Raw genomic sequence first — 107,436 nt, 5'->3', positions numbered from 1 at the left:
AAAGCCGGTGGCGTTCTGCAGCGTCATGCCGAAGCGGCCGAGCGAACCGAGGATCGTCGCCATCGGCAACAGCACCGACTGGAACGGAATGAAGCAGGCAAACAGCATCAGTCCGAACACCAGCGTATGGCCGGGAAAGCGCCATTTTGTCAGCACATAACCGTTCAGCGCCCCCATGATGGTGGAGATGGCGACGGCCGGCACCACCATCTTGATCGAGTTCCAGAAGTAGCCCTTGATGCCGGCGCAGGTCAGCCCGACACAGGTCTCGCCCCAGGCCTTGATCCAGGGATCGAAGGTCGGGGATTGCGGCAGCGCCAGCATGTTGCCGTTCTGGATCTCGTCCATGGTCTTGAACGAGGTGGTCAGCATGACGAAGAGCGGCATCAGGTAGAGGATGGCGAAGATCACGAGCAGGCCGTAGATGACGGTGCGGCCGATCCAGCGGCTGTTGCTGTTGTTGTTGTCGTTGCTGCTGTCGCTGGCCTGCGAGAGCGTTGCTGCCGAGGTTACCGTTGAAGAGGTCACGCTGCTCATCGCGCCTTCTCCTTCAGTTCGGAATAGAGATAGGGCACGATGATCGCCGAGATGGTCATCAGCATGATGATGGCGCTGGCCGAGCCGACGGCCATCTCGTTGCGCTTGAAGGTGTATTCATACATGAAGTTGGACGGCAGCCAGGCCGAGCCGCCCGGCCCGCCCGAGGTCAGCGCCACCACCAGGTCATAAGACTTGATCGCCATATGGGCGAGCACGATGAAGGCCGACAGAAAGATCGGCCGCAGCAATGGAATGACGATGCGGCGGTAGAGCTGGAAGGGCGAGGCGCCGTCGATCTGGGCGGCCTTCATGATCTCGCCGTCGATGCCGCGCAGGCCCGCCAGGAACATCGCCATGACGAAGCCCGACGCCTGCCAGACACCGGCGATGACGACGGTGTAGATGACGAAGTCCTTGTTCTTGATCCAGTCGAAGTGGAAGCTCGTCCAGCCGAAGTGGTGCAGCGTCTGTTCCAGGCCGAGGCCGGGATCGAGGAACCATTTCCAGGCAACGCCGGTGACGATGAAGGAGAGCGCCATCGGATAGAGGAAGATCGGCCTGAGCAGCCCCTCGCCGCGGATCTTCTGGTCGAGCAGGATGGCGAGGAAGAGACCGAGCGCCAGGCAGATGCCGACATAGAGGAAGCCGAAGATCGCCATGTTGGTGATCGAGGTATACCAGGAAGACGGCGGATCGCTCTCGAAGGTCCAGCGCCACAGCCGCTGATAGGCGCGTGCGCCGGTCAGGGCATAGGAGGGAAAGGTCTTGGAATTGGTGAAGGAGAGATAGGCCGTCCAGATGATGAAGCCGTAGACGAAGATGATGGTGATGACGAAGCTCGGCGCCAGCACGATCTTCGGCAACGCATCCTGCAGCCGGCCGCGCAACGAGATGCCCGTCGATTGCCGCGGCGTCAGAACCGGATCAGTGGTCGCAACTGTGCTCATGGAATGTCATCTCCTCCCCGTATGATGGCTCCTCGATAATCGTCCGGGCACGATCATCCTGCATGATCGGCCCATATGATCGGCGCGGAGCCTGAAGCTTCCCCGCGGGTCACGCGGGGAAGCATTGTCATCACAAGTGATCTCAGCGGGCGTCGTCGATCGCCTGGACCAGCTGGGTCACGGCCTCGTCGGAGGTCTTGATCTGGCCGTGGACGAACTTCGAGACGACGTCCTTGTAGGCATTGGCAATCGCCGGCGGTGCGCCATAGCCTTGCGCCAGCGAGCCGAACAGCGTGCCGCCTTCATTGGCAGCCTTCAGGTCGGCGATGCCCTTCTTGCCGCAGGCGTCGAAGTCGGTATCGGGAACGTCGGTACGAGCCGGCACCGAACCCTTGACGACGTTGAAGGCCGACTGGAAGCTCTTCGACAGCGTTGCGGTTGCCAGCGCCACCTGCGCCGCCTTGCGGTCGTCAGGGACGTTGAACATGCCGAACATGTCGGAGTTGTAGATCACGCTGCCGTCGGTGCCGGGGAAGCGGTAGCACAGGAAGTCGGTATCCGGCGTCTTCTTGGCGGCGACGAATTCGCCCTTGGCCCAGTCGCCCATCACCTGCACCAGCGCGTCACCCTTGATGACCATGGCGGTGGCGAGGTTCCAGTCGCGGCCGGAGAAGTTCGGATCGACATATTTGACGATCGTCGCCAGATTGTCGAAGGACTTCTTCATCGTCTCGGACTTCAGCGACTCTTCATCGAGGTCGTTGAAGGCCTTCTTGTAGAACTCCGGACCGCCGGTCGACAGCACGATGGAATCGAACATCGTCGCTTCCTGCCAGTTCTGGCCGCCAAGGGCGAGCGGGATGACGCCGGCGGCCTTGGCCTTGTCAAGCAGGGCGATCAGATCGTCAAAGGTCTTCGGCTGGGTGCCGCCGATCTTGTCCATCACCGCCTTGTTGATCCACAGCCAGTTGACCGAGTGGACGTTAACAGGGGCTGCGACCCACTTGCCGTCATAGACCGAGAACTTCTGCAGCGCCGCCGGCACCGACTTGTCCCAGCCTTCCTTCTTCGCCGTCTCCGTCAGGTCGCCCATGACACCGGCCTGGGCATAATCGAGCACGGTATACCCCAGCATCTGCGAGGCTGTCGGATAGGTGCCGGCCGCCACCATCGCCTTCAGCGCCGTCATCGCCGCGTCACCGCCACCGCCGGCCACCGGAACATCCTTCCAGGCAAAACCTTCCTTCGACAGGTCCTGCTTCAGAACGTTCAGCGCCGCTGCCTCACCGCCCGACGTCCACCAGTGCAGCATCTGCACTTCCTTCACGTCGGCTGCGCGTACGGACACGCTACCGCTGGCCAGAGCCAATGCGATCATTGCGGTCGTGGTCAAAAACCTGTTCATCGAAGAACCTCCCAGTTCCAGTTTGGAAGATGCGGGACCCATTCCCGCACCAATCACCCGCCCTCCTCGAGCGTAGTTCGGCCGCCGGCTAAGCCGGCTTTTCCGTCTGCGGCATCCACCAATTGGTGCGTTTGCCGATATGCATGTTCAGCGTCTTGGTCTCCGTGTAGTCTTCGACCGCATGACGGCCGAGCTCGCGGCCGAGGCCGCTTTGCTTGTAACCGCCAAAGGGAAGCTCCGAGGCGCCGTCCATGAAGGTGTTCATCCAGATCGTGCCCGCCCGCACCGACCGCCCGATCGTCAGGCAGGTGTCGAAATCGCGGCTCCAGACACCGGCCGACAGGCCGTAGTCGATGGAATTGGCGATCCTGATGGCTTCGGCTGATGTCTCGAATGTCAGGACCGACAGGACCGGCCCGAAGACTTCCTCACGCGCCACGGCCATATCAGGGGTGACCTCTTCGAGGATCGTCGGCGACATGAACTGCCCCATGCCGAGATCGAGCGTCTCGCCGCCATAAGCGACGCGGGCGCCGCTGCTTCTGGCGCCGGCGACATATCCCGATATCTTCTCCAGATGCTGCGGCGTGATGATGGCGCCGACCTGCGTCGAAGGGTCGAGGGGATCGCCGACCTTCACCGCCTTCGACAATTCGGCAATCCGCCTGACGACATCGGCAGCGATTGATTTATGAAGGACCAGCCGTGAGCCGGCATTGCAGCACTCGCCGGCATTGAAATATGCGCCGAAGACCGCGGCATCGATGAATGCATCAAGATCGGCATCCGGGAATACGATCTGCGGGTTCTTCCCACCCAGCTCCAGCGAAACCTTCTTCAGCGTCTGGGCGGCATTCGCCATGGTCAGCTTGCCGACGCCGGTCGAGCCGGTGAAGGACACCATATCGACGTCAGGATGCGACGTCATGACCGCGCCGACCTCAGGTCCCCGGCCGGTGACAATATTGACGACACCATCGGGAATGCCGGCCTGCTGCAGGATTTCTCCCAGCACGAGCGTCGATCCCGAGGTCAGTTCCGAGGGCTTGACGACGGTGGTGCAGCCGGCGGCCAAGGCAAACGGCAGCTTCTGGCCGACGATCAGGAACGGGAAGTTCCAGGGCGTGATGATCGACACCACGCCGATCGCTTCGCGCAGCACGACCCCCAATGTGCCATCGCCGAGCGTGTTGTAGCTTTCGCCGTGGAGGTCACGTGCGAGCGCTGCCGCGTAGCGCCATATGTCAACGGATCCGGCAATTTCTCCCCGCACCTGCGTGATCGGCTTTCCCGCCTCGATCGCATCGAGAAATGCCAGCTCCTCCGCACGCGTCGCAATCAGATCGGCGGCTTTGAGCAGGATGGCGGAACGTTCGGAAGCGGTCATCCGCGGCCACGGCCCAAGGTCGAAGGCCCTGCGTGCCGCGGCGATCGCCCGCTCGGCGTCCGTGCTGCTGCCCGTCGGGAAGCGGCTGACCACGACACCATGGCTTGGCGCGACACGCTCGATCGGACCGGAGGAGCCTGCCTCCCATTTGCCGTCGATGAGCATCTTGAAATCACGCGCTCTGTGGTTGCTCAGTGCCGTGGGGTTGACGAGGACCGTCATTACCATTCTCCCTTGAACGTTGCCGGGCGCTTCTCGCTGAATGATGCGACGCCCTCCTTCAGATCGCCGGTCTTCGCAGCGAGGATCGAGCCCAGGGCTTCGACCGCGGTTCCGTTGTCTTCGCCGTTCGCCGATGCGATCATCAACTTCGCGATCTCGGTCGCAGCCGGCCCCCTTGCAGCAATCCGCTGCGCATATTCCTTGGCAGCGGCCAGCGCGTTTCCTGTGGGAACAACCGCGTCCACGATCCCGAGAAGGCGTGCCTCCTCGGCGGTGAATATCTCGCCACCCAGGGCCATACGCCGGACGGCCTGCGCCCCGAACCGGCGCACAAGACGCTGCGTCCCGGACCAGCCCGGCACCATGCCAAGGCCGGTCTCCGGCAGGCCGATCTTGATGTGCTGCTCGGCGAGGCGAATGTCCGCGACGCCCGCAAGCTCAAGCCCTCCTCCGAGAGCGTGGCCGTTCAGAGCCGCGACCAACGGCACCCTGAGTGTCGCCAGTCTTTCGAAAATACGGTGGCCGTGGCGAACCCAGAGATGACCGAACTCCTGAGGCAACATTCCGCCCCAGGCCTTGATATCGCCACCGGCGGAAAAGCCCTTTCCTTCGCCCGTGAGAATGGCAGCGCGCACATTGGCGTTCGCCTCCACCTCGTCAGCCGCATCCGCCAGCGCTTTCAGCATGTCCAGGTCGAGCGCGTTCAGCTTCTCCGGACGAGAAATCGTCAGCGTCGCAACATGTCCATCGACGTCAATTCTGACGGATCCGCTAGCCATGGAAGCTGCCCTCCAGCGTGCGTGCCTTTTTTTCTGGAAGCGACAGGCCGATCGCTGCCTCCGCGAAGAGCGCCGCGTCCATGACCTTCAGATCAGGCGCGACGATCAATGGAAACTCCGATTGATCGAGGATGTGGGACTGGAGATCGACGCCAGGGGCAATCTCGGTGAGGACGATGCCATCGCGCGTCAGCTTCATCACGCACCGCTCGGTGACATAGGTGATATCCTGCCCTTGCTCGATCGCGCGCCTACCGCTGAAGGTGACATGTTCGACCTCGTTGACGAGTTTCTTCAACTTGCCTTCCTTCTCGATCAGTAGCGCGCCATCGGCGATCGAAAGCTTCGCTCCGGCGTTGAACATGCCGGAGAAGACGATCTTCTTCGCCCGCGCGGTGATGTCGACGAAGCCTCCGGCGCCAGCCGTCACATGCGGCCGGAAGGAGAGCTTGGAGACATTGACCGAACCGTCTTTGCCGATCTCAAGGAAGGACAGCAGCGAGGCATCGAAGCCTGCGCCCTGGAAATAGGTGAACTGATAGGGAGACGGCATGTAGGCGTCGGCGTTGGAGGCGCAGCCAAAGGCGAAGTCGAGCAGCGGCACGCCGCCGACGGCACCCTGCTCGATCACCCAGGTGACTGCGCCGTGGAGCCCCTCCTCCAGCAGAATGCGCGGCACGTTGGCCGAGATGCCGAAGCCGAGATTGACGCAGCTTCCCGTCTGAAGTTCCTGCGCGACACGGCGCGCGATGACTTTCTGAACATTGAACTCCGGGACGCTGAAACTATCGAGCGGGCGGAAGATCTCCCCCGAAATCGCCGGATCGTACTGCGTCTGCGTCGTCTGCTTCTGCTCCGGATCGACGACCACATAATCGACCAGCATTCCAGGGACACGGACGTCATGCGGCTTCAGCGAGCCTTCCTTGGTGATCCGCTTGACCTGGGCGATGACGATGCCGCCATTGTTGCGGGCGGCCAGGGCCTGATCAAGACCGCCGAGATAGGCGCCTTCATGTTCGTAGGTGAGGTTGCCGCGCTCGTCGGCCGTGGTGGCGCGGATGATGGCGACCTTGGGGACGATCGCCGGAAAAAACAGCCAGTCGTCGCCCTCGAAGCTGACGCGCTTGACCACCGGATGTTCCGACGCCAGGCCGTTCATCGCGCAACCCTGCCGCTCTGGATCGACGAATGTATCGATGCCGACCTTGGTCAGGACGCCTGGCCGCTTGGCGGCGGCTTCACGATGAATGTCGAAAAGAATGCCGGAGGGAATGTTGTAGGCCGGGATCTCGTTGCCGGTGATCATCTGCCAGATCAGCGGCGGCTCTGATGACGACGGGCCGGAGGGATAGGAGCCGCCGATGATGCGCTTGAGCAGCCCTTTCCTGGCGATATAGTCGACGCCCTTGATGCCGCTCATATCGCCGGCAGCGATCGGGTGAAGGGTGGTAATATCCTTGGGATGGCCGGTCGCATCGAAACGTTCGCCGATCGCCTTCAGCATCAGATCCGGGCAGCCGAGACCGCTCGAGGACGACACCGTGACAACAGCGCCATCCGGGATCAGCGCGGCCGCTTCGGTTGGGGTGAGATGCTTCTTCATTGGCATTAGACAGAGTCCTGTTTGATTTTGACGCTCATGCCGGCTCCACAGCTCTCGCGGACGACCAGCCGAACGGCTGTTGTCACCGTCTCCGCCTCGGCCTTGCCCGCGTTGATCTGCTTGAGAAGCATCTGCGCGCCGCGGCGCCCAATGCCTTGCGGATCGACCGAGACCGTTGTCAGCGCCGGAACCGCCGCCTGAGCCTCGATGACGTCGTCGAAACCCACGACCGCGAAGTCGGAGCCGGGCTCCAGACGGCGCGCGCGCAGTCCGTCGCAAACACCGAAGGCGACGGCATCGTTGAAGCAGACGGCCGCCGTCGGTCTGTCGGTAAGAACGAGCGCTTTTCCGATCGCCTCGACCCCGCCGGCGCGCGACGGCGCCGACGAGACGACAAGTTCTTGGTGGTAGTCGAGCCCGGCTGCTTCCATGCCGCTTCGGTAACCGGCAAGGCGGTCGTCGAAGACGGCGGTGTCGGGAAAACCGCCGAGAAAAGCGATGCGCTTGTGACCAAGCCCCGCCAAATGTTTGACCGCCGACATCATGCCGGCCCGGTTGTCGGAGACGATCGACGAGACTTTGGCGCCGGGCAGGTTTCGCACGACGACCACCACCGGGATCCCTGCCGCGACGAGCGGCTTGAAGTCTGCGGCATCGGTGGCGCGCGCCGGCGACACGATGAGCCCCGAAATGCCATGTTCCCGCATCGATGCAACGACCTCGCGCTGCCTGTCGATGCTCTCACTGGTGTTCGACAGGAACTGCACGAATCCGGCCGACTGAACGACCATGTCGACGCCGACTGCCAGCTCCGCAAAGAAGCTGTTCGTCAGATCGTTCACGACGACCCCGATGATCCGCGATTTGGCGCCGGCTTGGCGAAGATTGGCTGCGCCGCGATTGTAGACATAGCCCAGCTCGCGCATCACCGCATTGACCTTGGACCGCGTCCCCTCATTGACCAGGGAAGAGCCCTGAAGCACGAGCGAAACCGTCGATTTGGAGACGCCAGCCGCCTTTGCGATATCGATGACGGTCACCCGTGCCTTCGTCACCTCTTCCTCCGAACACCAAACGTTGATTGATCGTTAAATATTTGGAACGTTCCAATTCTGTCAAGAGGAATCTGAATCTGATGCCATTTATTGGCTATTTTCGGCGTAATGATTTCCTAATTGTCGCAGAATCCTTCATTCTATAATTGGAACGTTCTAAAAGGACGACCCATTACGCGCCATCGTTCGATTTTTTCGACCGATCTAAACACGAGCAATGCGCCGCAATCGGCAGACCTTCTGGGACAAGCCGGAAGGGCTTCTATCTGTGTTAAAAAACTTTGCGACAAACTCAGTGGAGAGCATGGAGACATGAAACTGCGCGCCGAGTTGACCGGCCTGCCGCAACGCGAACAAGCACGGCGCTTGGCAACCGTTGCCGCGGCTTTGGTCGCACACATCGAGCGCATCGAACCCCGACGCGTCCGAAGCCAGGGCCGCCCTGGCGGCAATCCGTATTGGGAGTGGCGATGGACGCCTGACCGGCCGATATTTCTCCGACCTCATTTACAGCGACGATGAGCGCGGGACACTCCGTCGGCTCTCCGAGGCCGTGGGAAAGCCCAGCGAAGACGGCTGGAACGCGCTGACGACGGCGGCCATGTACGTCGCCTGGCTTGTTTACCAGGAGACCGGCGATCCCATGCCGAATGATGTCAACGAGGTCGGAGAGGACAGCCTTGATCTGCTGGAGGAGCAACTAGCCAAACTCGGCTGAAGTCCCCTCGCCGCTCGCTGTTGCTCGTAACTATTCCATGGCTCACATAACCGTCCGCATTTGCCTAGCGGACCTTCATCGGCTTCGTCTCGAGCGGGATGAGAGGCTTGTAGGAAGCGCCTCCGAGTTCCCTGACGTGTTCCTGCTTCGCCTGGACGATCAACTCGCTGTCCTGGAGACATCTGGCGGCGGCGGCGGCCATGACCTTGCCGGCCTGAAGCATTCCCTTATGCGCGTAGGAGGTCTTGCCTTGCGTAACCATCTGCCAGCTATGCGGAGGCGTTCCGTAGGCTGATGTCGCCATGTAGACCTGTCCGGTGGGAACGATCCAGCTGACGTCGCCGACATCGGTCGAACCGTGCAGGAACGTCGGCTTTTCCTGAAACTCGTTGATATGCGCGGAGAGGATCGTTCCGCGCTTCTCGATGCGCGCTTGAACGTCCTTGGGAAAAGTCTTCTGGATCTCCGCCGCGAACGCCTTCTCGCTGTTGGAGAAGGACGCTCCGCCGATCTTGCCGAGTTCCTGGTGAATGACGCCTGCCAGCGTGGCGTTCGGGATCAGGTCGGCAGAGGCTGCATCGAAGGTGATCTCGACCTCCGTTCCGGTCATCAGCGCCGCTCCGCGCGCCACGTCCTTGACCCGTTCGGTAATGTCGCGCACCTGATCCATCAGCGGCGCGCGGACCTTGTAGAGCACTTCGGCTTGCGACTGCACGACATTAGGCGCCTTTCCGCCGGTATCGGTTATCGCATAGTGAATCCTGCCGTCCTGAACGATGTGCTCGCGCAGGAAGTTCGCCCCGACATTCATCAGCTCGACGGCATCGAGCGCGCTTCGTCCGAGATGAGGTTCGAAGCCGGCATGCGCGCTGACGCCACGGAAGGTGAAATAGACCTGGTTCGTCGCCAGCATTCTTGCATGATAGGCGAGGTTTTCATCCCACGGGTGCCAGGTGAAGGCAACGTCGACGCCATCGAACAGTCCCTCACGGGCCATGAAGGCCTTGCCGCCGCCGCCCTCTTCGGCAGGGCAGCCGTAGAAGCGGACCGTACCGGCAAGCCCGAGTTCTTCCTTGCAGGCCTTGAGCGCCATGGCAGCGGCCAGCGAACCGACACCCAGCAGATTATGCCCGCATCCATGGCCGTTGCCGCCGGGGATGATGGGCTTATATCTGACGACCTCGCCCTCCTGGCTGAGATTGGGAAGCGCATCGAACTCGCCCAGGATCGCCACGACGGGCTGTCCCTCGCCGTAGCTTGCGACGAAAGCCGTCTCGATGCCGCCGGCCCGGCGCTCGACGGCAAACCCCTCCGCTTCGAGAAGGTCGGCGAGCAATGCGGCCGACTTGTACTCTTCATAGCGGATTTCGGCGAAAGACCAGATTTCATTGGCTGCCGACTGCAGCCCTTCCGCCTTGTCGGTGAGCACGCGCTCGATGATGTCGATATATGTCATTTCACCAGTCCTGGAATTGCTTGATCGGCGACCAGTTCGTCCTTGCTTCCGGTCGGAAGCGTCGCCGCCACGGCGAAGGTCACGACAGCGCAGCCGATGATCGCCAGGAAGGCTGTCTGATAATTCTGGTCTGTGGCGTGCAGGATGGCCCCGATCGCTGTCGGCGAGACGAAGGATCCGATCTGGGCCAGGGAGTTGATCAGGCCCGTCGCTGTCCCCACCGAGTGGCTGGGGTAATGTTTCATGATCGTCACGAACACGCTGATCGAGATCGCGTTCAGGAAGACGTTTGAAACCGTGAGATAGAAGAAGGCCAACGGGATGGAGGAAGCGTTGGCCATCAGATAGATGAACGCCGCCGACACCAGGGCGCCGATGCAGATGAGATACTTTTCCTTCTTGTGGAAATAGCGGTCGAGCAGCCAGCCGCAGAACAGGAAGGACAGGAAGCCGAGCGTCGGCGGGATTGCCGAATAGGCGCCCATCGACATCATGCTCATGCCCTTGACCTTCACCCAATAGGACGGGAGCCAGGACTGGAGACCCCAAAAGACGATGTTGGTGAAGAAGTAGCAGAGGGCGATCTTCCAGGTCAGTGCGTTCTTGAGCAACGCCGTGATCCGAGCTTTTTCCGACTTTGCCGTTTTCGGGCCGGCGGAGATCGAAGCCGCGCCGGCGACTGGCTTCATGACCAGATAGAGCGCGGTCGCAAGAACCAGTCCGACCAAGCCGAGGGTGACGAACATGACGCGCCAGTTGAAGTAGGCGATCAAGGCCGTGGTTACCAGCGAGCCTACGGCAAAGCCGACCGAGGCTCCCGACTGAATGACCGATTTCGGCCTCGCCATGCTCTCCTTTTTGAAGTTCTCGGTTATGGCGACCGAGCTTCCCGCCGGGAAGACAGCCTCGCCCATTCCGACCAGGACGCGCGACACGGCGAGCCCCATGGCGGAGCTGACGGCGCCGCATGCGACCGTGCCGAGCGACCAGATACCGACTGCGGAGGTCAAGACCGATCGGGTTCCCAGCCGATCGACAAGGTATCCTCCGACGAGCTGCGTCAGAGAATAGGCGAGAAAGAATGCGCTGATGATCATCCCGGACTGTTCGGAAGTCAGGTGGAACTCGTCGACGATCGGAATGATGGCGATGTTGATCGCGGTCTTGTCGAGGAAACCGACGACCCAGCAGACAAACAGCATCGCAACAATGACGTGCCTTCGCTTGATTTGACTAAGCATGGAATGCTCCCCTTTTTTGAGCGTTTATAAAACATGCTTAATATGTGAGCAGTCGCTTTTGGATGTTGAAACACACATCATGCTCGGTTTATTTATGTGAAAAGACACAAGGTTGCCAACATGACGATCATGGACGAAATCGAGGCTTCGCTTTTGCGCCTGCCGGATCGACCTCGCATCAGCTGGCGGCGGGTTACGGGCCGGCCCATGGTTTCGGAGACCGACGCGCCGGAACCTGCGATCGGATTCAGCCATCACCGCGACGGCGACGACGCCATATTGATCGCCGATATTTCCTATTTTGCCGGGGCCATCTGCGAGGTGCGAATACCCGGTGCCCACGCTGAAATCGCCCTTGCGCATCTGCAGGAGATCGTACTCAGCACAGTCATCCGCTTTCAGAACCGCGCCGTCGAGGCCATGAACGCCATCAATCGCAATGTCCTCGACTCCCTCGATCCGAACGAGATCAACGTAAACGCGCTCGAGCAGACGCTGAGCGTGATAGCCGAGAGCGACGCGGGCGTCCTGAGACTTTACGACGAGGCCTCAGGTCTCCTCATTCCGGTGTCACAAGTCGGCTTCGACGACGATTATTACAATTATCGCATCACGCCTCAGGAATCGATCTCCGGCAGCGTCTTCTCGACCGGAACACCCGTCCTGCTGAACTCGGCCGCCGATATCAGAGATGCCCATGCGAATCTGCGTGCGCCAAACGTTCGCTTCCTATCCGAACAGCGTCTCTCTCACAGCCTCATCTGCGTTCCCATCAGGACCGACACGACGACGCTGGGAACGCTGACCGTCATGTCGTTTCGGCAGGGCTCCGCCTATGGCGCATTCAGCGTAGGCCTGCTTGCGGCCGTGGCGACGCAGCTTGCCATCGCCTACAAGAAGTCGCAGGCCTACGAGCAGGCCGTTCGGTCGAATGAAAGCATCAACCGGATGCGGCTGGAGATCGAAAGGCGCAACGCGGAGCTGGCGCGCTCGCTCTCGGCCCATGACGACATCCTGTCCATCTTCACGCACCACCGGCCGCTCGGCGAACATCTGGACGAGATCGCGACCCATTACGGCATCGATTTCCACTATGCCGATATTTTTGGAACGACGTTCGGCTCCAAGGGATGGAAGGAGCCGAAGACGACGAAGGACGTGCCGGCCGCACTCCTCGACGGTGGCCTGCGCCAGCGAGAAAGCATATTCGTGCATCCCGTCCGTGTCGCCGACGACGTCGTCGGAACCTTTCGTTCCGAGCGCGGCGACAATGCAGGCTATTGCGCGGCGATCCTCGGCGTGGTTTCCGCTTTCGTCGCGCTCGAAATTGTCCGCAGCGCCTCACACGACGATATCCTCAACAGCAGGAAACGGAAGCACTTCGAGGTTTTAGGAAAGGATGATCAGGCCACATCGGGTGGCGCCGTCCGGTTCGGCTTCCAGATCAGGAAGTACTGCCAGATCATCTTTATCAGGCATGAGCAAGGGAGCGCCCAGAACCAGAGCCTGTTCCTGCAGAGAGCGCTGCAGCAGGCGTTGAAGGCGGCGACGATCCGCAACCAGCTGTCATTCTATACCGATGAAGGCGTCTTCCTGCTGTTTTGCGCTGCCACCGAGGAGGCCCTGCGGACGAATCTGGCATCCATCGGAGATCAGGCGGTAGCTGAGGGATGGTGCTGCGGGGCGAGCCTCATTCAAAGCGCACCCCATCCTTATCCGGAAGGCGCCGCACAGGCTGTCGAGGCCGCGCATCTCATGAGCATGCGGCATCGGGCGGGCATCCTCATGCACAGCGAGACCGGCATCGACAGACTGCTGCGCAAACAATCCGCGGCTGATATCCTCGAATTCGCCGATCAGATACTCGCTCCCTTCGAGAAGGAAGCAAACGGCGACGCCCTTCTCAGGACCCTGGAAACCTACATCGAGAGCGGAAAATCAGCGTCCAAGGCAGCGGCCTGCCTCGGCATACACACCAACACCCTCTATCAAAGGCTGCAGCGGGCGCAGCTGTTGATGGGCAAGGACATCGACAACAAGGATGACTATCTGTTGCTCAGCCTGGCGTTCCACCTGAAGTCGACCTACGGTTCGCCGCGGCCTGCAGGCGGACCCAAAGCAACTTCCCGCTGAACGCTGGTTCGCCTATCTGAGAAAGATAGAAGAATGCCGGAGAGCCGTATTCCCCCAGCTTTCCGTCGAGGAGTTCCCGCCGACTGACATTAGCGAAACTTTATCGTTTCTGACCAATGCTACGCAGACGTGCAACGCACCAGATCTGAAGCAGGGCCGGATGATGCCACACTCGTTTGAATCCATTCTGGAGAGCCTGCCTCAGGGCATTGTCCTCCTTGATCCTGCCAGCGCGGTAACGGCTTTCAATTCCCGCACTCTTGATATTCTCGGTCTTCCGGAAGGCGCCATCCGCAAGGGAATGGCTATCGACGGATTGCTGGGCGCCGACTGCCGTGCGGTGGCATCCCGGCGATCGGCGATCGGCAAACCGCATACGTCGCAGTTCGCACTTTCCGACGGACGGATGATCTCACTGACCTGCGCGCCATCGAAGGATGGAGGCTGGATCCTCAGCTATGAGGACATCTCGACGCTCATTCGCGTCGAAGACAGCCTGGCCGAACAACATCGCCGGTTCGACGCAGCCCTCAGCAACATGCCGCATGGGCTGTGCATGTTCGATTCGCTCAAGAACCTGATATTGTGCAACCCCTCCTACGCGCGGATGTACAATCTGCCCGACCTGCTGACGCAACCGGGGACGCCACTCGTGGATATCCTGGCCTATCGCAGCCGGGAGGGAAATGGCCCGGCCGATACCGCTACCTATTTTGATGTCGTTTTCGAAGCGACGGCCCGCGGTGCGGTAGCCAGCCAGAACATCGTGCTCACCGATGGGCGGGTTATCAAGATCACCCACAATCCGATGCAAAACGGTGGATACGTCGCCACCCATGAAGACGTCACCAAGACCGTGCGCCTTGCCGAAGAGCTGCGCCGGCATCACGATCAGCTCGAAGCGACGGTGAAGAGCCGCACGGCGGAAGTCGAGCGGCAAGCGCGGGAACTCGAACGCATGCTCACGCAGGAGCGGAACATCAACGAATTGCAGCGGCAGTTCGTGGCGATGGCATCCCATGAATTCAGGACCCCGCTTGCCATCATCGACGCCGCTGCCCAGCGGCTGCTGCGTAAACGAGGGGCGGTCGAACCCGAATTTCTCAGCGACAAGGTCGATCAGATCCGCGCATCGGTGAACCGGATTGTCGATCTCATGGAGAGCATCCTGTCAGCCGGACGCCTCGATACCGGCAAGATCGATATCAGCTACACCGCTTGCGCATTGAGATCATTGATAAGAACCTGTTGCGAGCGGCAGTCGACGATCGCAAAGACGCACAGCTTTGCTTTGGACATAGATGGGCTTCCCGAGTTCATCGATGGCGATCCCCGCACTTTGGCGCAGGTCTTTACCAACCTGCTTTCCAATGCCGTCAAATACGCGCCTGGAACCTCCGAAATTCGCGTCACGGCATGGGCAGAGACAGGAAACGTCAAAGTTTCGGTCAGCGATGACGGCGTGGGGATCGATCCGGAAGACGTGCCCCGGCTGTTCCAGCGCTATTTTCGTGCCCGGACGTCGACCGGGATTGCCGGAACGGGTATCGGCCTCAACCTGGTGAAGCAGATCGTCGAGTTGCACGATGGCTCGATAGAGGTTCGAAGCGCAAAAGGATGCGGGTCGACATTCACCGTAACCCTTCCCATCAAGAGAAGCGGTAACGCTTCCGCGACCAATGACGCGGCCTGACGTTTCAGGATTGCTGTCCGCCATATCTACCCTATCCTTCTCGCAATAGAGGAGGATCACGCCATGGCTTTCATTCACACCCCCAATGCATCCGCCAGCGAGAAGACGACGTCGATGTATGCGTCGGCCGAGGCGAATTATGGATATCTGCCGAACATGTACCGGGCCTTCGGCCACCGGCCGGAGGTGATGGAGAGCTGGGCGGCGCTGCTTTCGAGCATTCGCAGCCATATGAGCCTCAGGCGTTATGAACTGGTGACGCTGGCGGCAGCCAAGGAGCTGAAATCCTCCTATTGCATGCTGGCGCACGGCTCGGTGCTGCTGCGCGAGGGTTTCACCAGCGACGGGCTCACGGCAGTTGTCAACGAGACGGAGAAGGCGCCGATCGATGCCGGCGAACGCGCGATCATGGCCTTTGCCGCCAAAGTGGCGCGCGATGCGACGTCGGTCACCCAGCAGGATATAGACGGGCTGAAAAAACACGGACTGAGCGATGCCGATGTCTTCGACGTCACGGCTGCGGCCGCGGCCCGGTGTTTCTTCTCGAAAATGCTGGATGCGCTGGGCGCTGCACCCGACCACGCCTATATCGAGCGGCTGGAGCCGAATGTGCGAAAGACACTCAGCGTCGGCCGGGAGGTGGAGCGGCCTCTGGCGCCCTCACCGTCTCGTGGCACATCGCAATGATGCGATGACCGAGGGCGCCTGCTCCTGCGGCCCCCTGTTCCCCTGCGGCCCTACTCCTGTGGTTTGTCCGCAAAATGCCGGATCGCAAATTCGGCGATGTTCTGGCTCGATCGGTCGGCATCGTCGAGCAGCGAGGGAAACAGCTGCCATTGATGCGGCATTCCCGGCCAGACCTCGGTGGTGACGTCCACTCCCGCTTGGCGCGCCTTGTCGGCGAGCCGCAGCGTATCGTCCAGCAGGACTTCGCCGGAACCGACCTGCAGCAGCAGCGGCGGAAAGCCGGTCATGTCGGCATAGAACGGCGAGGCCTGAGGATCGGTCGGAGACCGGGTGCGGAGATAGGTCTTGCGCAAGGTCTCGATCCAGTCCTTGCCGACCAGCGGATCGCTTTCGGCATTCGATGTCATCGATCCGCCCGTCGCGGCAAGATCGGTAATGGGGCTGAGCGCAATCACAGCCGCCGGCAACGGCTTTGCGACCTGCATCTGCCGCAGCACCGTCTCGATCGCGATATTGCCGCCGGCGCCGTCTCCGGCGACGATGATGTTCTCGCTCCGATAGCCGTTGTCGAGAAGCCAGCGATAGGCGGTCAGCGCGTCGTTGATCTGCGCGGGATAGCCATATTCAGGCATCAGCCGATAATCGACGAGAAGAACGTCGCTCGATGCGGCCTTGGCGAGCGAGCCGGCAATCAGGCTGTGCGTGCGGATGGAGCCGCTGGAAAAGCCGCCGCCATGGATATAGAGGATCACCCTTTGGCCGATCGGGTGATGAAGTCGGGCGGGCCACATCAGTTCGGCATCGACGCCGTCGGCATCGACCTGCCGGACCTGGATGCGCGTCGGTCCCGGCGTCGTCTCCATCAGCGTTCTGAAGGCCGTCCGCCGCTGCTGCAGGCTGTCGGCGCCGGCAAAGTGTTTCTTCCAAAGGCTGACGAGTTTTTCGACCTGCTCACGCGAGGCCTGGCTTTGCGGCCCAATGTCCTGCGCAGACACGCCGGATGCCAGCAACGCCATCGCAGTAAGCGCAGGCAACAGACATCCGAGCCGCCTTGCGAGCCTTCGATTACCGGCAGACAAAATCCGATTGTTCATCAACCTCTCCCGATGATGCGGGTCACGGCAGCATCATTGGCCAGTTCGCCCATGGGAGTCAAAAGGGTGACGGATGCCAATCCCGACCTTTTTTACTCCGCTCTTATCGCGTCGATAACAGCCCTGAAACCCGCCGACATATGGCGGCGGCTCGGATAGTAGAGATAGAGCGGTTCCTCCGGCTGACACCAGTCGTCCAGCACCTGGATCAGTTCGCCGCCGGCGACCGCCTTCTCCACGCGCGGCTCCCAGATATAGGCAAGGCCAACACCGCTAAGTGCTGCCTGCATCATCAGCTCGTGATCGTCGAGCGACAGCGGCCCGGTCGGCTGAAAGCTCACGGTCTGGCCATCCTTCTCGAACTCCCAGGCATAGCGCGCACCTGATGGAAACATGTTCTGGATGCAGAGATGGCGCTTGAGCTCATGCGGTGTCGCCGGTTTCGGCCGGGTCTCGAAATAGGCGGGCGAACCGACGACGACCAGGCGGATGCGCGGCTTGATGCGCAGCGCGATCATGCCCTCGGTGACGCGCTCGCCGAAGCGGATGCCGGCATCAAACCCCTCCTCGACGATATCGACCAGCCTGTCTGTCGCGTTGATCTCCAGCTGCAAATTGGGGTTCTTTGTCAACAGCGGACCGATGATGCGGCCGATGACGAAGGGGCCGATCGAATTCGGCACGTTGATCCGCACCTTGCCGAAGGGCGTGTCTCGGTAGCGGTTCAGCGCATCGAGCGCTGCCGCCATCTCGCCGAAGGCCGGGTCAAGATGCGAGATCAACAGTTCGCCGGCCTCCGTCAGCGAGACGCTGCGCGTCGTGCGGTTGAGCAGGCGGATGCCGATCCGGTCTTCGAGATTGAGCACGGCATGGCTGACCGCGGACGCAGTGACGCCCCGCTCCTCGCCTGCCTTGCGAAAGCTCTTGTGCCGCGCGACGGCGGCGAAAGCCGCGAGTTCGGACAGTTCGGTGGCGCGCATTGCTGAAATAAGCTCATCATAGTTTCAAGAATAACAAATCTTATACAGCAACGAATTTTCAGTCAAATTCACCTCGTCGGCACAGAGATGCCACCGCCAACCGAATAGTTCGAAAGGAATTCGTCATGAAAGTCTGGTTCATCACTGGTGCATCCCGCGGCTTCGGCGCGCTGATGACCAAAGAAGCCCTCGCATCAGGCGATGCCGTCATCGCCACCGCCCGCAACCCGAAGACCGTGACCGAGCAGTTGGGCGACCACCCGAACCTGCTTGCCGTCGCCCTCGACGTCACCAACGAGGCGCAGGCGAAAGAGGCTGCGGCTGCCGGCATCGCCCGCTTCGGCCGCATCGATATTCTCGCCAACAATGCCGGCTACGGCCTGCTTGGCGCTGTCGAGGAAGCCACGGCCGAAGAGATCGAGAGGCTCTATGCCACCAACGTCTTCGGTCTGCTGAAGGTGACGCGCGCAGTGCTGCCCCATATGCGCCGCCAGCGCTCCGGCCACATCCTGAACTTTTCCTCAATTGGCGGTTATTTCGGCTATCCCGGCTGGGGCGTCTACGGCTCGACGAAGTTCGCCGTCGAAGGCTTGTCCGAATCGATGGCCGCCGAACTCGAACCTTTCGGCATCAAGGTGACGATCGTCGAGCCTGGCTTCTTCCGCACCGACTTCCTCGCCGACACGTCGCTGGCGGTCAGCCCGGCCTCCATCGCCGATTACGAAGGCACGCCGGCCGGCAACATGCGCAGCTTCGCTGTTGATGCCAACCATACCCAGCCCGGCGATCCCGCCAAGCTTGCCGCCGGCATCATGACGCTCGCCAATTCGCCCAATCCGCCGCTGCGCATGCCGTTCGGCAGCGATACGGTGGCCGTCATCGAGGATCAGCACGCCAGCGTCGAAAAGGAACTTGCCGCCTGGCGCCAGCTCGCTTTGTCCACGGATTTTCCAAGCGAGGCAACGGGCTCGGCCTGAAGACCAAGGTGGGGCAGCCGTTGCCTCCCGAATCTCCGGGATGCGGCGGCTGCGCGCCGTGAGTGCAGGAAAGTGCAGCATGCGGCAAATTAGCGTTCGCCTCGCGTATGGAATGGCCTAGATCTAGGTTCGATCACCACCATGAAGAGGCGAGCATGTCCATCAAGTCCATCTGCATCTATGGCGCCGGGGCGCTCGGCGGCGCTATCGCCGTCAAGCTTGCAAGCCACGCCGAAAACGACGCCATCATCTCCGTCGTCGTGCGTGGAGCCCATCTCGACGCCATCCGCGACAATGGTCTCAGCCTGCGCGAAGCCGGTGCGGAAAGGCCGCTCAATGTCCGCCTCACCGCAACCGACGATCCCAGGACATTGCCGCCGCAGGATCTCGTCATCACCGGCCTCAAGGGGCATCAGCTGGCACCCGCTGCCGAAGGTATTGCAGGCCTCCTCAAGGAAGGCACCCGCGTCGTCATGATCCTCAACGGCATTCCGTGGTGGTATTTTCACCGCGATATCCAGAGCCGGCATGCCGAGCTGCAGTTCGACGAGCTCGATCCCGGCGGCAGGCTTTGGCGACTGATCGGGCCGGAACGGGTGATCGGCTGCGTCGCTTATCAAGGGGCAGAGGTCATCTATCCCGGCGAGATCCAGCTTGCCAACAACGGCCGCTTCGTGCTCGGCGAGCCCTCAGGCGAGATGTCGGCCGATCTCAAGGCGATCGCCGCGGTGCTGACCGACGCCGGCCTCAACATCACGACGACGGCTGTTATCCGTGACGAGATCTGGAGCAAGTTGATGGGCAATACCGCCTTCAACCCGATCAGCGCGCTGACCAGGGCGCTGATGACCGACATCATGGCGGATCCGGCACTTTCGACCACAGTCGGCAAGGTGATGAACGAGGTCCGCGCCGTCGGCGAGGCCTTGGGCGCGCGTTTCAGCATGACCGTCGAGCAGCGGCTCGAGCAATCGCGCCATATCGGCGCCGTGCGCACATCGATGCTGCAGGATCTGATCGGCGGCAAGGCGCTCGAAATCACGCCGCTGGTCGGCATGGTGGTGGCGCTCGGACGCCTGAGTGCCGTTCCGACCCCAGTCTCGGAAACGATCCTGGCGCTGGTGACACAATTGGATCGGGAAAACCAGCGCGACCGCTGACTGCGGAGAAAAAGAAAGGCCGGGAGAAACCCGGCCGCCTTGACTTACTTTCCGACCTGCTCGGCCCAATTCGGCGCCTTGCCGCCGCCATCGAGGAAGGTCATTGCCATATTCGCCATGAGGGGAGAGGCGAAGGTCTCGTAATGGGTGAGATCGGGCAGGATCGCCAGCCGGTTCTTCGACATGTTTTCCCGCATCCAGCCCGCATCGCGCAGACCGCCGCCGAGCTTGTGATAGAAGTCGACCATATGCTCGGGGCGGATCATGTCGGCATCGCCATAGATCAGCATGACCGGCATGGTGAGCTTCGCGACCGCATCGCTGTAGTCGGCGGGTTCACGCATCAGCGCGCCCATGGCGTCGAGCAGCTTCGGAAATTCAGAAACATCAGGCGCCACCGCCTTGTAGGAGAGGAACATCGGCGTGTCCTTCATCATCTCGGCCATGCCGGCGCCGACGGCCGCCTGCTGCGGCAGCATCTCCGGGAAGAAGCCGTTCTGCGCATAGGGTGCAGAGAGTATCACCAGCCGGCGCACCTGGTCGGGCGCGTTCGCCGCCATGTTCAGCGCCACCCCGCCGCCAAAGGAATAACCGAAGACGTCGAGTTTGTCGTAACCGAGCTGCTTCACCAGGATCGCGAGATCGGCGCCGATCGCCGGAAGCTCGATCGGCCGCTTGCCGAGCGGCGTGCGGCCATGGCCCTGCAGGTCGACGGCGATCACCTGGCGGTGGTCGGTGAAGATGGGCATGACCGGCGCGAACATCTCGATCTGCCCGAGGCCGCCGTGAAGGAGCAGCAACGGTTCGCCCTCCCCGCGGATCTCGTAGTAATAATCGATGCCGTTGACCGGCACGCTTCCCTTCCTGACCATCGGCGCTACGGCCTTATTGTCCTCGATGACAGGCCTTCCACTTTCAGCACCTGACATATCGGGTGCGGCCAGGAATGCGGCAGCCGTTGCGATCATCGAAATCAGCGTCATCTTCGACATGTCCTTGCTCCCATGTTTGCTTCGATATCGCAAGGACGGCGGCGATCATGCGTTTCCGACACCGCGCTTCGAAATTTCTGCCATCGGCCTTTATGCCATTTCTATATTTTCGCCCCTCTCTCCGAATGGATTTCCTATCGCAAGCGGCAGTAGCCTTTCGCCATCACTGCAAAGGTCAAAAAGCCATGCGAAATCTCATGTCCTCCGGTTTCCGGCCTCTTCGCCCCTACAGGATCACGCGCGGCAGCCGGCAGATGCGCGAGAGGCGCACCGCCCAGGCGTTCATCGTCTTCGGCGTGGTGCTCGCCTGTGTCGAGCTCTACGTCATTTTCGGCTGGCTCTGAGGCGGAGCGCGAAGACGTGAGCTGAAAGGCCAATTCCAACTTTTCCTTAACCGGCATGCTGGTAAAATCCTGGCGCAGAGACTTCAGACGCCGCGAGACCGATGCCGAAACCGAATTTCCGCTTCACCCATTACGATCTCAAGGAACAACGCGCCGGATCGATCATCGAGGTGTCGTTGAATGCGGTGAACAATGTCCGGCTGATGACGTCACCGAATTTTCAGCGGTTCACCGAGGTTCTCGATTTCAAATATATCGGCGGCGTAGCGCGCAAATCGCCGATCAGGATCGCCGTGCCGGAAAGCGGCCACTGGCATGTCGTCGTCGACATGGAGGGCCATCACGGGCTTGCGGAATCCGCCGTCAAGGTGATCGCGGCGCCCGCAAATCAGAAGATGCCGCGGCCCTCCTGAATTTTACAGCACCCACGCATCTTTCGGACGCGCAAAAGCAAGCGCTGAAGCTGCTCTGTCGAAAAACCGTGATCACGAGACGCCCAATCCTGCCGATCGTTGATTGCGATCAATGAATCAGACCGCGACGTCGGTCACAGTTCTGTGGTCGCGAGGCTTACCCCGCGCCGCCAGTTGCAAGTCGGCTCCTCATTCATGCTCTGCTAGAGAGTGAGGAACAGCGGGCCATGATCTTCATCACCTGGGGGCAGTCCATGACTTCGAGCCCGATCGGTCGTATCACCAATATCATCGATCCCGGCGATGCGCTCGGTGAGGTCCTTTTCGGATTGATCATGGCGCTAACATTTACGGTAGGTTCAAGGCTCGTTTTTGAGGATGAAGGGTTAGATGTCCACGAGTTGATCGTCGCAACAATCGGATGCAACGTCGCTTGGGGGATCATTGATGCCGTGTTGTTCATTCTGGGTACGACGTTTTACAAGAGCAGACGGCTGCGCCTTTTTCGGCAAATTAAAGCCGCCAGAAGCGAAGCTGCGGCGCTTGAGATGCTCGCGAAAGAATTCCCGATCGAAGAAGCACCGTTTTCTGCAAAGGCCGGGGACGCGGACACGCTCTATCGATCACTCCTGACGCTTGCATCTCGGGCCGATCCTGTGACGGTGTCCCTATCGAAAGGTGATCTCTGTGCCGCCATCGCGGTCTTCTTTCTGGTCTCCATCACCTCCATTCCGGCAGTGACCCCTTTCCTTCTCATCGACAGCGCGCACTTAGCTCTGAGAGTCAGCAACCTGTTTCTCATCATGCTGCTGTTTGTGACGGGCTATGCGTGGGCGAGATTTTCGGGAGGCAGGCCTTTTCGCGCAGGGATGACGATGACTTCTCTCGGGTTGCTTCTGGTTGCAATAGCGATCGCTCTTGGCGGGTGAGCCCCTTCGCCAACCCAACAGGCATAAACCCGTCAGCGCGGATTGCGCTCCTTGCGAAGTTTCGCCCACCATTCCAGCCGCTTGCGGATGTCGCGCTCGAAACCGCGCTCCGGCGGATCGTAGAAGGTCTGGCGGCCCATCTTCTCCGGGAAATAATCTTGACCGGAAAAGGCATCCGGCTCGTCGTGATCGTAACGATAGCCCTCGCCGTAACCTTCGCCCTTCATCAGCTTGGTCGGCGCATTGAGGATATGTTTCGGCGGCAGCAGCGAACCGTTCTGTTTTGCCGCCTGGCTGGCCGCCTTGAAGGCGGTGTAGACGGCATTCGACTTCGGCGCGGTGGCGAGATAGATGCAGGCTTGCGCCAGCGCCAGTTCGCCTTCCGGCGAGCCGAGATAATCGTAGGCATCCTTGGCGGCATTGCAGATCACCAGCGCCTGCGGATCGGCAAGACCGATATCCTCCACCGCCATGCGCACCAGCCGCCGGCCGAGATAGAGCGGGTCTTCGCCGGCATCGAACATGCGGGCGAGATAATAGAGCGCGGCATCGGGATCCGAGCCGCGCACGGATTTATGCAGCGCCGAGATCAGATTGTAGTGCCCGTCCTGCGCCTTGTCGTAGACTGGGGCACGGCGCTGGACGATGCGCGTCAGGCCCTCGGTATCGAAGCTCTCGCCCTCGCGCGCGGCGCGCCAGACCTCTTCGGCGAGCGTCAGCACCGCCCGGCCATCACCGTCGGCCATGCGGATCAGGCTGGCGCGCGCCTCCTCGGTCAGCGGCAGCGGCTTCTGCTCGATCGCCTCGGCGCGCTTCAGCAGTTCCTCCAGGCTCTCCTCGTCATGCGACTTGAAGGTGAGGACACGGGCCCGCGACAAGAGAGCGGCGTTGAGCTCGAAGGACGGGTTCTCGGTGGTGGCGCCGACGAGGATGACGGTGCCGTCCTCCATGACCGGCAGGAAACTGTCCTGCTGGGCACGATTGAAACGATGGATCTCATCGACGAAGAGCAGCGTCTGACGGCCGTCCATGCGCCGCAGGCGGGCTGTCTCGAACACCTTCTTCAGATCGGCGACGCCGGAAAAGATCGCCGATATCTGCTCGAAGGCCAGCCCGGCCTCGCCCGAAAGCAGCCGCGCCACCGTCGTCTTGCCGGTGCCTGGCGGCCCCCAAAAGATCATCGAGCCGAGCGAGCCGCTTTCGATCATCCTTTTCAGCACGCCATCCTCACCGGTCAGGTGTTCCTGACCGGTGACATCGGCAAGCGTCTTCGGCCGCAGCCGGTCGGCAAGCGGCCGCCTGGCGGCGACCTCCTCCGGAACACGCGGCGCGAAGAGATCGTTGCTCATCGGAAAAACTGCCGGATGCGCTGGCCGTCGCGCTCGATTTCCACTCGCCAGAGGCCGGGGTCGCTATCGGCGATCTCGGACAGTTCGCTGGTCGACTTCACATCCGTGCCGTTGATCGAGACGATGATATCCTTCGGCTCGAAGCCCAAACGGGCGGCAGGCGAAGCCTCTTTCACCTCGGAGACGACGACGCCTGCCGATTCCGGCGGCATGCGCAACTCGTCGGCAACCCGCGGCGACAGGTTCTCGACGACGGCGCCGGTAAACGGCGTGTGGCCGCCGATCGTGCGCTGGTCGCGCGGCGAGGTCTCCGGGGCGCGGTCGAGCGTCAGCGGCAATTGCTCCTCGCGGCCGTTCTCGACGACGGTGAGCTTGACCGATTTGCCGAGACCGGCCGTCGTCAGCCGGTAGAGCAGTGCATCGGGATGTTCGACAGAAATGCCGTCGACGGCGGTGACGATTTCCCCGGCCTTCAGCCCGGCCTTGGCCGCCGGCCCGCCTTCCGAGACCTTGACGACGAGCGCGCCGCGCGCCTTGTTCAGCCCGAGCGCTTCAGCCACCTCAGAGGTCACGGCATCGAAACTGGCGCCGACATAGGGCCGCTCGAAGGATTTGACGCCGGCATCGGCCGAGGCGAGGAAGACCTTGACGAGATTGGCGGGGATGGCGAAGCCGATACCGTTCGAGCCGCCGCCGCGGGAGAAGATCGCCGTATTGATGCCGATCAGCTCGCCCTTCATGTTCATCAAGGCGCCGCCGGAATTGCCGGGATTGATCGAGGCATCGGTCTGGATGAAGAAGCCGAACTCGTTCCTGACCACCTGGTTGCGGGCCAGTGCCGAGACGATACCGCTCGTCACCGTCTGGCCGACGCCGAAGGGGTTGCCGATCGCCAGCACGAGATCGCCGACCTCGACCGAATCGGAATTGCCGATCGGCAATGTCGGGAAGCTTTCCTTGGTATCGATCCTCAGGACGGCAAGATCGACGCGGTCGTCGCGCAGCACCACCTTGCAAGGGAATTCGCGGCCATCCGACAGCGCGATCTTGATGTCGTCGGCGCCTTCGACGACGTGATTGTTGGTGACGACAGTGCCGTTCGCCTCAACGATGACGCCGGAACCAAGCGAGGACTGCTTTTCCGAACGGTTCGGCATCTGCTGGCCGAAAAACTGCTCGAAGAAAGGATCGCCGGCAAAGGGCGACTGCCGCTGGACGATCTTTTCCGCATAGACATTGACGACGGCGCCTGACGTTTGTTTGACGAGCGGCGCGAAGGAGAGCTGCATCTGCATCTGGCTCTCGGGGACGGTCTTTGCAGTCTGCGCATCGGCCGCGGCCGGCAGAATGAGCATGAGAGCGAAGAGCGAGACGGACGCGCGCTTGAACAGGCCTTGCATGGGTATCCCTTTTGAATCCTCTTGAGGAACGTTTTAGAGCATGATGCCGAAAAATGTGAGCGGTTTTCGGACGACATCATGCTCTAACTATTTAATTGCGAACAGGATTCAGATTTTAGGCCGGCCGGCCTAAAATCGTCCCGTTCTGCGGCCCGACGCTAGAAAGGAAAGAGGGCGGAAGCATGGAAGAATAAGGCAAGAGGACGCCTCGGAAACCGGTTGAAGTCATTGTGAATTTGATTCAGGAAGATTGGCCATGCAACTGATATCGAAAGCCAAACTCTGGGCGAAGTCACTGAAGCGTGACATCGTGGCCCTTTGGTTTGCCGCTCGCGATCCACGCGTGCCCTGGCATGCCAAAACGGTGGCCGGCACTGTTGCCGCCTACGCGCTGTCGCCGATCGATCTCATCCCCGATTTCATTCCCGTGCTCGGCTATCTCGACGATCTCCTGATCGTGCCGCTCGGCATCATGCTGGCTATCCGGCTCGTGCCGGTGGAGGTGATGATCGAGCTCCGCACGGAGGCGGCCAAGCGCATCGAGCGCCCCTCCAGTCGTCTCGGAATGATCTTCATCCTTGCCGTCTGGCTCGCCTGCATCATCTTCCTGGCTCTGGCACTCAGCAGGCTCGCCTGAACGGCACCAACGGGAACATATGCATGATGATGACAAGAATGATGACGGCAGCCTTCGGCTTTGCGACCCTGCTCCTCGCATCGCCCGTGGCACAGGCGGCCAGTTTCGATTGCGACGCGAAAGAATTGAAGCCGGATGAAAAGGCGATCTGCGACAACCGCGCGCTCAACGATGCCGACGTGCAGATGGTGACGACCTTCGATCTGCTCTCCGGCCTGCTGGCGATGGGCTCGCGCGGCACGCTGCAGGACGAACAGACGGCCTGGCTGAAGAAACGGCAGGAATGCGGGGCAGATGCGACCTGCATCAAGGCTGCTTATGACGAGCGGCTGAAGCAACTCGGCGAGACCTATAAAAACATCAACCGGCCGCTGTGAAAGCGACCGGTTGGTAGAGCCGCTGACCTTTAATCAGCAGGTAATCGGTTGAGATGCCTCAACGGGCGTTCAGATCGCGCACGGCGCCGCGATCGGCGCTCGTTGCGAAGGCGGCGTAGGCCTTCAACGCGGTCGTGACGTTGCGCTTGCGGACTTCGACCGGGTACCAACCCTTGGCGTCCTGATCGGCGCGGCGGGCGGCAAGTTCGGTTTCGCTGACGCGCAGGCTGATCGTACGGTTGGGGATGTCGATGTCGATCATGTCGCCTTCACGCACCAGGCCGATGATGCCGCCATTGGCCGCTTCCGGTGAGACATGGCCGATCGACAGGCCGGAGGTGCCGCCGGAGAAGCGGCCGTCGGTGATGAGGGCGCAGGCCTTGCCGAGGCCCTTCGACTTCAGATAGCTCGTTGGATAGAGCATTTCCTGCATGCCGGGGCCGCCCTTCGGGCCTTCATAGCGGATGACGACGACGTCGCCTGATTTGACCTCGTTGGAAAGGATCGCCTTGACGGAGGCATCCTGGCTTTCGAAGACGCGGGCGGGGCCGGAGAATTTCAGGATCGATTCATCGACGCCGGCCGTCTTGACGATGCAGCCGTCGATCGCAAGGTTGCCCTTGAGCACGGCGAGGCCACCATCTTTCGAGAAGGGATGTTCGACCGAACGGATGACGCCGTTCTGGCGATCGGTGTCGAGCTCGTCCCAGCGGGCCTCCTGGCTGAAGGCGACCTGGGTCGGGATGCCGCCCGGAGCGGCGCGATAGAATTTGCGGACAGTTTCGCTGTTGGTGCGGGTGATATCCCAGCGATCGATCGCATCGCCCAGCGTCTCGGCATGGACGGTCGGGCAATCGCGGTTCAAGAGACCGCCCTTGTCGAGCTCGCCGAGGATCGACATGATGCCGCCGGCGCGGTGGACGTCTTCCATATGCACATCGCTCTTGGCGGGCGCGACCTTCGACAGGCACGGCACGCGGCGCGACAGCGCGTCGATATCGGTCATGGTGAAATCGACCTCGCCTTCATGGGCGGCGGCAAGGATGTGCAGGACCGTATTGGTCGAGCCGCCCATGGCGATGTCGAGTGCCATGGCATTCTCGAAAGCCTGCTTGGAAGCGATCGTGCGCGGCAGCGCCTTGACGTCGTCCTGCTCGTAATAGCGGCGGGCGAGATCGACGATCAGATGGCCGGCCTCGACGAAGAGCCGCTTGCGGTCGGCGTGGGTGGCGAGCGTCGAGCCGTTGCCGGGCAACGACAGGCCGAGCGCTTCCGTCAGGCAGTTCATCGAATTGGCGGTGAACATGCCGGAGCAAGAGCCGCAAGTCGGACAGGCCGAGCGTTCGATGGTCTGGACGTCTTCGTCGCTGATCTTGTCGTCGGCCGCGGCGACCATGGCATCGACGAGGTCGAGCGCATGCGTCTTGCCGTGCAGCACAACCTTGCCGGCTTCCATCGGACCGCCGGAGACGAAGACTGTGGGAATGTTGAGGCGCAACGACGCCATCAGCATGCCGGGAGTGATCTTGTCGCAGTTGGAGATGCAGACCATGGCGTCGGCGCAATGGGCATTGACCATATATTCGACGCTGTCGGCGATGAGCTCACGCGAGGGCAGCGAATAGAGCATGCCGTCATGGCCCATGGCGATGCCGTCATCGACGGCGATGGTGTTGAATTCCTTGGCGACACCGCCGGCCGCTTCGATTTCCCGAGCAACGAGCTGGCCGAGGTCCTTCAGGTGCACGTGGCCGGGCACGAACTGGGTGAAGGAATTCACCACCGCGATGATCGGCTTGCCGAAATCCGAATCCTTCATGCCCGTGGCGCGCCAAAGGCCGCGGGCGCCCGCCATGTTGCGGCCATGGGTCGTGGTTCTGGAACGGTAAGCTGGCATCGGTGTCTTCCTCAACGTGGCGGAATTATCAGGCGAAGCGGGGCGGCATGGAGCCTGCAGGCCGGGCAAACGCTGCTTTTTGGAATTGTCCTAATCCAATCGACGGGGGCTGTCACTACCTGGAAGCTCAAATCCGGTACGCCATCGGCCAAGCGCCACAAGCCCATCGATCATATACGGTTCGGCGCGATGTTTCGTTACAGCCTATTCCATCACCGCCGAACACAAAAAATTGGCTTCCCGTCGGTAATATTCAAGGCTTAGACACTCATCCGAGTGTGCGGGTGGTTCGTTTAAGACTATATTTCACAGATCCGCCCAGGAGGTTTCGCCATGCCAAGCTATCGCCCACCGAAGATCGCGTCATCGGAGATAACACCGCGCCAGATCTATGTGCGGCGTCGTGAATTCCTCGGCGCGGCAGCGCTTGGCGCCGTGGCGCTCTACAGCGCCGGCAAGGCGAGTGCTGCGGCGCTTTCCGCCGTCCAGAGCAAGTATAAGGTCGACGAGAAGCCGACGCCGATCAAGGATGTCACGACCTACAACAACTTCTATGAGTTCGGCCTCGACAAGGGCGATCCCGCAGCTCTTTCCGGCGATTTCAAGCCGCTGCCCTGGACGGTCAAGGTCGACGGCATGGTCAACAAGCCCGGCACCTTCGACATCGAGGCGCTGATGAAGGAATTCCCGATCGAGGAACGAACCTACCGGATGCGCTGCGTCGAGGCCTGGTCAATGGTCATCCCGTGGGACGGTTTTCCGCTGGCATCGCTGCTCGACAAGGTGGAACCGCTCGGCAGCGCCAAATACGTCGCCTTCGAAACCGTCGTGCGGCCGGAAGAAATGCCGGGGCAGAAGGGCTTCTTCCAGTCGCTCGACTGGCCCTATGTCGAAGGTTTGCGCCTCGACGAAGCGCGCCATCCGCTGACGCTGCTTGCCGTCGGGCTCTATGGCGAAACGCTGCCGAACCAGAACGGCGCGCCGATCCGCCTCGTCGTGCCGTGGAAATACGGTTTCAAGGGCATCAAATCGATCGTCAAGATCACGCTCACCGACCAGCAGCCTAAGAATACCTGGCAGGTGACCAATCCGCAGGAATACGGCTTCTACGCCAACGTCAACCCTGATGTCGATCATCCGCGCTGGAGCCAGGCGAGCGAGCGGCGCATCGGTGAAAGCGGCTTCTTCGGTGCGAGCCGCCATCCCACCCTGCCCTTCAACGGCTATGCCGACGAGGTGGCGGGTCTTTATGCCGGCATGGATCTGAAGGCGAATTTCTGATGGCGGAACTGTCGCTCGCCATCCCCAAGCGCTGGCAACCCGCCTCCGTCTGGCTGCTCTACGTCGTCGGGCTGGTGCCTGCGGCCTGGACTTTCTATCTCGGCGCGACCGATCAGCTCGGCGCCGATCCAGTCAAGACCTTCGAGCTCTTCCTCGGCATCTGGACGATCCGCTTCCTGATCGCAACACTTGCCGTGTCCCCGGCCCGCGAGCTCTTCGGCTGGAATTATCTGCGCTATCGCCGCGCGCTGGGCCTGCTGACCTTCTACTACGCGCTAATGCATTTCACCGTCTACATGGTGCTCGACCAGGCCATGGATATCTCTGCCGTCATCAACGACGTGCTGAAGCGCCCCTTCATCATGTTCGGCATGGCAGCCCTTGCCATGCTCATTCCGCTGGCGCTGACATCCAATAATTTCTCGATCCGCCGCCTCGGCAAGAACTGGATCTGGCTGCATCGCCTGATCTACATCATCGCCGCCAGCGGAGCGCTGCATTTCGCGCTCTCGACCAAGATCCTCGACCTCGAGCAATATATCTATGTCGGGCTGATCATCGCGCTCATCCTCTACCGCTCCTACCGGCCGATCGCACGCAACAGGAAGAAGGGCCACGGACGGGCGCGCAATCGCGCAGTGGCGTCAGCTTCGTGAGGCGCAAACGACCGCCGAGGACGCTTCACCGACGGGCGGGATCGAAGGCGCAGGCTGCGGCGATGCCGATGGCATAAGCCAGCATATTCCAAAACGAAAATATCCGGCCAAGCAACAGGGCGCCCGCCGTGGTCAGCCGAAAGGCGTCGAGCCAGGGCGCATGATAGAGGCGGAACAGTTCCACGGAGATCGCGATGAGCAGCGCTGTGACGGCAATGACCGCCCGCCGTGACCTTGCGGCTATGAGTGACACCAGCAGATAGACCATCGCGCCCCAGAGCGCCGATCCGCCATATTTGACGACGACGAAGGGCAGATCGGCCGCATAGCCAAAGCGCCGGAGCGCCAGCCCGAGGACGATGACAAGAAGCAGGGCTGCGAGACGCAGGAACTGCGCTCGAGAGCGAGTTTGAATAATTGCGCGCAATGACCTGTCCTATCTCAATTTCCGCCGGTTGGACGGCCGAGGTGCAGATATCGAATTATCAAGCGAAGGCTGTCCGCCGGCGCACAAACAAAAACAGCCGGGCTTTGCAGCCCGGCTGTCTTGTTTCCGCCGAAGCGGAAGATTAAGCGGCGACGGCCTGTTCTTCGGCAGCGACGCGGGCCTTGTCGGCTGCGCCCTTGGCGAAGGTGTCGCGATCAACGAATTCGACAACGGCCATGGCGGCATTGTCGCCCTGGCGGAAGCCGGCCTTCATGATGCGCAGGTAGCCGCCGTTGCGGGTGGCGTAACGCGTTGCGATCGTGTCGAACAGCTTCGAAACGACGGCAGCATCGCGGATCTGCGAGATCGCCTGGCGGCGAGCATGCAGGTCGCCGCGCTTGCCGAGCGTGACGAGCTTCTCGACGATCGGACGGATTTCCTTGGCCTTCGGCAGGGTCGTGACGATCTGCTCGTGGGTAATCAGCGAAGCCGCCATGTTGGCGAACATCGCCTTGCGGTGGCTTGCAGTTCTATTCAGCTTGCGGCCGGCTTTACCATGGCGCATTGCTATTCTCCTTTAATGCAGGTGCCCTTACGCTAAATGGGCCTGCCGTTTCCTGGCACATGCAGGCGATCGGCCTGCTGTTTGACGGGGAAAGGCAGCCGAAAGAGCCTGCCTTTTGTTTTCTCAGTATTGGTCTTCGTAACGCTTGGCGAGATCTTCGATGTTCTCGGGCGGCCATGCCGGCACTTCCATGCCGAGGTGCAGGCCCATGGAAGCGAGAACTTCCTTGATTTCGTTCAGCGACTTGCGACCAAAATTCGGCGTGCGGAGCATTTCTGCTTCGGTCTTCTGAATGAGGTCGCCGATGTAGACGATGTTGTCGTTCTTCAGGCAGTTTGCCGAACGGACCGACAGTTCGAGTTCGTCTACCTTCTTGAGGAGAGCCGGGTTGAAAGCGAGTTCGGTGACTGCTTCCTCCTCGGTTTCCTTCTGCGGCTCGTCGAAGTTGACGAAGACGCCAAGCTGATCCTGGAGAATGCGCGCCGCAAAAGCGACGGCGTCTTCGCCGGTGATCGAGCCATCGGTTTCGATGGTCATGTTCAGCTTGTCGTAGTCGAGAACCTGTCCTTCGCGGGTATTTTCAACCTTGTAGGACACCTTCTTGACCGGCGAGTAGAGGCTGTCGACCGGGATGAGACCGATCGGAGCATCTTCCGCACGATTGCGCTCGGCCGGAACGTAGCCCTTGCCGTTGTTGACGGTGAACTCCATGCGGATTTCGGCGCCCTCGTCGAGCGTGCAGATGACATGCTCGGGGTTGAGGATTTCGATATCGCCGACCGTCTGAATGTCGCCAGCCGTAACAACGCCCGGGCCCTGCTTGCGCACGACCATGCGCTTTGCGTCGTCGCCATCCATCTTGATGGCGATTTCCTTGATGTTGAGCACGATGTCCGTCACGTCTTCGCGGACGCCTGGAATCGAGGAGAATTCATGCAGCACGCCGTCGATCTGCACCGCCGTGACGGCAGCACCGCGCAGCGAGGAGAGCAGAACGCGACGCAGCGCGTTGCCGAGGGTGAGGCCGAAGCCGCGCTCCAGCGGTTCGGCAACGAGCGTCGCCCTGGTGCGCGAGCTCGAGGAGAACTCCACCTTGTTCGGCTTGATCAGTTCCTGCCAGTTCTTCTGAATCATGAGTTTGCCTTCCGTTCGTTGCCACCATCCAATCGTGGCAACCGAGCTTGAAAACCACCGGGAGCGCGCAGGCGCTCACCGGTGACGAGAGCGATGATCAGACGCGGCGCTTCTTGCGCGGACGGCAGCCATTGTGCGGGATCGGGGTCACGTCGCGGATGGACGTGATCATGAAACCTGCAGCCTGGAGCGCGCGCAGAGCCGATTCACGACCCGAACCCGGACCGCAGACTTCGACTTCCAGCGACTTCATGCCGTGTTCCTGGGCCTTCTTGGCGCAGTCTTCGGCAGCGATCTGGGCGGCGAACGGGGTCGACTTGCGCGAGCCCTTGAAGCCCTTTGCGCCAGCCGACGACCATGCGATCGCATTGCCCTGCGCGTCGGTGATGGTGATCATCGTGTTGTTGAAGGTCGAGTTGACGTGAGCGACACCCGACGAGATATTCTTGCGCTCGCGACGGCGAACGCGGACGGCTTCCTTAGCCATGGTATTCCTTTCGTTGATCTCTTCACCGCCGTAATGCCAGCGGCTACACCGGAACGGCGCCTATATGGTCCCGCTCCAAACTCAAAAGAGGCCGGCGCAGACCGCCAGCCTCCCTACCCCGGTTTCCCGGAAATTACTTCTTCTTACCAGCGATTGCCTTTGCCGGGCCCTTGCGGGTGCGGGCATTGGTGTGCGTGCGCTGGCCGCGGACCGGAAGGCCGCGGCGATGACGCAGGCCGCGGTAGCAGCCGAGGTCCATCAGGCGCTTGATGTTCATCGCGGTATCGCGACGAAGATCGCCTTCGACCTGATAGTCGCGGTCAATGGCTTCGCGGATCTGAAGGACTTCTGCGTCCGTCAGCTGATGCACACGACGTTCAGCCGGGATACCGACCTTCTCGACGATTTCCTGTGCGAATTTCGGACCGATCCCGTGAATGTAGGTCAGCGCAATAACAACGCGCTTCGCAGTCGGGATGTTGACGCCAGCGATACGTGCCACGCCTGTTCTCCTTGCATTCCAGTTGCCATCCGGCAAGTGGGCTTCGTTATGCGGTCTTTAGAACCGCCCGTTCAGATTTACGTCCGTAACATGTCAAAACGACCGCACCCGGACTTCCCTGGGAAATCCGCGCCGATCGCATGGAATGTCGCGAGTTGGCGCGGTGTTTAGCGGAATCACTGCTGAAAAGCAACCGTTCCGCCAAGTTTATTTTCAAAGCCTTAAAGCTTGGAAAGAATGCTTTCGACCTCGGCAGTCACCTGATCGATGTCCGCCATGCCGTCCACGGACTTGAGTTTGCCCTTGGCATGGTAATAACCGATCAGCGGCGAGGTTTCCTTGTAGTAGACCTGCAGCCGAGCCGTCATGGTCTCCGGATTGTCATCGGGACGGCGCTTGAAGTGCGTCGAACCGCACTTGTCGCACACGCCTTCGGCAGCCGGAACCTTATCGCTATCGTGATAGACGCTGCCGCACTGCGCGCAGGAATAACGACCGGCGACACGGCGGATCAGTTCGGCATCATCGACACGGAATTCGATGACGACGGACAGGCCGAGACCCTTTGCCCTCAGCATCGCCTCGGTGGCATCCGCCTGGACGAGCGTCCGCGGGAAACCGTCAAGAATGAAGCCATTGGCGCAATCGGGTTGATCGATTCGCTCGGAAACGATGGCGATGACGATCTCATCCGAGACGAGTTTGCCGGCGTCCATGACCGCCTTGGCGCGCTTGCCGACATCCGTACCGGCGTTGACCGCTGCACGCAGCATGTCTCCCGTGGAAAGCTGCGGAATGCCGTGCTTTTCCACGATCCGCTGGGCCTGGGTTCCCTTACCCGCGCCCGGCGGCCCCAAAAGGATAAGTCTCATCGCCCCCTCTTTCCTCCACGCAACTTCGATTTCTTGATCAGGCCTTCGTATTGCTGCGCGATCAGGTGACCCTGGATCTGTGCAACCGTATCAAGAGTTACGCTAACCACGATCAAAAGCGAAGTCCCACCAAGGGATAATGGGATGCCGGTTTGCGACACCAAGATCTCCGGAAGGATGCAGACGAAGACGAGATAGATCGCGCCGATCACCGTGATGCGGGTCAGCACGTAGTCGATATATTCGGCAGTGCGCTCGCCCGGACGGATGCCGGGAATGAAGCCGCCATGCTTCTTCAGATTGTCGGCCGTGTCCTTCGGATTGAAGACGATGGCCGTGTAGAAGAAGGCGAAGAAGGCGATCAGCGCCGCGTAGAGCACCATGTAGAGCGGCTGGCCGTGGCCCAGCGCCGCGACGATCGACGTCGCCCAGGAGGGCATAGCCGTGGTGTTGGCAAAGCCCGCAAGCGTTGCCGGCAGCAGCAGCAGCGAGGAGGCGAAGATCGCCGGGATGACGCCCGAGGTGTTGAGCTTCAGCGGCAGGTGCGAGGTATCGCCCTGGAACATGCGGTTGCCGACCTGGCGCTTCGGATACTGAATCAGCAGCCGGCGCTGCGCACGCTCGACGAAAACGATCACGCCGATGACGCCGATCGCCACAATGATGACGAGCAGGATGAGGAAGGTCGACAGCGCGCCGGTGCGGCCGAGCTCGAGCGTGCCGGCAAGGGCCGTCGGGAGACCGGCGGCGATGCCGGCGAAGATGATCAGCGAGATGCCGTTGCCGATGCCGCGCGAGGTGATCTGCTCGCCGAGCCACATCAGGAACATCGTGCCGCCGAGCAGCGTCAGAACGGTGGAAACACGGAAGAACCAGCCCGGATCGACGACGAGGCCCTGGCCGCTCTCAAGACCGGCGGCAATGCCGTAGGCCTGCAGCGCGCCGAGGATGACGGTGCCGTAGCGGGTATACTGGTTGATGATCTTGCGGCCCTGCTCGCCCTCCTTCTTGAGGTTTTCGAGCGCCGGCACGACCGAGGTCATGAGCTGCACGATGATCGAAGCAGAGATATAGGGCATGATGCCGAGCGCGAAGATCGCCATGCGCTGAACGGCGCCGCCCGAGAACATGTTGAAAAGGCCGAGAATGCCGCCTGCCTGGCCGCGGAAAGCCTGGGCATAGGCTTCGGGATTGAGGCCCGGAAGCGGAATATGGGTGCCGAGCCTGTAGACGAGGAGAGCTGCCAGTGTGAACCACAAGCGCTTCTTCAAATCCTCGGCTTTGGCAAAGGTCGAAAAATTGAGGTTGGATGCCAATTGTTCCGCTGCAGAAGCCATGCGTTTCTCCGCGCTACCAATTCCGGCGTCTCTGGGGGATAGGCCGGCCCCGGAATCAGTATGAAAATTATTCAAAACCGGGTTCAGAACGGATTGCAATGCAACCCCATGCCTCACCCTCGTTTTAGTCTTACCGGCATGACGCGGGCGCGCCAGCCAAGTTTTTGTGAGGCCCACATATGGGAGCAAAATCGCCCGGTGTGAAGCACCCCGGGCGATATATCATCAGATTATTATTCGGCTGCAGCCGGAGCCGAAAGCAGCGTCACGGTGCCGCCGGCCTTTTCGATCTTCTCGACGGCAGGCTTGGAGGCGCCTGCAACGACGATCGTCACCTTGGCCTTGAGCTCGCCATCGGCGAGAACGCGAACGCCGTCCTTGGGGCGACGGATGACGCCAGCGGCCTTGAGGGCAGCGGCATCAACGGTCGCCTTGGCGTCGAGCTTGCCGGCGTCGATTGCCGCCTGGATACGGCCGAGCGACACGACAACAAAATCGGAAGCGAAAATGTTGTTGAAGCCGCGCTTCGGCAGGCGACGATAGATCGGCATCTGGCCGCCTTCGAAGCCGTTGATGGCGACGCCCGAGCGGGACTTCTGACCCTTCACGCCGCGACCACCGGTCTTACCCGAGCCCGAGCCGATACCGCGGCCGAGACGCTTGCGGCTGTGGGTCGAGCCTTCGTTGTCCTTGATTTCATTCAGTTTCATGAGCGTTTCCTCCGTCTCACTTCTCGTCGACGACGCGAACGAGATGCTGGACAGCACGGATCATGCCACGAACCGAAGGAGTATCCTCCAGCGTGCGGCGACGGTGCATCTTGTTCAGTCCGAGACCGATCAGCGTGCGCTGCTGAACATCCGGACGGCGAATCGGGCTGCCGATCTGTTCGATCGTGACAGTCTTCGCTTCAGCTTTCTTGGTAGCCTTGGCCATCTGTCAAACTCCTCTTATTCTTCAGAGGCGTTGCCGGAGGCGCTACGACGAGCCTGCAGCGTTGCATACTTGATGCCGCGCTGAGCTGCGATGTCCTTCGGGTGAACCTGGTGCTTCAGAGCGTCGAAGGTGGCGCGAACCATGTTGTAGGGGTTCGACGAACCGGTCGACTTGGCGACGACGTCGTGCATGCCGAGCGTTTCGAATACGGCGCGCATCGGACCGCCGGCGATGATGCCGGTACCGACCTTGGCCGAACGCAGCAGAACCTTGCCGGCGCCATGGCGGCCATGGACGTCGTGATGCAGCGTACGGCCGTCACGCAGCGGTACGAAGATCAGTTCGCGCTTGGCGGCTTCGGTTGCCTTGCGGATGGCTTCCGGCACTTCACGTGCCTTGCCATGGCCGAAGCCGACGCGGCCCTTCTGGTCGCCGACGACGACGAGTGCTGCGAAACCAAAACGACGGCCGCCCTTGACGACCTTGGCGACGCGGTTGATCGCGACCAGCTTGTCGACGAATTCGCTATCGCGCTCTTCACGGCTCTGGCGGTCTTCCCGCTGCGGCCTTCTTTCCTGTGCCATTGTCCTCTTCCTTTTTCTTTTCCGGGTGCAATCGGCAAACACATGTGGACCGCATCAGCCTCCCCTTTCGGGAAGTGCCTGCGGTCCGGCGAAAATCCGGCCGGCGCTGAAAGCGTCCGGCCGGAAACTGATCAGAAGGTGAGACCGCCTTCGCGGGCCGCTTCGGCGAGAGCCTTGATGCGGCCGTGATAGATGAAGGCGCCACGGTCGAACACGACTTCCGTAACACCGGCCTTGGAGGCGCGCTCGGCAACGAGCTTGCCTACGACGGCAGCGGCGGCGGTATCGGCACCGGTCTTCAGAGAACCGCGCAGATCCTTTTCGAGGGTGGAGGCAGACGCGAGCGTCTTGCCGGCCACATCATCGATGACCTGGGCGTAGATGTTCTTCGAGGAGCGATGAACCGACAGGCGCGGACGGCCATTGGCCACCGACTTGAGTTGACGGCGCACGCGGTTGGCACGACGTGCAAGTGCTTCTTTCCTGCTAGCCATTTCGCGTGATCCTTACTTCTTCTTGCCTTCTTTGCGGACGATCCGCTCGTCGGCGTACTTGACGCCCTTGCCCTTGTAAGGCTCGGGACCGCGATATTCGCGGATTTCGGCGGCAACCTGGCCGACCTGCTGCTTGTTGATGCCGCTGACGATGATTTCAGTCGGCTTCGGAACAGCGATCGAGATACCGACCGGCGGCTCATAGATCACGTCGTGGCTGAAACCGAGAGCCAGCTGCAGGTTCTTGCCCTGCATGGACGCGCGGTAACCAACGCCGTTGATTTCAAGCTTGCGCTCGAAACCGTCCTTGACGCCCTTGAAGATACCTTCGATCATCGTGCGGGACATGCCCCACTTCGAACGTGCATCCTTGGTCTGGCTGAGCGGCGTTACGACGACCGCGTTATTTTCGAGCTTGAGGCTGATTTCGTCGTTAGCAACGAAAAACAGCTCGCCCTTCGGACCCTTTGCAGTCACCTTCTGACCATCGACCGTAGCCGTGATCCCAGCAGGTACCTGAACGGGCTTTTTACCGATACGAGACATGTTTCTATCCTGTCTGTTCGCTATGGAGACCCCTGCCCGATCTTAGAAGACCGAGCAAAGAACCTCGCCGCCAACGTTCTGTTCGCGAGCCTGGTGATCGGCCATCACACCCTTCGGAGTCGAAAGGATGGTGATGCCGAGACCGTTCGCGACCTGCGGAATGGACTTGACCGAGACATAAACCCGGCGGCCCGGCTTGGACACACGGCCGATCTCACGGATCACCGATGCGCCTTCATAATATTTCAGCTCGATGCTGAGTTCCGACTTGCCATTGCCGAAATCGACAACGGAATAGCCACGGATGTAGCCTTCGGACTGCAGGACATCGAGAACACGCGCACGGAGCTTGGACGCAGGCGTCGAGACCGACGACTTGCGGCGGGAAGCGCCGTTGCGGATGCGGGTGAGCATATCGCCCAACGGATCAGTCATTGTCATGTAACCTGCTCCTTACCAGCTCGACTTGACGATGCCCGGCACCTTGCCGAGATTGCCGAGTTCACGCAGCGCGATACGCGACATGCGCAGTTTACGGTAATATGCGCGCGGACGCCCCGAGACTTCGCAACGGTTGCGAATACGGGTCTTCGATCCATCGCGCGGCAGGGATGCCAGCTTGATCGAGGCCTTGAACCGCTCTTCGATCGGAAGAGCCTGGTTCATGATGATCGCCTTCAACGCAGCCCGCTTAGCGGCCTGGTTGGCGACCGTAGTACGGCGGCGCTTGTTCTTTTCAACTGCGCTTGTCTTCGCCATGTCAGGTTCCTTTTCTACGCTCGTCGTTACGGTTATTGACGGAACGGGAAGCTGAACTCTTTCAGAAGAGCCCGTGCTTCGTCGTCGGTCGTCGCCGTCGTGCAAACGATGATGTCCATGCCCCACATCTGATCAACCTTGTCGTAGTTGATCTCAGGGAACACAATGTGCTCCTTGATGCCCATGGCGAAGTTGCCACGGCCGTCAAAGCTCTTCGGGTTCAGGCCGCGGAAGTCGCGAACGCGCGGGAGCGCGATGTTCACGAGACGGTCCAGGAACTCGTACATGCGGGCGCCGCGAAGGGTAACCTTGGCGCCGATCGGCATCTGTTCGCGGACCTTGAAGCCTGCGATAGAGTTGCGTGCGCGGGTGATGACCGGCTTCTGGCCGGCGATCGCTGCGAGGTCGGCGGCAGCAACCGTCGGCTTCTTCGAGTCAGCGGTCGCTTCGCCAACACCCATGTTGATCACGATCTTGTCGAGCTTCGGAATCATCATCTCGTTGGCGTAGGAGAACTGCTCCTGCATCGCCTTGCGGATGCGCTCGACATATTCCTTCTTGAGCCGTGGCTCGTATTTTGCCTCAGCCATCGATCACTTCTCCAGAACGCTTGGCCACACGGACCTTCTTGCCGTCAACAACCTTGAAACCGACGCGGGTCGGCTTACCGTCCTTGTCGACGATTGCAACGTTGGACAGGTGAACCGAGGCTTCCTTGTTGATAATGCCGGCTTCCTGGGTCTGCGTCTGGCGCTGGTGGCGCTTGACGACGTTGACGCCACGAACGACGGCACGATCTTCCTTTGGCATGACCTGGACAACTTCGCCGGTGCGGCCCTTGTCCTTGCCAGCGAGCATGACGACCTTGTCGCCCTTACGAATCTTCTGCATCGCTTCGCTCCTTACAGTACTTCGGGAGCCAGCGAGATGATCTTCATGTGGTTCTTGGCGCGAAGTTCGCGCGGAACCGGTCCGAAGATACGGGTGCCGATCGGCTCTTTCTTGTTGTCGATGAGGACTGCTGCGTTGGTGTCGAAGCGGATGACGGAGCCATCCGGACGACGGATATCCTTGGCGGTACGAACGACAACCGCCTTCATCACGTCACCCTTCTTCACACGGCCGCGCGGGATCGCTTCCTTGATCGAAACGACGATGACGTCGCCGATCGAGGCATACTTGCGCTTCGAGCCGCCCAGCACCTTGATGCACATGACACGACGTGCGCCGGAATTATCCGCGACGTCGAGGTTTGTTTGCATCTGAATCATATCAGGTCGCCTTCTTGGTTTACCGGAATGGTTGGGCTAGCCCCCTACTCCGGCTTATGAAAATTTTCGCCGGCCGAGCTGCCATGACGGCAACACAGACGCGGCAATAGCTGAATAGCGCGGGGTCGATCGTGCCAGGGTGGTTTCCCGAACGGGACCTTCCGTGCGCTCAAAGCAAAAGAACGCCCGGCATTCGAGCGTTCTGACGCTGCTTCATACAGATATTTCGGCGAGACGCAAGGCCTCGCACAAAATTCTGTTACTTGCCCTGGGCGGAAATCACCGTCCAACGCTTGTCCTTGGAAATCGGCGCGCATTCCTCGATGGATACGGTATCGCCGATCTTGTACTGGTTGTTCTCGTCGTGGGCCTTGTACTTCTTGGAACGACGAACGGTCTTCTGGAGCAGCGGGTGAGCGAAACGACGCTCGACACGAACCACTACCGTCTTCTCGTTCTTGTCGCCAACGACGACGCCCTGCAGGATGCGCTTCGGCATATTTTTCTTCCTTTAGGCCTTAACTTCTGCCGCCTTCTGGCGGGCAATGGTTTTCACGCGGGCGATGTCCTTGCGGACTTCGTTGATGCGCGAGGACTTTTCGAGCTGGCCGGTCGCCTTCTGGAAGCGCAGGTTGAACTGCTCCTTCTTCAGCTTGGCAAGCTCGTCCTTGAGTTGGTCGGCGGTGAACCCGCGAACATCTGAGGCTTTCATGAGCTCAATCCCTTACTCTGCAATGCGCTGAACGAAGCGCGTCTTGACCGAGAGCTTGGCAGAGCCGAGACGAAGCGCCTCGCGGGCGATTTCTTCGCTGACACCGTCGATCTCGAACATCATACGGCCGGGCTTGACCTTGCATGCCCAGTATTCAACGGAGCCCTTACCCTTACCCATACGGACTTCGGTCGGCTTTGCGGTTACCGGAACGTCCGGGAACACGCGGATCCATACACGGCCGGCGCGCTTCATATAACGCGTGATCGCGCGGCGGGCCGCTTCGATCTCGCGCGCGTTGACGCGGTTGGGTTCCTGAGCCTTCAGGCCGAATTCGCCGAATGCCAGGTCAGAACCGCCCTTGGCGACGCCCTTGATGCGGCCCTTGAACTGCTTGCGGTACTTGGTACGCTTTGGCTGCAACATTTTCTTATTCTCCGAACTTCTCTGCCACGCGCGCTATCAAGCGTTGTCGCGGCGACGGTCTCTGTCGCGGTCACGGTCACGGCTTGCCGGACCCTGGGCGTCACCTTCCATCGCACGGCGCTCGGAAGCCATCGGATCGTGCTCAAGGATTTCGCCCTTGAAGATCCAGACCTTGATGCCGCAGATGCCGAATGCGGTTTCTGCTTCAGCCGTGCCGTAGTCGATGTCGGCGCGCAGCGTGTGCAGCGGCACACGACCTTCGCGGTACCATTCCGTACGGGCGATTTCAGCGCCGCCGAGACGGCCGGCGCAGGTGATCTTGATGCCTTCGGCGCCAAGACGCATCGCGGACTGAACGGCGCGCTTCATGGCGCGGCGGAAAGCCACGCGGCGCTCGAGCTGCTGGGCGATCGACTGAGCGACCAGCGTCGCGTCGACTTCGGGCTTGCGCACTTCGACGATGTTGAGGTGCGTTTCCGAATTCGTCATGTCCGACAGCTTCTTGCGGAGCTTGTCGATGTCTGCGCCCTTGCGGCCGATGATGAGGCCCGGACGTGCCGAGTGGATCGTGACGCGGCACTTCTTGTGCGGACGCTCGATGACCACCTTGGAGATCCCGGCCTGCTTCAGTTCGCTCATGACGAACTTGCGCATCTTCAGGTCTTCGTGCAGCAGCTGGCCGTACTCGGCATTGTCCGCGAACCAGCGGCTATCCCAGGTACGGTTGATGCCAAGACGGAAACCGATTGGATTGATTTTCTGACCCATTATGCGGCCTCCTCTACTGCCTGCACTTCACGAACGACGATCGTCAGGTGCGCGAAGGGCTTTTCGATGCGCGACGCGCGACCACGGCCACGAGCGTGGAAACGCTTCATGACGATCGACTTGCCGACATAGGCCTCGGCGACGACAAGCGAGTCGACGTCGAGATCGTGGTTGTTCTCGGCATTGGCGATCGCAGATTCGAGCGTCTTCTTGACGGCGCCTGCGATGCGCTTGCGGGAGAACTCCAGCTCAGCGAGTGCGCGCTCGACCTTCTTGCCACGGATAGCCGCAGCAACCAGGTTGAGCTTCTGGGGGCTGACGCGGAGCGTGCGGGCGACTGCTTGCGCCTCGTTGTCCTTCAGCCGGCGTTCGGCTTTTGCCTTGCCCATTGTTACTTCCTCTTCGCCTTCTTGTCCGCGCCGTGACCGTAGTAGGTGCGGGTCGGAGAGAATTCACCGAATTTGTGGCCGACCATGTCTTCATTGACGCTGACCGGAATATGCTTGCTGCCGTTGTAGACGCCGAAGGTAAGACCGACGAACTGCGGCAGGATCGTGGAGCGACGGCTCCAGATCTTGATCACTTCTGCACGTCCGCCTTCACGAACCTTCTCAGCCTTCTTGAGAAGATAGCCGTCAACGAACGGACCTTTCCATACTGAACGAGCCATTGGAGACTTCCTCTCTTACTTCTTACGCTGATGACGCGAGCGCATGATCATCTTGTCGGTCGACTTGTTCGACCGGGTGCGCTTGCCCTTGGTCGGCTTGCCCCAGGGTGTCACCGGATGGCGACCACCAGAGGTGCGGCCTTCACCACCGCCGTGCGGATGGTCGACCGGGTTCATGACGACGCCGCGGTTATGCGGACGCTTGCCGCGCCAAACCGTACGACCGGCCTTGCCGTCGTTGATGTTGGCGTGATCCGGGTTGGAGACGGCGCCGATCGAAGCAAGGCAGGAGCCATGGACGAGACGCTGTTCACCGGAGTTCAGGCGAAGGATCGCCATGCCCTGGTCGCGGCCGACGAGCTGTGCGTAGCCACCGGCGGAGCGAGCGATCTGACCACCCTTGCCCGGCTTCATTTCCACATTGTGGATGATGGAGCCGACCGGGATGAACTGCAGCGGCATGGTGTTGCCGGGCTTGACGTCAACAGCCTTCTCGGAAGCGATGACCTTGTCACCGGCAGCGAGGCGCTGCGGAGCGAGGATATAAGCCTTTTCGCCATCAGCATAGGTCACCAGCGCGATGAACGCCGTGCGGTTCGGATCGTATTCGATACGCTCGACGGTGCCTTCGACGTCGAACTTGCGACGCTTGAAGTCGATCAGACGATAGGTGCGCTTGTGACCGCCGCCGATGAAGCGGGCGGTGATGCGACCGAGGTTGTTACGACCGCCGCTCTTGGTCAGACCTTCCGTCAGCGCCTTGACCGGCTTGCCCTTGTAGAGGGCCGAGCGGTCGACGATGACCAGCTGGCGCTGGCTCGGGGTGATCGGATTGAATGTTTTCAATGCCATTTTCTTATACCTCAGAGACCGGTGGAGACGTCGATCGTCTGGCCTTCAGCCAGGGTTACGACAGCCTTCTTCACGTCCTTCTGCTTGCCGACGAAACCGCGGAACCGCTTGGTCTTGCCCTTGCGCAGCAGAGTGTTGACGGCCGTAACCTTGACGCCGAATAGCGCCTCGACAGCAGCCTTGATTTCCGGCTTCGTCGCCTGCTTGGCGACATTGAAAACAACCTGGTTGTTTTCGGATACCAGCGTGGACTTTTCGGTGATCGCCGGGGAGACGATCACATCGTAGTGGCGAAGATCGGTCACTTGAATCGCTCCTCTAGCGCTTCAACCGCAGCCTTGGAAAGCACGAGCTTGCCGCGGCGCACGATGTCGTAAACGTTGATGCCCTGGATCGGCAGAACATCGATGTTCGGGATGTTCTGAGCTGCGAGCTTGAAGTTGCCATCAAGCTCTGCGCCGCCGATGAAGAGGGCGTTGGTCAGGCCGAGCGTCTCGAAAACGGACGCGAGAGCCTTGGTCTTGGCTTCGGTGGCAACCAGGTTGTCGATGACGATGACGTCATCGGCCTTGATCTTGGCCGAAAGGGCATGGCGAAGGCCGAGTGCACGAACCTTCTTGGGAAGATCATGCTCGTGGCTGCGCACGACCGGGCCGTGAGCCTTGCCGCCGCCGCGGAACTGCGGAGCGCGAGCCGAATGGTGGCGGGCGCGGCCCGTACCCTTCTGCTTGTACATCTTGGCGCCGGTGCGCGAAACTTCAGCGCGGCCCTTAGCCTTGTGCGTGCCCTGCTGCTTCTTGGCAAGCTGCCAGCGGATGACGCGGGCGAGAATGTCTTCGCGGGGCTCGAGGCCGAAAATCGCGTCCGAAAGGGAAACCTTCCCGGCGTCTTTTCCCTCGAGGGTCTTGACGTTCAATTCCATTGATCTGGCTCCCTTACTTCGCGGCCGACTTGACGGCGTCGCGCACGATGATCCAGGCACCCTTGGAACCAGGAACAGCACCCTTGATCAGGATCAGACCACGATCTTCGTCGGTCGAAACCACTTCCAGGTTCTGCGTCGTGACACGCGTCTGGCCCATGTGACCAGCCATCTTCTTGTTCTTGAAAACCTTGCCCGGATCCTGGCGCGAGCCGGTCGAACCGTGCGAGCGGTGCGAAACCGACACACCGTGCGTGGCGCGCAGACCGCCGAAACCGTGGCGCTTCATGGCGCCGGCAAAACCCTTACCGATCGTCGTGCCCGTCACGTCGACGAGCTGACCGGCTGCAAAGTGACCCGCCTTGATCTCAGTGCCGACTTCGAGCAGCTGATCTTCCGACACGCGGAATTCTGCGACCTTGGCCTTCGGCTCGACGTTGGCAACGGCAAAGTTGCCGCGCATCGCCTTCGACGTGTTCTTCACCTTCGCCTGGCCGGCACCGAGCTGAACTGCGGTATAGCCATTCTTTTCGACAGTGCGCGTGGCAACGACCTGGACGGCCTCCATGCGCAGTACCGTTACCGGGACATGCTCGCCGGCGTCGTTATAGACGCGGGTCATTCCCACCTTCTGTGCAATCACACCTGAACGCATCGGTTCAATCCTTCTCACTCAGCCCGAAGACCCAAGGTCTCAGAGCTTGATCTCAACATCGACACCGGCGGCGAGATCGAGCTTCATCAGCGCGTCTACCGTCTGCGGGGTCGGGTCAACGATATCGAGAAGGCGCTTATGCGTGCGCATCTCGAACTGTTCACGGCTCTTCTTGTCGATGTGCGGGGACCGGTTGACCGTAAACTTCTCGATGCGGGTCGGAAGCGGAACGGGGCCCCGGACGCTGGCACCGGTGCGCTTCGCCGTCGATACGATCTCGCGCGTGGAGGCATCGAGAATCCGGTGATCGAACGCCTTCAGGCGGATGCGGATATTCTGGCCGTTCATTCGACTTTATCCTTGTGTCTGTTATCCGCGTGTCACCATTGAGGGACACGACTTACCTTCAGTTACGTTAGCGGGCCACCGGTTTCAAAGATCGAGAGGGACACCCAGATCGGCGTCCCTATCCTTTCCTTGGGCCTGGTGGCCCAGCCGCTAATTACTCGACGATCGAAGCGACGATACCGGCGCCGACGGTGCGGCCGCCTTCGCGGATGGCGAAGCGCAGCTTTTCTTCCATCGCGATCGGAACGATCAGCTCGACGGCAACCGTGACGTTGTCGCCCGGCATAACCATCTCCGTGCCTTCCGGCAGCGTCACAATGCCCGTCACGTCGGTCGTGCGGAAGTAGAACTGCGGACGGTAGTTGGTGAAGAACGGCGTATGACGGCCACCCTCTTCCTTCGTCAGGATGTAGGCTTCCGCCATGAACTTCTTGTGCGGCTTGACAGAACCCGGCTTGCAGAGAATCTGGCCACGCTCGACGCCGTCACGGTTCACACCGCGGATCAGCGCGCCGATGTTGTCGCCGGCCTGGCCCTGATCGAGCAGCTTGCGGAACATTTCAACGCCGGTCACCGTCGTCTTCGAGGTCGGGCGGATGCCGACGATCTCGACTTCTTCGCCAACCTTGACGATGCCACGCTCGACGCGGCCGGTCACAACCGTGCCGCGGCCCGAGATCGAGAACACGTCTTCGATCGGCATCAGGAACGGCTGGTCGATCGGGCGCTCAGGCGTCGGGATGTAGGCGTCAACCGCAGCCATCAGCTCGCGGATCGCGTCTTCGCCGATCTTCTTGTCCGAATCTTCGAGAGCAGCAAGCGCCGAACCCTTGACGACCGGGATATCGTCGCCCGGGAAGTCGTAGGACGACAGCAGTTCGCGAACTTCGAGCTCGACCAGTTCGAGAAGCTCGGCGTCGTCAACCTGGTCGACCTTGTTCAGGAACACCACGATCGCCGGAACGCCGACCTGGCGGGCCAGAAGGATGTGTTCGCGCGTCTGCGGCATCGGGCCGTCAGCGGCCGAGCACACCAGGATCGCGCCGTCCATCTGGGCAGCACCGGTGATCATGTTCTTGACGTAGTCGGCGTGGCCGGGGCAGTCGACGTGCGCGTAGTGGCGGGCCGGCGTCTCATATTCGACGTGTGCCGTCGAAATGGTGATGCCACGGGCCTTTTCTTCCGGAGCCGCGTCGATCTGGTCGTACGCCTTGAACTCACCGAAGTACTTCGTGATCGCTGCCGTCAGAGACGTCTTGCCGTGGTCAACGTGGCCGATCGTGCCGATGTTGACGTGCGGCTTGTTGCGCTCAAACTTACTCTTTGCCATTTTCGGCTCTCCGTTTTGCTAGTCCCCGAGGGGATCTAATTCTTGTTATCGGTCAATTGGTATGCCGGTCACTTCTGACCGGAATACTTTGCCTGGATTTCTGTTGCGACGTTCGACGGGACCGGCGAATAGTGATCGAAGGTCATCGTGTACTGAGCGCGGCCCTGAGACATGGAGCGCAGGTTGTCGACGTACTTGAACATGTTCGCGAGCGGAACGTTCGCGTTGATGACGACGGCGATACCACGGCTTTCCTGGCCCTGGATCTGGCCGCGACGGGAGTTCAGGTCGCCGATGACGTCGCCGACGTAATCTTCCGGGGTCACGACTTCGACCTTCATCATCGGCTCGAGCAGCTGAGCGCCGGCCTTCTTGGCTGCTTCACGGAAGCAGGCACGCGATGCGATTTCGAAGGCGAGAACCGAGGAGTCGACGTCGTGGAAGGCGCCGTCGATGAGGGTCGCCTTGACGCCGAGCATCGGGAAGCCAGCCAGCGGACCCGAAGACAGGACGCTTTCGATGCCCTTCTGGACGCCGGGGATGTATTCCTTCGGAACGGAACCACCGACAATCTTCGATTCGAACTTGAAGTCGTCGCCGTCCGGGTTCGGTTCGAAGATGATCTTGACGCGCGCGAACTGGCCGGTACCACCGGACTGCTTCTTGTGCGTGTAGTCTTCTTCGTGCGTCCGGGTGATGGTTTCGCGGTAGGCAACCTGCGGCGCGCCGACGGTTGCTTCGACCTTGAATTCACGACGCATGCGGTCGACGATGATGTCGAGATGCAGTTCGCCCATGCCGGCAATGATGGTCTGGCCGGATTCCTGGTCGGTCTTGACGCGGAAGGAAGGATCTTCAGCAGCCAGGCGGTTGAGCGCGAGGCCCATCTTTTCCTGGTCGCCCTTGGTCTTCGGCTCGATGGCGATCTGGATGACCGGCTCGGGGAATTCCATGCGCTCGAGGATAACCGGCTTCAGCGGATCGCAAAGCGTGTCGCCCGTCGTGGTTTCCTTGAGGCCGGCGAGAGCGACGATGTCGCCTGCGAAGGCCTCTTCGATGTCTTCACGCGAGTTGGAGTGCATCTGCAGCATGCGGCCGACGCGCTCGCGCTTGTCCTTGACCGTGTTCATGACCGACGCGCCCTTTTCCAGCTTGCCGGAGTAGATGCGGGCGAAGGTCAGCGAACCGACGAAGGGGTCGTTCATGATCTTGAATGCGAGCATGGAAAGCGGCTCGCTGTCGTCGGCGTGACGCTCGATTTCAGCTTCCGTCTTGAAGTCGATGCCCTTGATCGCCGGGATGTCCATCGGCGACGGCAGGTAGTCGACGACGGCGTCGAGCAGCGGCTGCACGCCCTTGTTCTTGAAGGCGGTGCCGCAGAACATCGGGTGGAACTTGACGTCGATCGTGCCGCGGCGAACCAGCGCGCGGATCTGGTCGTTGTCGGGCAGAACGCCTTCGAGATAGGCTTCCATGGCGGCTTCGTCGATATCGACGACCGTCTCGATCAGCTTTTCGCGATATTCTTCGGCCTTGGCCTTCATATCCTCGGGGATCTCGACGACATCCCACTGGGCGCCGAGCGACTCGTCGCGCCAGATGAGAGCGTTCATCTCGATGAGGTCGATGACGCCCTTGAAGTCGCTTTCAGCGCCGATCGGCAGCTGCATGACGACAGCCGTTGCGCCGAGACGGGTCTTGATCATCTCGACGGAGCGGTAGAAGTCCGCGCCGGTCTTGTCCATCTTGTTGCAGAAGATCATCCGCGGGACGTTGTACTTCTCGGCCTGACGCCAGACGGTTTCCGTCTGCGGCTCAACACCTGCGTTGGCGTCGAGCAGCGCGATGGCGCCGTCGAGAACGCGCAGCGAACGCTCGACTTCGATGGTGAAGTCGACGTGGCCGGGGGTGTCGATGATGTTGAAGCGGCGCATCTTGCCGTCACGGCCCTTCCAGAAGGTCGTGGTGGCAGCAGAGGTGATCGTGATGCCACGCTCCTGCTCCTGCTCCATCCAGTCCATGGTGGCTGCGCCGTCGTGGACTTCGCCGATCTTGTGCGACTTGCCGGTGTAGTAAAGGATACGCTCGGTGGTCGTGGTCTTGCCGGCGTCGATATGCGCCATGATACCGAAATTGCGGTAATCTTCGATCTTATATTCGCGAGCCATTGTGGACTGCCTTTCGATACCGTTCGGAATTACCAGCGATAGTGCGAGAATGCGCGGTTGGCGTCAGCCATCTTGTGCGTGTCTTCGCGCTTCTTGACGGCGGAGCCACGGTTGTTGGACGCATCGAGCAGTTCGCCGGAAAGGCGGTCAACCATAGTCGTTTCATTGCGCTTGCGGGCAGCAGCGATCAGCCAGCGAATGGCGAGAGCCTGGCGGCGCTCCGGACGAACGTCGACCGGGACCTGATAGGTCGCACCACCGACACGGCGCGAGCGGACTTCAACGTGCGGGGCAATGTTGTCGAGCGCAGAATGGAAAACCGTGAGCGGCTCCTGCTTGGACTTGCCCTGGACGGCGTCGAACGCACCGTAGACGATGTTTTCAGCAACGGACTTCTTGCCGTCGAGCATGATGGCATTCATGAACTTGGTGACGACGAGATCGCCGAACTTCGGATCCGGATTGATCTCGCGCTTTTCTGCTTTATGGCGTCTGGACATAGTTTTCGTCTCTTCAATCGTTAAGGCGCTTCATCACGCGGAGGACCTCGCGCAGCGCCGAATTATTCAAAACCGAATTACTTCGGACGCTTCGCGCCGTACTTGGAGCGGCGCTGCTTGCGGTTCTTGACACCCTGGGTATCGAGAACGCCGCGGATGATGTGATAACGGACACCCGGAAGGTCCTTGACGCGGCCGCCACGGATCATGACGACAGAGTGTTCCTGAAGGTTATGACCTTCGCCGGGGATGTAACCAATGACTTCGAAGCCGTTGGTCAGGCGGATCTTTGCGACCTTACGCAGAGCCGAGTTCGGCTTCTTCGGCGTCGTCGTGTAGACGCGCGTGCAAACGCCGCGCTTCTGCGGGTTCTCCTGGAGTGCGGGAACCTTGTTACGCTTTACGTTCGCCTGGCGAGGCTTGCGGATCAGCTGGTTTACGGTAGGCATTCAACCATCCCTTACGTTTTATCTCAGTACCCTTGCGGGCTTGAACTCGCGCCGTCTCCGGCAGTGACGCACGCTTTCCGTCAATGCGCAAAATATGGCCCGATCCGCTTCCGCAGATGGACCACAAGGAGCAGAGGACGCATAGAATATGCGTCGTGCGTGCAGCATCATGACTTCAACGTGCGTTTAGAACCTTGTTTGAGGTGAACTTCAGGGCGCGTCGCCCCGAACAGCCAAGCCTCACATGGGATCTGATGGCCGGGGTACTACTGGTTTCCACCCATCTCGTCAAGGCCGGTTAAGAAATAAACTCGCCGCATCGCCTTGATATGCGGGCCTGACGCCCTGTTTTCACCCTCCTAGACGAATTCACAGCCGTGCGCGAAGATAAAAACTTGGGCATCGCAGCAAAAGCAGCTAAGGAATCAGCAATTGCAGCGCTCGGCCCTCGCAGGGGATTCGAGCGGGCGAATCGTCAAAGAGCCGAAGGACAGGCGATGATCACGACACCTGATAACGACAATAATTTCGATGGTCCGATGATCTTCATCATCATCGGCAAGGGCTACGAGTCCGACGCCAGCGAAGGCATCGACCTGCATATCATGCTGAAGGCGCCCGACGACGACACCGCCGTCCGCGAAGCCCTGAACGCCCTTGCCGAGGAAGGCTTCATCGAGGCCGATCTCGACCAGATCGGCATGCTGACCGAGGTGCCTGCCGAAGAGCCGCACGCCTCCGCCTATCAGGGCGCCGTCGACGGCGAAGTCGCGATCATCCGCTTCAACTGACGGGAGCCGCGCGCAGCGCCCTCCCTCCCCGCCCGACCAAACAGAGCAGACCAAAAACGAAAACCGCCCGGATCGCTCCGGGCGGTTTTTCAATTCAACGACTTCAGCCGGCGGATTATTCCGCAGCCGGAGCCTTTTCGGCCATGTCCTGCAGCATCGGCGTAGCAACGGCAGCCCCGGTGCCCTTGCGGCGCTCTTCGAGGATCATCTCGTCGCGCGACGTGGCGATGCGGCGGATCTGGGTCATGGTGCCGCCGGTGCCGGCCGGGATGAGGCGACCAACGATGACGTTTTCCTTCAGACCCTGCAGGCCGTCGGTCTTGCCGGCGATCGCAGCTTCCGTCAGCACCTTGGTCGTTTCCTGGAAGGACGCGGCCGAGATGAAGGACGGGGTCTGCAGCGACGCCTTGGTGATGCCGAGAAGAACCGGATCGCCGTAGGCGGGCTTCTTGCCCTGCTCGATCAGATGATCGTTGACGTCTTCGAGCTCGATCCGGTCGACATTGTCGCCGACGATATAGGTCGAGTCGCCTGCATCGGTGATTTCCACCTTCTGCAGCATCTGACGGACGATCACCTCGATGTGCTTGTCGTTGATGACAACGCCCTGCAGGCGGTAGACTTCCTGGATCTCGTTGACGAGGTAGGAGGCCAGAGCCTCCACGCCCTTGATCGCCAGGATGTCGTGCGGAGCCGGGTTACCGTCGAGGATGTAGTCACCCTTTTCGATATAGTCGCCTTCCTGAAGGTGGAAGGGCTTGCCCTTCGGGATCAGGTATTCGACAGGCTCGACACCGTCTTCCGCCGGCTCGATGATGACGCGGCGCTTGTTCTTGTAGTCGCGGCCGAGGCGGATCGTACCATCGATCTCCGCGATGATGGCATGGTCCTTCGGACGACGGGCTTCGAACAGTTCGGCAACACGCGGCAGACCGCCGGTGATGTCCTTGGTCTTGGCGCTTTCCAGCGGCGAACGCGCGAGAACGTCACCCTGGGAGACCTTGGTGCCCGGCTCGACCGACAGGATCGCGTCGACCGAGAGCAGGAAGCGGGCGTCACCGCCACGCGACAGCTTGGCGACATTGCCGCTGGCATCCTTGATGACGATCGCCGGCTTGAGGTCCGAACCGCGGGGGGTCGAACGCCAGTCGATGACCTGACGCTTGGTGATGCCGGTGGATTCGTCGGTCGCTTCCAGAACGGAGAGACCGTCGACCAGGTCTTCGAACTGAACGGTACCGGCTACTTCCGTCATCATCGGACGGGTGTAGGGGTCCCACTCCGCCAGACGCTGGCCGCGCTTGACCTTGTCGCCTTCGTCGACATGCAGCTTCGAACCGTAGGCCACACGCTGCGACGACCGCTCGACACCACGTTCGTCCAGGATCTGGACGGTCATGTTGCGGCCCATGGCAACGAGGTTGCCATCGGAGTTGCGCAGGATGTTGCGGTTCTTGATCTGCACCGTACCTTCATACGAGGCTTCGAGGAACGACTGGTCGACCACGGTTGCCGTACCGCCAAGGTGGAAGGTACGCATGGTGAGCTGGGTGCCCGGTTCACCGATCGACTGAGCCGCGATGACGCCGACGGCTTCGCCCATGTTGACAGGCGTACCACGCGCGAGGTCGCGGCCGTAGCAGACCGAGCAGACGCCCGTCTGGATTTCGCAGGTCAGTGCCGAGCGAATCCGGATCGACTGGATCCCGGCCTTCTCGATTTCGACGACATCGGGCTCGAGGATCATCTTGCCGGCATCGACGATGCGCTCACCTGTGATCGGATGATCGATATCGTCGAGCGCCGTACGGCCGAGGATGCGAGCACCGATCGAGGCGACGACCTGGCCGGCATCGACGATGGCGGTCATGGTGAGGCCCGTCTGCGTTCCGCAATCGACGTGCGTGACGATGCAATCCTGCGCGACGTCGACGAGACGGCGCGTGAGGTAACCGGAGTTGGCGGTCTTGAGCGCGGTGTCTGCCAGACCCTTGCGGGCGCCGTGCGTCGAGTTGAAGTACTCGTTGACGGTCAGGCCTTCCTTGAAGTTCGAGATGATCGGCGTCTCGATGATTTCGCCCGACGGCTTGGCCATCAGGCCGCGCATGCCGCCCAGCTGACGCATCTGGTTCGGAGAACCGCGGGCGCCGGAGTGGCTCATCATGTAGATCGAGTTCATCGGCTTCTGACGACCGGTCTTCTCGTCGAACTCGACCGCCTTAATGCGGGCCATCATCTCTTCGGCGACCTTTTCGGTCGCCTTGCCCCAGGCGTCGACAACCTTGTTGTACTTTTCGCCCTGGGTGATCAGGCCGTCATTGTACTGCTGCTCGTATTCCTTCACCAGGCTTTCGGTGTCGGCAACGATCTTGGCCTTGGCATCCGGAATGACCATGTCGTCCTTGCCGAACGAAATGCCGGCGCGGCAGGCATGGGAGAAGCCGAGCTGCATGATGCGGTCGCAGAAAATGACCGTGTCCTTCTGGCCGCAGTGGCGATAGACCGTGTCGATCATCTTGGAGATGTTCTTCTTGGTCATTTCCTGGTTGCAGATGTCGAAGGGCACCTTGCCGTTCTTCGGCAGCAGTTCGCCGATGAGCAGACGGCCAGGCGTCGTCTCATAGATCTTCGAGTAGGGCTTGCCATCCTCGTCGATCGACTTGAAGCGGCCGCGGATCTTGGTGTGCAGCGTCACGACCTTGCTTTCGAGGGCGTGATGCAGTTCGCCGAGGTCGGAGAAGGCCATGCCTTCGCCCGGCTCGTTCTGGTTCAGGATCGACAGGTAGTAGAGGCCGAGAACCATGTCCTGCGAGGGAACGATGATCGGCGCGCCGTTGGCCGGATGCAGGATGTTGTTGGTCGACATCATCAGTACGCGGGCTTCGAGCTGGGCTTCGAGCGACAGCGGCACGTGAACGGCCATCTGGTCACCGTCGAAGTCGGCGTTGAAGGCCGTGCAGACGAGCGGATGCAGCTGGATCGCCTTGCCTTCGACCAGGGTGGGTTCGAAGGCCTGGATGCCCAGGCGGTGCAGCGTCGGTGCGCGGTTCAGGAGAACCGGATGCTCGCGGATGACCTCGTCGAGGATATCCCAGACTTCCGGCTTTTCCTTTTCGACCAGTTTCTTGGCCTGCTTGACGGTCGAGGAATAACCCTTGGCGTCGAGGCGGGCATAGATGAACGGCTTGAAGAGCTCGAGCGCCATCTTCTTCGGCAGGCCGCACTGGTGCAGCTTCAGTTCCGGGCCGGTGACGATGACCGAACGACCGGAATAGTCGACGCGCTTGCCGAGCAGGTTCTGGCGGAAGCGGCCCTGCTTGCCCTTCAGCATGTCGGAGAGCGACTTCAGCGGACGCTTGTTGGCGCCGGTGATGACGCGGCCGCGCCGGCCGTTGTCGAACAGCGCGTCAACAGATTCCTGCAGCATGCGCTTTTCGTTGCGGATGATGATGCCCGGCGCGCGAAGCTCGATCAGGCGCTTCAGGCGGTTGTTGCGGTTGATGACGCGGCGGTAAAGATCGTTCAGATCCGACGTCGCGAAACGGCCGCCGTCGAGCGGAACCAGCGGACGCAGGTCCGGCGGAATGACCGGGACGACCTTCATGATCATCCATTCCGGACGGTTGCCCGACTCCATGAAGTTCTCGACGATCTTCAGGCGCTTCATCAGCTTCTTCTGCTTGAGATCCGACGTGGTGTCGGCAAGCTCGGAACGCAGGTCGCCAGCGATCTTTTCGAGGTTCATCGAGGCCAGCATCTCGTAGATCGCCTCAGCGCCGATCATCGCGGTGAACTGGTCTTCGCCGTATTCGTCGACGGCAAGCATGTACTCTTCTTCCGAGAGGAGCTGGTGCTCCTTCAGGGCGGTCAGGCCCGGCTCGGTGACGATGTAGTTTTCGAAGTAGAGGACGCGCTCGACATCCTTCAGCGTCATGTCGAGCAGCGTCGAGATGCGCGATGGCAGCGACTTCAGGAACCAGATGTGGGCGACGGGAGCGGCGAGCTCGATATGGCCCATGCGCTCACGGCGAACGCGCGACAGCGTGACTTCGACGCCGCACTTTTCGCAGATGATGCCCTTGTACTTCATGCGCTTGTACTTGCCGCACAGGCATTCGTAGTCCTTGATCGGCCCGAAGATGCGCGCGCAGAACAGACCGTCGCGTTCCGGCTTGAACGTACGGTAGTTGATGGTTTCCGGCTTCTTGATCTCACCGTAGGACCAGGAGAGGATCTTCTCCGGAGACGCGATCGAAATCCGAATGGAATCGAAATTCTGTGCAGGCACCTGCGGATTGAAAAGATTCATGACCTCTTGGTTCATGCCTGTCTCCTTCATGGGCTAAAGCGCCCTCAAAATGCGATGGTCGGCGGCAATTTCCCGGGAGCCGCCTCCCTCGCTTAAACGAGAATAACCGCAAGATGCGGCGAAACTTCCCTCCCGGGCCGACACGGATACGGCGCCCGGCGGGACCGGCGTGCGCCGCATTGGCAGCGCACGCCCTATCAAGTGCTTACTCGGCCGCGTCGGGCAGCTGGGCTGCCTGCGCCTCGTCAAGCTTGGTGTTCTCGAGCTCGACGCTGAGGCCCAGCGAGCGCATTTCCTTGACGAGAACGTTGAAGCTTTCCGGAATACCGGCTTCGAACGTGTCGTCTCCGCGGACGATGGCTTCGTAGACCTTGGTGCGGCCGGCGACGTCGTCCGACTTCACCGTCAGCATTTCCTGCAGCGTGTAGGCGGCACCATATGCTTCGAGCGCCCAGACCTCCATTTCGCCGAAGCGCTGGCCGCCGAACTGCGCCTTGCCGCCCAGCGGCTGCTGGGTCACGAGCGAGTAAGGACCGATCGAACGGGCATGGATCTTGTCGTCGACCAGGTGGTTGAGCTTCAGCATGTAGATGTAGCCCACGGTCACCTGGCGGTCGAACTGCTCGCCGGTACGGCCGTCATAAAGCGTCGACTGACCAGTATCCTTGAGACCTGCCAGACGCAGCATGTCGTTGACGTCGCCTTCATGCGCACCGTCGAAAACAGGCGTCGCAATCGAAACGCCGCGCTTCCACTGGTCGGCGAGACGCAGGACCGACTCATCGTCGAAGTCGTGGACCTGTTCGGCCTTCGGACCGTCACCGACGACATCGCCGATGGTCTTGCGCAGCGGCTCGATGTTGCCATTGGCCTTGTAGGCTTCGATCAGTTCGCCGATCTGGCGACCCATGCCGGCGCAAGCCCAGCCCAGATGCGTTTCCAGAATCTGGCCGACATTCATGCGCGAGGGAACGCCGAGCGGGTTCAGAACGACGTCGACATGCGTGCCGTCTTCGAGGAACGGCATGTCCTCGACAGGCACAATGCGCGAGACCACGCCCTTGTTCCCGTGACGGCCGGCCATCTTGTCGCCCGGCTGGATCTTGCGCTTCACGGCGACGAAGACCTTGACCATCTTCATGACGCCAGGAGGCATTTCATCGCCGCGCTGAACCTTCTCGACCTTGTCCATGAAGCGCTGTTCGAGGCGCGACTTGGATTCGTCGTACTGGCCGCGGAGTGCTTCGAGCTCGCTCTGGACCTTCTCGTCCTCGACCGCGAACATCCACCACTGCGAGCGGGGATATTCGGAGACGACGGCGTTCGAAAGCTCGGTGCCCTTCTTGAAGCCCTTCGGGCCGGCAATGGAGACCTGCCCGCGCAGCATATCGATCAGACGGCCGTAGACGTTACGGTCGAGGATCGCCTGCTCGTCGTCGCGGTCCTTTGCAAGACGCTCGATCTCTTCGCGCTCGATTGCCATCGCGCGCTCGTCCTTCTCGACGCCATGGCGGTTGAAAACGCGGACTTCGACGATCGTGCCGTAGGTGCCGGGCGGCATGCGCATGGAGGTATCGCGCACGTCGGAGGCCTTTTCGCCGAAGATGGCGCGCAGAAGCTTTTCTTCCGGCGTCATCGGGCTTTCGCCCTTCGGGGTGATCTTGCCGACGAGGATATCGCCCGGCTGAACTTCGGCGCCGATATAGACGATGCCGGCTTCGTCGAGATTCTTCAGCGCTTCTTCCGAAACGTTCGGAATATCGCGGGTGATTTCCTCAGGGCCAAGCTTGGTGTCGCGCGCCATCACTTCGAATTCTTCGATGTGGATGGAGGTGAACACGTCGTCGGCAACGATACGCTCAGAGAGCAGGATCGAGTCTTCGTAGTTGTAGCCGTTCCAGGGCATGAACGCGACGAGCGCGTTGCGGCCGAGCGCCAGGTCGCCGAGATCGGTCGACGGACCGTCGGCGAGAATGTCGCCGCGGTTGACGACGTCACCGACGGTGACCAGCGGGCGCTGGTTGACGCAGGTGTTCTGGTTCGAACGCTGGAACTTCTGCAGGCGGTAGATATCGACGCCGGATTTGCCGGCTTCGAGGTCTTCCGTGGCGCGGATAACGATACGCGTCGCGTCGACCTGGTCGACCACACCGCCGCGACGGGCGCCGATGGCGGCACCGGAGTCACGGGCGACGACCGGCTCCATGCCGGTACCGACGAACGGGGCTTCGGCACGCAGCAGCGGCACGGCCTGACGCTGCATGTTCGAGCCCATGAGCGCGCGGTTGGCGTCGTCGTTTTCCAGGAACGGGATGAGCGCGGCTGCGACCGAAACGACCTGCTTCGGCGAAACGTCCATGAGGTTCATGCTGTCGCGCGGGGCGAGCATGACTTCGCCGGCATGACGGCAGACGACGAATTCGTCGACGAAGGAACCGTCGGCATTCATTTCGGCGTTGGCCTGGGCGACGTAGTACTTCGCCTCTTCCATGGCGGAGAGGTAGAGCACGTCGTTCGTCACCTTGCCGTCGACGATGCGTCGGTACGGGCTTTCGATGAAGCCGTACTTGTTGACGCGGGCAAAGGTCGCAAGCGAGTTGATGAGACCGATGTTCGGGCCTTCCGGCGTTTCGATCGGGCAAATGCGGCCATAGTGGGTCGGATGCACGTCGCGGACTTCGAAGCCGGCGCGCTCACGGGTCAGACCGCCCGGACCGAGAGCCGAAAGACGGCGCTTGTGGGTGATTTCCGAGAGCGGGTTGACCTGGTCCATGAACTGCGAGAGCTGCGAGGAGCCGAAGAATTCGCGGACGGCGGCGGCTGCCGGCTTGGCGTTGATCAGATCCTGCGGCATGACCGTGTCGATCTCGATCGAGGACATGCGTTCCTTGATCGCGCGTTCCATGCGCAAGAGGCCGAGACGGTACTGGTTTTCCATCAACTCGCCGACCGAACGGACGCGGCGGTTGCCGAGGTTGTCGATGTCGTCGATCTCGCCCTTGCCGTCGCGCAATTCGACCAGCATCCTGACCACCGCCAGGATGTCGTCCTTGCGCAGGATGCGGACGGTGTCTTCGACGGTCAGGTCGAGGCGCATGTTCATCTTGACGCGGCCGACGGCGGAGAGGTCGTAACGCTCCGCATCGAAGAACAGCGAGTTGAACATGGCTTCGGCCGATTCCATGGTCGGCGGCTCACCCGGACGCATGACGCGGTAGATGTCGAACAGAGCGTCCTGACGGTTCTCGTTCTTGTCGGCAGACAGCGTGTTGCGGATATAGGCGCCGACATTGATGTGGTCGATGCCGAGAACCGGGATCTCGTCGAAACCGTTCGACAGGATAACGCCAAGCGTCTTCTCGTCGATTTCGTCGCCGGCCTCGAGATAGATTTCACCTGTGGAGTAGTTGACGATGTCTTCGGCAAGGTAGTTGCCGTAAAGGTCGTCGTCGCCGGCCTTCAGCGCCTTCAGGCCCTTGTCGGAGAGCTGGCGCAGCAGGCGCGGGGTCAGCTTCTTGCCGGCTTCCACCACGACTTCGCCGGTATCGGCGTCGACCATCTCGGTGATCGCCTTGGCGCCCTTCAGCGTTTCCGGCTTGAAGGGAATGCGCCAGCCTTCGCCGTCGCGCTTGTAGAGCGACTTCGTATAGAAGGTGTCGAGGATTTCCTCGCCGTCCATGCCAAGCGCCATCAGCAGCGACGTGACCGGAATCTTGCGGCGGCGGTCGATACGGGCGTAGACGATGTCCTTGGCGTCGAATTCAATATCGAGCCAGGAACCGCGGTAAGGAATGACACGCGCAGCAAAGAGCAGCTTGCCGGAAGAATGGCTCTTGCCCTTGTCGTGGTCGAAGAAGACGCCCGGCGAACGGTGCATCTGGGAGACGATCACGCGCTCGGTGCCGTTGACGATGAACGTGCCGTTATTGGTCATGAGCGGCATGTCGCCCATGTAGACAGACTGTTCCTTGATGTCCTTGATCGACTTCGCGCCCGTATCTTCGTCGATATCGAACACGATGAGGCGCAGCGTCACCTTCAGCGGCGCTGCATAGGTCAGGTCGCGCTGACGGCATTCATCAACGTCGAACTTCGGCGGTTCGAACTCGTAGGACACGAATTCCAGCATGGAAGCGCCGGAGAAATCGGTGATCGGGAAAACCGACTTGAAGACGGCCTGAAGGCCCTCGTCGGGACGACCGCCCTTCGGCTCTTCAACCATCAAAAACTGGTCGTAGGACGCCTTCTGAACCTCGATGAGGTTCGGCATTTCTGCGACTTCGGGGATCTTACCAAAAAACTTGCGTACGCGCCTGCGACCGTTGAACGAAAGGGTCTGAGCCATCGTCGCTCCTTCAAAATCTTGCACCCGGGCCTGCAACGGACGGGAACCGATGGCCAGTCGATCCCGTCAATCAATGAGTAATTCAATCTCGTCCGACTCCCGAAAACGCTCAGCTCGGATTGCTGTGCTGCCTTCGGTGCGAGACTATCCTTTTGAAGAACCCATTACCCAAAAGCCGTTTTGACGCGGCTTTTGGGTAATTCGTTCAGAAAAACGGCAAATGGGAGGCAGTAGATGCTGCCTCCCAAAAGCAGTTCAAGATTACTTGACGTCGGCCTTGGCGCCAGCGTCTTCAAGCTTCTTCTTGATGTCAGCGGCTTCAGCCTTGTTGACGCCTTCCTTGACAGCCTTCGGAGCGGCCTCGACGAGGTCCTTGGCTTCCTTGAGGCCGAGACCGGTGATGGCGCGGACTTCCTTGATGACGTTGATCTTGTTGGCACCAGCGTCGACGAGGATGACGTCGAATTCGGTCTTTTCTTCTTCAACGACAGCAGGGCCAGCACCACCGGCAGCGGCAGCAACAGCTACCGGAGCAGCAGCGGAAACGCCCCACTTTTCTTCGAGAAGCTTCGACAGTTCTGCAGCTTCCAGAACGGTCAGCGAGGAGAGGTCGTCTACGATCTTTGCGAGATCAGCCATTTTACTAGTTCCTTTTGTTCGGTTCGAACCGGTTGATTATAAACAGCGAAAAACCGCCTTACGCGGCTTCGTCCTTCTTGGCGTAGGCCGCAAACACGCGAGCAAGCTGGCTTGCCGGTGCTGCAACAACCCCAGCGATGCGGGTAGCCGGTGTCTGGATCATGCCCAGCAGCTTCGCACGCAGCTCATCAAGCGAAGGCAGGGTCGCAAGCGACTTGACTGCTTCGGCGTTGAGCGTGGTTGTTCCCATGGCGCCGCCCAGAACAATGATCTTGTCATTGGTCTTGGCGAAATCCATGACGACCTTCGGAGCAGTGATCGGGTCATTGCTGTATGCAATCAGCGTCTGACCTTTGAAGAGATTGGTAATCCCTTCCGCTTCCGTACCCTGAAGGGCAATTTTGGCCAGGCGGTTCTTCGCGACTTTGACGGTACCGCCAGCTGCACGCATCTTCGAACGAAAATCGTTCATCTGCGCGACTGTGGCACCAGCATAGTGGGCCACGACAACTGAGCCCGAAGCCTTGAAGACTTCGTTCAGTTCCGTGACGAATTCGCGTTTTTCCGCTCTTTCCACTGCCTATCTCCAGTTGGCAGGACCGAAATCGGACCTGCCGGGTTGCCTTTGCCTCCTGGGATCATGTGAGATCCCAAGCGACGCTTGAGGATCCTGTCCCCCCGCGCTCCCGCGCCAATCAAGGCTAAAGAGGCACAAGGCATCCAAGGCTCGAACCGAGTTACGAGAAGCGAACTTCATGCAATTCGGGTCTTACCCGTCTCATGCAGGCCAAGTGATTAAGGGAAAACCACCTGCAATCTCGGACAGGATTCCGGATTTCTCCGGAATATTCCGGCCCCTTGCGAGGCCGGAAATTCAGTCGCCGGGCTCAAAGCCCGACCATTGCGCCCAAGTCCTTGGGCGCGAACTTATGCAGTCGGAGCTGCGGTGACCGAGCCGACTTCGATCTTGACGCCCGGGCCCATGGTCGAGGAAATCGCCACGCGCTTGACATAGTTGCCCTTGGCGCCAGCCGGCTTTGCCTTGATGACGGCGTCAGCGAAGGCGCGGATGTTTGCTTCCAGAGCCTTGGCGTCGAAAGAGGCCTTGCCGATACCGGCATGGACGATGCCAGCCTTCTCGACGCGGAACTCGACAGCGCCGCCCTTGGAAGCCTTGACGGCTCCGGCGACGTCCATGGTGACGGTGCCGACCTTCGGGTTCGGCATCATGCCGCGGGGGCCGAGAACCTTACCGAGACGGCCGACGAGCGGCATCATGTCGGGGGTGGCGATGCAGCGATCGAATTCGATCTTGCCGCCCTGGACGATTTCGACGAGCTCTTCAGCGCCGACGATATCAGCACCGGCAGCCTTGGCTTCATCAGCCTTGGCGCCACGCGCGAAGACTGCGACGCGAACCGTACGGCCTGTGCCGTTCGGCAGGTTGACGACGCCGCGAACCATCTGGTCCGCATGGCGCGGGTCGACGCCGAGGTTCATCGAGACTTCGATGGTTTCGTCGAACTTGGCGACAGCCCGTTCCTTGACCATGCCGATGGCCAGGCTCAGAGCGTAGAGCTTGGTGGGATCAACACCTTCGTTGATCTTCTGCGTGCGCTTACCAGCCATGATCTTAACCCACCACTTCCAGGCCCATGGCGCGGGCAGAGCCCTCGATCATCGCCATTGCACCTTCGATATCCGCTGCGTTCAGATCCTTCATCTTGGCTTCTGCGATCGTCTTGATCTGAGCCTTGGTGAGGGAGCCGGCCTTGGCGCCCTTGCCGGGCGTCTTGGAACCGGACGTGATCTTCGCTTCCTTCTTCAGCCAGTAGCTGACCGGAGGCTGCTTCATCGCGAAGGTGAAGGACTTGTCCTGGTAATAGGTGATGACGACCGGGATCGGCATACCCTTTTCCATTTCCTGCGTGGCGGCATTGAACGCCTTGCAGAATTCCATGATGTTAATGCCACGCTGACCAAGCGCCGGACCAATCGGCGGGGACGGGTTTGCCGATCCTGCCTTGACCTGAAGCTTGAGCTGGCCTGCAACTTTCTTAGCCATATCTCTCTGCCTTTCATGAACGGCCGGTCGCCCGGCCCGTGATGCCGGATCTCTCCGGCGGCTGCGGTTGCGTGGTGCGGATCGTTAGGGTCCGGCTAAGACCCCTCACCTTCCACGCGGATGCGGACAAAGTCCGCAGGAAACAGGCCGCAAGGGCCAGCCTCCAGTCTCTGCAATCAGACCTTCTCGACCTGAGCGTATTCCAGCTCGACCGGCGTTGCGCGGCCGAAGATCGACACTTCCACCTTCAGGCGCGAACGTTCTTCGTCCACATCCTGAACCGTGCCGTTGAACGACGCGAACGGGCCGTCGGAAACGCGGACCTGCTCGCCGATCTCGAAGGTAATGGAGGCCTTCGGCCGCTCGACACCTTCCTGGACCTGACCGAGAATGCGCTCGGCTTCGTAATCCGGAATCGGAACGGGCTTATTGTCGGAGCCGAGGAAACCTGTGACCTTCGGCGTATTCTTGATCAGGTGATAGGCTTCATCCGTCAGATTGGCGCGAACCATGACGTAGCCCGGGAAAAACTTGCGCTCCGAATCGACCTTGCGGCCGCGACGCACTTCCACCACCTTTTCGGTCGGCACGAGGATCTTCTCGAACAGGTGCTCCAGCCCCTTCTGGCGAGCCTTGTTCTCGATGTCTTCAGCCACCTTCTTTTCAAAATTAGAATATGCGTGGACGATGTACCAACGTGCCGCCATTTTCATCTCCACCCGTATCAGTTGCCGGTATTCAGCACGAAGCTCAGGACCCAGCCGATCAGCTGGTCAGCGGCAAAGAAAAACAGCGCGGCGAAAACCACCATCACAAGCACCATAACCGTCGAGATCATCGTCTCGCGGCGCGACGGCCATGTAACTTTGGACGTCTCGGAGCGAACCTGCTGCAGAAACGCAAACGGATTGGATTTGGATGCCATCGACTGCCCACGCAATTACGGCGCGTAAAGCTGAAACTATCAGCCCCACGCACCGCGTGTCTGTTGAACCCTAAATAAACACCGATTTCCGAATACACAAGAGGGAAACCGAAGTTTAACGAAATTACTTACCACCCATCAATCCCCGGCCGGAATGCCGCGAGCATGTCCGCGCTGTCCCGCATCAAGGAGAATGGCAGGGGCAGTAGGGCTCGAACCTACGACCTGCGGTTTTGGAGACCGCCGCTCTACCAACTGAGCTATACCCCTTCATACCTGTCATTCAGCGCCAGGGCCAAGGCCCGCAAATCGCTGCTGAAAAGCATGGCGCTCCCTTTAAGACGACGGCACGGGATTGGCAAGCACGATTTTCGATTTTCAAAGCCATTCTCCTCATATGCGAGCAGTAGGCTTTTCCACCGGGCGACCAAGATCCGTTCAGAGGTTCACATATTTCCGCCAATCGTGCTCTTCTTTAAAGCCCAGCACCTCGCGAATCTTGCGGTTGGAGAGCAGACCCTCATATTCGCCGATCTCGCGGGTGAAGGGCACGTTCGGGAAGAATCGCTTTGCAAGCTCCTTCGACGGCGTGTTGGCCGAGACAGTGTCGTTGGCGGCGTTGAAGACCTGATAGCCGAGACCGTCCTTCTCGATGCACAGATGGCAGATCTGTCCGAGGTCGCGGGCGTCGATATAGCTCCAGGCGATGCGCTTGCGCATCTCGGGATTGGCGAAAAAGGTAGGGAATTTCTCGTATTCGTGCGGCTCGATGACGTTGCCGATGCGCAGCGCATAAATGTCGAAACCCGAGCGTTCGGCAAAGGCGCGCGCCGTCTTTTCGTTGACCACCTTGGAAAGGCCGTAAGAATCCATCGGATTGACGTCGTAGTCCTCCTCCAGCGGGAAATGGTGGAAATCGCGATGGCCTTCGGCGAAGCAGACGCCGTAGGTCGTCTCGCTCGATGCGACGATGATCTTCCTGATGCCGAGCTTCACCGCCGCCTCGATGACATTGTAGGTGCCCATCGTGTTGATGCGGAAGGTTTCGTTGTCGGGCTTGATCAGAATGCGCGGGATGGCGGCGAAATGCACGACGGCATCGAAGGGCTGCACGCCCCTGCCCGCATCGAGATCGGGAAAATCGCGATGCATCGAGAGCGCATTGAAGACCTGACCGCTGTCGGTGATGTCGGCGATGAGATTGGTGACGCCGGGGCTATCCAGCGGCACGAGATCGAGGTTGTGAACCTCGTAACCGGCATTGACGAGCCATGGCACAGTATGGCGACCTGCCTTGCCCGAACCGCCCGTGAACAGAATGCGTCTCTTCATGGAATATCCTCCGCGTCATGAAATCGGAGGCATAGTGAGACGCTTCCGCGCGAAGAGCAAGCGAGCGTCGTGCAAGGGTTCACCCCCGCGTCGCCAGGAGCATCCTATCCGGGAGCGCCTGGCCGATCATTTCCGATCATCGCAGAAGGCTGCGATGATCTGCAAGGGTCGTCACTTGACGACACTTACCTCCAGCGTCGTCACTTGACGACGCTTAACTCCAACGTCGTCACTTGACGACGCTTAACTCGTTGACCTGCACTCCGGCTGCCTGAACAACCTCTTGCGGAATTGCAGCGATGAAAAACATCGTGAAAACATACATAGCGAATATCGTCGCAGCGAATGTGGCCTTTGGAATCATCCGGGCTCTCCTCTTTGCAAGAAGGAGTCTGGACTAAAATGGGCCATTCACAAACCGGTTTCTGAATGTGAGATGAACAAAATACTGTGACAGGCCAATTTAACGATATTTTTACAACACCTGTTAAACCTACCGGAAGCCATGAAAATGAAAAACCCCGCTGTTTCCAGCGGGGTCTTCATAATTGCGGATAACTCGAAAGTTACTCGACGATCGAAGCGACGATACCGGCGCCGACGGTGCGGCCGCCTTCGCGGATGGCGAAGCGCAGCTTTTCTTCCATCGCGATCGGAACGATCAGCTCGACGGCAACCGTGACGTTGTCGCCCGGCATAACCATCTCCGTGCCTTCCGGCAGCGTCACAATGCCCGTCACGTCGGTCGTGCGGAAGTAGAACTGCGGACGGTAGTTGGTGAAGAACGGCGTATGACGGCCACCCTCTTCCTTCGTCAGGATGTAGGCTTCCGCCATGAACTTCTTGTGCGGCTTGACAGAACCCGGCTTGCAGAGAATCTGGCCACGCTCGACGCCGTCACGGTTCACACCGCGGATCAGCGCGCCGATGTTGTCGCCGGCCTGGCCCTGATCGAGCAGCTTGCGGAACATTTCAACGCCGGTCACCGTCGTCTTCGAGGTCGGGCGGATGCCGACGATCTCGACTTCTTCACCAACCTTGACGATGCCACGCTCGACGCGGCCGGTCACAACCGTGCCGCGGCCGGAGATCGAGAACACGTCTTCGATCGGCATCAGGAACGGCTGGTCGATCGGACGCTCAGGCGTCGGGATGTAGGCGTCAACCGCAGCCATCAGCTCGCGGATCGCGTCTTCGCCGATCTTCTTGTCCGAATCTTCGAGAGCAGCAAGCGCCGAACCCTTGACGACCGGGATATCGTCGCCCGGGAAGTCGTAGGACGACAGCAGTTCGCGAACTTCGAGCTCGACCAGTTCGAGAAGCTCGGCGTCGTCAACCTGGTCGACCTTGTTCAGGAACACCACGATCGCCGGAACACCGACCTGGCGGGCCAGAAGGATGTGTTCGCGCGTCTGCGGCATCGGGCCGTCAGCGGCCGAGCACACCAGGATCGCGCCGTCCATCTGGGCAGCACCGGTGATCATGTTCTTGACGTAGTCGGCGTGGCCGGGGCAGTCGACGTGCGCGTAGTGGCGGGCCGGCGTCTCATATTCGACGTGTGCCGTCGAAATGGTGATGCCACGGGCCTTTTCTTCCGGAGCCGCGTCGATCTGGTCGTACGCCTTGAACTCACCGAAGTACTTCGTGATCGCTGCCGTCAGAGACGTCTTGCCGTGGTCAACGTGGCCGATCGTGCCGATGTTGACGTGCGGCTTGTTGCGCTCAAACTTACTCTTTGCCATTTGAATGCTTCCTGTGAACGAAATGGTGGGCCCCGGCGAACCGGTTTAGTGCCGCCGTTTAAGGCTTTCGGCGACATTGCGCAAGACTTAATTGCAGACGCCATTCTTGGCCTGACAGCGCATATGGGAGACAATTCGCCGCCTGCAAGGCGATTCGCCGAAGTGCCCTCGAAAATCCCTGAAATCTCAGAGAAAATCGCATGGACGACTGGGGGACGAAGCTCAGGCGGTCGGCGCCGACCGCCCCTCGCCCGTCAGGCGATGGCCGCCATCGTGGAATTCACCGCCAGCGCGGAAACATCCAAAAACTACCGCGGCGGCGGTCGTATGAACTGGCTTCATGGAAACTGGAGCGGGTAGCGGGAATCGAACCCGCGTATTCAGCTTGGAAGGCTGCTGCTCTACCATTGAGCTATACCCGCGGGGTGGTCCGATCCGATGACGAATGGTGGAGAGAGTTGGATTTGAACCAACGTAGGCTGAGCCAACGGATTTACAGTCCGTCCCCTTTAACCACTCGGGCATCTCTCCAGTTTTCGTCCGGATCGCTAGACCAAGTTCGTCAGACTTCGAAGCGTTGCCGCCCGTCGTCTGCGCCGCGTATATGACCGGAGCATTTCAGTCTGTCAACACGATGACGACGGAAAAAACACGAAAAATTTCATTCGCCGCCGAAAGCCGGCATATGAAAGAAAGCCTATGCGGCGGCGAGCGCCATAGCTATAAAGCCGCATGAGCAAAGACAACAAATCCGGCGGCAAGTCCGCGACAGACCCATCCGCCAAGGATACGCATTACGCCAATCTGCGGCGCGCCCACCGTGACGCCAAGCGCGAACGCGGCGAGATTCCGACACCTCAGCCGCAGAAGCGCAGGCGCGGGGCTGAGGACTGGAAGCCGCCGGCTCTTGCCCCCGATCAGGTGCATCTCTACGGCCTGCATACGGTGCGCGCCGCCCTCGACAATCCCGAGCGCAAGAAGATCAAGCTGTTCGTGACGCAGAATGCGCTGGCGCGGCTCGAAGTCGACGTCGAAGCGCTCGGCATTCCCTTCGAAATCGTCTCGCCGCAGGAGATCGATAAGGTGCTCGGCCCGGAAGCGATCCATCAGGGCGTCATGCTGGAAACACGGCCGCTTCCGGTACGCCGGCTCGAAGCGCTGAAGGACAGCCCTCTCCTGCTCGTCCTCGATCAGGTGACCGATCCGCACAATGTCGGCGCGATCATGCGTTCAGCCGTCGCCTTCAATGCCGGCGCCGTTATCACCACCCAGAGACATAGCCCGACCGAGTCAGGCGTGCTCGCCAAGTCCGCCTCCGGCGCGCTGGAGCTGATACCTTATATACAGGTCACCAATCTCGCGGATGCGCTCGGCGAATTGCACAAGCTCGGTTTCTCCACCATCGGCCTCGATTCGGAAGGGCCGGCGCCGCTCGAAGGCACCTTCTCTGGCGAGAAGGTGGCGCTGGTGCTCGGCTCCGAGGGCAAGGGACTTCGGCAGAAGACGCGGGAAACCGTCAACGCACTTGCCCGCCTCGATATGCCGGGCGCGATCAAATCGCTCAACGTCTCGAATGCCGCAGCGATCGCGCTTTATGCGGCGCGTCTCCACCTGAAGGCATAGGCTGGCCTGCTCGGACGCCGCGCTCCTGCTCAGCTCGGCGTCTGGCAGCTGGCAGGTCCGTCCAGCGGTCGGCGCAGTGTATCGCCGGCCACATAGGCCACCTCAACGGGATAGACGATCACGCTCGGCAGCTTCTCGATTTCACCAGCGTGGCCGGGGCTGCGTTTGATTTCCGCCTTGTAGGCTGAGGCACAATCCGTCAGCTGCTTCAGCGGCAGCCCGGTGTCGGCGGCGATCGCCTTTGCGCAGGCAGCACCATCGAGATAGAGCGAGCAGGACGCCGTGTAGACGCGGCGGAAGTCGAGGGTCAGCTCCCCCTTCCCGCTCCTAATGGCGGCAAAATTGTCGCCCTCAAACGAATCGTCGAGTAGCCGCTCGCCCGTCGCCGCATCGTAGACGACGAAAGGCAGTCCGCCGTTCCACCCGTCCGCTGCCCGGAACAAGACGAAACCGCCGCTGACGCCCATGAGATAACCGGCTATATCGTCCTCGATCACCCGCTCGCGTTCGTCGGCGCGCTCACAGGGCGCATCGGCGGCAAGCAGCGCCAGCTTTTCGGCTCCGACCTCGCCGAGATCGACTTCCTTGACCATGAAGGCGGGATAACGGCTGCAGGTGATCTTCGGCTTTGCATCAGGATTGAGTTCGTCCTTAGGCATCGCGACGACGTCCACTTTTATCGGCCTGTCGAACGGTGCCGGGCTTTCGGACGCTCCGGCCAAGGAAATCAGCGCCGCAAGGATAGTCGATGTCGTGATCGTCCGCTTCATCACAGTCCGCCTCTGAAATGCTTCGGTATCTCTGACATGGTTCGATCCGGCGCGACAGATGGGAAACGGATGCCGGCAAGGCCCGTGCAACGCCTGGCCGATGCCGGAGAAATCCACTTTTGCCTTGGAAAGACCTTCCGGAACACTATGATCGGGCGATGACCGGTTGGCGCGACCGGTCAGAAGCAAGAAGGAACGATTCCCATCATGGCCATTCGACCGCTGATTTTCGGTATCCTCTTCATCGCGGTCTTCGTCGTGATTATTCTCAGCATCATCTGGGTGGACACCTCGCATCCCATCCACCAGCCCGATCCCCTGTCGCCGACGGCGCCCGGCCCCGCGACGCCGGGACCGGTGCAATAATCCCGGCCGGAACGCGGAGGGCGCTTACGCGTTAATCCCGGAATCGAACGAGGATTGAACGCTCATGCGCATAATGATCGCCGTCGTCGCCTTCATGGTCGTCTCCGTGCTCAGCATCGCGATGATGTCGCCATCGGGCGCCGGAGAGACCGGCAATGGCGACAGGATCGAGGCGAGCGTCAACGAGCCTATCGCGCATTAAAACAAAGGCCCGGATGATCCGGGCCTTTATCTTCAGCTGCGGTAGAGCCAGAACGGCATGCCGCGATCACGATCGCGCCACTCGCGGCGTTCCTGCCAACGCTCGGCACGCCACCGCCGCCAATGACGGCGATCATCGCGCCAATCGGAGCGGCGCCAATCGCGCTCGTCGCGCCAGCCACGGTCGTCACGCCAGCCACGGTCGTCACCATCGTCACGGTCGCGATCACGTCGCCAGCCATCACGAATTTGAACGATATCGCCCTGTGCCGACACGGCCGGCCGCTCGACCGGCATGGCGGCCGCCGGTGCGACGGACGCGAAAGCCCCACCGACTGAAATGGTTGCGGCGAGAAAGAGATGTGCGAGCCTCATGGCTGTTTCCTCATTGATGATGAGGCGAAGATAGTCGGGCGCGGCTGAATTGGCGCTGAAGCAGCCCTTCACGCGCTGTTCATCGAGCGATGCGGGCTATTAAAAAAATCTGCTGGGTGCGATCGAACAAAGCAGCGTCGAACCGAGGTTATGGCCTGCGAAGGCGGCGCCTCCGCTTAGCAGCTTTCTTCGGCTCGCCGAGCCGAAGCTCACAGAGCGTAGGCTGGTGCCCCCGGCAAGGTTCGAACTCGCGACCCCCTGATTACAAATAGGGCTGGATGAGCGCTTGCTAGCGTTAGCCTAGAGCTGGCAGTGGCGTGTAGTTAATTGAACATACTATCTTTTCTGGATATTTCAAGTTAGCTTAGAGCTGGCCTGCGCTGGCTAACGCCGGAGCTGGCGTTAGCTGTACGTTAGCTGGAGAACGTCGATGAGCAAGCAGGCTGAACCAAAGAAGAAATTGACCCGCGCCGTATACGACAATGCGCAGAAGCACCCCGACGGCAAAACCACTCGTGTTATCTGGGACGAGCGCCTGACGGGCTTCGGCCTCCGCATCCGGCCGAGTGGGGCTAAATCATTCGTCTACGTATATCGCAACGCTGGCAAACCCAAGTGGGCGACCATCAAGGCCACAACCGCCGATGATGCCTTCGCGCAAGCGCAGGAGATGGCCAGTCAGTTCTACCGGGGGAAGGACCCGGTCGCTGAGCGGGGCGAGGCACAGCGCGAGGCCGAGCGCCGGGCGCGGGCCTTCAGCGTTGGTGACGTGCTCGATACCTTTATCTCCGAGCACGCCAAGAAGGAGCTCAAAGAGAAGACTTGGTCCGAGTATGACCGCATCGTCACCAAGGTCCTCAAGCCCGAGATCGGGAAGATTAAGATCGACGACCTAAGCACGGAGGACGTGAGCGCGCTGTACGACAAACTGAAGAACCGCCCGCGAAAACGGCGCGGCAAAGCCAGCCCAAATGCGCGGCCCCTCCCCCCAGCGACGACGCAGGCCGCTGGCGTCATTAGGGTGCTGTCGTCGGCTATTCGGTGGGCGACCTATGAGGGCAAGCTGCGCAGGAACCCTGTGCCCATCAACTTCGCCGGTCTTCGGTTGAAGGGAACGCGCAGGCGCGAGCGGCTATTCAGTGAGAACGAGGTCGCCCGCCTTCTTGCCGCAACCGACGAGCTCCAGGCCAAGAACAAGGTTCTGCCATCGGTGGCGTTGGCTATTCGCCTCCTCTTCGCAACGGGATGCCGCGCCGCCGAAATTGCGGGCCTACGCTGGGAATGGATCGACAACGAGCACGGTCTCATCATTTGGCCTAGGACCAAGACCGGACGGATGGAGAAGGCAATTACGCCGGAGATCCAGACTCTGCTCGACGGTGCTCAACGCATCGTTGAATCGCCGTGGGTATGTCCGGCTACGGATGCGGAATTGCCGCTGCGGGTGGACGTTCTAAGATCGGGCTTCAAGCGCGTCATGAAGGAAGCGGGCGTTGCGGCTAACGAGAACGCGGCGCTGCACCTTATCCGGCACTGGTTCTCTACAAAGACCTACACCGACAAGTCCATTCCGCTACCGCTGCAAATGGCGATCGTCGGCCACGCCAATGTTGCCACGGCCATGCGCTATTCTCACGTCAGTCGGGATGAACTCGCTGCGGCGTCGAAGGACCTGGCCGAGCGGCGCGTTGCCATGGTGCAGGCTGCCGCCAAGAATGGCGTCGTGGTGCCTATCAGGGGAGAGAAAGAGTGAGCGAGGACCAGAAGCCCGCGTGGCCGGAAAACAGCAACGACTGGGCGCGGCTTGGAGCGCTCGCCTCGTGGATCGATGACAGCATCGATGGCAGTACCCCTAGCCGGATCGCTGCCGCGTACGAGGCGTGGCAGGACGCCAACCACGACCCGTTCGACGACAATCACTTTATGACCCGTGCGGAGAAGGCGTTGCTGGTGCGGGCACTGGACGGCGGAAAGGACCGATGGAAGGCCACATCGCTGCACCTGCGCAGCGGTGCGGCCAGCCAGAAGTTCGTCAATCTCGCAGCCCACCTGATAGAGCAGAAGGCCTTCGCCCCCAACGCGGACCTGTCGGAGCGCCCTCGGCTGGGCATCTTCGAGGACTGGCAACTGATCAACGCGATCCTTCGCCAGCACTATCCCGACGACGTGGCGCGGGTAGGCGCGGCCTTCGACCGTATTGCTTCCCGGCTCATCGCAATTCTGCGCGGGGAGAAGACCGGCGAGAAGCAGCCGCACTCCGACAAGGAGAAGCCGTACACCGACGAAGAGCGATACGAAGCCAACGCAAAAAGCATTGAGAAGCTACTAAAGAAGGGCCGCAGCGAGAGCTACATGCTGGGAGTCCTTGTTGTGCACATCAGGCATGCGCCCACCAGTGACTAGATTTTTGCCGCCGGTTTAAAAAACTGCCGCCGGTTTAAAAGGTCAGATAGGTACAAGCGCCAACCAGCCCTATAGTTTGACTGTTACTACCAAAGGTAGCGATCTTGCTTTAGGAGAAAGTAATGGCTGGTGAAAATGAACTACTTACGCCCGCAGCTGCGGGGATATACCTCGGCGGAATTCCCGTAGATACTTTGCGTTGGTGGCGTTGGCGCCGAACCGGGCCAACCTACTGTCGCGTTGGTCGTCGGGTCATGTATCGGCGCGCCGATCTCGATACCTTCATTCGGCGCGGCGAGGTCCAGGTCGCGGAGGCCGTCAATGGCTAAAAAGAATAAGAGCCGGGGTGGGGCTGCAACCCCTCCTCCGACCGGTAATCCACTCAGCGACGGGTCCAATAATAGCGTGCCGCCGGACGAGGGTAAACCTCTACCGCCGATTGGCTACAATCAAGATATAGAGGATCTACTTAAGCTGCACGATGATCGCTGTGAGAACGGCGAGTGGGTATCCTTTTACGAGAACCGGTTCGATGAAGAATGCCCGTCCTGCAACGCAGAAGCTTTGCGGCTGTCGGAATGGTCACGAGCCTACGGCTTCTTGCTCGAAAACGAGGACGGTGTCGGAAAGGCGCTTGCCTTCGATGACTCAACGCTCCGAGTGATCCGCTTCTGGAACCGCCTACTCGGTTGGGGCGCTATATATGCCTGCTCCAAGTGCGATGTGCACGGTATTCATCTTTCCGGCCCCCAGCCAGAGGAAGGCAGCGAATGAGCAGCCTTCCCACCGACACCACCATCAACAACGAGAGCCGCGCCTACGCGGAGCGCTTTCACGTCCTGTTCGCGGGTGCCACTACCCATCACGGCACCTACCGACACGAGCCGACGTTGGTCGAGCCCGGCGAGAAGATGAGCATAAGAGGCTCAGCAAGAACGATCCGCGAGCCACCAACGCCAACATTGTGGGAGCGCCATCTGGACGGTGCAGCACCGCTTGGCATCTGCCCGCTGAGACCCGACGACACCTGCCTCTGGGGCTGCATCGACGATGACGACCGGAAGGCAGATCATGCCGCTCTGGTTAGGCGGGTCAGGGCCGCAGGGCTTTCTGCGATCGTGTGTCGCAGCAAGTCAGGCGGTGCCCATCTATACTTCTTCCTCTCATCTCCGATGCCCGCCGTCGATCTTCAGCAAAAGCTGCGCGAGATCGCTACCAGCCTGGGTTATCCGCCCGAGACGGAGATCTTCCCTAAGCAGGCGCGCAATTCCGACATCGACAAGACCGGCGGATGGCTGAACGTCCCATATTTCGGCGGCGACGGGACGGATAGATATGCGGTCAAGGATTCAGGGCTGGCCCAGAGTGTTGCGGAGTTCCTCGATCTGGCCGAGCGGTCATCCGTGACGCCCGCTCAGCTCATGGCGCTCAAGGCATCCCCGGATCGGCCGAACTCGGCTCATGCCGGGGGTGATCTAACGAGCGATGAGTTCGAGAAGATGTTAGCGCGATGGCTGCGCAAGCTTGCGGAAGCGCCGCACGGCACCCGCGACGATAAGCTGATGCGGGTTGCACGCGACGTCGGCAGATGCTCCGCCGTGATCACCATCGACAAGCCAGCGGCGGAGTGGCGGGCGCGCGAAGTCTGGCGCAAGCTCGGCAAAAATGATCAGGAATTCGATGAGCAATGGAAGCACAACGTCGAATGGGGCGAGAAGGAAGGAAACCCGCCGCGTCTGGGCGATGGCGACGGCGGTGGCGGTCGATTTCCCGACATCGACAGGATCGTCGTTTTGGTCGGCGGCGAGGAGGACGAGTGGCGACTGACGCTGAGGGGCTGGGGCGACATCGTTCTCCCCGTCAAGGAGGTCATGCACTACTACACCTTCAACGTGAGATGTGCGGCCCGGCTAGGCGCCATCTTTGATCAAGTGAAGCAAGATACGTGGTACGAAAAACTGCGCGAGGCACGGGCGCAGGCAACGTTCGAGAAGATACCGGAGACCGAGACGCCGGAATACGAGATGCGCGAGCTGCTGCGGGTCTTCGTGACCGATAAGCACAGGGCCGAAACACTTGATGAGGTTCTGCTGGGCAAGCCGTACCTCGATGAGGACGAAGGGCGACGCTACTTCCTGTTCAAAGATTTTCAGAAGTTTCTGCTGCGCGGGGATTCCAGCTTCGGCAGGATGAAGCCCAACATAGCTGGTCGCTGGGTAAGACGAGCAATCGGCACGGAAAATCTGATCGAGACCAAGAAGATGATCAAGGGTAAGCCGGTGAAGGTCCATTACGTGCCGGCCGAACTCTTCGACGCAACGCCGAAGCTGCCGCTGCCGAAGACGGAAAGGCCGCCAATTTGACGGAACCACGAATGTACAAGGGTAACGGCGGCGCGGTGCGGATCACGAATCTGGTGGCGCGGCCAGTTTATAGTGATGGTGGAGGCAGTTTAAGAAAAACCGCCTTGGCAGGCCGCTGGAGAGCGCCCGCCTCCCGGCGACCCTACCCTAGTGGCCGACCCCGCCGCGAGAGCGGGCGCTCATGCCAGGGTCGGCGGCGCTCGTGCGGCGTGGGAAGGGGCCGGGTTAAGGCGGCGCGGACGGTGGTCCGAGGATCATTGATGCCGGGGGGGTCTTAGGCGACATACCCGCAACCTATTGCGTATACGCCCGTATATAAGCGCGCCTGCGTCGTGAGAGGGTAATAAGGGTAATACGGGTACGCATGCATTTTAAGGAGCTTTTTCCGGCGGTTAGCGTACCCTTATGATCCCAATCTGATACGGGTAGACGCGGGTAGCTGTCGGCGACGTGGAATCCCCCGGTAACTGGCTGAGCCTCGTCGCGCTGAACCGTTATAACCTTTCGCCGCCCTCCTTCCCGCGTCGTCGCCCTTTGCCTTACGCGTATTGCCCCTGCGCGATTGCGACCGCCTTATAGTCTATTAGCAGGTTAACCCATAATAAAACCCTTTAAAACAAAGGCTTAGCACGCTAATATACAACCTAGGATTGCTTCAGCTAACGCAGAGCTAATCAAAAGTAACCCGCCGACCGTTTTAGCGAGTTCCGCCGCCAATGGCCAAACGAGGTCCAGAGTGTTCAGTTTGCAGGCACCGTGAGCGGGCGGCCATCGACCTCGCACTGGCTCGCAACGTACCGTTCGCCGCCCTAGCCAAGCGATACAAACTGGGCTCCGATAGCCTCCGTCGCCACGCCAAGAACCATATGCCGCCTCAGTTGAAGGCGCAGCTCTTGGCCGGGCCGGAGATGCCGATGGACATCGACCGGCTGCGAGAGACGGAGTCCCAGAGCCTGCTGTCGAACATCGTGGCGCTTCGCCACCGGCTCTTTGCCATGATGGACGCTGCCGAAGAGGTCATGGACACGGCGGGGGCGCAGCGGGTCGCGGGCCAATTGCACCGCAACTTCGAACTGACGGGCAAGCTGCTTGGCGACCTGAACACAGGCACCACCATCAACAACAACGTGCTCGTATCCCCGGTCTACATCGAGATGCGTACGGAACTGGTCAAGGCGCTGCGGGGCTTCCCCGACGCACGGCAGGCCGTCGCGCTGGTGCTCCAGGGGCTAGAGACCCGGTTCGCCGACGGTATGGTGATCGACCATACCTACGCCAGCGGCCCTGTACCCGGCAACGGGGGTCGTGGCTCATGAAGAACCTCGGCAGGCTCGACTTCAGAGTACCAGCGCAGCCGCGTGCGCTGGGTGCAGGCAGACCGGCAGTGCCGACGCACAGGTTGCCGGCTGGTTTCCCTGTGCGTTGTTTCGGGCCTCCTCCTTTGTGTTTGCCTGACGCGCGCCGGTCTGCCTCTTTTTTCCAATCGCAGAGGCCGCACCGATGCTAGCCCGGGACCTTGCCCGCGCACTGAGCCCCGTCGCCTTGGCCCGCGAGTGCGGCATAGAGCCTGACCCATGGCAGGCAACGTTGCTAGACGCCAACCCCCGGCGCTCCCTGCTGCTGTGCTCGCGCCAATCGGGCAAGTCCACCGTCGCGGCTTTCCTCGTCATCCAGACCGCGCTCTTCGTCCCGGCAGCGCAGATCGTCGTCGTCAGCCCGACGCAGCGCCAGTCCAACGAGCTGTTCCGCACCATCGTCGGTTTCCTTGGACGGCTGCCCGGTGCGCCGCGCCCCACCGCCGAAAGCAAGCAGGGCACGGAGCTGTCGAACGGCGCGCGCATCCTCTCGCTCCCAGGCACCGAAAAGACCATCCGCGGAATTGCCGGGGTGGACCTCGTCGTCATGGATGAGGCCGCGCGCGTCGAGGACGAGCTGCTGACGGCGGTAAGGCCCATGATGGCGACAAAACCCGACGCTCGCCTAGTCGCCCTCACGACGCCAGCGGGCAAGCGCGGCTGGTTCTACGAGGCATGGGTGGGCGACGATCCCGCGTGGGAGCGTGTGCGGGTTCCAGCGAGCGAATGCCCCCGGATCACGCAGGCGTTTCTGGACGAGGAACTGAAAGCCCTCGGCGCAATCAAGTTCAGCGAGGAGTACGGCCTGGAGTTCCACGACCCCGAGGAGGCCGTCTTCCCGCTCGCCATCATCCAAGCCGCATTCACGCAGGAGGTCAGAGCGCTATGGTAGGACACCCCATAGGCCGGGGCGGCAGAGGACCGTGGCAGCGCATACCGGTCGTGCCGGTCAGTCGCTTCATTATGGGTGTGGACCTCGGGCAATCGAACGATCCCACCGCCATATCCGTCATCCACCATACGGTGACGCCGACGGGCGACTGGAGCCTCTCTTACGGCGATCACGTCAGGCCCAACGTAACACGCGAACGTGGCGAGACCCGGTTCGATGTACGCGCCCTGGAGCGCGTGCCGCTGGGCACGCCCTATCCGCAGGTCGTGGGGCGCGTTGGCGAACTGCTGGACCGCCCGCCCCTGCGCGACGGCTGCGACCTTGTGGTTGACGAGACGGGCGTGGGACGGGCCGTCTCTGACATATTCGACTCCGCCGGCATGCGACCGCAACGGGTCGCCATCACCGCCGGCAACGAGATCACCAATCCCGAGAACCGCCGCTGGCACGTGCCGAAGGCGCATCTCATCAGCACCGTGGACGCCCGGCTGCACGTTGGTGAGCTGCGCTTTGCCGCTGAGCTGACCGACGCTGGAGCGCTAGCCGAGGAGCTGAAGGACTTCCGCCGCACCGTCAGCGCCGCTGGCCGCGCTAGCTTCAACGCCCGCGAAGGCAAGCACGACGACCTCATTCTCAGCATCGCCATCGCTCTCTGGTGGGCCTCGCGTCCCCGGACAGGCGGAGGCCAATCTGCCGTTTCCGGTTTCTACTGAAGGAGAAGACGATGAAGCTTAGACCACCGCAAGACATTCACGAGGCTGCCGTCGAGCAGCACTATCCCCGCAAGCCCAGCGGTGAGGTGGAGAACGACGCGACGATTGCCTCGCTCGCTACCGCCGTGCGCACCACTCGGCTCAACAGCGAGTCTCTTGCGGCCTATGCCGACACGCTCGCCAAGGACCGGCTAATGTCGCCGGATGCCGCCCGCCTCAAGCTCAGGGACAACGCTCTTAAGCTGGCTGAGACCACCGCGAAGAAGCTGGACGAAGCCAAGGCGCGCGTGCAGCAGGAAGTAGCGGAGATCAGAGCCCGCACCAGCACACCCCCGGCCCCTCGCGATCAACTCTCCGCCGGGCTCGAGGCTGAGATCCGAGCGCGGCTGGCGAGCATGCCCGAAAAAGCCCGCGATGAGGTAGTCGGCAAGGCATTCGTCGAAATGGACGTGAGCATCATCTCTGCTGTGTTACGCGGCCCGGCAATGCTGGCCGGCATGAGCCAAATCCGCCAAGATATGGTCCGCCACCGCTACCGGACAACGTTCCACCCGGAGGATGAGGCGCGGCTTAAGCGGCTCACCGCCGCGCTTGAAGCCACGGAGCGCAGCGGGCGCGCGTTCATCAGCTACATCGAGACCGCGACGACCGGCTCGGCCACCCAAATCGCCGAGGCAGCCGCCAACGCAAAGGCCGCCGAGGCAGCCATCGCAGCCGCAATCGCACAGCAGGAGTAGGAGCAAAGCAATGAAGGTTGAAATCGATCTTGAGGGCGTGCTGACGAGCGCGCAGGATATGCCAGAAGAAGTCGCCTCGATCGAGGACGTTCCCGAGGGCTTGCGGGACTTCTACAAGCAGAGCGGCGACCGGCTAAAGCTTGACCACGCGCACCGTGACGCACTGGTGGCCAACGTCTCCAGGGCTCTGGAGGATGATAAACTGCGCGGCGAAAACGCTCAGCTGAAGGATGAGAGCAACCGGCGGCGCGTGGTCGAGACGGTGCGGGAGCAGTTAGCGAAGTTCGTCCGGCCCGAGCTTATGCCCGGTGCCGTGGCGCTGTTCATGTCGCAGCACAAGTTCGGCATCAAGGACGGCAAGGTCTTCATCTTAGGGCGGCGCGGACGCGAGGAAGCCGAGATGGCGGCGGTCAACTGGGTCGCCGAGGATGGCGAACACTACGCCGCACCTGACCGCGCCGAGGCCGGGGGTTTCGCCGCCGAAGTTGCCCGCCTGAAGAACCTGCACTGACCGATGGCTCAGCAGAGGGGCCGCCCTCCGAGTCGCATAAGGGCGGACCGCGACCCCGACCGCCCACCTAGAGTCGCGTCCGACGACCCACTGCGCCGCACCGAGAAGGCTCTGCGGCTGGTCTACGGCGTCGTCCTCCCCCGGATGCATAGCGAGCGGATTGTCGGTCCCGGCTTGGCGCGGGCAAGCTGGCAGAGGCAGTTCGTCCTCAACCATGCGGTCTTCCAGCAACTCGCGGCCGAGCTTGGCGAGAACTGGATGAAGCTCGTGCACGACGCCGATAAGGACGATGCAAGCGCCCGCCGGGTGGAGCGCCGCCACATGGAAGAGGCCGCCGAGGAGATTGTCGCCGTGGTGAATGCACTGTTGCCGCCGCTTAGGGAGGTGGTCGTGCGCCGGGCGGCAGGCATGAACTGGAAGGCTGTTGCTGACGCGCTACCTCACCGTGCCTTCTTCTCCATGCAAGACGACCACGCTACCGCGCTGCGCCGGGTGTGGGACAAGGCCGATGACGCTGTCAGGCGGCTGATCTAGCGGTAGTCCTGATCACTTGTCCTTGATATTTCCAGCGATGATTTCATCGATCAGCGAACCATCCCATACAAGCCCGAGTTGGGCTTCGTAAGAGTGATCTGTCTTAATCCGGCCCGAGTATACACCGATGAACTTATTCAATGGAGTACTCAAAATGCCAATCACACCTGGCTGCTCCATGTGGTTTGTCCAGCTTCGACGGATAACCGGCGCTCCGGACATACCGGGCCTCGAAGCCGTATCAACCAGCATGTAGCCTGTCTCGAGGAGCGCTAGTTGCGGTTCCGATGCGATGCTTCCTCGCTTCCACACGGGATAAGCGGGTAGCTCGATCTTCTTAAACGGATAACCGAGGATGAAGACTTCCAGCCCGATCTCAATGCGAAGGTCTGCATTTGCTAAGACATTCAGCGGATAAAGGGTGACATTCGCGGCTTCTGGCCCGGAGGGCAGCGGGAGGACTGCGATATCAACGCGCCTACTCGGGTGTACTAACCAGAGCGGCTCGTCATCGTCATCTCTGATCCTGATGTCCCATCGCCGCTTTTCAACTGATCCCGTGCTTATGTTGAAAAGAGCGCGGACGATGTTCGGTCTACCAGCGTCGTCTCTCAAATTGGCAAGTGTGAAGAAGTCACGCATGGAGAGCACATGCCAGTTGGTCACCAAGTACCACCTTCCCTGGCTCTTCCATATGAATCCCGTGCCGTGCCCCTCAAGCGGAGTGTCGTTGAATTGCAGTTCAAGTGGAACGGTGGTTAGCGTGAAATGATCTATTGTCGTCATTCGCGTCGTCGCCCCTAATTCACGTGGAGCATGCACGAAAATAGCGCAGAGGCGAGTGCGAATCTGTGCGGTCATATACGGATATGCGACCATTCAAGCGCCCGAATCGTTAGCGCCGCGTTAGCCCAACGGCAGCCGCAGCTAACGCACTATTAGGAGGCGACGCAAGTTATTGGAATTAAAGGAAATTTGGTGCCCCCGCCAGGGTTCGAACCCGGGACCCCCTGATTACAAATCAGGTGCTCTACCAACTGAGCTACAAGGGCAATAATTGCCCAACTAGCAGATTCTATGATTCTGTAAAGGGAAATCCGTGCCTGCGCGAACAGGTCGGCTGCGGCTCAAAACGCTTCGCGGCAGAAAACGTCCTTGTCGTACAAGGCCTTTATCCTTTAGCTAGGACAGCATCATAAAGGGCATTGCATGGGCCGTTCATTTCAGACGCTATCCTTTCTCGCCTCACCAACGACGGAGGCGCTTGCCGCTCGCGAGGAGCTGATTCGCCTCTATGGTGACGTGCCGGCTGACGAAGCCGACGTCATCGTCGCGCTTGGCGGCGACGGTTTCATGCTACAGACGCTGCACCACACCATGAACTCCGGCAAACTGGTTTACGGCATGAATCGCGGTTCGGTCGGCTTCCTGATGAACGATTATCGCACCGAACAGCTTCAGGAACGCATCTGCCTCGCCGTCGAAAACGTCTTCCGGCCATTGCAGATGACGACGGCCAATGCCGACGGCACCAACTCGACGGCGCTCGCCATCAACGAGGTCTATCTTTTTCGCCAGTCCTATCAGGCGGCGAATCTGCGGGTCATGATAGATGGGCGCGTCCGCCTGGAGGAACTCATCTGCGACGGGCTGATGGTGGCGACACCGGCCGGATCGACGGCCTATAATCTTTCCGCCCATGGCCCGATCCTGCCGCTCGAAGCGCCGCTGCTCGCGATGACGCCGGTCAGCGCGTTCAGGCCGCGGCGTTGGAGGGGCGCGCTGCTTCCGAACAAAGTGACCGTCGATATCGACATTCTCGAGCCGGAGAAGCGGCCGGTGAACGCCGTGGCCGACAATACCGAGGTCAAGTCGGTGCTGCATATCCGAATCGCCCAGTCGGAGCATATGACGGCGCGCATCCTCTCCGATCCCGACCGCTCCTGGTCCGACCGTATTCTCGCCGAGCAGTTCAAGGATTGAGACGATGGCCATGCGAGGGATATTGACGACCACCATTTTCCTATTGGGATGGTCGGTCGCAGCCGCCCCGGCGCAGGATGCCATCCTGCCGGCATCGGTGATTTTCGCGACCAGCACCGGCTATTGGGAGGATGACGGCAACGCACCTGATGTCGAGCGGGCGCCGATGGGTGCCGAGAGCGTCGCCAACCCCGAGGGAAAGGCCACCCAGCGCCACGGCTACTACAAGCTCTTTGCCGTCCGCCAGGCCGACAGGACCTCGAAGGTCTACCTGCAGCAGATTGCCCAGACCGAGACCGGCCCGGCGATCGCCTCGACCATCGAACTGCAGGAAATCAGCGACCTGAAGCCTTACGTTACCGATATACGCCCGGAGAATTCGAACGGCATCATCAAGGAGCCGGGGCTGTTTGCCACGATCTATCTGAAGACCGATCCCGCCGCCGAGCCGGATAGCTGGACCGTGCTGATCGACGAATTCGGCGACATCACCGTGGAGAAGGCGACGAATTGAACGGCTGGGAATTGTTCGGAGAGACATCTGGGCGATGAAACTGGGCTATCGCGAGGGCATCCTCTACGACAAGAAGAGGTCGAATTGGGACGCAGCCGGCCCCAGGCCGATCAACTGGTCGCTCTGGTACCCGGCTGCCGATGACGCCCGGGAAAGCGATATAACGGAAAGAAGCTGGTTTCAGAAGGCGACTGTTGCCCGCGATGCGCCCATCCGGCCGGCGGCCCGGCCCTACCCCCTCGTCCTTCTGTCGCACGGCACCGGCGGATCCGCGGCCGGACTGGAGTGGCTGGCGCGACGCCTGGTCGATCGCGGATTTGCAGCGCTCGGCGTCAGCCATCACGGCAATACCGGCATCGAGCCTTATCGCGCCGAAGGTTTTGCCTGCCTTTGGGAGCGGGCACCCGACCTCAGCTACATGCTCGACCACAGCGATGACTGGCTCGGCAATCTGTCGGGCCATATCGAAACGGCCCGCGTGTTTGCGGCCGGATTTTCGGCCGGAGCCTATAGCGTGATGCTGCTGCTTGGTGCTGTCGCCCAGTTCTCGCAGTTTGACCCGTCCCGGATGAAATCCGGTGTCTCGCGCGGACCAAGGGAATTTCCCGACCTGGCCGACCATATCCCGACATTGCTGCGCACCAGCGATGTGTTTCGCGATTCATGGTCGCGCGTGTCGCAGTCCTACCGGGACGAGAGAATCAAGGCCGCGCTCGTCTGCGCGCCGGGCCGGTCCGTTCTCTGTTTCAGCGAGGAAAGCCTGAAGGCCGTCGATGCGCCCACCCTTATCCTGGTCGGCGATGCCGACACGGCGGCACCGGCGGAGGAATGTTCGTCATGGCTGCATGCACGGCTGCGACGCAGTCGTCTTAGAATCTTCGGCGGCGGCCTTGGACATTATGTCTTCGTGCCGGAGGGCACGGCGCTCGGCCTCGCCTTTGCCGCAGAACTCTTTACCGATCCCCCGGGCATCGAACGCGCCGCCATTCATGACCAGATTGCCGATCTGTCGGCCGCGCTGTTTCACGACAGCGACGTCAGCGCCATGGTCTGAACAAAGAAAAGCCCCGTCTCCGGGGCCTTCGTGTCTCGATTCTGCTGTACCCTATCAGTCGACATCCTCGACAACCGCGTCGGCGGCGCCGCTGATGCGGTGGGCAAGGGCCGCTTCCATGAACTCGTTCAGATCACCGTCGAGCACATCATCCGGGGCGCTGCTGGCGACGCCGGTGCGCAGGTCCTTGACCAACTGGTAGGGCTGCAGCACGTAGGAGCGAATCTGGTGGCCCCAGCCGATATCCGTCTTGGAGGCGGCTTCGGCGTTGGCGGCGTCCTCACGCTTCTTCAGTTCCGCTTCGTACATGCGGGCACGCAGCATGTCCCAGGCCTTGGCGCGGTTCTTGTGCTGCGAACGCTCCTGCTGGCACTGCACGACGATACCGGTCGGGATATGCGTGATGCGCACGGCCGAGTCTGTCGTGTTGACGTGCTGGCCGCCGGCTCCCGACGAACGATAGGTATCGATGCGGCAGTCGCTTTCGTTGATCTCGATCTGGATCGAGTCGTCGACAACCGGGTAGACCCAGATCGACGAGAATGAGGTGTGGCGGCGCGCATTGCTGTCGTAAGGCGAGATGCGCACCAGCCGATGCACGCCCGATTCCGTCTTCAGCCAGCCATAGGCATTATGGCCCTTGACGAGCAGGGTCGCGGATTTGATGCCCGCTTCTTCGCCGTCATGGACTTCGAGAAGCTCGACCTTGAAACGCTGGCGTTCGGCCCAGCGGGTGTACATGCGCAACAGCATGTTGGCCCAGTCCTGGCTTTCGGTACCGCCGGCGCCGGAATGGACTTCGAGATAGGTGTCGTTGCTATCGGCTTCGCCGGAGAGCATCGCCTCCACCTGGCGGCGGGCGGCCTCGGCCTTCAAGGCCTTCAGCGTGTCCTCGGCTTCCTTGACGACGCCCTGGTCGCCCTCTTCCTCGCCAAGCTCGATCAGCTCGATATTGTCGTTCAGCTGCTGTTCGAGCTGCTTGACGCCGTTGATGCCGTCATCGAGCTGCTGACGCTCGCGCATCAGCTTCTGCGCTTCCTGTGCATCGTTCCAGAGGTTCGGATCCTCTGCCTTGTTGTTCAACCAGTCCAGTCGTCTTATCGCCTGGTCCCAGTCAAAGATGCCTCCTCAGCAGGGTGATAGCCTGCTTGGTTTCATCGACTACGTTTTCGATTTCCGCTCGCATTTTCCGCTTCTCTGCTCGGTCTCTTCAAGTGCTGGTTTACGTCTTTGTTTCACGCAATTCCGGACGCAAAACCGCTGCGCACTTTTGCTGGAAATGCTCTAGAGACGCCCGCCGCGGATGTAAAGGGCCGCGGCAAGCGTTCCAAAATTCGGCGACGGTCAGAACAGGCCGGGCGTTCCGGTCTGGACGGCTTGGTTGGCCTGCGGCGAGGTCTTCAGGATCTCCTCCGGCGCCATGGTGCTGTCCATGCCGATGACCGAGAAGCTGTCGGCCGGGCCGGTGCCGGGCTTGAAAGCCTCGACAATGGTGTTCGGATCGCCGTCCGCGGCCGCCATGCCGGTCTTGCGGTCGATCGGGATCAGGTTCATGCCGGGCGGGATGACGAATTTGGATTCCGGCGTATCCTTGACGGCGGCCTGCATGAATTCGTTGAAGATCGGGGCGGAGAGACCGCCGCCGGTGCCGCCGCGGCCGAGCGGGGCCGGTGTATCGAAGCCCATATAGAGGCCGGCAACCAGATCCGGCGTGAAGCCGACGAACCAGGCATCCTTCTCGTCGTTGGTGGTGCCGGTCTTGCCGGCGACGTCGCGGCCGCCGAGGTCGATCTTGCCGGCGGCGGTGCCGCGCTGGATGACGCCCTGCATCATCGAGGTGATCTGGTAGGCGGTCATCGGGTCGAGAACGGTTTCGCGATTGTCGACGACATTCGGCTCTTCCTGGTTTTGCCAGTCACCGGCATTGCAGCCCTCGCACAGACGCTCCTCATGCTTGAAGATCGTCTTGCCATAGCGGTCCTGAATACGGTCGATCAATGTCGGCTTGATCTGCTTGCCGCCATTGGCGATGACCGAATAGGCCGAGACCATGCGCAGCACCGTCGTGTCGCCGGCGCCGAGCGACATGGAGAGAACCGGCAGCATGTGATCGTAGATACCGAAGCGCTCTGCATATTCGGCGACGATGTTCATGCCGAGATCGTTGGCGAGGCGCACCGTCATCAGGTTGCGCGAATGCTCGATGCCCGAGCGCAGCGTCGAGGGCCCGCCGACTTCGCCGCCGTAGTTTTCCGGCTTCCAGACCTGGCCGCCCGACACGATCTCGATCGGCGCATCCATGATGACGGAGGCCGGCGTATAACCATTGTCCATCGCCGCCGCATAGACGAAGGGCTTGAACGAGGAGCCCGGCTGGCGCATCGCCTGGGTGGCGCGGTTGAATTCGGACTGCGAGTAGGAGAAGCCGCCGACCATGGCCAGCACGCGGCCGGTCTTCGGGTCCATGGCGACCAGGCCGCCCTGCACCTTCGGCGGCTGCTGCAGGCGGTAGGAGGTCGAGGCGTCGTCGCCGAGCTTTGCGACATAAACGACGTCGCCGGGGGCCAGGACGCCGACCGGCGACTTCGCGGTCTTGCGGGCGCCGTCGGCCGAACGGAAGGCCCACTGCATGTTCTTGGCATCGATCGTGCCGCGTTGACGCTCAGCCGCGACCTTGCCGCTTCCATCCTTGGTCGGCTGCAGGCCGATGTCGACATTGCTGTCGGACACGGCGAGCACGACGGCAAGCCGCCATTCCGGCACGTCGGACAGTGCGGGGATATCGGCAAGCGCCTTGCCCCAGTCACCGCTTGCATCGATCTGCTTGAGGGGGCCGTGGAAACCTCGGCGCTCGTCATAGGTGACCAGACCGTCCTGCAGCGCCTTGCGGGCAGCGAGCTGCATCTGCGGATCGAGCGACGTGCGCACTGAAAGGCCGCCCTCATAGAGGACCTTTTCGCCATATTGGTCGATCAGCTGGCGACGCACGGCTTCGGCGAAATAATCCGATGCAAAGAGCGACGGTCCGGTGGTGCGGGCGGTGACGCCGAGCGGCTGCTTCTTGGCTTCCTCGCCGTCGCTCTGGCTGACATAGCCGTTCTCGACCATGCGGTCGATCACCCAGTTGCGGCGCTCGAGCGCAGCTTCCGGGTGGCGGAAAGGATGATAATTGGCGGGGCCCTTCGGCAGCGAGGCCAGGTAAGCTGCCTCGGCGACGGTCAGTTCGGTGACGGATTTGTTGAAATAGGTGAGTGCTGCGCCGGCGATGCCATAGGAATTCAGGCCGAAGAAAATCTCGTTCAGGTAGAGTTCGAGGATCTTGTCCTTGCTGTAGGCCTGCTCGATGCGGAAGGAGAGGATCGCTTCCTTGATCTTGCGGTCGATCGTCTGGTCCGAGCTCAACAGGAAGTTCTTGGCGACCTGCTGGGTGATGGTGGAGGCACCGACCGGACGGCGGCCGGAGCCGAAATTCTGCAGGTTGACGAGGATTGCGCGGCCGAGACCGGTAAGATCGACGCCCGGGTGATTGTAGAAATTCTTATCTTCGGCCGACAGGAAAGCGGCCTTCACGCGGTCGGGAATGGCCTGGATCGGCAGGAAAAGACGCTTTTCCTTGGCGTATTCGGCCATCAGAGCGCCGTTGCCGGCATGAACGCGGGTGGTCACCGGCGGCGCGTAGCTGTTCAGAACGGCATAGTCCGGCAGATCCCTGGCGACATTGGTGATATAGATGGCAACACCCGCCGCCGCGACCAGAAACAGGACGCAGGCCATTCCGAAGAAATATCCAAAAAGTCTAACCATATTTCAGCTACCGGTCTTTTCGATCTTCAATCGGCGCAGACGCAACGATTGCATGGATCAAGGCAATTTGCACGTTGCGCGGCTTACTCCATGAGCGTTACCGCCACAAGCCGATTCCGCGCCTCAGGCCTACGAAACATAAGCCGGAGTAACGGCGCGAATGTGAGCAAAATAGGGCTCTGCCCGCCGCATTCACCGCTGCGGCAGCGTTTCATTAGAACTGTCACATCCAAGCAACGCCGTCGCCGCCGCCAATCTGAGGCATCTTGCTCAGAACTTGATTCATGTGACGCGCTTTAAGTCGTTGTTTTTTATGCATGTCGCCATGCCAGAACCCGCTACAGATCTTTGCGTGGCATGGATTAGCCGCCATTCGCCATGACGGCGGCGCGGTATCGCTTCACTGCGTCGGTCAAGAGACCGGCGATCTTGTCGCGCCAGGTCTCGTCGAGCAGCAGTTTCTCGTCATCGGCATTCGAGAGGAAGCCGAGCTCGAGAAGGATCGACGGCACGTCAGGGGCCTGCAACACGCGAAAGCCGGCGTGACGGTGTGGATTGTTGATGGTGCCAACCTGATCCTTGAAGGAATTCAGCACGCTCTCGGCCAGCGAGATCGAAAAGGCCTGGGTCTCGCGCCGAGTCAGATCGAGCAGGATGTCTGCTACCTCGGGCGGCTCGGCGACCGTCTCCTTGCCGGCGATCTGGTCGGAAAGGTTTTCACGATCGGCAAGGTCGGCGGCGAGCTTGTCGGATGCCTTGTCGGAGATCGTGTAGACGGTCGCGCCGCGGATATCTTTCTGCTTCAGCGTGTCGGCATGCAGGGAAATGAACAGGCCGGCATGGTTCTGGCGGGCGATCAGCACGCGCTGCGAAAGCGACAGGAACTCGTCATCCTCGCGCGTCAGGAAGGCCTTGATGCCCGGTTCCTTGTTCAACCGGTCGGTCAGCGCCTTGGCGAAGGCGAGCGTTACCTGCTTTTCCTCGGTCTTGGTGTCGACGCCGATCGCACCGGTATCGATGCCGCCATGGCCGGCGTCGACGGCGATGACGAAATCGCCGGGAGCGGCTTTCTCAGGCGCCGGAATGGCGCTGGTCGTCTGGTCCGCCTCAGTTTGATCATTCCAGGATTGGGTCTTCACCAGCTCGGCAAAGGCCTGCTTGTCGATCATCTCGGCATCGAGCACGAGGCGATGCCCCTTGCCTGCCTCGTCGGTCTGCACTTTGGCGAGCGCCAGCTTCACCGGCCTTGCCGTCGTCAGCACGATGCGGGCGCTTTCCTCATCCATCTTGCCGTAACGGATGTCCTTGAACAGGCCGCGGGCGGCAAGATCCTTCGCCGGAAAGCCGAAGGCGGTGGCCGGCAGGTCGACGACGATGCGTTCCGGATTGGCGATATAGTGGACGGAGAAGCGCGGTTCGCGATCGAAGTCGATGACGATGCGGGTCCTGGCGTCGTCGCCGACGATGCGCGCACCATAGGCGAGCAGCGGATCTCCGGCTTCGACGGAGCCGGCAACGGCCAGGAGGCTGGCGGCCAGAAGCATTGCCGTCAGAACCCGCCTTGCGAATGTCGATCGCCGCGCTGCGGATTTCGCCGCGATCCGAGCCCTCTTATACAATAAACCGCCACACCCTATTTGAATTGCCATGAACCCGACGCGGCTGCAGCGAACGTCCCCGTGACGAAACACCCGTTAGCCTGCCGAATCGCGATCACTTTATCCCCAGCTTCTATGCGTTACGAAATCCATCAATATTATGGCACATTTGGCTTTTCCCTTGCTATTGTGACACAGAAAACATACAACGAATTTCAGGGTAAAGTGTTGACGGGATAGAGTCGCCGCAAAGGCTGCCAGCCAGATCAGGACCTGGCGCCACATCGGTCATCGTCCGCCGTCTCATGCGCTTCATCCCTAGAACTGGATCCTGATTTTCCGGCTTATTGTCGGAATTCATTGGTGGATCAGCCACCACGCTCTCAGGGAGCAAACTCATCGGACCCGAACGGGTCTTCGTATTTGTCGATCACGCTTGGTTGTTGATGGTTTCGCAGCAGGTTTTATCTGAAGTGTACAGGCCCCGGACCGAAATGGTTCCGGCTGCTGTCTGGCTGCTGCCCTCCCCCTCGCATCAGGCGCGACTTTCATTATCCGGCGCGGCTACAGTGGACCGCATTCTTTCTGTTTCAACAGCAGTCGGGAATGCGCTCTCGCGGCCACGCCGAGGAGCACAGCTTACATGGCAGACAAAATGCTTATCGATGCGTCTCACGAGGAAGAGACGCGCGTCGTTGTCGTTCGCGGGAACCGCATAGAAGAATTTGACTTCGAGTCCCAGCACAAGAAGCAGATCCGCGGCAACATCTATCTTGCAAAGGTAACGAGGGTCGAGCCCTCGCTGCAAGCCGCCTTCGTCGATTACGGCGGCAACCGGCACGGCTTCCTGGCCTTCGCCGAAATCCATCCCGACTATTACCAGATACCGCTTGCCGATCGTCAGGCACTGCTTCGTGCCGAAGCCGAGGAGCATCGCCGCGACGAAGATGTCGAGCATGTCGAAACCGCGCCGATGGTCGATCTTTCCAAGCAGGATCAGCCGGATGTCGGCATCGTTCCGGCAAAGGCGCCAGAAGCGGCTGCCGTAACGGAAGAGACGACAGCGGTAGAGGCCGCGGCATCGCCCGAGGCCGCAGACGAAGCGCCGGCCAAGAAGGCAAGGCCGCGCCGCAGCCGCAAGAAGGTGACCGAACCGGTCGCCGAAACGACCGCGACCGAGGACGCCGTTCCCACAGACGTCGAAGCCGAAGGCGCTTCGACCGTCGACAACGAGGATGACGGCTCGACCGGCGGCGCGATGGCCGCCATGGTAGAAACCGACGAGATTTCCGAGGACGTCGATACCAGCAAGCGTCGCCACGATGATGATGACGACGATGACGATCACGGCGAAGAGGAAGTCATTGAATCCGTCGGCGCCGAAGACGCGATGGAAGAAGTGCCGGACCGCGTGCAGCGCAAGCCGCGCAAGCAGTACCGCATCCAGGAAGTCATCAAGCGCCGCCAGATCCTGCTCGTGCAGGTCGCCAAGGAAGAGCGCGGCAACAAGGGTGCAGCCCTTACCACCTATCTCTCGCTCGCCGGCCGCTATTCCGTCTTGATGCCGAACACGGCGCGCGGCGGCGGCATTTCCCGCAAGATCACCAACCCTGCCGACCGCAAGCGCCTGAAGGAAATCGCGCGCATGCTCGAGGTACCGCAGGGCATGGGCGTCATTCTTCGCACCGCCGGCGCCAACCGCACCAAGGTCGAGGTCAAGCGCGACTTCGAATATCTGATGCGCCTGTGGGAGAACGTACGCACGCTGACGCTGGCGTCCACCGCTCCCTGCCTCGTCTATGAGGAAGGCTCGCTGATCAAGCGCTCGATCCGCGACCTCTATAACAAGGACATCAGCGAGATCATCGTTGCCGGCGAAGAAGGCTATCGTGAAGCGAAAGACTTCATGAAGATGCTGATGCCGAGCCACGCCAAGGTGGTTCAGCCCTATCGCGACATCCACCCGATCTTCTCGCGCTCAGGCATCGAAGCCCAGCTCGACCGCATGCTGCAGCCGCAGGTGACCCTGCGTTCCGGCGGCTACCTGATCATGAACCAGACGGAAGCGCTGGTTTCGATCGACGTCAACTCCGGCCGCTCGACGCGCGAACACTCAATCGAAGATACCGCGCTGCAGACGAACCTCGAAGCCGCGGAAGAAATCGCCCGCCAGCTTCGCCTGCGCGACCTTGCCGGCCTGATCGTCATCGACTTCATCGACATGGAAGAAAAGCGCAACAACCGCGCCGTCGAGAAGAAGCTGAAGGAATGCCTGAAGAACGACCGCGCCCGCATCCAGGTCGGCCGGATCTCGCATTTCGGCCTGCTCGAAATGTCGCGCCAGCGCATCCGCGCTTCGGTTCTCGAATCGACCACGCAGGTGTGCTCGCATTGCGGCGGCACCGGCCACGTGCGTTCGCAGTCCTCCGTCGCGCTGCATGTGCTGCGCGGCATCGAGGAATATCTGCTGAAGAACACCACGCACAACATCACCGTGCGCACCACTCCTGACATCGCGCTCTATTTGCTCAACCACAAGCGCCAGACGATCATCGATTACGAAAGCCGTTTCGGCGTCGCGATCGTCATCGATGCGGATGGTTCGGTCGGTGCGCAGCATTTCGCGATCGATCGCGGCGAAGCCGTGGAAAACCCGGTCAAGATCGAAACACTCTTCAACTTCGCAGCCATTCCCGAGGATGACGACGACGATATCGTCATCGAAGTGGATGAAGAGGAAGACGAAGAACTCGAGGAAAAGCCGGCCGCTGCCGAACGCCCCGCAGCAGCGCGCTCGGAAGGCGAAGGTGACGGTAACCGCAAGCGCAAGCGCCGCAGGCGCCGCCGCGGCCGCAACGGCAATGCCGAGCAGCCGGTATCGGCAGCAGGCGAAGCCGGTGACGAGGATGAGGATGGCGACGACGAGGGCGGCGAAGGTGATGAAAACACCGAAGCCACACCCGAGACGCGCGCTGAAAGCGAGGAATCGCAGCGCCGCAAGCGCCGCCGTCGCGGCAAGCGTGGCGGTCGCCGCAATCGCGCCGAGGATGGCTCCGAGCTGGCGGCCGGCGAAGCCGGTGAAGACAATGGCGGCGACGAGGACGAAGGTGACGACGTTTCGAACGACGGCGCTCCTGGTGAAGCCGTAGCGATCGAGGCGATTGCCGAGCAGGCTGACGAAGCTCAACCCGCGATGGCAGCCGTCGAGAGCGCAGTGGTCATCACCGAAGATGTGAAGCCCGCCCGCAGCCGCGGCCGCCGCAAACCGGCGGCAGCGCCGGTCGAGGAACCGGTGGCGGAGACCGCACCTGTGGTCGAGGCAGAGCCGGAGTTGGTGGAAGCCTCCGCCGATCTCGAAACATCAGTCCAGGAAGAGGCAAAGCCGGTTCGCGCCAACCGCGAATCCAATATCTCTTCCTCCGAGCCGACGGTGAAATCCACCACCCGCGTCGAAAATGGCGACGGCGATGACGGCAAGCCGAAGAAAGCCGGCTGGTGGCAGCGCCGTGGCTTCTTCTGAACGCTGATTTTCGGACGTAAACACTGAAATCCGGCCGCGGCGACGCGGCCGGATTTTCGTTTATGGCGATAGCGTGGGGAGTAAAAATGGGCGGCACTTTGCCACTGTGTACCGCAAGCGAGACGGCATAGAGCGCTTCACTATCGCTCGGCTCGACGCCGGCGAAGAGCGACCATCATCCCCGGTTGCGATCAGGCCGCCGGCGGATAGAGCAAGTCGACGATGTAGCTGGCGTCGAAACGGGAATCGAGCATGCCGTAGGTGGAGCGCCAGCCGCCGGCAAGGCGCGTCTCGATGAAGGCATCGGCAATGCGCCCGGCGCCCAGCCGATAGAGTTCGGCGGCACCGGCAGCCAGCGCCAGTTGCTCGACAAGCAGGCGCGCGGCGCCCTCGTCCTGTTCACACAGCGCGATTGCGGCGCGCAACACGTCGATCGTCTTCTTGCCGGCAGGGCCGAGATCGCGGGCAAGGCCGGCGAAGACGGTTTCGAACAGATCCTTGCCACGGTTGAGCACACGCAGCACGTCAAGCGCCATGACGTTGCCGGAGCCTTCCCAGATGGCGTTGACGGGCGCCTCGCGGTAATGGCGGGCGATCGGGCGATCTTCGATGTAGCCGTTGCCGCCGATGCATTCCATCGCCTCGTAGATCAGCGCCGGCGCGATCTTGCAGCACCAGTATTTGGCGACCGGCGTCATGACGCGGGCATAGGCCGCCTCCTCGGCATTGCCGCGCGCCTTGTCGAAGGCGTCGGCAAGACGGAAGGACAGCGCCGTCGCGGCGGCGACATCGAGCGCCATGTCGGCGAGCACGCGCGTCATGATCGGCTGGTTGACCAGCATCTTGCCGAAGACGCTGCGGCCGCGGGTGTGATGCACGGCTTCGGCAAGCGAGGCGCGCATGATGCCCGATGAGGCCAGCGCACAGTCGAGCCTGGTCAGCGTCACCATGTCGAGGATGGTGCGGATGCCGGCATCCGGGCCGCCGAGCAGGAAACCGAATGTGTCTGTAAACTCGACCTCGGAAGAGGCGTTGGAGCGGTTGCCGACCTTGTCCTTCAACCGCTGGAACTGCAACCCGTTGGCGGAACCATCTTCCAGAAGGCGCGGCACGAGAAAGCAACCCATGCCCTCCTTCGTCTGCGCCAGCATGATGAAGGCATCGCTCATCGGCGCGGACATGAACCATTTGTGGCCGGACAGCCGGTAGATACCCTCGCTGACCTTTTCGGCAGCGGTCCTGTTGGCGCGCACATCCGTGCCGCCCTGCTTTTCCGTCATGCCCATGCCGATGGTCACGGCGGATTTCTGCATGGCGGGCTTGTTCGACGAATCATATTTGCGCGAGATGATCTTTGGCGCCCAGTCCTTTTGGACAGCGGGCGAAGCCGACAGCGCCGCAACCGAGGCGCTGGTCATCGTCAGCGGGCAGAGATGGCCGGATTCCAGCTGTGACGTCAGATAAAACCGCGCGGCGCGAACCTTGTGCGCCTCATCCTTGGCCTCGGTATCGGCCTGCGGGTCCCAGACGGAGGAATGCAGCCCGACCGACATGGAGCGGCGCATCAGCGCGTGCCAGGCGGGATGGAACTCGACGACGTCGAGGCGCTCACCGCGCGGACCATGGGTGCGCAGCTGCGGCGCGCCCTGGTTGGCCATGCGCGCCAGTTCCTGCGCCTCCGGCGAGGTGACGTAGCGGCCCATATTTTCCAGGTCTTCGCGGATGCCGCGCGGAAGGGCCGCCGTCAGGTCGACGATCAGCGGATCGGATCGATAGGCGTTGATGCCGGACCACAGGCTCGGCTGGTTGAGTTCTGCGAGTTTGTCGTCAGTCCGGTTGGCGGAGGTCATAATTCGCTTCTAGTGTAAGAACCCGGCAAAGGGAAACCGGAAGTTATGATTCGGTTCATTCTGCTCTATCGGAATTCGGGCGAAAATGCATGGGGACATAAGCCTTTGCCCACAGCGCATGCTTGCCCCGGCGGGCAGCACTCTTTATAGACCCGGCAGAGACAGCAAGAGGCAAGGTCATGGTCTTTTTCCCCCACCGCCACCTCATCGGCATCAAGGGCCTCACCGAGCAGGATATCACCTATCTTCTCGACAAGGCGGATGAGGCCGTCAAGATCAGCCGCCAGAGAGAAAAGAAGACGTCGACGCTGCGCGGGCTGACGCAGATCAATCTCTTCTTCGAGGCATCGACCCGCACACAGGCCTCCTTCGAGCTTGCCGGTAAGAGGCTCGGGGCCGACGTCATGAACATGTCGGTCGGCAATTCCTCGGTGAAGAAAGGCGAAACGCTGATCGACACCGCGATGACGCTGAATGCGATGCGCCCCGACGTGCTGGTGATCCGCCATTCGAGCGCAGGTGCCGCCGCCCTTCTCGCCCAGAAGGTCTCCTGCTCGGTCGTCAATGCCGGCGACGGGCAGCACGAACATCCGACCCAGGCGCTGCTCGACGCGCTGACGATCCGTCGCGCCAAGGGCAAGCTGTCGCGCATCATCGTGGCAATCTGCGGCGACGTGCTGCATTCGCGGGTGGCGCGCTCCAACATCCTATTGCTCAACGCGATGGGCGCCCGCGTCCGTGTCGTCGCACCTGCAACCCTCCTGCCTGCCGGCATCGCCGAGATGGGCGTCGAGGTCTTCCATTCGATGAAGGAAGGGTTGAAGGACGCCGACGTCGTGATGATGCTGCGGCTGCAGCGCGAGCGCATGTCCGGCGCCTTCGTGCCTTCGGTGCGCGAATATTATCACTTCTACGGACTCGACGCCGAAACGCTGAAAGCCGCCAAGGAGGATGCGCTGGTCATGCATCCCGGCCCGATGAACCGCGGCGTCGAGATCGCGTCCGAGGTGGCGGACGGGCCGCAGAGTGTGATCGCCGAACAGGTGGAGATGGGGGTGGCGGTGCGCATGGCGGTCATGGAGACGCTGCTCGTCTCGCAGAACCAGGGTCCCCGCAGCGATGGAATGATGGTATGAGCAACCCGATCGTCCTCAAGAACGTCCGCATCGTCGATCCCTCGCGCAACCTCGATGAAGTCGGAACGATCATCGCCAAAAACGGCGTGATCATCGCCGCCGGCCATGCGGCGCAGAATCAGGGCGCGCCTGATGGCGCCGTCATCCGCGACTGCACGGGCCTTGTGGCGACGCCCGGCCTCGTCGATGCGCGCGTCCATATCGGCGAACCCGGCGGCGAGCATCGTGAGACGATCGCCTCGGCGAGCCGGGCGGCGGCGGCCGGGGGCGTCACCTCGATCATCATGATGCCGGACACCGATCCCGTCATCGACGACATCGCGCTCGTCGAATTCGTCAAGAAGACGGCGCGGGATACGGCCGCCGTCAATGTCTATCCGGCAGCCGCCATCACCAAGGGCCTTGCCGGCGAGGAAATGACCGAGATCGGCCTGTTGATGCAGGCCGGCGCCGTCGCCTTCACCGATGCCCATTCCAGCGTCCACGACACGCAGGTGCTGCGCCGGATCATGACCTATGCGCGCGAATTCGGCGCCGTCATTTCCTGCGAGACGCGTGACAAATATCTCGGCGCCAACGGCGTCATGCATGAGGGGCTTTTCGCCAGCTGGCTCGGGCTCTCCGGCATTCCCAGGGAAGCCGAGCTCATCCCGCTCGAACGCGATCTCAGGATCGCCGAGCTGACGCGCGGACGTTATCACGCCGCGATGATCTCGGTGCCGCAATCGGTCGAGGCGATTGAACGCGCCCGCAGCCGCGGCGCCAAGGTGACCTCAGGCATCTCGATCAACAATCTGGCGCTCAACGAAAACGACATCGGCGAATACCGCACCTTCTTCAAGCTCTATCCGCCGCTGCGACCGGAAGACGACCGGGTGGCGATGGTCGAGGCCCTTGCCAGCGGCGCGATCGACATCATCGTCTCCTCGCATGACCCGCAGGACGTCGATACGAAGCGCCTGCCCTTCGCCGAGGCGGAGGACGGCGCGATCGGGCTCGAAACCATGCTGGCGGCGGCGCTGAGGCTTTACCATGGCGGCCAGGTGAGCCTGATGCGCCTGATCGACGCCATGTCTACCCGCCCCGCCGAGATTTTCGGCCTCGCCGCCGGCACGCTGAAGCCGGGTGCGGCGGCCGATATCGCGCTGATCGATCTCGATGAGCCTTGGCTTGTCGCCAAAGACATGCTTCTCTCCCGTTCGAAGAATACGCCGTTCGAGGATGCGCGCTTCAGCGGACGGGCGGTCGCGACATACGTCTCGGGAAAGCTTGTCCACGCAATTTAGGAGACGGCTGGACCGAGGATAGGCCACGGAGGGCCGAGGGGGCATATGTTATCCAATCTCATGTCATGGCAGATCACCCTGCCGATCGCGCTTGCCGCAGCCATCATCGGATATCTCTTCGGCTCCATTCCTTTCGGCCTGATCCTGACGCGTGCGGCCGGCCTCGGCGACGTGCGCAGCATCGGCTCCGGCAATATCGGCGCGACCAATGTGCTCAGAACAGGAAACCGCAAGCTCGCTGCGGCGACGCTGCTGCTCGATGCGCTGAAGGCATCGGCGGCGGCCTGGGTCGTCGGTTATTTCCTCGGTGAGGAGGCGGCGATCATCGCCGGCTTCTTCGCCTTCATTGGTCATCTCTTCCCGGTCTGGATCGGCTTCAAGGGCGGCAAGGGTGTCGCCACCTATATCGGCACCCTGCTCGGCGTCGCGCCGATCATGGTCGTGCTCTTCGCCGCCGTCTGGCTGGCCGTCGCCTTCACCACCCGCTACTCCTCGCTGTCGGCACTGGTCGCCATGCTTGTCATCCCGGTGGCGCTGTGGATCCTGGGCAACGAAAAGGTTGCGGCAGTGATGGCGATCATGACCCTGATTTCCTACTGGAAGCACAAGGCGAATATCTCGCGACTGATGGACGGGACGGAAAGCAAGATCGGGGCAAAGGGATAATGGATGCGCTGAGCGCGGAACCAAAAGGCGTCGTGCTGACCGAACGGCAGAGAATTGCCTGGCTGCGCCTCATCCGTTCCGACAATATCGGCCCCGCCACCTTTCGCGACCTCATCAATCATTTCGGTTCGGCCGAGGCAGCGCTTGCCGCGTTGCCGGAGCTTTCGGCGCGTGGCGGCGCCACGCGGGCAATCCGCATCGCCAGCGAGGCCGAAGCGCATCGGGAACTGGAGGCGGCGCATCGTTTCGGCGCCCGCTTCGTCGGCATCGGTGAGCCGGACTATCCGCAGGCACTGAAACAGATCGACGGCGCGCCGCCGCTTCTGGCCGTCAAGGGTGCGCTTGCCGCCGCCAAACGACCGGCCGTCGGCATTGTCGGCTCGCGCAACGCCTCGGTCGCAGGCGCGAAATTCGCGGCGATGGTGGCGCGCGACTGCGGCAGGGCGGGTTATACCGTGGTCTCGGGGCTGGCGCGCGGCATCGACACATCAGCCCACCGTGCGAGCCTCGAGACAGGCACGATCGCCGCCCTTGCCGGCGGTCTCGATCAGCCCTACCCGCCGGAGAATATCGGCTTGCTCGAAGAGATCACCGGCGGCAACGGCCTGGCGGTCAGCGAGATGCCCTTCGGCTGGGAGCCCCGCGCCCGCGACTTTCCGCGCCGGAACCGGCTGATCGCCGGCATTGCGCTCGGCCTCGTAGTCATCGAAGCAGCGACACGTTCGGGCTCGCTGATCACGGCGCGGCTTGCCGGCGAGTTCGGTCGCCTGGTGTTTGCCGTGCCCGGCTCCCCCCTCGATCCGCGCTGCCATGGCACCAACGGCCTGCTGAAAGACGGTGCATCGATCGTCACCGCCCCCGCCGATGTCGTCGAGGCTTTGGCGCCGCTTGCGCAATTCGACCTGTTCCCGTCATCGATGGCAGAGGAACCGGCGCGTGAGGGCAAGGCAATTTCGGTGCCACCCGGCGATCCCGACCGAACCCGCGTCATCGATGCGCTCGGGCCGACGCCGGTCGAGATCGACGACGTCATCCGCCATACCGGTCTGTCGGCATCCGCGGTCTATCTCATCCTTCTGGAACTCGATATATCGGGCAGGCTGCAGCGGCATCAGGGCGGGTTCGTCTCGCTTTCCGATTGAACTTTGCACGATATCGCAGAATTGCCGCCCCCTGTGTCGAAAACCTTCGACAACCTATCTAAGATTGCATTTCCCCGATAAACTCCCTTCGGCTGCACCGGATGCAAGAACTAAAATTGTAGCAAACCCCTTGACCGCGGCGATTTCCCTGTCCATGTCGGAGGGCCGGGATCCATCTTTCGGTGTGTGTCGCGCTGGCTTCAACGCTGGCGTCGTTTCCTTTTTAGAGAATCATCATGAATGTTGTAGTGGTGGAATCGCCTGCCAAGGCCAAGACGATCAACAAGTATCTGGGTCCGGGATACAAAGTGCTCGCCTCCTTCGGCCATGTGCGCGATCTGCCTGCCAAGGACGGCTCAGTTCTTCCTGATCAGGATTTCGAAATGCTTTGGGAGGTCGATAGCGCCTCCGCAAAGCGGATGAAGGATATTGCCGATGCGGTGAAATCCTCCGACGGCCTTTTTCTCGCGACCGACCCGGATCGCGAAGGCGAAGCGATTTCCTGGCACGTTCTCGATATGCTGAACAAGAAGCGCGTGCTGAACGGCAAGCCGGTCAAACGCGTCGTCTTCAACGCCATCACCAAGAAGGCGGTGCTCGACGCGATGGCCGATCCGCGCGACATCGACGTGCCGCTCGTCGACGCCTATCTGGCGCGGCGCGCGCTCGACTATCTGGTCGGCTTCAATCTTTCGCCGGTGCTCTGGCGCAAGCTGCCCGGCGCCCGGTCGGCCGGCCGCGTCCAGTCGGTGGCGCTTCGTCTGGTCTGCGACCGTGAATCCGAAATCGAACGCTTCATTTCGGAAGAATACTGGAACATCTCGGCCCTTCTAAAGACACCGCGCGGCGACGAGTTCGAGGCCAGGCTGGTTTCGGCGAATGGCAAACGGCTGCAGCCGCGCGCGATCGGCAACGGCGAGGATGCCGGCAAGCTCAAGGCATTGCTCGAAGGCGCAAGCTATATCGTCGACTCCGTCGAAGCGAAACCGGTCAAGCGCAATCCCGGACCGCCGTTTACGACCTCGACCCTGCAGCAGGCCGCCTCCTCCAATCTCGGCTTCTCCGCCTCGCGCACCATGCAGATCGCCCAGAAGCTCTATGAAGGCGTCGATATCGGCGGCGAGACGGTCGGTCTCATCACCTATATGCGAACCGACGGCGTGCAGATGGCGCCCGAGGCGATCGATGCGGCGCGCCGCGCCATCGTCGACCAGTTCGGCGAGCGCTATATGCCCGAGAAGGCGCGCTTCTATTCCACCAAGGCCAAGAACGCCCAGGAGGCGCACGAGGCGATCCGTCCGACCGATTTCTACCGCTCGCCCGACCGCGTGCGCAAATTCCTCGATGCCGATCAGATCCGCCTCTACGACCTGATCTGGAAGCGCGGCATCGCCAGCCAGATGGCGTCGGCCGAAATCGAGCGCACGACGGCTGAAATCACCGCCGACAACAAGGGCGAGAAGGCCGGGCTGCGCGCCGTCGGTTCGGTCATCCGCTTCGACGGTTTCATCGCCGCCTATACCGACCAGAAGGAGGACGGCGAGCAGAGTGACGACGGCGACGAGGATGGCCGCCTGCCGGAGATCAATGCACGCGAGACGCTCGCCAAGCAGAAGATCAACTCGACGCAGCATTTCACCGAGCCGCCGCCGCGCTATTCGGAAGCCTCGCTGATCAAGAAGATGGAAGAGCTCGGCATCGGCCGCCCCTCCACCTATGCCGCGACGCTGGCGACGTTGCGCGACCGCGACTATGTGACGATCGACAAGCGCAAGCTGATCCCGCAGGCCAAGGGCCGGCTGGTGACCGCTTTCCTCGAAAGCTTCTTCACCAAATATGTCGAATACGACTTCACCGCCGATCTCGAAGAGAAGCTCGACCGGATTTCCGCCGGCGAGCTGAACTGGAAGCAGGTGCTGCGCGACTTCTGGAAGGATTTCTTCGCCCAGATCGAGGACACCAAGGAACTGCGCGTCACCAACGTGCTCGATTCGCTGAACGAGGCGCTGGCGCCGCTCGTCTTCCCGAAGCGCGAGGATGGCAGCGATCCCCGGATCTGCCAGGTCTGCGGCACCGGCAACCTGTCGCTGAAGCTCGGCAAATACGGCGCCTTCGTCGGCTGCTCAAATTATCCGGATTGCAACTACACCCGCCAGCTCTCCTCCGAAAACGGCGGAGAGGCGGACGGTGCTGCCCTTAACGAGCCGAAGAACCTCGGCACCGATCCGACGACCGGCGAGGAACTGACGCTGCGGTCCGGCCGCTTCGGCCCCTATATACAGCGCGGCGACGGCAAGGAAGCCAAACGCGCCTCGCTGCCGAAGGGATGGAAGCCCGAGGATATCGACTATGAAAAGGCGATGGCGTTGATCTCGCTGCCGCGCGATATCGGCAAACACCCCGAAACGGGCAAGATGATCTCATCCGGCATCGGTCGCTACGGGCCGTTCCTCCTGCATGACGGTTCCTATGCCAATCTGGAAACCGTCGAGGACGTGTTCTCGGTCGGCCTCAACCGTGCCGTGACTGTTATCGCCGAAAAGGCGAACCAGGCGCCGGGGCGGGGTTCGCGCGGGACACCGGCGGCGCTGAAGACGCTCGGCGATCATCCTGATGGCGGCCCCATCACCGTTCGCGACGGCAAGTACGGACCTTACGTCAATTGGGGCAAGGTCAATGCGACATTGCCGAAGGGCAAGGACCCGCAGGCGATCACCGTCGAGGAAGCGCTCGCGCTGATCACCGAAAAGGCCGGCAAGGCGCCTGCAGGCAAGACGGCAAAGGCGAAGGCCAAGCCGAAGGCGGCGGCCGCCGAAGCCAAGACCACCAAGACGGCGGCCAAGCCGAAGGCAACGAAGGCGAAAGCGCCGGCGAAATCGAAAAAGGGCTGACGTGAGCAGGATACCGCGCGAGAGAACGAACCCCGCGGGCAAGCGCCCGGGCAAGATCGGCCGCTCGGGCAAGGATGCTCCCGCCGTCGAGCCGCTGAACATCGTCCACGGCGCCCTGCCCTCACGCGAGGTGATCCTGCGCTTCATCGCCGATCATCCGCAGAAAGCCTCCAAACGCGAACTCGCCAAGGCTTTCGGCCTGAAGGGCGACAGCCGCGTCGAGCTCAAGCACATGCTGCAGGAACTCGAGCAGGAAGGCATGCTGCAGAAGAACCGCAAGTCGCTGATCCGTCCCGGCGCGCTGCCGCCCGTCACCGTTCTCGATATCACCACACGCGACAAGGATGGCGATCTGATCGGCCGGCCGGCGGAATGGCCGGAGGACCAGGGCGTCGCACCCGCCGTCGCCATCCGCCAGCAATCGCCCGCAGGCCGCCAGGGCAAGGGCAAGGCGCCCGTCGCCGGCCTCGGCGACCGCATCCTGGCAAAGATCTTCCCGGCCGTCGATCGCGGCGGGCCGGCCTATACGGCGCGGATCATCAAGGTGATCGACAGGCGCCGCGGCGCCTCGATGGGCGTCTTCCGCGCAGCACCCGGCGGCGGTGGCCGGCTGCTGCCGATCGAACGGCGCGGCGAGGAAATGGTGATCGATCCCGACTTCACCGGCGGCGCCGCGGACGGCGACCTGGTCGAAGTGGAAGTCGCCCGTCTCGGCCGCTTCGGCCTGCCGCGCGCCAAGGTGCTTTCCGTCGTCGGTTCCGTCGGTTCGGAAAAGGCAATCTCGATGATCGCCATCCATGCACACGGCATCCCGCATGTCTTCCCGCCTGCGGTCATCGCCGAGGCGGATGACGCCAAGCCTGCCAACATGTCGCATCGCGAGGATTGGCGCGACGTGCCGCTGATCACCATCGATCCGGCCGACGCCAAGGACCATGACGATGCGGTCTATGCCGAGCTCGACCCCTCGCCCGACAATCCCGGCGGCGTCCTCGTCACCGTCGCGATTGCCGACGTTTCCTGGTATGTCCGCCCCAATTCGCCGCTCGACCGCGAGGCGCTGAAGCGCGGCAACTCGGTCTATTTCCCGGATCGCGTCGTGCCGATGCTGCCGGAGCGCATCTCCAACGATCTCTGCTCGCTGAAGCAAGGCGTCGACCGCCCGGCGCTCGCCGTGCGCATGAGCTTTTCCGCGGAAGGCCGCAAGATCGGCCACACCTTCCATCGCATCATGATGAAGAGCGCCGCAAAGCTCTCCTACCAGCAGGCGCAGGCGGCGATCGACGGCAAGCCGGACGATCAGACCGGACCGATGCTCGAGCCGATCCTGAAGCCGCTCTGGCACGCCTATGAGGTGATGAAGCGCGGACGCGACCGGCGCCAGCCGCTGGAACTCGACATGCCGGAGCGCAAGATCCTGCTGAAGCCCGACGGCACGGTCGACCGGGTCTTCGTGCCGCCGCGGCTCGATGCGCATAAGCTGATCGAAGAAATGATGATCCAGGCGAATGTCTGTGCCGCCGAGACCCTGGAAAAGAAACGCCAGCCGCTGATCTATCGCATCCATGACGGCCCGACGCTCGCCAAGCAGGAAATCCTGCGCGAGTTCCTGGCGACACTCGGCATCTCGCTGGCCAAGGGCGGGAATATGCGCGCCAACAGCTTCAACGGCATTCTGGCGAAGGCGGACGGTACGCCGCACCAGACCATGGTCAACGAGATGGTGCTGCGTTCGCAGAGCCAGGCGATCTACGGTCCCGAGAATATCGGTCATTTCGGCCTCAACCTGATGAAATACGCCCACTTCACCTCGCCGATCCGCCGCTACGCCGATCTCATCGTGCATCGCGCCCTCGTCGGTTCGCTGGGCTTCGGCGAAGGCGGCATTACGCCCGACGAAGAGGCGGCACTCGACGATATCGCCGCCGAAATCTCGACCTTCGAGCGCCGCGCCATGGCCGCCGAGCGCGAGACGGTCGACCGGCTGATCGCCCATCATCTGAGCGGCCGCGTCGGCGAGGAATTTGCCGGGCGGGTCTCCGGCGTGACGAAATCGGGGCTTTTTGTCGCCTTGCCGGACTATGGCGCCGACGGCTTCGTCCCTATATCTACGCTCGGCACCGATTATTTCATCTATGACGAGGCGCATCAGGCGCTGTCGGGGGAGCGAACGGGGCTCGGCTATCGCCTGGGCGACAGCGTCACCGTGAAGCTTGCCGAAGCGATCCCGCTTGCCGGCGCGCTGCGTTTCGAGATGATCAGCGAGGGCCGCGAGATGCCGACGGCGGTGCGCTCCTTCCACAAAGCGGGCCGCCGCGACAGGGGCCAGGTCCGCAAGAAACCCGGAACGAGGCCGCCGCGCGGACGGCACTAGCCCACCGGCTCGAAAATCGGAATCGATTTTCGAAAAGCGTGATGCAAGGATTGAAAGAGTTAGAGCGTTCTTTGTGCGTCCGAAAGGACGCACGGGGCTCTATGTCCGAAAGAGGAACAGGCGATGATCACACCGACCGATCCGGCGGTCCGCTACGGAGATGCGCCCGAGGTCGAGCGTCCGGTTGGGCGCTCGGTCATGCGCGGGCTAATGAACCGCTGCCCGGCCTGCGGTAACGGCAAGCTCTTTCGCGCCTTCCTGAAACCGGTCGATCATTGCGCGGCCTGCGGCGAGGCGATGCATCACCAACGCGCCGACGACCTGCCGCCCTATATCGTCATTCTCGTCCTTGGCCACGTCGTGGTCGGCGGCTATATGCTGACCGACCTGACCTTCGTGCTGCCGGTCTGGGTGCACCTTGCCATCTGGGCGCCGATCACCGTCATCACAGCGCTCGCCTCGATCCAGCCTATCAAGGGCGGCGTCATCGGCCTGCAGTGGGCGCTGCGCATGCACGGTTTCGGCGGGGAGAGTGATGGTGCGGACGATTATGACATCCCCGGCCGGCCGGATTAGAGCATGTCGAGCAAAAGCGCGAGCCGCGAATCTGAAAGATCGCGACGCACTTTAGCGCCTTCACCTTCCAGACATATTTAACGTGTAGTGCCAGCGCTCCACCGACCACCACCCGAACGCGGCAGCCGACGATCCTCAACGACTTGACATGGTACGCTTTTCTTGTCTGAACAGGCTTTACATTCCGCAGGTGGTCACTCACATCGGAAATACTGCGAAACGCTGCCCGTCACCTGGGTTTGGCACGCCTGTGTCTTTCTATGCGAGGTGACAGGCCGGTTCGCTCGCGTAGCTTTCTAAGGATGGATAAATGTCTCAGCCGAGAAACGGCACACCGGGCGATGTCGAGGAAATCCATTGGCCTTCTCTGGTGGCAGCCATCTCGTCCATATCAGCCGTCGGCATAGCAATCGGCCTCGGACTCCCGCTTCTCAGCATCATCCTCGAAAAACGCGGCATCTCGTCCACCTTGATCGGGCTCAACACGGCGATGGCCGGGGTTGCGGCGATGGCCGCCGCACCAATCACCACCAAGCTTGCCCATAAATACGGTGTTGCGCCGACGATGCTCTGGGCGGTGCTGATTTCGGCGCTGAGCGCGCTCGGTTTTTATTACGCCGAGGATTTCTGGATGTGGTTTCCGCTGCGTTTCGCCTTCCATGGCGCGACGACGACGCTGTTCATCCTCTCCGAATTCTGGATCAATGCCGCTTCGCCGCCTTCCAAGCGCGGCTTCGTGCTCGGCATCTACGCGACGGTGCTTTCCCTTGGCTTTGCGGCCGGGCCGCTGCTCTTTTCGATCCTCGGCAGCGACGGCATCTTCCCCTTCCTGATCGGCGCCGCCGCCATCCTGCTTGCCGCCATCCCGATCTTCATCGCCCGCGACGAAAGCCCGGTGCTCGAGGAAAAACCGGAGCTGCATTTCATGCGCTACGTCTTCCTGGTGCCGACGGCGACGGCGGCGGTCTTCATCTTCGGCGCGGTCGAAGCGGGCGGGCTGTCGCTTTTCCCGATCTTTGCCGTGCGCGCCCATTTCACCGAATCGCAGGCAGCACTTCTGCTGACCATGATGGGTGTCGGCAACGTCATCTTTCAGATCCCGCTCGGCCTGCTCTCCGACCGCATCGGCGACAAGCGGCCGCTTCTGGCTGCCATGGCGCTGATGGGGTTCATCGGCTCGATGATGCTGCCGCTGCTGGTCGACAACTGGCTGCTGATGGCCGGGCTCCTGCTTTTCTGGGGCGGCTGCGTCTCCGGCCTCTATACGGTCGGACTCAGCCATCTCGGCTCGCGGCTGACGGGTTCCGACCTTGCGGCGGCCAATGCTGCCTTCGTCTTCTGTTATGCGATGGGAACCGTGGCCGGGCCGCAGGCGATCGGCGCGGCGATCGATGTCGCTGGAAATAATGGTTTTGCCTGGGCGATTGCCGCCTTCTTCGGCCTGTACGCCCTACTTTCCGGCATCAGACTGATGTTCATTCGAAAACGGACTTGACTTTTCGGGCTGGATTCGTAGTTTCGCGCCAGAATTTGCCGTGGAGCCCATCCGGCTTCCACGGCTTTCATTTTCTTAAAGGCAGGACGACCATGGCCAAGGCTACAACAATCAAGATCAAGCTGCTGTCGACAGCCGACACCGGTTTCTTCTACGTCACGACGAAGAACAGCCGTACGATGACGGACAAGATGACGAAGACGAAGTACGACCCGATTGCTAAGAAGCATGTCGAGTTCAAGGAAACCAAGATCAAGTAATCGCTTGAGCTGACGGATTTCAAAAAAGCGCGCGCTTTCGGGTTGCGCGTTTTTTATTGTCCGGATGATCGTCTTTGAGAGATGATAGCGCAAACAGACAAAACGCCGCCCTTCCATCTTCGGGAAGTGACGGCGTTTTTGTGAAAGGGGGTCGGCCAGCATGCAAAACGGCACGAGGAACCGCTATAACTTGCCTACTAGCCGACCGACCCCACGACCCAGGAGATGCGGCGGACCTGAGCATCATGGGGTATCGACAACTCCTCAACGGGAGCGCTTCTCTTATGAGCCGATAATTTGCGCAGAAATGAAAGAAAATCAACAAATTCTTAATGGTGAAATTTGTTAGCCTGATTCTATGGTTAAAAGTCCAGATTTGGGACATACAAAGATTTGTCGGCTCTGCTTGGGCTTGAAGCCTAGAGTTGGACCATCCCAAGAAATTCGACAATATAACTTAACAACTTACGCCTCCCCTCCCCTTACGTGAGGTGACGTCGCCGCAGTCTATTTGGCCCTTCCGGCGACAGGCATTTTTTATAGTCTCCATTTCATCTTGAGCCAGCGGCCAGACATCCTCAACACTGTCGCAGGTCGACATATCCGCAGCAACGCCGATGGTCCATTTTTGGGCTATTGAGTTGCAAAATTTTCGCCCCGCATTGCATAAGCGAAGATTAAAAATCGGTAACGATTGGCTTACAGCGGTGGAAAACCCGCAAATGGTGCCTATGGCGGCAACTGATTCGTCAGGCGGCTGCGGCGACCACGCGGTTGCGGCCGGTATTCTTGGCCTCGTAAAGGGCCAGATCCGCCTGTTTCATCAGCTGGTCCGGGGTCAGTACCGCCGCAATCCGCGAGGCGATGCCGAAGGAAGCGGTGACGTTCAGCGCTTGGCCGGCGTGTTTCAGCATGAAGGGAGCGCTTTCGATCGCCGCGCGCAGGCGCTCGGCTACAGTAGCGGCAATTTCCGGCGAGGTGTCGGGCATCACGACGACGAATTCCTCGCCACCGTAGCGGCAGGCGAGATCGGCGCCACGGATGGTCGAACGGACGCGATTTGCGAATTCCCGCAGCACTTCGTCGCCGCCGTCATGGCCGTAGGTGTCGTTTACCTGCTTGAAGCGATCGATATCGGTGATCAACACCGAAAGCGGTCGGCCCCGGGCCATCGAACGGTTGAAGAGTACGTTCAGATGGTTGTCGAGATAGCGCCGGTTATAAAGGCCGGTCAGCGGATCGGTGACGGCAAGCTCGATCGTCTGCTTGACGCTGGCGCGCAGGCGGTCGTTGTAGCGCTTGCGGCGGATCTGCGTCAGGCTGCGGGCAACAAGCTCGTTGGGATCGACCGGGCGGATGATGTAATCGTTGACGCCGAGATCGAGCGCGCGCACCACCATGTCGTCCGCGCCCTGCTCGGTGATGATCAAAATCGGCAGGAAGCGCGTGCGCTCCAGCGAGCGCAGCTGCGAGCAGAGGCGAAGCGGATCGTAGTCATCGAAATTGGCATTGACGATGACGAGATCGAAGGCGCTTTCGGCCGCCTCGAAGAGGGCAGCCTGCGGATCGGAAAGGGCAAGCACGTCGGCGACCGGCTTCAGCGCCTTGACGAGGCGCTCCTGCGAATTGGCGCGGCCGTCAACGAGCAACACTTGAGCGGTCTCATCGGCGCGGCCCTCGCCTGCCCGCGCGAGGTCGTCGATGCCCATCGTATGGGCGGTATCGGAGCGGATGCGCAGCTCGTCGCTCAACGTCTTCAGCCGCAGCAGGCTCTTCACCCGAGAGATCAGCTGCAGATCGTTGACCGGCTTGGTGAGGAAATCATCGGCGCCAGCCTTCAGGCCGCGCACGCGATCGGCCGGCTGGTCGAGCGCGGTGACCATGACGACTGGAATATGGGCTGTCTTCTGGCTCGCCTTCAGCCGTTCGCAGACCTCGAAACCGTCTATGCCGGGCATCATGATGTCGAGCAGGATGAGATCGACCTGGTTGCGCTCGCAGATCGCCAGCGCCGTGTAGCCGTCGGCTGCGGTCATCACGTCGAAATACTCCGCGAGCAGCCGCGCCTCAAGCAGCTTCACGTTGGCCGGAATATCGTCAACCACCAGTATTCGCGCAGTCATAAGTGTCTTTCCGATGCGTCAAGCATCGCCCAGATAGGTCTTGATCGTCTCGATGAATTTTGGAACCGAGATCGGCTTGGAAACATAGGCCTCGCAGCCGCCCT

General features: G+C 61.1%; 107 protein-coding genes, 4 tRNA genes and 1 pseudogene (1 of these 112 only partly in view). 41 read left to right on the top strand and 71 right to left on the bottom strand.

Going from position 1 to position 107,436, the window contains the following annotated elements; genetic code table 11:
• The 7 genes and pseudogenes from ACMUVN_RS15825 to ACMUVN_RS15795 form a co-directional block, all read right to left on the bottom strand.
• Positions 1 to 537 (bottom strand): annotated as a pseudogene (locus ACMUVN_RS15825) (carbohydrate ABC transporter permease); the annotation flags it as partial.
• Entirely contained in the window at positions 534 to 1,487 is a 954-nt protein-coding gene (locus ACMUVN_RS15820; protein WP_028755623.1) for a carbohydrate ABC transporter permease, read from the bottom strand. The gene ACMUVN_RS15820 and the pseudogene ACMUVN_RS15825, both read right to left, overlap by 4 nt.
• Before the next feature lie 142 nt (positions 1,488 to 1,629).
• Positions 1,630 to 2,892 carry an ABC transporter substrate-binding protein gene (locus ACMUVN_RS15815; protein ID WP_414815265.1) on the bottom strand — a complete coding sequence of 421 codons (1,263 nt, stop codon included), beginning with the start codon at positions 2,890 to 2,892 and terminating at the stop codon, positions 1,630 to 1,632.
• An 88-nt stretch (positions 2,893 to 2,980) separates the two neighbouring features.
• Positions 2,981 to 4,501 carry an aldehyde dehydrogenase family protein gene (locus ACMUVN_RS15810; protein ID WP_414815264.1) on the bottom strand — a complete coding sequence of 507 codons (1,521 nt, stop codon included), beginning with the start codon at positions 4,499 to 4,501 and terminating at the stop codon, positions 2,981 to 2,983.
• The gene (locus ACMUVN_RS15805; protein ID WP_047619901.1) at positions 4,501 to 5,280 is read right to left on the bottom strand and encodes an enoyl-CoA hydratase/isomerase family protein; all 780 of its coding nucleotides are present in this window, start codon (positions 5,278 to 5,280) and stop codon (positions 4,501 to 4,503) included. The genes ACMUVN_RS15810 and ACMUVN_RS15805 overlap by 1 nt, the downstream gene beginning before the upstream one ends.
• Positions 5,273 to 6,886, bottom strand: coding sequence for an acyl CoA:acetate/3-ketoacid CoA transferase (locus ACMUVN_RS15800; RefSeq protein WP_414815272.1), 1,614 nt, complete (start codon positions 6,884 to 6,886; stop codon positions 5,273 to 5,275). The genes ACMUVN_RS15805 and ACMUVN_RS15800 overlap by 8 nt, the downstream gene beginning before the upstream one ends.
• A 5-nt stretch (positions 6,887 to 6,891) precedes the next feature.
• Positions 6,892 to 7,941 carry a LacI family DNA-binding transcriptional regulator gene (locus ACMUVN_RS15795; RefSeq protein WP_047619897.1) on the bottom strand — a complete coding sequence of 350 codons (1,050 nt, stop codon included), beginning with the start codon at positions 7,939 to 7,941 and terminating at the stop codon, positions 6,892 to 6,894.
• 553 nt (positions 7,942 to 8,494) lie between these two features.
• Between ACMUVN_RS15795 and ACMUVN_RS15790 the strand changes: the two genes are divergently transcribed.
• Positions 8,495 to 8,659 (top strand): hypothetical protein, encoded by a 165-nt coding sequence (locus tag ACMUVN_RS15790; protein ID WP_414815263.1) that lies wholly within the window; start codon positions 8,495 to 8,497, stop codon positions 8,657 to 8,659.
• Positions 8,660 to 8,723: 64 nt separating this feature from the next.
• Here ACMUVN_RS15790 and ACMUVN_RS15785 read toward each other — a convergent pair whose 3' ends face one another.
• A complete protein-coding gene (locus ACMUVN_RS15785; RefSeq protein ID WP_414815262.1) occupies positions 8,724 to 10,115 on the bottom strand; it encodes an amidohydrolase in 1,392 nt (463 codons plus the stop codon).
• Positions 10,112 to 11,356 carry an MFS transporter gene (locus ACMUVN_RS15780; RefSeq protein WP_097596319.1) on the bottom strand — a complete coding sequence of 415 codons (1,245 nt, stop codon included), beginning with the start codon at positions 11,354 to 11,356 and terminating at the stop codon, positions 10,112 to 10,114. Before ACMUVN_RS15780 ends, ACMUVN_RS15785 begins: the two co-directional genes overlap by 4 nt.
• Positions 11,357 to 11,476: 120 nt before the next feature.
• On the opposite strand from ACMUVN_RS15780, the gene ACMUVN_RS15775 reads away from it, so the two are divergent.
• The 3 genes from ACMUVN_RS15775 to ACMUVN_RS15765 all read left to right on the top strand — a co-directional run bounded on the left by ACMUVN_RS15775 (position 11,477) and on the right by ACMUVN_RS15765 (position 15,869).
• Positions 11,477 to 13,489, top strand: coding sequence for a helix-turn-helix domain-containing protein (locus tag ACMUVN_RS15775; RefSeq protein ID WP_414815261.1), 2,013 nt, complete (start codon positions 11,477 to 11,479; stop codon positions 13,487 to 13,489).
• Between the two features lie 160 nt (positions 13,490 to 13,649).
• A complete protein-coding gene (locus ACMUVN_RS15770) occupies positions 13,650 to 15,182 on the top strand; it encodes a PAS-domain containing protein (RefSeq protein ID WP_414815260.1) in 1,533 nt (510 codons plus the stop codon).
• Between the two features lie 63 nt (positions 15,183 to 15,245).
• Positions 15,246 to 15,869, top strand: a complete 624-nt coding sequence (locus tag ACMUVN_RS15765) for a carboxymuconolactone decarboxylase family protein (protein ID WP_047619888.1) — start codon at positions 15,246 to 15,248, stop codon at positions 15,867 to 15,869.
• Positions 15,870 to 15,919: 50 nt separating this feature from the next.
• Here ACMUVN_RS15765 and ACMUVN_RS15760 read toward each other — a convergent pair whose 3' ends face one another.
• Together ACMUVN_RS15760 and ACMUVN_RS15755 are read right to left on the bottom strand one after the other, a co-directional pair.
• On the bottom strand, positions 15,920 to 16,963 hold the full coding sequence (locus tag ACMUVN_RS15760) for an alpha/beta hydrolase (RefSeq protein ID WP_414815259.1): 1,044 nt from the start codon (positions 16,961 to 16,963) through the stop codon (positions 15,920 to 15,922).
• 92 nt (positions 16,964 to 17,055) lie between these two features.
• The gene (locus ACMUVN_RS15755) at positions 17,056 to 17,943 is read right to left on the bottom strand and encodes a LysR family transcriptional regulator (protein WP_047619884.1); all 888 of its coding nucleotides are present in this window, start codon (positions 17,941 to 17,943) and stop codon (positions 17,056 to 17,058) included.
• Between the two features lie 125 nt (positions 17,944 to 18,068).
• On the opposite strand from ACMUVN_RS15755, the gene ACMUVN_RS15750 reads away from it, so the two are divergent.
• Complete coding sequence (locus ACMUVN_RS15750; protein WP_047619882.1) at positions 18,069 to 18,920, top strand: oxidoreductase; 852 nt, start codon at positions 18,069 to 18,071, stop codon at positions 18,918 to 18,920.
• Positions 18,921 to 19,075: 155 nt separating this feature from the next.
• Entirely contained in the window at positions 19,076 to 20,080 is a 1,005-nt protein-coding gene (locus ACMUVN_RS15745; protein ID WP_097545248.1) for a ketopantoate reductase family protein, read from the top strand.
• A 44-nt stretch (positions 20,081 to 20,124) separates the two neighbouring features.
• Here ACMUVN_RS15745 and ACMUVN_RS15740 read toward each other — a convergent pair whose 3' ends face one another.
• Positions 20,125 to 21,072, bottom strand: coding sequence for an alpha/beta fold hydrolase (locus tag ACMUVN_RS15740; RefSeq protein WP_097623607.1), 948 nt, complete (start codon positions 21,070 to 21,072; stop codon positions 20,125 to 20,127).
• Between the two features lie 185 nt (positions 21,073 to 21,257).
• On the opposite strand from ACMUVN_RS15740, the gene ACMUVN_RS15735 reads away from it, so the two are divergent.
• The 3 genes from ACMUVN_RS15735 to ACMUVN_RS15725 all read left to right on the top strand — a co-directional run bounded on the left by ACMUVN_RS15735 (position 21,258) and on the right by ACMUVN_RS15725 (position 22,758).
• Positions 21,258 to 21,416, top strand: a complete 159-nt coding sequence (locus ACMUVN_RS15735) for a hypothetical protein (protein ID WP_155295777.1) — start codon at positions 21,258 to 21,260, stop codon at positions 21,414 to 21,416.
• Positions 21,417 to 21,517: 101 nt separating this feature from the next.
• Positions 21,518 to 21,829 carry a DUF1883 domain-containing protein gene (locus ACMUVN_RS15730; RefSeq protein WP_097545249.1) on the top strand — a complete coding sequence of 104 codons (312 nt, stop codon included), beginning with the start codon at positions 21,518 to 21,520 and terminating at the stop codon, positions 21,827 to 21,829.
• A 254-nt stretch (positions 21,830 to 22,083) separates the two neighbouring features.
• Entirely contained in the window at positions 22,084 to 22,758 is a 675-nt protein-coding gene (locus ACMUVN_RS15725) for a VIT1/CCC1 transporter family protein (RefSeq protein WP_097545251.1), read from the top strand.
• Between the two features lie 32 nt (positions 22,759 to 22,790).
• Here ACMUVN_RS15725 and ACMUVN_RS15720 read toward each other — a convergent pair whose 3' ends face one another.
• Both ACMUVN_RS15720 and ACMUVN_RS15715 read right to left on the bottom strand, forming a co-directional pair.
• A complete protein-coding gene (locus ACMUVN_RS15720; protein ID WP_063473384.1) occupies positions 22,791 to 24,107 on the bottom strand; it encodes a replication-associated recombination protein A in 1,317 nt (438 codons plus the stop codon).
• The gene (locus tag ACMUVN_RS15715; protein ID WP_414815258.1) at positions 24,104 to 25,507 is read right to left on the bottom strand and encodes a DegQ family serine endoprotease; all 1,404 of its coding nucleotides are present in this window, start codon (positions 25,505 to 25,507) and stop codon (positions 24,104 to 24,106) included. Before ACMUVN_RS15715 ends, ACMUVN_RS15720 begins: the two co-directional genes overlap by 4 nt.
• Before the next feature lie 256 nt (positions 25,508 to 25,763).
• On the opposite strand from ACMUVN_RS15715, the gene ACMUVN_RS15710 reads away from it, so the two are divergent.
• Both ACMUVN_RS15710 and ACMUVN_RS15705 read left to right on the top strand, forming a co-directional pair.
• Positions 25,764 to 26,144: a YkvA family protein gene (locus ACMUVN_RS15710; RefSeq protein ID WP_029868136.1), complete on the top strand. Its 381-nt coding sequence runs from the start codon at positions 25,764 to 25,766 to the stop codon at positions 26,142 to 26,144.
• A 23-nt stretch (positions 26,145 to 26,167) separates the two neighbouring features.
• Positions 26,168 to 26,521, top strand: coding sequence for a lysozyme inhibitor LprI family protein (locus ACMUVN_RS15705; protein ID WP_029868135.1), 354 nt, complete (start codon positions 26,168 to 26,170; stop codon positions 26,519 to 26,521).
• Between the two features lie 58 nt (positions 26,522 to 26,579).
• Here the strand turns inward: ACMUVN_RS15705 and ilvD are convergent, their stop codons facing one another.
• Positions 26,580 to 28,418: a dihydroxy-acid dehydratase gene (gene ilvD, locus ACMUVN_RS15700; RefSeq protein ID WP_063473380.1), complete on the bottom strand. Its 1,839-nt coding sequence runs from the start codon at positions 28,416 to 28,418 to the stop codon at positions 26,580 to 26,582.
• Between the two features lie 333 nt (positions 28,419 to 28,751).
• Between ilvD and msrP the strand changes: the two genes are divergently transcribed.
• Both msrP and msrQ read left to right on the top strand, forming a co-directional pair.
• Positions 28,752 to 29,699 (top strand): protein-methionine-sulfoxide reductase catalytic subunit MsrP, encoded by a 948-nt coding sequence (msrP, locus tag ACMUVN_RS15695; RefSeq protein WP_029868132.1) that lies wholly within the window; start codon positions 28,752 to 28,754, stop codon positions 29,697 to 29,699.
• Complete coding sequence (gene msrQ / locus ACMUVN_RS15690) at positions 29,699 to 30,355, top strand: protein-methionine-sulfoxide reductase heme-binding subunit MsrQ (RefSeq protein ID WP_168332292.1); 657 nt, start codon at positions 29,699 to 29,701, stop codon at positions 30,353 to 30,355. Before msrP ends, msrQ begins: the two co-directional genes overlap by 1 nt.
• Before the next feature lie 25 nt (positions 30,356 to 30,380).
• Here msrQ and ACMUVN_RS15685 read toward each other — a convergent pair whose 3' ends face one another.
• The 32 genes from ACMUVN_RS15685 to rpsL form a co-directional block, all read right to left on the bottom strand.
• Entirely contained in the window at positions 30,381 to 30,782 is a 402-nt protein-coding gene (locus ACMUVN_RS15685; protein ID WP_168332293.1) for a DUF2809 domain-containing protein, read from the bottom strand.
• Positions 30,783 to 30,924: 142 nt separating this feature from the next.
• On the bottom strand, positions 30,925 to 31,347 hold the full coding sequence (gene rplQ / locus ACMUVN_RS15680) for a 50S ribosomal protein L17 (protein ID WP_003573769.1): 423 nt from the start codon (positions 31,345 to 31,347) through the stop codon (positions 30,925 to 30,927).
• Positions 31,348 to 31,470: 123 nt separating this feature from the next.
• Positions 31,471 to 32,481, bottom strand: a complete 1,011-nt coding sequence (locus ACMUVN_RS15675) for a DNA-directed RNA polymerase subunit alpha (protein ID WP_003547579.1) — start codon at positions 32,479 to 32,481, stop codon at positions 31,471 to 31,473.
• A 97-nt stretch (positions 32,482 to 32,578) separates the two neighbouring features.
• A complete protein-coding gene (rpsK, locus tag ACMUVN_RS15670) occupies positions 32,579 to 32,968 on the bottom strand; it encodes a 30S ribosomal protein S11 (RefSeq protein WP_003547577.1) in 390 nt (129 codons plus the stop codon).
• 133 nt (positions 32,969 to 33,101) lie between these two features.
• Positions 33,102 to 33,470, bottom strand: a complete 369-nt coding sequence (rpsM, locus tag ACMUVN_RS15665; protein ID WP_003573772.1) for a 30S ribosomal protein S13 — start codon at positions 33,468 to 33,470, stop codon at positions 33,102 to 33,104.
• Between the two features lie 221 nt (positions 33,471 to 33,691).
• Positions 33,692 to 34,342: an adenylate kinase gene (locus tag ACMUVN_RS15660; protein WP_029868130.1), complete on the bottom strand. Its 651-nt coding sequence runs from the start codon at positions 34,340 to 34,342 to the stop codon at positions 33,692 to 33,694.
• Entirely contained in the window at positions 34,339 to 35,679 is a 1,341-nt protein-coding gene (secY, locus tag ACMUVN_RS15655) for a preprotein translocase subunit SecY (protein WP_029868128.1), read from the bottom strand. The genes ACMUVN_RS15660 and secY overlap by 4 nt, the downstream gene beginning before the upstream one ends.
• 233 nt (positions 35,680 to 35,912) lie before the next feature.
• On the bottom strand, positions 35,913 to 36,389 hold the full coding sequence (gene rplO / locus ACMUVN_RS15650) for a 50S ribosomal protein L15 (RefSeq protein WP_029868127.1): 477 nt from the start codon (positions 36,387 to 36,389) through the stop codon (positions 35,913 to 35,915).
• A 16-nt stretch (positions 36,390 to 36,405) separates the two neighbouring features.
• Complete coding sequence (gene rpmD, locus ACMUVN_RS15645; protein WP_003547566.1) at positions 36,406 to 36,615, bottom strand: 50S ribosomal protein L30; 210 nt, start codon at positions 36,613 to 36,615, stop codon at positions 36,406 to 36,408.
• Positions 36,616 to 36,629: 14 nt separating this feature from the next.
• Positions 36,630 to 37,199, bottom strand: coding sequence for a 30S ribosomal protein S5 (gene rpsE / locus ACMUVN_RS15640; protein ID WP_003573784.1), 570 nt, complete (start codon positions 37,197 to 37,199; stop codon positions 36,630 to 36,632).
• A gap of 131 nt (positions 37,200 to 37,330) precedes the next feature.
• On the bottom strand, positions 37,331 to 37,693 hold the full coding sequence (rplR, locus tag ACMUVN_RS15635) for a 50S ribosomal protein L18 (RefSeq protein WP_029868126.1): 363 nt from the start codon (positions 37,691 to 37,693) through the stop codon (positions 37,331 to 37,333).
• A gap of 12 nt (positions 37,694 to 37,705) precedes the next feature.
• Positions 37,706 to 38,239, bottom strand: a complete 534-nt coding sequence (gene rplF, locus ACMUVN_RS15630) for a 50S ribosomal protein L6 (RefSeq protein WP_029868125.1) — start codon at positions 38,237 to 38,239, stop codon at positions 37,706 to 37,708.
• 42 nt (positions 38,240 to 38,281) lie between these two features.
• Positions 38,282 to 38,680: a 30S ribosomal protein S8 gene (gene rpsH, locus ACMUVN_RS15625; RefSeq protein WP_003547562.1), complete on the bottom strand. Its 399-nt coding sequence runs from the start codon at positions 38,678 to 38,680 to the stop codon at positions 38,282 to 38,284.
• Positions 38,681 to 38,692: 12 nt separating this feature from the next.
• The gene (rpsN, locus tag ACMUVN_RS15620) at positions 38,693 to 38,998 is read right to left on the bottom strand and encodes a 30S ribosomal protein S14 (protein ID WP_003573787.1); all 306 of its coding nucleotides are present in this window, start codon (positions 38,996 to 38,998) and stop codon (positions 38,693 to 38,695) included.
• Between the two features lie 32 nt (positions 38,999 to 39,030).
• Entirely contained in the window at positions 39,031 to 39,588 is a 558-nt protein-coding gene (gene rplE, locus ACMUVN_RS15615; RefSeq protein WP_003573788.1) for a 50S ribosomal protein L5, read from the bottom strand.
• Positions 39,581 to 39,889, bottom strand: coding sequence for a 50S ribosomal protein L24 (gene rplX, locus ACMUVN_RS15610; RefSeq protein WP_003587195.1), 309 nt, complete (start codon positions 39,887 to 39,889; stop codon positions 39,581 to 39,583). The genes rplE and rplX overlap by 8 nt, the downstream gene beginning before the upstream one ends.
• A gap of 11 nt (positions 39,890 to 39,900) precedes the next feature.
• Positions 39,901 to 40,269, bottom strand: a complete 369-nt coding sequence (gene rplN / locus ACMUVN_RS15605; protein ID WP_003573790.1) for a 50S ribosomal protein L14 — start codon at positions 40,267 to 40,269, stop codon at positions 39,901 to 39,903.
• A gap of 259 nt (positions 40,270 to 40,528) precedes the next feature.
• Positions 40,529 to 40,768 carry a 30S ribosomal protein S17 gene (gene rpsQ, locus ACMUVN_RS15600; RefSeq protein WP_003547557.1) on the bottom strand — a complete coding sequence of 80 codons (240 nt, stop codon included), beginning with the start codon at positions 40,766 to 40,768 and terminating at the stop codon, positions 40,529 to 40,531.
• Positions 40,769 to 40,780: 12 nt separating this feature from the next.
• A complete protein-coding gene (gene rpmC, locus ACMUVN_RS15595; protein ID WP_003547556.1) occupies positions 40,781 to 40,981 on the bottom strand; it encodes a 50S ribosomal protein L29 in 201 nt (66 codons plus the stop codon).
• A 12-nt stretch (positions 40,982 to 40,993) separates the two neighbouring features.
• Entirely contained in the window at positions 40,994 to 41,407 is a 414-nt protein-coding gene (gene rplP / locus ACMUVN_RS15590) for a 50S ribosomal protein L16 (protein WP_003573792.1), read from the bottom strand.
• A gap of 36 nt (positions 41,408 to 41,443) precedes the next feature.
• A complete protein-coding gene (gene rpsC / locus ACMUVN_RS15585) occupies positions 41,444 to 42,175 on the bottom strand; it encodes a 30S ribosomal protein S3 (RefSeq protein ID WP_003587196.1) in 732 nt (243 codons plus the stop codon).
• A complete protein-coding gene (gene rplV / locus ACMUVN_RS15580; protein WP_007626081.1) occupies positions 42,175 to 42,564 on the bottom strand; it encodes a 50S ribosomal protein L22 in 390 nt (129 codons plus the stop codon). The genes rpsC and rplV overlap by 1 nt, the downstream gene beginning before the upstream one ends.
• A gap of 2 nt (positions 42,565 to 42,566) precedes the next feature.
• Positions 42,567 to 42,845, bottom strand: coding sequence for a 30S ribosomal protein S19 (gene rpsS / locus ACMUVN_RS15575; RefSeq protein ID WP_003573797.1), 279 nt, complete (start codon positions 42,843 to 42,845; stop codon positions 42,567 to 42,569).
• A gap of 15 nt (positions 42,846 to 42,860) precedes the next feature.
• Positions 42,861 to 43,697, bottom strand: coding sequence for a 50S ribosomal protein L2 (rplB, locus tag ACMUVN_RS15570; protein WP_003573799.1), 837 nt, complete (start codon positions 43,695 to 43,697; stop codon positions 42,861 to 42,863).
• Positions 43,698 to 43,708: 11 nt separating this feature from the next.
• On the bottom strand, positions 43,709 to 44,002 hold the full coding sequence (locus ACMUVN_RS15565; protein ID WP_003547550.1) for a 50S ribosomal protein L23: 294 nt from the start codon (positions 44,000 to 44,002) through the stop codon (positions 43,709 to 43,711).
• Entirely contained in the window at positions 43,999 to 44,619 is a 621-nt protein-coding gene (rplD, locus tag ACMUVN_RS15560; RefSeq protein WP_029868123.1) for a 50S ribosomal protein L4, read from the bottom strand. Before rplD ends, ACMUVN_RS15565 begins: the two co-directional genes overlap by 4 nt.
• Before the next feature lie 13 nt (positions 44,620 to 44,632).
• Positions 44,633 to 45,274 (bottom strand): 50S ribosomal protein L3, encoded by a 642-nt coding sequence (rplC, locus tag ACMUVN_RS15555; protein ID WP_028757604.1) that lies wholly within the window; start codon positions 45,272 to 45,274, stop codon positions 44,633 to 44,635.
• A gap of 39 nt (positions 45,275 to 45,313) precedes the next feature.
• Positions 45,314 to 45,622: a 30S ribosomal protein S10 gene (gene rpsJ, locus ACMUVN_RS15550; protein ID WP_003547547.1), complete on the bottom strand. Its 309-nt coding sequence runs from the start codon at positions 45,620 to 45,622 to the stop codon at positions 45,314 to 45,316.
• Between the two features lie 154 nt (positions 45,623 to 45,776).
• Positions 45,777 to 46,952: an elongation factor Tu gene (gene tuf / locus ACMUVN_RS15545; RefSeq protein ID WP_028757605.1), complete on the bottom strand. Its 1,176-nt coding sequence runs from the start codon at positions 46,950 to 46,952 to the stop codon at positions 45,777 to 45,779.
• Positions 46,953 to 47,020: 68 nt separating this feature from the next.
• Positions 47,021 to 49,120, bottom strand: coding sequence for an elongation factor G (fusA, locus tag ACMUVN_RS15540; protein WP_047620018.1), 2,100 nt, complete (start codon positions 49,118 to 49,120; stop codon positions 47,021 to 47,023).
• A gap of 29 nt (positions 49,121 to 49,149) precedes the next feature.
• Entirely contained in the window at positions 49,150 to 49,620 is a 471-nt protein-coding gene (rpsG, locus tag ACMUVN_RS15535) for a 30S ribosomal protein S7 (protein ID WP_028757597.1), read from the bottom strand.
• A 77-nt stretch (positions 49,621 to 49,697) separates the two neighbouring features.
• Entirely contained in the window at positions 49,698 to 50,069 is a 372-nt protein-coding gene (gene rpsL / locus ACMUVN_RS15530) for a 30S ribosomal protein S12 (protein WP_003547537.1), read from the bottom strand.
• A gap of 497 nt (positions 50,070 to 50,566) precedes the next feature.
• On the opposite strand from rpsL, the gene ACMUVN_RS15525 reads away from it, so the two are divergent.
• Positions 50,567 to 50,860, top strand: coding sequence for a hypothetical protein (locus ACMUVN_RS15525; protein WP_028757598.1), 294 nt, complete (start codon positions 50,567 to 50,569; stop codon positions 50,858 to 50,860).
• A 115-nt stretch (positions 50,861 to 50,975) separates the two neighbouring features.
• On the opposite strand, the gene rpoC is transcribed toward ACMUVN_RS15525, so the two are convergent.
• The 14 genes from rpoC to ACMUVN_RS15455 form a co-directional block, all read right to left on the bottom strand.
• Positions 50,976 to 55,184 (bottom strand): DNA-directed RNA polymerase subunit beta', encoded by a 4,209-nt coding sequence (gene rpoC, locus ACMUVN_RS15520; protein WP_047620027.1) that lies wholly within the window; start codon positions 55,182 to 55,184, stop codon positions 50,976 to 50,978.
• Positions 55,185 to 55,374: 190 nt separating this feature from the next.
• Entirely contained in the window at positions 55,375 to 59,514 is a 4,140-nt protein-coding gene (gene rpoB, locus ACMUVN_RS15515) for a DNA-directed RNA polymerase subunit beta (protein WP_028757408.1), read from the bottom strand.
• A 261-nt stretch (positions 59,515 to 59,775) separates the two neighbouring features.
• The gene (gene rplL / locus ACMUVN_RS15510) at positions 59,776 to 60,153 is read right to left on the bottom strand and encodes a 50S ribosomal protein L7/L12 (protein WP_028757409.1); all 378 of its coding nucleotides are present in this window, start codon (positions 60,151 to 60,153) and stop codon (positions 59,776 to 59,778) included.
• Between the two features lie 58 nt (positions 60,154 to 60,211).
• Positions 60,212 to 60,730: a 50S ribosomal protein L10 gene (gene rplJ, locus ACMUVN_RS15505; RefSeq protein WP_028757410.1), complete on the bottom strand. Its 519-nt coding sequence runs from the start codon at positions 60,728 to 60,730 to the stop codon at positions 60,212 to 60,214.
• Between the two features lie 350 nt (positions 60,731 to 61,080).
• On the bottom strand, positions 61,081 to 61,782 hold the full coding sequence (rplA, locus tag ACMUVN_RS15500; RefSeq protein ID WP_414815257.1) for a 50S ribosomal protein L1: 702 nt from the start codon (positions 61,780 to 61,782) through the stop codon (positions 61,081 to 61,083).
• 4 nt (positions 61,783 to 61,786) lie between these two features.
• Complete coding sequence (gene rplK, locus ACMUVN_RS15495) at positions 61,787 to 62,218, bottom strand: 50S ribosomal protein L11 (protein WP_047620024.1); 432 nt, start codon at positions 62,216 to 62,218, stop codon at positions 61,787 to 61,789.
• A 176-nt stretch (positions 62,219 to 62,394) separates the two neighbouring features.
• Complete coding sequence (nusG, locus tag ACMUVN_RS15490; protein WP_003547516.1) at positions 62,395 to 62,925, bottom strand: transcription termination/antitermination protein NusG; 531 nt, start codon at positions 62,923 to 62,925, stop codon at positions 62,395 to 62,397.
• Positions 62,926 to 62,942: 17 nt separating this feature from the next.
• On the bottom strand, positions 62,943 to 63,143 hold the full coding sequence (gene secE / locus ACMUVN_RS15485; RefSeq protein WP_003573826.1) for a preprotein translocase subunit SecE: 201 nt from the start codon (positions 63,141 to 63,143) through the stop codon (positions 62,943 to 62,945).
• A 194-nt stretch (positions 63,144 to 63,337) separates the two neighbouring features.
• A tRNA-Trp gene (locus ACMUVN_RS15480) sits at positions 63,338 to 63,413 on the bottom strand.
• A gap of 168 nt (positions 63,414 to 63,581) precedes the next feature.
• Positions 63,582 to 64,475 (bottom strand): NAD-dependent epimerase/dehydratase family protein, encoded by an 894-nt coding sequence (locus tag ACMUVN_RS15475; protein WP_047620026.1) that lies wholly within the window; start codon positions 64,473 to 64,475, stop codon positions 63,582 to 63,584.
• Positions 64,476 to 64,704: 229 nt separating this feature from the next.
• Positions 64,705 to 64,839 (bottom strand): hypothetical protein, encoded by a 135-nt coding sequence (locus ACMUVN_RS15470; protein WP_414815256.1) that lies wholly within the window; start codon positions 64,837 to 64,839, stop codon positions 64,705 to 64,707.
• A gap of 202 nt (positions 64,840 to 65,041) precedes the next feature.
• A complete protein-coding gene (gene tuf / locus ACMUVN_RS15465; protein WP_028757605.1) occupies positions 65,042 to 66,217 on the bottom strand; it encodes an elongation factor Tu in 1,176 nt (391 codons plus the stop codon).
• A gap of 348 nt (positions 66,218 to 66,565) precedes the next feature.
• A tRNA-Gly gene (locus ACMUVN_RS15460) sits at positions 66,566 to 66,639 on the bottom strand.
• Positions 66,640 to 66,663: 24 nt separating this feature from the next.
• Positions 66,664 to 66,748 (bottom strand) — tRNA-Tyr (locus tag ACMUVN_RS15455).
• A gap of 201 nt (positions 66,749 to 66,949) precedes the next feature.
• On the opposite strand from ACMUVN_RS15455, the gene rlmB reads away from it, so the two are divergent.
• Complete coding sequence (rlmB, locus tag ACMUVN_RS15450) at positions 66,950 to 67,840, top strand: 23S rRNA (guanosine(2251)-2'-O)-methyltransferase RlmB (protein WP_414815255.1); 891 nt, start codon at positions 66,950 to 66,952, stop codon at positions 67,838 to 67,840.
• Positions 67,841 to 67,869: 29 nt separating this feature from the next.
• On the opposite strand, the gene ACMUVN_RS15445 is transcribed toward rlmB, so the two are convergent.
• Entirely contained in the window at positions 67,870 to 68,610 is a 741-nt protein-coding gene (locus tag ACMUVN_RS15445; RefSeq protein WP_414815254.1) for a hypothetical protein, read from the bottom strand.
• Positions 68,611 to 68,817: 207 nt separating this feature from the next.
• Here ACMUVN_RS15445 and ACMUVN_RS15440 point away from each other — a divergent pair, with 207 nt between their 5' ends.
• Positions 68,818 to 68,976 carry a hypothetical protein gene (locus ACMUVN_RS15440; protein ID WP_179867807.1) on the top strand — a complete coding sequence of 53 codons (159 nt, stop codon included), beginning with the start codon at positions 68,818 to 68,820 and terminating at the stop codon, positions 68,974 to 68,976.
• A 64-nt stretch (positions 68,977 to 69,040) separates the two neighbouring features.
• Complete coding sequence (locus ACMUVN_RS15435; protein WP_164735934.1) at positions 69,041 to 69,178, top strand: hypothetical protein; 138 nt, start codon at positions 69,041 to 69,043, stop codon at positions 69,176 to 69,178.
• 32 nt (positions 69,179 to 69,210) lie between these two features.
• On the opposite strand, the gene ACMUVN_RS15430 is transcribed toward ACMUVN_RS15435, so the two are convergent.
• Positions 69,211 to 69,624, bottom strand: a complete 414-nt coding sequence (locus ACMUVN_RS15430) for a hypothetical protein (protein WP_174824454.1) — start codon at positions 69,622 to 69,624, stop codon at positions 69,211 to 69,213.
• A 358-nt stretch (positions 69,625 to 69,982) separates the two neighbouring features.
• Here ACMUVN_RS15430 and ACMUVN_RS15425 point away from each other — a divergent pair, with 358 nt between their 5' ends.
• The 11 genes from ACMUVN_RS15425 to ACMUVN_RS15375 all read left to right on the top strand — a co-directional run bounded on the left by ACMUVN_RS15425 (position 69,983) and on the right by ACMUVN_RS15375 (position 79,060).
• The gene (locus ACMUVN_RS15425; protein ID WP_414815253.1) at positions 69,983 to 71,305 is read left to right on the top strand and encodes a tyrosine-type recombinase/integrase; all 1,323 of its coding nucleotides are present in this window, start codon (positions 69,983 to 69,985) and stop codon (positions 71,303 to 71,305) included.
• The gene (locus ACMUVN_RS15420) at positions 71,302 to 71,955 is read left to right on the top strand and encodes a hypothetical protein (protein ID WP_414815252.1); all 654 of its coding nucleotides are present in this window, start codon (positions 71,302 to 71,304) and stop codon (positions 71,953 to 71,955) included. The genes ACMUVN_RS15425 and ACMUVN_RS15420 overlap by 4 nt, the downstream gene beginning before the upstream one ends.
• Positions 71,956 to 72,077: 122 nt before the next feature.
• Positions 72,078 to 72,284 (top strand): helix-turn-helix domain-containing protein, encoded by a 207-nt coding sequence (locus tag ACMUVN_RS15415; protein ID WP_414815251.1) that lies wholly within the window; start codon positions 72,078 to 72,080, stop codon positions 72,282 to 72,284.
• Positions 72,277 to 72,729 (top strand): hypothetical protein, encoded by a 453-nt coding sequence (locus ACMUVN_RS15410; RefSeq protein WP_414815250.1) that lies wholly within the window; start codon positions 72,277 to 72,279, stop codon positions 72,727 to 72,729. The genes ACMUVN_RS15415 and ACMUVN_RS15410 overlap by 8 nt, the downstream gene beginning before the upstream one ends.
• On the top strand, positions 72,726 to 74,318 hold the full coding sequence (locus ACMUVN_RS15405) for a TOTE conflict system archaeo-eukaryotic primase domain-containing protein (protein ID WP_414815249.1): 1,593 nt from the start codon (positions 72,726 to 72,728) through the stop codon (positions 74,316 to 74,318). Before ACMUVN_RS15410 ends, ACMUVN_RS15405 begins: the two co-directional genes overlap by 4 nt.
• 914 nt (positions 74,319 to 75,232) lie before the next feature.
• A complete protein-coding gene (locus ACMUVN_RS15400; RefSeq protein WP_414815248.1) occupies positions 75,233 to 75,634 on the top strand; it encodes a hypothetical protein in 402 nt (133 codons plus the stop codon).
• 271 nt (positions 75,635 to 75,905) lie between these two features.
• Entirely contained in the window at positions 75,906 to 76,565 is a 660-nt protein-coding gene (locus ACMUVN_RS15395) for a phage terminase large subunit (RefSeq protein WP_414815247.1), read from the top strand.
• 50 nt (positions 76,566 to 76,615) lie between these two features.
• Positions 76,616 to 77,278 (top strand): hypothetical protein, encoded by a 663-nt coding sequence (locus tag ACMUVN_RS15390; protein ID WP_414815246.1) that lies wholly within the window; start codon positions 76,616 to 76,618, stop codon positions 77,276 to 77,278.
• A gap of 11 nt (positions 77,279 to 77,289) precedes the next feature.
• On the top strand, positions 77,290 to 78,015 hold the full coding sequence (locus tag ACMUVN_RS15385; protein WP_414815245.1) for a hypothetical protein: 726 nt from the start codon (positions 77,290 to 77,292) through the stop codon (positions 78,013 to 78,015).
• 10 nt (positions 78,016 to 78,025) lie between these two features.
• The gene (locus ACMUVN_RS15380; RefSeq protein ID WP_414815244.1) at positions 78,026 to 78,526 is read left to right on the top strand and encodes a hypothetical protein; all 501 of its coding nucleotides are present in this window, start codon (positions 78,026 to 78,028) and stop codon (positions 78,524 to 78,526) included.
• Between the two features lie 174 nt (positions 78,527 to 78,700).
• Positions 78,701 to 79,060, top strand: coding sequence for a hypothetical protein (locus tag ACMUVN_RS15375; protein ID WP_414815243.1), 360 nt, complete (start codon positions 78,701 to 78,703; stop codon positions 79,058 to 79,060).
• Positions 79,061 to 79,072: 12 nt separating this feature from the next.
• Here ACMUVN_RS15375 and ACMUVN_RS15370 read toward each other — a convergent pair whose 3' ends face one another.
• Positions 79,073 to 79,846, bottom strand: coding sequence for a S1 family peptidase (locus ACMUVN_RS15370; protein WP_414815242.1), 774 nt, complete (start codon positions 79,844 to 79,846; stop codon positions 79,073 to 79,075).
• 190 nt (positions 79,847 to 80,036) lie between these two features.
• Positions 80,037 to 80,112, bottom strand: a tRNA-Thr gene (locus tag ACMUVN_RS15365).
• 157 nt (positions 80,113 to 80,269) lie between these two features.
• Between ACMUVN_RS15365 and ACMUVN_RS15360 the strand changes: the two genes are divergently transcribed.
• From ACMUVN_RS15360 to ACMUVN_RS15350, 3 genes are read left to right on the top strand one after another with little or no spacing between them, the layout of a single operon-like run.
• On the top strand, positions 80,270 to 81,043 hold the full coding sequence (locus ACMUVN_RS15360) for an NAD kinase (protein WP_047616590.1): 774 nt from the start codon (positions 80,270 to 80,272) through the stop codon (positions 81,041 to 81,043).
• Positions 81,044 to 81,047: 4 nt separating this feature from the next.
• Positions 81,048 to 81,557: a hypothetical protein gene (locus tag ACMUVN_RS15355; RefSeq protein WP_047616589.1), complete on the top strand. Its 510-nt coding sequence runs from the start codon at positions 81,048 to 81,050 to the stop codon at positions 81,555 to 81,557.
• 34 nt (positions 81,558 to 81,591) lie between these two features.
• A complete protein-coding gene (locus ACMUVN_RS15350; RefSeq protein WP_414815241.1) occupies positions 81,592 to 82,611 on the top strand; it encodes an alpha/beta hydrolase family protein in 1,020 nt (339 codons plus the stop codon).
• 54 nt (positions 82,612 to 82,665) lie between these two features.
• Here the strand turns inward: ACMUVN_RS15350 and prfB are convergent.
• The 3 genes from prfB to ACMUVN_RS15335 all read right to left on the bottom strand — a co-directional run bounded on the left by prfB (position 82,666) and on the right by ACMUVN_RS15335 (position 88,034).
• Positions 82,666 to 83,797 (bottom strand): peptide chain release factor 2 gene (prfB, locus tag ACMUVN_RS15345; protein ID WP_164735935.1). Its coding sequence is split into 2 segments (ribosomal slippage): positions 82,666 to 83,727 and positions 83,729 to 83,797, totalling 1,131 coding nucleotides; the frame shifts between segments, so codons are not numbered across the junction.
• 158 nt (positions 83,798 to 83,955) lie between these two features.
• Positions 83,956 to 86,415: a penicillin-binding protein 1A gene (locus tag ACMUVN_RS15340; RefSeq protein ID WP_414815240.1), complete on the bottom strand. Its 2,460-nt coding sequence runs from the start codon at positions 86,413 to 86,415 to the stop codon at positions 83,956 to 83,958.
• Between the two features lie 362 nt (positions 86,416 to 86,777).
• Entirely contained in the window at positions 86,778 to 88,034 is a 1,257-nt protein-coding gene (locus ACMUVN_RS15335) for an N-acetylmuramoyl-L-alanine amidase (protein ID WP_063474325.1), read from the bottom strand.
• Between the two features lie 622 nt (positions 88,035 to 88,656).
• Here ACMUVN_RS15335 and ACMUVN_RS15330 point away from each other — a divergent pair.
• A complete protein-coding gene (locus ACMUVN_RS15330) occupies positions 88,657 to 91,533 on the top strand; it encodes an Rne/Rng family ribonuclease (protein WP_063474324.1) in 2,877 nt (958 codons plus the stop codon).
• Between the two features lie 191 nt (positions 91,534 to 91,724).
• Here ACMUVN_RS15330 and ACMUVN_RS15325 read toward each other — a convergent pair whose 3' ends face one another.
• Positions 91,725 to 93,383: an acyl-CoA dehydrogenase family protein gene (locus ACMUVN_RS15325; RefSeq protein ID WP_063474323.1), complete on the bottom strand. Its 1,659-nt coding sequence runs from the start codon at positions 93,381 to 93,383 to the stop codon at positions 91,725 to 91,727.
• A 179-nt stretch (positions 93,384 to 93,562) separates the two neighbouring features.
• Between ACMUVN_RS15325 and ACMUVN_RS15320 the strand changes: the two genes are divergently transcribed.
• The 9 genes from ACMUVN_RS15320 to rpmG all read left to right on the top strand — a co-directional run bounded on the left by ACMUVN_RS15320 (position 93,563) and on the right by rpmG (position 105,209).
• The gene (locus ACMUVN_RS15320; RefSeq protein WP_063474322.1) at positions 93,563 to 94,519 is read left to right on the top strand and encodes an aspartate carbamoyltransferase catalytic subunit; all 957 of its coding nucleotides are present in this window, start codon (positions 93,563 to 93,565) and stop codon (positions 94,517 to 94,519) included.
• A complete protein-coding gene (locus ACMUVN_RS15315; RefSeq protein ID WP_047616575.1) occupies positions 94,516 to 95,805 on the top strand; it encodes a dihydroorotase in 1,290 nt (429 codons plus the stop codon). Before ACMUVN_RS15320 ends, ACMUVN_RS15315 begins: the two co-directional genes overlap by 4 nt.
• 45 nt (positions 95,806 to 95,850) lie before the next feature.
• On the top strand, positions 95,851 to 96,471 hold the full coding sequence (plsY, locus tag ACMUVN_RS15310; RefSeq protein WP_063474321.1) for a glycerol-3-phosphate 1-O-acyltransferase PlsY: 621 nt from the start codon (positions 95,851 to 95,853) through the stop codon (positions 96,469 to 96,471).
• Positions 96,471 to 97,613 carry a DNA-processing protein DprA gene (dprA, locus tag ACMUVN_RS15305; protein WP_063474320.1) on the top strand — a complete coding sequence of 381 codons (1,143 nt, stop codon included), beginning with the start codon at positions 96,471 to 96,473 and terminating at the stop codon, positions 97,611 to 97,613. The genes plsY and dprA overlap by 1 nt, the downstream gene beginning before the upstream one ends.
• Before the next feature lie 236 nt (positions 97,614 to 97,849).
• Complete coding sequence (topA, locus tag ACMUVN_RS15300) at positions 97,850 to 100,504, top strand: type I DNA topoisomerase (RefSeq protein ID WP_047616568.1); 2,655 nt, start codon at positions 97,850 to 97,852, stop codon at positions 100,502 to 100,504.
• Position 100,505: 1 nt separating this feature from the next.
• Complete coding sequence (gene rnr, locus ACMUVN_RS15295) at positions 100,506 to 102,878, top strand: ribonuclease R (protein ID WP_063474319.1); 2,373 nt, start codon at positions 100,506 to 100,508, stop codon at positions 102,876 to 102,878.
• A 123-nt stretch (positions 102,879 to 103,001) separates the two neighbouring features.
• Positions 103,002 to 103,454, top strand: coding sequence for a DUF983 domain-containing protein (locus ACMUVN_RS15290; protein ID WP_047616564.1), 453 nt, complete (start codon positions 103,002 to 103,004; stop codon positions 103,452 to 103,454).
• A 310-nt stretch (positions 103,455 to 103,764) separates the two neighbouring features.
• The gene (locus ACMUVN_RS15285; RefSeq protein WP_063474318.1) at positions 103,765 to 104,949 is read left to right on the top strand and encodes an MFS transporter; all 1,185 of its coding nucleotides are present in this window, start codon (positions 103,765 to 103,767) and stop codon (positions 104,947 to 104,949) included.
• Between the two features lie 92 nt (positions 104,950 to 105,041).
• Entirely contained in the window at positions 105,042 to 105,209 is a 168-nt protein-coding gene (gene rpmG / locus ACMUVN_RS15280; protein WP_003587245.1) for a 50S ribosomal protein L33, read from the top strand.
• A gap of 749 nt (positions 105,210 to 105,958) precedes the next feature.
• On the opposite strand, the gene ACMUVN_RS15275 is transcribed toward rpmG, so the two are convergent.
• Together ACMUVN_RS15275 and ACMUVN_RS15270 are read right to left on the bottom strand one after the other, a co-directional pair.
• The gene (locus tag ACMUVN_RS15275; RefSeq protein ID WP_063474317.1) at positions 105,959 to 107,332 is read right to left on the bottom strand and encodes a PleD family two-component system response regulator; all 1,374 of its coding nucleotides are present in this window, start codon (positions 107,330 to 107,332) and stop codon (positions 105,959 to 105,961) included.
• A gap of 18 nt (positions 107,333 to 107,350) precedes the next feature.
• Positions 107,351 to 107,436: the 3' portion of a response regulator gene (locus ACMUVN_RS15270; RefSeq protein ID WP_003547430.1), read on the bottom strand. 286 nt of this gene lie beyond the right edge of the window; 86 of the gene's 372 nt are visible here — the last part of the coding sequence; the start codon falls outside the window, past its right edge; the stop codon is at positions 107,351 to 107,353.

The sequence above is a fragment of the Rhizobium sp. IY2 genome (assembly GCF_047532935.1).
GTDB lineage: Bacteria > Pseudomonadota > Alphaproteobacteria > Rhizobiales > Rhizobiaceae > Rhizobium > Rhizobium anhuiense.
This window is presented reverse-complemented; position numbering and strand designations above follow the sequence as displayed.

Bases quoted from the DNA above. Each gene is read 5' to 3' on its own strand.
- ACMUVN_RS15820 (WP_028755623.1), bottom strand. From the start codon at position 1,487: ATGAGCACAGTTGCGACCACTGATCCGGTTCTGACGCCGCGGCAATCG.
- ACMUVN_RS15815 (WP_414815265.1), bottom strand. From the start codon at position 2,892: ATGAACAGGTTTTTGACCACGACCGCAATGATCGCATTGGCTCTGGCC.
- ACMUVN_RS15810 (WP_414815264.1), bottom strand. From the start codon at position 4,501: ATGACGGTCCTCGTCAACCCCACGGCACTGAGCAACCACAGAGCGCGT.
- ACMUVN_RS15805 (WP_047619901.1), bottom strand. From the start codon at position 5,280: ATGGCTAGCGGATCCGTCAGAATTGACGTCGATGGACATGTTGCGACG.
- ACMUVN_RS15800 (WP_414815272.1), bottom strand. From the start codon at position 6,886: ATGAAGAAGCATCTCACCCCAACCGAAGCGGCCGCGCTGATCCCGGAT.
- ACMUVN_RS15785 (WP_414815262.1), bottom strand. From the start codon at position 10,115: ATGACATATATCGACATCATCGAGCGCGTGCTCACCGACAAGGCGGAA.
- ACMUVN_RS15780 (WP_097596319.1), bottom strand. From the start codon at position 11,356: ATGCTTAGTCAAATCAAGCGAAGGCACGTCATTGTTGCGATGCTGTTT.
- ACMUVN_RS15775 (WP_414815261.1), top strand. From the start codon at position 11,477: ATGACGATCATGGACGAAATCGAGGCTTCGCTTTTGCGCCTGCCGGAT.
- ACMUVN_RS15770 (WP_414815260.1), top strand. From the start codon at position 13,650: ATGATGCCACACTCGTTTGAATCCATTCTGGAGAGCCTGCCTCAGGGC.
- ACMUVN_RS15765 (WP_047619888.1), top strand. From the start codon at position 15,246: ATGGCTTTCATTCACACCCCCAATGCATCCGCCAGCGAGAAGACGACG.
- ACMUVN_RS15760 (WP_414815259.1), bottom strand. From the start codon at position 16,963: ATGAACAATCGGATTTTGTCTGCCGGTAATCGAAGGCTCGCAAGGCGG.
- ACMUVN_RS15755 (WP_047619884.1), bottom strand. From the start codon at position 17,943: ATGCGCGCCACCGAACTGTCCGAACTCGCGGCTTTCGCCGCCGTCGCG.
- ACMUVN_RS15750 (WP_047619882.1), top strand. From the start codon at position 18,069: ATGAAAGTCTGGTTCATCACTGGTGCATCCCGCGGCTTCGGCGCGCTG.
- ACMUVN_RS15745 (WP_097545248.1), top strand. From the start codon at position 19,076: ATGTCCATCAAGTCCATCTGCATCTATGGCGCCGGGGCGCTCGGCGGC.
- ACMUVN_RS15740 (WP_097623607.1), bottom strand. From the start codon at position 21,072: ATGTCGAAGATGACGCTGATTTCGATGATCGCAACGGCTGCCGCATTC.
- ACMUVN_RS15735 (WP_155295777.1), top strand. From the start codon at position 21,258: ATGCGAAATCTCATGTCCTCCGGTTTCCGGCCTCTTCGCCCCTACAGG.
- ACMUVN_RS15730 (WP_097545249.1), top strand. From the start codon at position 21,518: ATGCCGAAACCGAATTTCCGCTTCACCCATTACGATCTCAAGGAACAA.
- ACMUVN_RS15725 (WP_097545251.1), top strand. From the start codon at position 22,084: ATGACTTCGAGCCCGATCGGTCGTATCACCAATATCATCGATCCCGGC.
- ACMUVN_RS15720 (WP_063473384.1), bottom strand. From the start codon at position 24,107: ATGAGCAACGATCTCTTCGCGCCGCGTGTTCCGGAGGAGGTCGCCGCC.
- ACMUVN_RS15715 (WP_414815258.1), bottom strand. From the start codon at position 25,507: ATGCAAGGCCTGTTCAAGCGCGCGTCCGTCTCGCTCTTCGCTCTCATG.
- ACMUVN_RS15710 (WP_029868136.1), top strand. From the start codon at position 25,764: ATGCAACTGATATCGAAAGCCAAACTCTGGGCGAAGTCACTGAAGCGT.
- ACMUVN_RS15705 (WP_029868135.1), top strand. From the start codon at position 26,168: ATGATGATGACAAGAATGATGACGGCAGCCTTCGGCTTTGCGACCCTG.
- ilvD (WP_063473380.1), bottom strand. From the start codon at position 28,418: ATGCCAGCTTACCGTTCCAGAACCACGACCCATGGCCGCAACATGGCG.
- msrP (WP_029868132.1), top strand. From the start codon at position 28,752: ATGCCAAGCTATCGCCCACCGAAGATCGCGTCATCGGAGATAACACCG.
- msrQ (WP_168332292.1), top strand. From the start codon at position 29,699: ATGGCGGAACTGTCGCTCGCCATCCCCAAGCGCTGGCAACCCGCCTCC.
- rplQ (WP_003573769.1), bottom strand. From the start codon at position 31,347: ATGCGCCATGGTAAAGCCGGCCGCAAGCTGAATAGAACTGCAAGCCAC.
- ACMUVN_RS15675 (WP_003547579.1), bottom strand. From the start codon at position 32,481: ATGATTCAGAAGAACTGGCAGGAACTGATCAAGCCGAACAAGGTGGAG.
- rpsK (WP_003547577.1), bottom strand. From the start codon at position 32,968: ATGGCTAAGGAAGCCGTCCGCGTTCGCCGTCGCGAGCGCAAGAATATC.
- ACMUVN_RS15660 (WP_029868130.1), bottom strand. From the start codon at position 34,342: ATGAGACTTATCCTTTTGGGGCCGCCGGGCGCGGGTAAGGGAACCCAG.
- secY (WP_029868128.1), bottom strand. From the start codon at position 35,679: ATGGCTTCTGCAGCGGAACAATTGGCATCCAACCTCAATTTTTCGACC.
- rplO (WP_029868127.1), bottom strand. From the start codon at position 36,389: ATGAAACTGAATGAAATCAAGGACAACGAAGGCTCGACCCACAGCCGC.
- rpmD (WP_003547566.1), bottom strand. From the start codon at position 36,615: ATGGCCAAGGCTACCAAGAAAGCTGAAGCGAAGACTGTCACGATCGAA.
- rpsE (WP_003573784.1), bottom strand. From the start codon at position 37,199: ATGGCACAGGAAAGAAGGCCGCAGCGGGAAGACCGCCAGAGCCGTGAA.
- rplR (WP_029868126.1), bottom strand. From the start codon at position 37,693: ATGGCTAGCAGGAAAGAAGCACTTGCACGTCGTGCCAACCGCGTGCGC.
- rplF (WP_029868125.1), bottom strand. From the start codon at position 38,239: ATGTCTCGTATCGGTAAAAAGCCCGTTCAGGTACCTGCTGGGATCACG.
- rpsH (WP_003547562.1), bottom strand. From the start codon at position 38,680: ATGACAATGACTGATCCGTTGGGCGATATGCTCACCCGCATCCGCAAC.
- rpsN (WP_003573787.1), bottom strand. From the start codon at position 38,998: ATGGCGAAGACAAGCGCAGTTGAAAAGAACAAGCGCCGCCGTACTACG.
- rplE (WP_003573788.1), bottom strand. From the start codon at position 39,588: ATGGCTGAGGCAAAATACGAGCCACGGCTCAAGAAGGAATATGTCGAG.
- rplX (WP_003587195.1), bottom strand. From the start codon at position 39,889: ATGCAGAAGATTCGTAAGGGCGACAAGGTCGTCATGCTCGCTGGCAAG.
- rplN (WP_003573790.1), bottom strand. From the start codon at position 40,269: ATGATTCAGATGCAAACAAACCTCGACGTCGCGGATAATTCCGGCGCA.
- rpsQ (WP_003547557.1), bottom strand. From the start codon at position 40,768: ATGCCGAAGCGCATCCTGCAGGGCGTCGTCGTTGGCGACAAGAACGAG.
- rpmC (WP_003547556.1), bottom strand. From the start codon at position 40,981: ATGAAAGCCTCAGATGTTCGCGGGTTCACCGCCGACCAACTCAAGGAC.
- rplP (WP_003573792.1), bottom strand. From the start codon at position 41,407: ATGTTGCAGCCAAAGCGTACCAAGTACCGCAAGCAGTTCAAGGGCCGC.
- rpsC (WP_003587196.1), bottom strand. From the start codon at position 42,175: ATGGGTCAGAAAATCAATCCAATCGGTTTCCGTCTTGGCATCAACCGT.
- rplV (WP_007626081.1), bottom strand. From the start codon at position 42,564: ATGGGCAAGGCAAAAGCCGAACGCCGGCTGAAGGACAACGAGGCGCAA.
- rpsS (WP_003573797.1), bottom strand. From the start codon at position 42,845: ATGGCTCGTTCAGTATGGAAAGGTCCGTTCGTTGACGGCTATCTTCTC.
- rplB (WP_003573799.1), bottom strand. From the start codon at position 43,697: ATGGCATTGAAAACATTCAATCCGATCACCCCGAGCCAGCGCCAGCTG.
- rplD (WP_029868123.1), bottom strand. From the start codon at position 44,619: ATGGAATTGAACGTCAAGACCCTCGAGGGAAAAGACGCCGGGAAGGTT.
- rplC (WP_028757604.1), bottom strand. From the start codon at position 45,274: ATGCGTTCAGGTGTGATTGCACAGAAGGTGGGAATGACCCGCGTCTAT.
- rpsJ (WP_003547547.1), bottom strand. From the start codon at position 45,622: ATGAACGGCCAGAATATCCGCATCCGCCTGAAGGCGTTCGATCACCGG.
- tuf (WP_028757605.1), bottom strand. From the start codon at position 46,952: ATGGCAAAGAGTAAGTTTGAGCGCAACAAGCCGCACGTCAACATCGGC.
- fusA (WP_047620018.1), bottom strand. From the start codon at position 49,120: ATGGCTCGCGAATATAAGATCGAAGATTACCGCAATTTCGGTATCATG.
- rpsG (WP_028757597.1), bottom strand. From the start codon at position 49,620: ATGTCCAGACGCCATAAAGCAGAAAAGCGCGAGATCAATCCGGATCCG.
- rpsL (WP_003547537.1), bottom strand. From the start codon at position 50,069: ATGCCTACCGTAAACCAGCTGATCCGCAAGCCTCGCCAGGCGAACGTA.
- ACMUVN_RS15525 (WP_028757598.1), top strand. From the start codon at position 50,567: ATGATCACGACACCTGATAACGACAATAATTTCGATGGTCCGATGATC.
- rpoC (WP_047620027.1), bottom strand. From the start codon at position 55,184: ATGAACCAAGAGGTCATGAATCTTTTCAATCCGCAGGTGCCTGCACAG.
- rpoB (WP_028757408.1), bottom strand. From the start codon at position 59,514: ATGGCTCAGACCCTTTCGTTCAACGGTCGCAGGCGCGTACGCAAGTTT.
- rplL (WP_028757409.1), bottom strand. From the start codon at position 60,153: ATGGCTGATCTCGCAAAGATCGTAGACGACCTCTCCTCGCTGACCGTT.
- rplA (WP_414815257.1), bottom strand. From the start codon at position 61,782: ATGGCTGGTAAGCGCACGCAGAAGATCAACGAAGGTGTTGATCCCACC.
- rplK (WP_047620024.1), bottom strand. From the start codon at position 62,218: ATGGCTAAGAAAGTTGCAGGCCAGCTCAAGCTTCAGGTCAAGGCAGGA.
- nusG (WP_003547516.1), bottom strand. From the start codon at position 62,925: ATGGCGGCACGTTGGTACATCGTCCACGCATATTCTAATTTTGAAAAG.
- secE (WP_003573826.1), bottom strand. From the start codon at position 63,143: ATGGCATCCAAATCCAATCCGTTTGCGTTTCTGCAGCAGGTTCGCTCC.
- ACMUVN_RS15475 (WP_047620026.1), bottom strand. From the start codon at position 64,475: ATGAAGAGACGCATTCTGTTCACGGGCGGTTCGGGCAAGGCAGGTCGC.
- ACMUVN_RS15470 (WP_414815256.1), bottom strand. From the start codon at position 64,839: ATGATTCCAAAGGCCACATTCGCTGCGACGATATTCGCTATGTATGTT.
- tuf (WP_028757605.1), bottom strand. From the start codon at position 66,217: ATGGCAAAGAGTAAGTTTGAGCGCAACAAGCCGCACGTCAACATCGGC.
- rlmB (WP_414815255.1), top strand. From the start codon at position 66,950: ATGAGCAAAGACAACAAATCCGGCGGCAAGTCCGCGACAGACCCATCC.
- ACMUVN_RS15445 (WP_414815254.1), bottom strand. From the start codon at position 68,610: ATGAAGCGGACGATCACGACATCGACTATCCTTGCGGCGCTGATTTCC.
- ACMUVN_RS15440 (WP_179867807.1), top strand. From the start codon at position 68,818: ATGGCCATTCGACCGCTGATTTTCGGTATCCTCTTCATCGCGGTCTTC.
- ACMUVN_RS15435 (WP_164735934.1), top strand. From the start codon at position 69,041: ATGCGCATAATGATCGCCGTCGTCGCCTTCATGGTCGTCTCCGTGCTC.
- ACMUVN_RS15425 (WP_414815253.1), top strand. From the start codon at position 69,983: ATGAGCAAGCAGGCTGAACCAAAGAAGAAATTGACCCGCGCCGTATAC.
- ACMUVN_RS15415 (WP_414815251.1), top strand. From the start codon at position 72,078: ATGGCTGGTGAAAATGAACTACTTACGCCCGCAGCTGCGGGGATATAC.
- ACMUVN_RS15410 (WP_414815250.1), top strand. From the start codon at position 72,277: ATGGCTAAAAAGAATAAGAGCCGGGGTGGGGCTGCAACCCCTCCTCCG.
- ACMUVN_RS15405 (WP_414815249.1), top strand. From the start codon at position 72,726: ATGAGCAGCCTTCCCACCGACACCACCATCAACAACGAGAGCCGCGCC.
- ACMUVN_RS15400 (WP_414815248.1), top strand. From the start codon at position 75,233: ATGGACATCGACCGGCTGCGAGAGACGGAGTCCCAGAGCCTGCTGTCG.
- ACMUVN_RS15385 (WP_414815245.1), top strand. From the start codon at position 77,290: ATGAAGCTTAGACCACCGCAAGACATTCACGAGGCTGCCGTCGAGCAG.
- ACMUVN_RS15380 (WP_414815244.1), top strand. From the start codon at position 78,026: ATGAAGGTTGAAATCGATCTTGAGGGCGTGCTGACGAGCGCGCAGGAT.
- ACMUVN_RS15370 (WP_414815242.1), bottom strand. From the start codon at position 79,846: ATGACGACAATAGATCATTTCACGCTAACCACCGTTCCACTTGAACTG.
- ACMUVN_RS15360 (WP_047616590.1), top strand. From the start codon at position 80,270: ATGGGCCGTTCATTTCAGACGCTATCCTTTCTCGCCTCACCAACGACG.
- ACMUVN_RS15355 (WP_047616589.1), top strand. From the start codon at position 81,048: ATGGCCATGCGAGGGATATTGACGACCACCATTTTCCTATTGGGATGG.
- ACMUVN_RS15350 (WP_414815241.1), top strand. From the start codon at position 81,592: ATGAAACTGGGCTATCGCGAGGGCATCCTCTACGACAAGAAGAGGTCG.
- ACMUVN_RS15340 (WP_414815240.1), bottom strand. From the start codon at position 86,415: ATGGTTAGACTTTTTGGATATTTCTTCGGAATGGCCTGCGTCCTGTTT.
- ACMUVN_RS15330 (WP_063474324.1), top strand. From the start codon at position 88,657: ATGGCAGACAAAATGCTTATCGATGCGTCTCACGAGGAAGAGACGCGC.
- ACMUVN_RS15325 (WP_063474323.1), bottom strand. From the start codon at position 93,383: ATGACCTCCGCCAACCGGACTGACGACAAACTCGCAGAACTCAACCAG.
- ACMUVN_RS15320 (WP_063474322.1), top strand. From the start codon at position 93,563: ATGGTCTTTTTCCCCCACCGCCACCTCATCGGCATCAAGGGCCTCACC.
- ACMUVN_RS15315 (WP_047616575.1), top strand. From the start codon at position 94,516: ATGAGCAACCCGATCGTCCTCAAGAACGTCCGCATCGTCGATCCCTCG.
- plsY (WP_063474321.1), top strand. From the start codon at position 95,851: ATGTTATCCAATCTCATGTCATGGCAGATCACCCTGCCGATCGCGCTT.
- dprA (WP_063474320.1), top strand. From the start codon at position 96,471: ATGGATGCGCTGAGCGCGGAACCAAAAGGCGTCGTGCTGACCGAACGG.
- topA (WP_047616568.1), top strand. From the start codon at position 97,850: ATGAATGTTGTAGTGGTGGAATCGCCTGCCAAGGCCAAGACGATCAAC.
- ACMUVN_RS15290 (WP_047616564.1), top strand. From the start codon at position 103,002: ATGATCACACCGACCGATCCGGCGGTCCGCTACGGAGATGCGCCCGAG.
- ACMUVN_RS15285 (WP_063474318.1), top strand. From the start codon at position 103,765: ATGTCTCAGCCGAGAAACGGCACACCGGGCGATGTCGAGGAAATCCAT.
- rpmG (WP_003587245.1), top strand. From the start codon at position 105,042: ATGGCCAAGGCTACAACAATCAAGATCAAGCTGCTGTCGACAGCCGAC.
- ACMUVN_RS15275 (WP_063474317.1), bottom strand. From the start codon at position 107,332: ATGACTGCGCGAATACTGGTGGTTGACGATATTCCGGCCAACGTGAAG.